General features: G+C 53.3%; 96 protein-coding genes and 3 pseudogenes (2 of these 99 running past the window's edge). 52 read left to right on the top strand and 47 right to left on the bottom strand.

The window, feature by feature from the left end:
* The 5 genes from KGP16_RS13050 to KGP16_RS13030 all read left to right on the top strand — a co-directional run.
* Positions 1-625, top strand: partial view of a dihydrodipicolinate synthase family protein gene (locus KGP16_RS13050; RefSeq protein WP_021806385.1) — the 3' portion only. 296 nt of this gene lie to the left of the window's left edge; the window shows 625 of its 921 coding nt (coding positions 297-921); its start codon lies beyond the left edge, outside the window; the stop codon is at positions 623-625.
* Between the two features lie 60 nt (positions 626-685).
* On the top strand, positions 686-2,305 hold the full coding sequence (locus tag KGP16_RS13045; RefSeq protein WP_223501458.1) for an aldehyde dehydrogenase (NADP(+)): 1,620 nt from the start codon (positions 686-688) through the stop codon (positions 2,303-2,305).
* 16 nt (positions 2,306-2,321) lie between these two features.
* Positions 2,322-3,887, top strand: a complete 1,566-nt coding sequence (locus KGP16_RS13040) for an APC family permease (RefSeq protein WP_021806383.1) — start codon at positions 2,322-2,324, stop codon at positions 3,885-3,887.
* Positions 3,888-3,907: 20 nt separating this feature from the next.
* A complete protein-coding gene (locus tag KGP16_RS13035) occupies positions 3,908-4,921 on the top strand; it encodes an Ldh family oxidoreductase (RefSeq protein ID WP_021806382.1) in 1,014 nt (337 codons plus the stop codon).
* A gap of 193 nt (positions 4,922-5,114) precedes the next feature.
* Positions 5,115-6,350, top strand: a complete 1,236-nt coding sequence (locus KGP16_RS13030) for an MFS transporter (protein WP_223501457.1) — start codon at positions 5,115-5,117, stop codon at positions 6,348-6,350.
* A gap of 20 nt (positions 6,351-6,370) precedes the next feature.
* On the opposite strand, the gene KGP16_RS13025 is transcribed toward KGP16_RS13030, so the two are convergent.
* Entirely contained in the window at positions 6,371-7,279 is a 909-nt protein-coding gene (locus tag KGP16_RS13025; protein WP_021806380.1) for a LysR family transcriptional regulator, read from the bottom strand.
* Between the two features lie 119 nt (positions 7,280-7,398).
* On the opposite strand from KGP16_RS13025, the gene KGP16_RS13020 reads away from it, so the two are divergent.
* Positions 7,399-8,592 (top strand): MFS transporter, encoded by a 1,194-nt coding sequence (locus KGP16_RS13020; protein ID WP_223501456.1) that lies wholly within the window; start codon positions 7,399-7,401, stop codon positions 8,590-8,592.
* A gap of 52 nt (positions 8,593-8,644) precedes the next feature.
* On the opposite strand, the gene metC is transcribed toward KGP16_RS13020, so the two are convergent.
* Positions 8,645-9,826: a cystathionine beta-lyase gene (gene metC / locus KGP16_RS13015; protein WP_021806378.1), complete on the bottom strand. Its 1,182-nt coding sequence runs from the start codon at positions 9,824-9,826 to the stop codon at positions 8,645-8,647.
* Positions 9,827-9,841: 15 nt separating this feature from the next.
* Positions 9,842-11,128: an amino acid permease gene (locus KGP16_RS13010; RefSeq protein ID WP_223501535.1), complete on the bottom strand. Its 1,287-nt coding sequence runs from the start codon at positions 11,126-11,128 to the stop codon at positions 9,842-9,844.
* 363 nt (positions 11,129-11,491) lie between these two features.
* Between KGP16_RS13010 and KGP16_RS13005 the strand changes: the two genes are divergently transcribed.
* The 3 genes from KGP16_RS13005 (at position 11,492) to KGP16_RS12995 (ending at position 14,522) form a co-directional block, all read left to right on the top strand.
* Positions 11,492-12,451 (top strand): LysR family transcriptional regulator, encoded by a 960-nt coding sequence (locus KGP16_RS13005; protein ID WP_037376048.1) that lies wholly within the window; start codon positions 11,492-11,494, stop codon positions 12,449-12,451.
* Positions 12,452-12,618: 167 nt separating this feature from the next.
* Positions 12,619-13,638 (top strand): alpha/beta fold hydrolase, encoded by a 1,020-nt coding sequence (locus tag KGP16_RS13000; protein ID WP_223501455.1) that lies wholly within the window; start codon positions 12,619-12,621, stop codon positions 13,636-13,638.
* A 104-nt stretch (positions 13,639-13,742) separates the two neighbouring features.
* Complete coding sequence (locus KGP16_RS12995; RefSeq protein ID WP_223501454.1) at positions 13,743-14,522, top strand: ATP-grasp domain-containing protein; 780 nt, start codon at positions 13,743-13,745, stop codon at positions 14,520-14,522.
* Between the two features lie 47 nt (positions 14,523-14,569).
* On the opposite strand, the gene lysC is transcribed toward KGP16_RS12995, so the two are convergent.
* Complete coding sequence (gene lysC / locus KGP16_RS12990; protein ID WP_071683555.1) at positions 14,570-15,931, bottom strand: lysine-sensitive aspartokinase 3; 1,362 nt, start codon at positions 15,929-15,931, stop codon at positions 14,570-14,572.
* A 603-nt stretch (positions 15,932-16,534) separates the two neighbouring features.
* On the opposite strand from lysC, the gene KGP16_RS12985 reads away from it, so the two are divergent.
* The 4 genes and pseudogenes from KGP16_RS12985 to KGP16_RS12970 all read left to right on the top strand — a co-directional run.
* Positions 16,535-17,920, top strand: coding sequence for a diaminobutyrate--2-oxoglutarate transaminase (locus tag KGP16_RS12985; protein WP_024530116.1), 1,386 nt, complete (start codon positions 16,535-16,537; stop codon positions 17,918-17,920).
* 15 nt (positions 17,921-17,935) lie between these two features.
* On the top strand, positions 17,936-19,399 hold the full coding sequence (locus KGP16_RS12980; protein WP_223501453.1) for an aspartate aminotransferase family protein: 1,464 nt from the start codon (positions 17,936-17,938) through the stop codon (positions 19,397-19,399).
* Between the two features lie 137 nt (positions 19,400-19,536).
* Entirely contained in the window at positions 19,537-19,926 is a 390-nt protein-coding gene (locus KGP16_RS12975) for a DUF4440 domain-containing protein (protein WP_223501452.1), read from the top strand.
* A 285-nt stretch (positions 19,927-20,211) separates the two neighbouring features.
* A pseudogene (locus KGP16_RS12970) lies at positions 20,212-20,676 on the top strand (helix-turn-helix domain-containing protein); the annotation flags it as partial.
* Between the two features lie 859 nt (positions 20,677-21,535).
* On the opposite strand, the gene KGP16_RS12965 reads toward KGP16_RS12970, so the two are convergent.
* From KGP16_RS12965 to KGP16_RS12950, 4 genes are all read right to left on the bottom strand, one after another.
* Positions 21,536-22,195 (bottom strand): DUF2931 family protein, encoded by a 660-nt coding sequence (locus KGP16_RS12965; RefSeq protein WP_218519372.1) that lies wholly within the window; start codon positions 22,193-22,195, stop codon positions 21,536-21,538.
* 6 nt (positions 22,196-22,201) lie between these two features.
* On the bottom strand, positions 22,202-22,867 hold the full coding sequence (locus tag KGP16_RS12960) for a DUF2931 family protein (RefSeq protein ID WP_218519373.1): 666 nt from the start codon (positions 22,865-22,867) through the stop codon (positions 22,202-22,204).
* The gene (locus KGP16_RS12955; protein ID WP_223501451.1) at positions 22,864-24,762 is read right to left on the bottom strand and encodes a PAAR domain-containing protein; all 1,899 of its coding nucleotides are present in this window, start codon (positions 24,760-24,762) and stop codon (positions 22,864-22,866) included. Before KGP16_RS12955 ends, KGP16_RS12960 begins: the two co-directional genes overlap by 4 nt.
* Before the next feature lie 368 nt (positions 24,763-25,130).
* On the bottom strand, positions 25,131-25,553 hold the full coding sequence (locus KGP16_RS12950; RefSeq protein WP_021806367.1) for a DoxX family protein: 423 nt from the start codon (positions 25,551-25,553) through the stop codon (positions 25,131-25,133).
* 828 nt (positions 25,554-26,381) lie between these two features.
* Between KGP16_RS12950 and KGP16_RS12945 the strand changes: the two genes are divergently transcribed.
* From KGP16_RS12945 to KGP16_RS12915, 7 genes are all read left to right on the top strand, one after another.
* The gene (locus KGP16_RS12945; protein ID WP_223501449.1) at positions 26,382-26,840 is read left to right on the top strand and encodes a hypothetical protein; all 459 of its coding nucleotides are present in this window, start codon (positions 26,382-26,384) and stop codon (positions 26,838-26,840) included.
* On the top strand, positions 26,837-28,672 hold the full coding sequence (locus KGP16_RS12940) for a GMC family oxidoreductase (RefSeq protein ID WP_094981732.1): 1,836 nt from the start codon (positions 26,837-26,839) through the stop codon (positions 28,670-28,672). The genes KGP16_RS12945 and KGP16_RS12940 overlap by 4 nt, the downstream gene beginning before the upstream one ends.
* On the top strand, positions 28,659-30,443 hold the full coding sequence (locus KGP16_RS12935; protein ID WP_059200790.1) for a GMC family oxidoreductase: 1,785 nt from the start codon (positions 28,659-28,661) through the stop codon (positions 30,441-30,443). The genes KGP16_RS12940 and KGP16_RS12935 overlap by 14 nt, the downstream gene beginning before the upstream one ends.
* A gap of 1 nt (position 30,444) precedes the next feature.
* Positions 30,445-32,085, top strand: coding sequence for a ferritin-like protein (locus KGP16_RS12930; protein WP_223501446.1), 1,641 nt, complete (start codon positions 30,445-30,447; stop codon positions 32,083-32,085).
* Between the two features lie 11 nt (positions 32,086-32,096).
* Positions 32,097-32,975 (top strand): hypothetical protein, encoded by an 879-nt coding sequence (locus KGP16_RS12925; protein WP_059200788.1) that lies wholly within the window; start codon positions 32,097-32,099, stop codon positions 32,973-32,975.
* 66 nt (positions 32,976-33,041) lie between these two features.
* The gene (locus KGP16_RS12920; protein WP_223501445.1) at positions 33,042-34,616 is read left to right on the top strand and encodes a GMC oxidoreductase; all 1,575 of its coding nucleotides are present in this window, start codon (positions 33,042-33,044) and stop codon (positions 34,614-34,616) included.
* Positions 34,613-36,259, top strand: a complete 1,647-nt coding sequence (locus KGP16_RS12915; RefSeq protein WP_021806360.1) for a UbiD family decarboxylase — start codon at positions 34,613-34,615, stop codon at positions 36,257-36,259. The genes KGP16_RS12920 and KGP16_RS12915 overlap by 4 nt, the downstream gene beginning before the upstream one ends.
* A 43-nt stretch (positions 36,260-36,302) precedes the next feature.
* Here KGP16_RS12915 and kch read toward each other — a convergent pair whose 3' ends face one another.
* The 3 genes from kch to KGP16_RS12900 all read right to left on the bottom strand — a co-directional run bounded on the left by kch (position 36,303) and on the right by KGP16_RS12900 (position 40,598).
* Positions 36,303-37,487 (bottom strand): voltage-gated potassium channel protein, encoded by a 1,185-nt coding sequence (gene kch, locus KGP16_RS12910; RefSeq protein WP_218520390.1) that lies wholly within the window; start codon positions 37,485-37,487, stop codon positions 36,303-36,305.
* 76 nt (positions 37,488-37,563) lie between these two features.
* Positions 37,564-38,172 (bottom strand): class I SAM-dependent methyltransferase, encoded by a 609-nt coding sequence (locus KGP16_RS12905; RefSeq protein ID WP_094981736.1) that lies wholly within the window; start codon positions 38,170-38,172, stop codon positions 37,564-37,566.
* Complete coding sequence (locus KGP16_RS12900) at positions 38,172-40,598, bottom strand: DUF3772 domain-containing protein (protein ID WP_218519377.1); 2,427 nt, start codon at positions 40,596-40,598, stop codon at positions 38,172-38,174. The genes KGP16_RS12905 and KGP16_RS12900 overlap by 1 nt, the downstream gene beginning before the upstream one ends.
* A gap of 348 nt (positions 40,599-40,946) precedes the next feature.
* On the opposite strand from KGP16_RS12900, the gene KGP16_RS12895 reads away from it, so the two are divergent.
* The 3 genes from KGP16_RS12895 (at position 40,947) to KGP16_RS12885 (ending at position 43,862) form a co-directional block, all read left to right on the top strand.
* Entirely contained in the window at positions 40,947-41,507 is a 561-nt protein-coding gene (locus tag KGP16_RS12895) for a DUF2975 domain-containing protein (protein ID WP_021804453.1), read from the top strand.
* Between the two features lie 12 nt (positions 41,508-41,519).
* Positions 41,520-41,750 (top strand): helix-turn-helix transcriptional regulator, encoded by a 231-nt coding sequence (locus KGP16_RS12890; RefSeq protein WP_021804454.1) that lies wholly within the window; start codon positions 41,520-41,522, stop codon positions 41,748-41,750.
* A gap of 384 nt (positions 41,751-42,134) precedes the next feature.
* The gene (locus KGP16_RS12885) at positions 42,135-43,862 is read left to right on the top strand and encodes an ABC-F family ATP-binding cassette domain-containing protein (RefSeq protein ID WP_223501442.1); all 1,728 of its coding nucleotides are present in this window, start codon (positions 42,135-42,137) and stop codon (positions 43,860-43,862) included.
* A gap of 959 nt (positions 43,863-44,821) precedes the next feature.
* On the opposite strand, the gene KGP16_RS12880 is transcribed toward KGP16_RS12885, so the two are convergent.
* Together KGP16_RS12880 and KGP16_RS12875 are read right to left on the bottom strand one after the other, a co-directional pair.
* Positions 44,822-46,300, bottom strand: coding sequence for an alpha/beta hydrolase (locus KGP16_RS12880; RefSeq protein WP_218519379.1), 1,479 nt, complete (start codon positions 46,298-46,300; stop codon positions 44,822-44,824).
* A gap of 261 nt (positions 46,301-46,561) precedes the next feature.
* Positions 46,562-47,107 carry an Ail/Lom family outer membrane beta-barrel protein gene (locus KGP16_RS12875; RefSeq protein ID WP_115158493.1) on the bottom strand — a complete coding sequence of 182 codons (546 nt, stop codon included), beginning with the start codon at positions 47,105-47,107 and terminating at the stop codon, positions 46,562-46,564.
* A gap of 465 nt (positions 47,108-47,572) precedes the next feature.
* Between KGP16_RS12875 and fusA the strand changes: the two genes are divergently transcribed.
* Positions 47,573-49,678 carry an elongation factor G gene (gene fusA, locus KGP16_RS12870; protein WP_021804459.1) on the top strand — a complete coding sequence of 702 codons (2,106 nt, stop codon included), beginning with the start codon at positions 47,573-47,575 and terminating at the stop codon, positions 49,676-49,678.
* Between the two features lie 70 nt (positions 49,679-49,748).
* Here the strand turns inward: fusA and KGP16_RS12865 are convergent, their stop codons facing one another.
* From KGP16_RS12865 to KGP16_RS12845, 5 genes are all read right to left on the bottom strand, one after another.
* The gene (locus KGP16_RS12865; protein ID WP_223499486.1) at positions 49,749-50,714 is read right to left on the bottom strand and encodes a DMT family transporter; all 966 of its coding nucleotides are present in this window, start codon (positions 50,712-50,714) and stop codon (positions 49,749-49,751) included.
* Positions 50,715-50,821: 107 nt separating this feature from the next.
* Positions 50,822-51,646 (bottom strand): AraC family transcriptional regulator, encoded by an 825-nt coding sequence (locus tag KGP16_RS12860; RefSeq protein ID WP_179251546.1) that lies wholly within the window; start codon positions 51,644-51,646, stop codon positions 50,822-50,824.
* Between the two features lie 118 nt (positions 51,647-51,764).
* Entirely contained in the window at positions 51,765-52,682 is a 918-nt protein-coding gene (locus tag KGP16_RS12855; RefSeq protein ID WP_094981743.1) for an alpha/beta hydrolase, read from the bottom strand.
* A complete protein-coding gene (locus tag KGP16_RS12850) occupies positions 52,669-53,568 on the bottom strand; it encodes an alpha/beta fold hydrolase (protein WP_223501440.1) in 900 nt (299 codons plus the stop codon). The genes KGP16_RS12855 and KGP16_RS12850 overlap by 14 nt, the downstream gene beginning before the upstream one ends.
* Positions 53,569-53,583: 15 nt before the next feature.
* Complete coding sequence (locus tag KGP16_RS12845) at positions 53,584-54,639, bottom strand: sugar phosphate isomerase/epimerase (protein ID WP_223501438.1); 1,056 nt, start codon at positions 54,637-54,639, stop codon at positions 53,584-53,586.
* A 138-nt stretch (positions 54,640-54,777) separates the two neighbouring features.
* On the opposite strand from KGP16_RS12845, the gene KGP16_RS12840 reads away from it, so the two are divergent.
* The 4 genes from KGP16_RS12840 to nudI all read left to right on the top strand — a co-directional run bounded on the left by KGP16_RS12840 (position 54,778) and on the right by nudI (position 56,900).
* Entirely contained in the window at positions 54,778-55,374 is a 597-nt protein-coding gene (locus tag KGP16_RS12840) for a TetR/AcrR family transcriptional regulator (RefSeq protein WP_021804465.1), read from the top strand.
* An 88-nt stretch (positions 55,375-55,462) separates the two neighbouring features.
* On the top strand, positions 55,463-55,810 hold the full coding sequence (locus KGP16_RS12835; protein ID WP_223501436.1) for a helix-turn-helix transcriptional regulator: 348 nt from the start codon (positions 55,463-55,465) through the stop codon (positions 55,808-55,810).
* A 4-nt stretch (positions 55,811-55,814) separates the two neighbouring features.
* Positions 55,815-56,348 (top strand): SRPBCC family protein, encoded by a 534-nt coding sequence (locus KGP16_RS12830; protein WP_021178011.1) that lies wholly within the window; start codon positions 55,815-55,817, stop codon positions 56,346-56,348.
* A 123-nt stretch (positions 56,349-56,471) separates the two neighbouring features.
* Complete coding sequence (gene nudI / locus KGP16_RS12825; protein ID WP_021178012.1) at positions 56,472-56,900, top strand: nucleoside triphosphatase NudI; 429 nt, start codon at positions 56,472-56,474, stop codon at positions 56,898-56,900.
* A gap of 281 nt (positions 56,901-57,181) precedes the next feature.
* Here the strand turns inward: nudI and KGP16_RS12820 are convergent, their stop codons facing one another.
* The 6 genes and pseudogenes from KGP16_RS12820 to KGP16_RS12795 form a co-directional block, all read right to left on the bottom strand.
* On the bottom strand, positions 57,182-58,441 hold the full coding sequence (locus KGP16_RS12820) for a NupC/NupG family nucleoside CNT transporter (RefSeq protein ID WP_179251543.1): 1,260 nt from the start codon (positions 58,439-58,441) through the stop codon (positions 57,182-57,184).
* A gap of 115 nt (positions 58,442-58,556) precedes the next feature.
* Complete coding sequence (locus tag KGP16_RS12815; RefSeq protein ID WP_179251542.1) at positions 58,557-59,495, bottom strand: pseudouridine-5'-phosphate glycosidase; 939 nt, start codon at positions 59,493-59,495, stop codon at positions 58,557-58,559.
* The gene (locus KGP16_RS12810; RefSeq protein ID WP_115158483.1) at positions 59,480-60,583 is read right to left on the bottom strand and encodes a PfkB family carbohydrate kinase; all 1,104 of its coding nucleotides are present in this window, start codon (positions 60,581-60,583) and stop codon (positions 59,480-59,482) included. Before KGP16_RS12810 ends, KGP16_RS12815 begins: the two co-directional genes overlap by 16 nt.
* A 410-nt stretch (positions 60,584-60,993) precedes the next feature.
* Entirely contained in the window at positions 60,994-63,156 is a 2,163-nt protein-coding gene (gene dcp / locus KGP16_RS12805; RefSeq protein WP_223501435.1) for a peptidyl-dipeptidase Dcp, read from the bottom strand.
* 202 nt (positions 63,157-63,358) lie between these two features.
* Entirely contained in the window at positions 63,359-64,486 is a 1,128-nt protein-coding gene (gene ompC, locus KGP16_RS12800) for a porin OmpC (RefSeq protein ID WP_179251539.1), read from the bottom strand.
* A 415-nt stretch (positions 64,487-64,901) separates the two neighbouring features.
* Positions 64,902-65,048, bottom strand: a pseudogene (locus tag KGP16_RS12795) (GNAT family N-acetyltransferase); the annotation flags it as partial.
* A 153-nt stretch (positions 65,049-65,201) separates the two neighbouring features.
* On the opposite strand from KGP16_RS12795, the gene KGP16_RS12790 reads away from it, so the two are divergent.
* The 5 genes from KGP16_RS12790 (at position 65,202) to ydfG (ending at position 69,970) form a co-directional block, all read left to right on the top strand.
* Positions 65,202-65,843, top strand: a complete 642-nt coding sequence (locus tag KGP16_RS12790; RefSeq protein WP_172413928.1) for an HAD-IA family hydrolase — start codon at positions 65,202-65,204, stop codon at positions 65,841-65,843.
* Between the two features lie 187 nt (positions 65,844-66,030).
* On the top strand, positions 66,031-67,473 hold the full coding sequence (locus KGP16_RS12785; RefSeq protein ID WP_218519388.1) for an MFS transporter: 1,443 nt from the start codon (positions 66,031-66,033) through the stop codon (positions 67,471-67,473).
* Between the two features lie 3 nt (positions 67,474-67,476).
* Complete coding sequence (locus KGP16_RS12780) at positions 67,477-68,535, top strand: aldo/keto reductase (protein WP_059200761.1); 1,059 nt, start codon at positions 67,477-67,479, stop codon at positions 68,533-68,535.
* 98 nt (positions 68,536-68,633) lie between these two features.
* Positions 68,634-69,158 carry a GNAT family N-acetyltransferase gene (locus KGP16_RS12775; RefSeq protein WP_218519389.1) on the top strand — a complete coding sequence of 175 codons (525 nt, stop codon included), beginning with the start codon at positions 68,634-68,636 and terminating at the stop codon, positions 69,156-69,158.
* A 65-nt stretch (positions 69,159-69,223) separates the two neighbouring features.
* Positions 69,224-69,970, top strand: a complete 747-nt coding sequence (gene ydfG / locus KGP16_RS12770) for a bifunctional NADP-dependent 3-hydroxy acid dehydrogenase/3-hydroxypropionate dehydrogenase YdfG (RefSeq protein ID WP_021178016.1) — start codon at positions 69,224-69,226, stop codon at positions 69,968-69,970.
* A 43-nt stretch (positions 69,971-70,013) separates the two neighbouring features.
* Here the strand turns inward: ydfG and KGP16_RS12765 are convergent, their stop codons facing one another.
* Complete coding sequence (locus KGP16_RS12765; protein ID WP_059200759.1) at positions 70,014-70,340, bottom strand: YnfA family protein; 327 nt, start codon at positions 70,338-70,340, stop codon at positions 70,014-70,016.
* A 160-nt stretch (positions 70,341-70,500) separates the two neighbouring features.
* On the opposite strand from KGP16_RS12765, the gene KGP16_RS12760 reads away from it, so the two are divergent.
* Together KGP16_RS12760 and KGP16_RS12755 are read left to right on the top strand one after the other, a co-directional pair.
* The gene (locus KGP16_RS12760) at positions 70,501-70,833 is read left to right on the top strand and encodes a DUF1283 family protein (protein ID WP_223501534.1); all 333 of its coding nucleotides are present in this window, start codon (positions 70,501-70,503) and stop codon (positions 70,831-70,833) included.
* 77 nt (positions 70,834-70,910) lie between these two features.
* On the top strand, positions 70,911-71,210 hold the full coding sequence (locus KGP16_RS12755; RefSeq protein WP_021804475.1) for a DUF1161 domain-containing protein: 300 nt from the start codon (positions 70,911-70,913) through the stop codon (positions 71,208-71,210).
* A gap of 42 nt (positions 71,211-71,252) precedes the next feature.
* On the opposite strand, the gene KGP16_RS12750 is transcribed toward KGP16_RS12755, so the two are convergent.
* Positions 71,253-72,746, bottom strand: a complete 1,494-nt coding sequence (locus KGP16_RS12750) for an MDR family MFS transporter (protein WP_021804476.1) — start codon at positions 72,744-72,746, stop codon at positions 71,253-71,255.
* Positions 72,747-73,116: 370 nt separating this feature from the next.
* Here KGP16_RS12750 and KGP16_RS12745 point away from each other — a divergent pair, with 370 nt between their 5' ends.
* The gene (locus KGP16_RS12745; protein WP_371822710.1) at positions 73,117-74,487 is read left to right on the top strand and encodes a cytochrome c peroxidase; all 1,371 of its coding nucleotides are present in this window, start codon (positions 73,117-73,119) and stop codon (positions 74,485-74,487) included.
* 106 nt (positions 74,488-74,593) lie between these two features.
* The gene (gene clcB, locus KGP16_RS12740) at positions 74,594-75,874 is read left to right on the top strand and encodes a voltage-gated ClC-type chloride channel ClcB (RefSeq protein ID WP_115158475.1); all 1,281 of its coding nucleotides are present in this window, start codon (positions 74,594-74,596) and stop codon (positions 75,872-75,874) included.
* Here the strand turns inward: clcB and bioD are convergent.
* The 4 genes and pseudogenes from bioD to KGP16_RS12720 all read right to left on the bottom strand — a co-directional run bounded on the left by bioD (position 75,862) and on the right by KGP16_RS12720 (position 79,005).
* On the bottom strand, positions 75,862-76,542 hold the full coding sequence (gene bioD / locus KGP16_RS12735) for a dethiobiotin synthase (protein WP_021804479.1): 681 nt from the start codon (positions 76,540-76,542) through the stop codon (positions 75,862-75,864). The genes clcB and bioD overlap by 13 nt on opposite strands.
* 246 nt (positions 76,543-76,788) lie before the next feature.
* Positions 76,789-77,235, bottom strand: coding sequence for a cyclophilin-like fold protein (locus KGP16_RS12730; RefSeq protein WP_223501433.1), 447 nt, complete (start codon positions 77,233-77,235; stop codon positions 76,789-76,791).
* Positions 77,236-77,286: 51 nt separating this feature from the next.
* A pseudogene (locus KGP16_RS12725) lies at positions 77,287-77,797 on the bottom strand (alpha/beta hydrolase).
* An 11-nt stretch (positions 77,798-77,808) separates the two neighbouring features.
* Entirely contained in the window at positions 77,809-79,005 is a 1,197-nt protein-coding gene (locus KGP16_RS12720) for an MFS transporter (RefSeq protein ID WP_223501429.1), read from the bottom strand.
* A 227-nt stretch (positions 79,006-79,232) separates the two neighbouring features.
* Here KGP16_RS12720 and KGP16_RS12715 point away from each other — a divergent pair, with 227 nt between their 5' ends.
* Entirely contained in the window at positions 79,233-80,156 is a 924-nt protein-coding gene (locus KGP16_RS12715; RefSeq protein WP_021804483.1) for a LysR family transcriptional regulator, read from the top strand.
* Between the two features lie 42 nt (positions 80,157-80,198).
* On the opposite strand, the gene KGP16_RS12710 is transcribed toward KGP16_RS12715, so the two are convergent.
* Together KGP16_RS12710 and KGP16_RS12705 are read right to left on the bottom strand one after the other, a co-directional pair.
* The gene (locus KGP16_RS12710) at positions 80,199-81,416 is read right to left on the bottom strand and encodes an ROK family transcriptional regulator (protein WP_021804484.1); all 1,218 of its coding nucleotides are present in this window, start codon (positions 81,414-81,416) and stop codon (positions 80,199-80,201) included.
* Between the two features lie 143 nt (positions 81,417-81,559).
* On the bottom strand, positions 81,560-82,462 hold the full coding sequence (locus KGP16_RS12705; RefSeq protein WP_021804485.1) for a LysR family transcriptional regulator: 903 nt from the start codon (positions 82,460-82,462) through the stop codon (positions 81,560-81,562).
* A gap of 144 nt (positions 82,463-82,606) precedes the next feature.
* Here KGP16_RS12705 and KGP16_RS12700 point away from each other — a divergent pair, with 144 nt between their 5' ends.
* Positions 82,607-83,863 (top strand): MFS transporter, encoded by a 1,257-nt coding sequence (locus KGP16_RS12700; RefSeq protein WP_179251674.1) that lies wholly within the window; start codon positions 82,607-82,609, stop codon positions 83,861-83,863.
* Positions 83,864-84,012: 149 nt separating this feature from the next.
* A complete protein-coding gene (gene tus / locus KGP16_RS12695; RefSeq protein WP_021804493.1) occupies positions 84,013-84,948 on the top strand; it encodes a DNA replication terminus site-binding protein in 936 nt (311 codons plus the stop codon).
* Positions 84,949-85,036: 88 nt separating this feature from the next.
* On the opposite strand, the gene KGP16_RS12690 is transcribed toward tus, so the two are convergent.
* The 3 genes from KGP16_RS12690 to KGP16_RS12680 all read right to left on the bottom strand — a co-directional run bounded on the left by KGP16_RS12690 (position 85,037) and on the right by KGP16_RS12680 (position 87,068).
* Positions 85,037-85,408, bottom strand: a complete 372-nt coding sequence (locus tag KGP16_RS12690) for a VOC family protein (RefSeq protein ID WP_179247426.1) — start codon at positions 85,406-85,408, stop codon at positions 85,037-85,039.
* An 82-nt stretch (positions 85,409-85,490) separates the two neighbouring features.
* On the bottom strand, positions 85,491-86,177 hold the full coding sequence (locus KGP16_RS12685; protein ID WP_223501426.1) for a YafY family protein: 687 nt from the start codon (positions 86,175-86,177) through the stop codon (positions 85,491-85,493).
* Between the two features lie 3 nt (positions 86,178-86,180).
* Positions 86,181-87,068 (bottom strand): LysR family transcriptional regulator, encoded by an 888-nt coding sequence (locus tag KGP16_RS12680; protein ID WP_179245714.1) that lies wholly within the window; start codon positions 87,066-87,068, stop codon positions 86,181-86,183.
* 106 nt (positions 87,069-87,174) lie between these two features.
* Between KGP16_RS12680 and KGP16_RS12675 the strand changes: the two genes are divergently transcribed.
* Positions 87,175-87,831, top strand: coding sequence for a peroxiredoxin-like family protein (locus tag KGP16_RS12675; protein ID WP_223501423.1), 657 nt, complete (start codon positions 87,175-87,177; stop codon positions 87,829-87,831).
* Between the two features lie 43 nt (positions 87,832-87,874).
* On the opposite strand, the gene fumC is transcribed toward KGP16_RS12675, so the two are convergent.
* Complete coding sequence (gene fumC / locus KGP16_RS12670; protein WP_094981766.1) at positions 87,875-89,272, bottom strand: class II fumarate hydratase; 1,398 nt, start codon at positions 89,270-89,272, stop codon at positions 87,875-87,877.
* 204 nt (positions 89,273-89,476) lie between these two features.
* Here fumC and manA point away from each other — a divergent pair, with 204 nt between their 5' ends.
* A complete protein-coding gene (gene manA / locus KGP16_RS12665) occupies positions 89,477-90,655 on the top strand; it encodes a mannose-6-phosphate isomerase (RefSeq protein WP_223501420.1) in 1,179 nt (392 codons plus the stop codon).
* A 136-nt stretch (positions 90,656-90,791) separates the two neighbouring features.
* Positions 90,792-92,351, top strand: coding sequence for a YdgA family protein (locus KGP16_RS12660; RefSeq protein WP_223501417.1), 1,560 nt, complete (start codon positions 90,792-90,794; stop codon positions 92,349-92,351).
* A 38-nt stretch (positions 92,352-92,389) separates the two neighbouring features.
* On the opposite strand, the gene KGP16_RS12655 is transcribed toward KGP16_RS12660, so the two are convergent.
* Positions 92,390-93,529, bottom strand: coding sequence for a serine hydrolase domain-containing protein (locus KGP16_RS12655; protein WP_371822698.1), 1,140 nt, complete (start codon positions 93,527-93,529; stop codon positions 92,390-92,392).
* A 100-nt stretch (positions 93,530-93,629) separates the two neighbouring features.
* Here KGP16_RS12655 and KGP16_RS12650 point away from each other — a divergent pair, with 100 nt between their 5' ends.
* On the top strand, positions 93,630-94,547 hold the full coding sequence (locus tag KGP16_RS12650; protein WP_209523594.1) for a LysR family transcriptional regulator: 918 nt from the start codon (positions 93,630-93,632) through the stop codon (positions 94,545-94,547).
* A gap of 70 nt (positions 94,548-94,617) precedes the next feature.
* Here the strand turns inward: KGP16_RS12650 and KGP16_RS12645 are convergent, their stop codons facing one another.
* Positions 94,618-95,631, bottom strand: coding sequence for a S9 family peptidase (locus KGP16_RS12645; RefSeq protein ID WP_223501414.1), 1,014 nt, complete (start codon positions 95,629-95,631; stop codon positions 94,618-94,620).
* A gap of 145 nt (positions 95,632-95,776) precedes the next feature.
* Positions 95,777-96,808 carry a Mal regulon transcriptional regulator MalI gene (locus KGP16_RS12640; RefSeq protein ID WP_037374777.1) on the bottom strand — a complete coding sequence of 344 codons (1,032 nt, stop codon included), beginning with the start codon at positions 96,806-96,808 and terminating at the stop codon, positions 95,777-95,779.
* Between the two features lie 224 nt (positions 96,809-97,032).
* Between KGP16_RS12640 and malX the strand changes: the two genes are divergently transcribed.
* The 5 genes from malX to add all read left to right on the top strand — a co-directional run bounded on the left by malX (position 97,033) and on the right by add (position 103,147).
* Positions 97,033-98,616, top strand: coding sequence for a maltose/glucose-specific PTS transporter subunit IIBC (malX, locus tag KGP16_RS12635; protein ID WP_021178042.1), 1,584 nt, complete (start codon positions 97,033-97,035; stop codon positions 98,614-98,616).
* Between the two features lie 47 nt (positions 98,617-98,663).
* On the top strand, positions 98,664-99,845 hold the full coding sequence (locus KGP16_RS12630; RefSeq protein WP_094981770.1) for a MalY/PatB family protein: 1,182 nt from the start codon (positions 98,664-98,666) through the stop codon (positions 99,843-99,845).
* A gap of 244 nt (positions 99,846-100,089) precedes the next feature.
* Entirely contained in the window at positions 100,090-100,869 is a 780-nt protein-coding gene (locus KGP16_RS12625; protein WP_223501411.1) for an MBL fold metallo-hydrolase, read from the top strand.
* A 115-nt stretch (positions 100,870-100,984) separates the two neighbouring features.
* Positions 100,985-101,959: a GlxA family transcriptional regulator gene (locus KGP16_RS12620; protein ID WP_021804508.1), complete on the top strand. Its 975-nt coding sequence runs from the start codon at positions 100,985-100,987 to the stop codon at positions 101,957-101,959.
* Positions 101,960-102,148: 189 nt separating this feature from the next.
* Complete coding sequence (add, locus tag KGP16_RS12615; protein WP_223501409.1) at positions 102,149-103,147, top strand: adenosine deaminase; 999 nt, start codon at positions 102,149-102,151, stop codon at positions 103,145-103,147.
* 46 nt (positions 103,148-103,193) lie between these two features.
* On the opposite strand, the gene KGP16_RS12610 is transcribed toward add, so the two are convergent.
* The gene (locus tag KGP16_RS12610) at positions 103,194-104,435 is read right to left on the bottom strand and encodes an alpha/beta fold hydrolase (RefSeq protein WP_094981771.1); all 1,242 of its coding nucleotides are present in this window, start codon (positions 104,433-104,435) and stop codon (positions 103,194-103,196) included.
* Positions 104,436-104,567: 132 nt separating this feature from the next.
* On the opposite strand from KGP16_RS12610, the gene KGP16_RS12605 reads away from it, so the two are divergent.
* Positions 104,568-105,458: a LysR family transcriptional regulator gene (locus tag KGP16_RS12605; RefSeq protein WP_094981772.1), complete on the top strand. Its 891-nt coding sequence runs from the start codon at positions 104,568-104,570 to the stop codon at positions 105,456-105,458.
* Positions 105,459-105,502: 44 nt separating this feature from the next.
* On the opposite strand, the gene KGP16_RS12600 is transcribed toward KGP16_RS12605, so the two are convergent.
* The 7 genes from KGP16_RS12600 to KGP16_RS12570 all read right to left on the bottom strand — a co-directional run bounded on the left by KGP16_RS12600 (position 105,503) and on the right by KGP16_RS12570 (position 113,004).
* Positions 105,503-105,817 carry an NIPSNAP family protein gene (locus KGP16_RS12600; RefSeq protein WP_094981773.1) on the bottom strand — a complete coding sequence of 105 codons (315 nt, stop codon included), beginning with the start codon at positions 105,815-105,817 and terminating at the stop codon, positions 105,503-105,505.
* A 12-nt stretch (positions 105,818-105,829) separates the two neighbouring features.
* A complete protein-coding gene (locus KGP16_RS12595) occupies positions 105,830-106,825 on the bottom strand; it encodes a bile acid:sodium symporter family protein (RefSeq protein WP_021178046.1) in 996 nt (331 codons plus the stop codon).
* 74 nt (positions 106,826-106,899) lie between these two features.
* A complete protein-coding gene (locus KGP16_RS12590; protein WP_223501406.1) occupies positions 106,900-107,940 on the bottom strand; it encodes an oxidoreductase in 1,041 nt (346 codons plus the stop codon).
* 248 nt (positions 107,941-108,188) lie between these two features.
* Complete coding sequence (gene araC, locus KGP16_RS12585; protein ID WP_223501404.1) at positions 108,189-109,106, bottom strand: arabinose operon transcriptional regulator AraC; 918 nt, start codon at positions 109,104-109,106, stop codon at positions 108,189-108,191.
* A gap of 329 nt (positions 109,107-109,435) precedes the next feature.
* Entirely contained in the window at positions 109,436-110,419 is a 984-nt protein-coding gene (gene araH / locus KGP16_RS12580) for an L-arabinose ABC transporter permease AraH (RefSeq protein ID WP_021178049.1), read from the bottom strand.
* A gap of 17 nt (positions 110,420-110,436) precedes the next feature.
* Positions 110,437-111,960 carry an L-arabinose ABC transporter ATP-binding protein AraG gene (gene araG / locus KGP16_RS12575; RefSeq protein WP_223501402.1) on the bottom strand — a complete coding sequence of 508 codons (1,524 nt, stop codon included), beginning with the start codon at positions 111,958-111,960 and terminating at the stop codon, positions 110,437-110,439.
* A gap of 60 nt (positions 111,961-112,020) precedes the next feature.
* Positions 112,021-113,004, bottom strand: a complete 984-nt coding sequence (locus tag KGP16_RS12570; RefSeq protein WP_037374918.1) for an arabinose ABC transporter substrate-binding protein — start codon at positions 113,002-113,004, stop codon at positions 112,021-112,023.
* 359 nt (positions 113,005-113,363) lie between these two features.
* Here KGP16_RS12570 and KGP16_RS12565 point away from each other — a divergent pair, with 359 nt between their 5' ends.
* Together KGP16_RS12565 and araA are read left to right on the top strand one after the other, a co-directional pair.
* Positions 113,364-115,043 carry a ribulokinase gene (locus KGP16_RS12565; RefSeq protein WP_223501400.1) on the top strand — a complete coding sequence of 560 codons (1,680 nt, stop codon included), beginning with the start codon at positions 113,364-113,366 and terminating at the stop codon, positions 115,041-115,043.
* A gap of 54 nt (positions 115,044-115,097) precedes the next feature.
* On the top strand, positions 115,098-115,343 hold the 5' end (the start) of the coding sequence (araA, locus tag KGP16_RS12560; RefSeq protein WP_223501397.1) for an L-arabinose isomerase. Its footprint extends 1,260 nt past the window's final position; 246 of the gene's 1,506 nt are visible here — the first part of the coding sequence; it begins with the start codon at positions 115,098-115,100; its stop codon lies beyond the right edge, outside the window.

The raw sequence follows: 115,343 nt of genomic DNA, 5'->3' as shown, positions 1-115,343 counted from the left end.
AAAAGCCGGTATCGACGGCGTGATGGTGATGCCTGCGCTGGTTTATTCATCCAAACCGCACGAAACTGCAGCACACTTCCGCAGCGTGGCCACCGCCACCGATCTGCCGATCATGGTCTACAACAACCCGCCGATTTATAAAAACGATGTCACACCTGACATTCTCACTACGTTAGTCGACTGCGACAACATCGTCTGTTTCAAAGACTCTTCTGGCGATACCCGCCGCTTTATCGATTTACGCAATGCGGTTGGCGATCGTTTCGTGTTGTTCGCCGGGTTGGACGACGTGGTCCTGGAAAGCCTCGCCGTAGGAGCAGAAGGGTGGATATCCGGCATGTCCAACGCATTCCCACGCGAAGGGGAAACCTTGTTCCGGCTGGCGAAGCAAAAGCGTTTCGAAGAAGCACTGGCCCTGTATAGCTGGTTTATGCCGTTGCTGCATCTGGATGCCCGTCCAGACCTGGTGCAGTGCATCAAGCTCTGTGAAGAACTGGTCGGCCGTGGCAGCGCGGTGACCCGCCCACCGCGTTTGGCACTGCAGGGAGAAACGCTGCAAGAGGTGACGACGGTTATCAACACAGCTCTGGCCAACCGTCCGACTCTGCCAGATGTCGGCCTGTGATCTCTCAAGGAGGCCCGGTATTCAGCCGGGCTATAACAGGCAATCGAACAGGGGAAACCAATGCCAACTCACAACACATACGCCCTTAGCGGCAAACAGTTTATTGGCGGGCAGCGGATAGCTAGCGGTCACGCCGAACTCATCAGCCTGCGGGCCGATAATAACCAGCCAATAGGCTATCGCTTCCATCAGGCCAGCATTGCAGAGGTTGATGCCGCAGCGCAGGCCGCTGCCCGAGCCTTTAGCGCCTATAGCCAAACCAGCGCCGAGCAGCGAGCGGATTTTCTCGCCGCCATAGCCGATGAATTGGACGCGTTAGGGGAGGAGTTTTTTGCCTTTGCCACACAAGAGACCGCGCTGCCTATCCCTCGTCTGATTGGTGAGCGCGCTAGAACCAGCGGGCAGATGCGACTGTTTGCCGAACTGCTACGCAGCGGCCGCGTGCACGGGGCGAGAATTGATTGCGCATTACCAGAGCGTACACCGCTGCCAAGGCCTGATTTACGCCAGTATCGCGTCGCCATCGGTCCTGTGGCGGTGTTTGGTGCCAGTAATTTCCCGCTGGCGTTCTCTACCGCCGGGGGTGATACCGCTGCCGCGCTGGCCGCCGGTTGCCCGGTGGTGTTCAAGGCACATAGTGGCCATATGATCACGGCGGAATTGACCGCGCAGGCTATTGAACGTGCGGTGCAAAAACAGCAGATGCCTGCCGGTGTCTTCAATATGGTGTTCGGCAGCAGCATCGGTGCCGATTTGGTGCAACATCCTGCGATCCAGGCGGTAGGGTTCACCGGCTCGTTGCAAGGTGGCCGGGCATTATTTGATTTGGCGATGCAACGTCCACACCCCATCCCGGTGTTTGCCGAAATGTCGAGCATCAACCCGGTGGTGGTCTTGCCACAGGCATTGGCTCAGCGTGGTGAAAAAATTGCGCAAGAGTTGGTTGCCTCTTTCACGCTCGGTTGCGGCCAATTCTGCACCAAGCCGGGGCTGATTATCGGCCAGCGCAGCCCTGCCTTCAGCCAGTTGATCGCCGATTTACAAACTCAGGTTAATGCCTGCCCGCCACAAACCATGCTGAATGCCGGTACGCGGGATCATTATCTGGGTGGCTTGCAGAGATGGGATCAACATCCTCAGCTACGGCATCTGGCCGGAAGCAGGGCAGAACACCCCCATCTGGCGGTAGCCCATCTCTATCAGGCAGACAGTGGCTTGTTACTTAACGCCGATCCGCTGTTGCAGGAGGAGGTCTTTGGCCCCGTGGCGATCGTGGTTGAAGTCGCGGACCGGGCGCAACTGCTTGCCGCACTGGAAAACCTGCAAGGGCAACTCACCGCCACGCTACTGGCTGAACAGGAAGATCTTGGTGAGGCGAGTGAATTGGCGCAATTACTGATCCACAAAGCGGGGCGTGTCCTGTTTAACGGTTATCCGACCGGCGTGGAAGTCTGCGAAGCCATGGTGCACGGCGGCCCGTATCCGGCGACCAGCGATCCCCGTGGCACATCGGTTGGTACGCTGGCTATCGAGCGGTTTTTGCGCCCGGTCTGCCTGCAAAACTACCCGGCAGCGTTATTGCCCCCCGCGCTGCAAGACAGCAATCCTCTGAACCTGTTGCGCCTGGTCAACGGTGAATACACCCGCGCAGCCCTCCATTCACCTGCGGCAATGAAATAATTCGAAAGGTAATGCTATGACAATACAGGGAAAATTTAAAAAGCAGCTGACGTTAACCGATCTGACGTTTATCGGCCTGGGCGCGATTTTTGGTTCCGGCTGGCTGTTCGCCGCCAGCCATGTTGCTGCCATCGCGGGCCCTGCGGGGATCTATTCGTGGCTGATCGGCGGGCTCGCTGTACTGCTGCTGGGCATTGTTTATTGCGAGCTGGGTGCCGCGCTTCCCCGTGCCGGTGGCATCATTCGTTACCCGGTGTTTTCCCATGGGGAGCTGATGGGGTATCTGTTGGGGTTCATCACACTGATTGCGTTCTCCAGCCTGATCTCGATCGAGGTCGTCGCCGCCCGGCAATATGCAGCAGCCTGGTTCCCCGCTCTCAGCCAGCCAGGCTCGGGCGATCCCACGTTGATCGGTTGGCTGACGCAATTTATCTTGCTGTGTTTGTTCTTTACGCTGAATTACTACAGCGTGAAGACGTTTGCCAAATCCAACAACCTGATCAGCATACTCAAGTTCATCGTGCCGGTGCTGGTGATCGTGGTACTGTTCACTTTCTTCAAGCCTGAAAACCTGCACAGCCAAGGCTTTGCGCCCTTTGGTTCCGCCGGGGTGGAAGCGGCGATTTCCGCCGGTGGGATCATCTTCGCCTATCTGGGGCTGACGCCAATTATTTCGGTGGCCAGCGAAGTCCAAAAGCCGCAGCGTACCATCCCGATCGCGCTGATCCTCTCGGTGGTGCTGTCCACCATTATCTATGTGCTGCTGCAACTGGCTTTCCTCGGCAGTATTCCAAGCGAAATGCTGAGCGGTGGCTGGCAGGATATCAGCAAGCACTTTTCGCTGCCGTACCGCGATATTGCCGTTACGCTGGGGATGGGGTGGTTGGCTTTTCTGGTGGTGAGTGACGCGATCGTTTCACCGAGCGGCACGGGCAATATCTATATGAATGCCACGCCGCGAGTTGTGTATGGTTGGGCGCGGGCAGGGACTTTCTTCAAAATTTTTACCCGCGTCGATGGTGAGTCGGGGATCCCGCGTCCTGCACTTTGGCTGACTTTCGGGCTGGCTATCTTCTGGACGTTGCCGTTCCCTTCCTGGGAAAAGCTGATCGGAGTGGTCTCCGCCGCACTGGTACTTAGCTATGCCATTGCCCCGGTTACCGCCGCCGGGCTACGCCGTAATGCACCGAATTTGCCGCGGCCGTTCTTTGTCTGGGGATTTAGCGTGTTAGGACCGGTGTCATTCATCATTTCGGCATTGATCGTTTACTGGTCAGGCTGGAACACCGTCTCCTGGCTGCTTGGCCTGCAAATTCTGATGTTCTTTGTCTATATTCTGTTTAAAAACAAAGTGCCGACTCACGCCGTCAGCCTGAAGCAGCAGATTTGGTCCTCGCTGTGGCTGATCGCTTTCTACGCCTTGATCATCGTGGCTTCCTATCTCGGCAGTTTTGGCGGCATCAATGCTATTGGCCACCCGTGGGACACCTTGCTGGTAGCGGCCATCGCGCTGCTGATTTATTACTGGGGAGCTTACACCTGTTTACCTCAGGCAAATTTTGTCGGGGACGAGGAAGAGTAATGCTAAAGGAGGAAACGATCATGACCAACACCGTCAATCTTACGTTGTCAGAGGCCTATCAACTGGCGTATCGAGCCTTGCACAGTAATGGTTTCAGCACCAAGCATGCCGATGCTGTAGCAAAGAACGTAACCGCCGGTGAACGCGATGGCTGCCATTCCCATGGTTTGTATCGTGTACTGGGCTGTGTCCGGTCGCTGCATGCCGGCAAAGTGATGGCTGATGCCGAACCGACGTTCACCGACAGCGCTCCGGCGATTTTACGCGTAGACGCGCAGGGTGCGTTCTCGTTGGTGGCCTATCAAGCGGCGCTGCCTGCCTTTATCACCAAAGTTCGTCACTGTGGTATTGCCGCATTGGCGATCAATCATTGCGTCCACTTCTCTGCGCTGTGGGCGGATATCGAGCCGCTTACCGAACAGGGATTAGTAGCGTTGGCTTGCACCCCAAGCCATGCTTGGGTAACGCCCGCCGGGGGGAGCCAGCCCTTGTTTGGTACCAACCCGATCGCCTTTGGTTGGCCACGCCAGGGACAAGCCCCGTTTGTGTTTGATATGGCGACCAGCGCAGCTGCACGCGGTGAGATTGAGCTGCATCGCCGAGCGAATAAACCGCTGCCAGAAGGTTGGGGAATCGATAGTCACGGCAAACCGTCCACTGATGCCGCCAGCGTACTGCAAGGCGCAATGTTGACGTTTGGTGGCCATAAGGGCTCAGCATTGGCAGCGATGGTGGAGCTGATTGCCGGGCCGTTGATTGGTGATATGACCAGTAAAGAATCGTTAGCTTACGACCAATCAACAGGCTCTTCACCTTATGGCGGAGAGCTGATCATTGCCATGGATCCTGAGCGTTTTCTGGGGGCGGAGAAGGAAGAGCATTTCGCCAGAGCGGAAGGGCTTTTTAATGATATGGCAGAGCAAGGATCCCGTATTCCTGGGGAGCGGCGTTTTAAGGCGCGTCAGCACAGTGAGCAGTTCGGTGTGACATTACCGCTGACGTTATATAAAGAGATTGTGGCGTTGTGTCAGTAATCCCTAGCAGGCTCATCGTTTACCGATGGGCCGATGTGCTCCCATTCCTCTCTTGCCGCTGTAGTGTAGATATACGCACAACAATATGTTAACAATATTGAAACAATCAATTCGGCGGTAAATGGTGGGGACGGTTAACGAGCAAGCGGCGTTACCGGATATTTGGTTGACACATTTCTTCAAGGAGCAGGGCATGAGACAACAACGCTGGTGGGGAGTCATCGCGACATTGCTCCTCATCGTGATAGCCTATGCTGACCGGGTAAATATCTCCGTCATGCTGGTTAACCCCGAGTTTCTCAATCACTTTGGCCTGGTAGACAATCGCGCCTATCAAGGCACATTGATGACCGCCTTTCTGCTAGGTTATGGCCTTTCAGCCATGTTGTTGACGCCGTTTCTGGAAACGCTATTCGGTTATCGTAAAGGCTTGACCCTCAGTGTGGTTCTCTGGGCGCTCTTTACCGCGGCTTCTCCGTTGGTCGGATCGTTCATCATTTTACTGGTCGTGCGGGCCTTCCTCGGTGTCAGTGAAGGGCCACTTTTCTCGCTGAAAACCATGTACATCAGTGACCATTTCGCCGCCAATGAGCGGGGAAAGCCCAATGCGGTCTCTGCATTAGGCGTGTCTTTAGGTTTGGTGATTGGTTTTCCGCTGGTGACTTTCCTGATGAGTCATCTCGGTTGGGCCCTTTCTTTTCACGTTCTGGCGTTAATCAATCTCCTGGTCGGCTTGCTTTTGGTGCGTGTGTTTATCCATCCTAGAACAACCGGAGTGGTGCAGCGCAGCAGTGAATCCATGATGCAACGTGTCTGCCATATCTTCATTCTGGCTTGGAAAACGCCCATGCTCGGCTGGATCATGCTGGTTGAGATAGCTACGCTCAGTTATCTTTGGGGTTCCAGTTCCTGGCTGCCCGCTTACCTGACCAATGAGCGTGGCTTTTCCATCAAGCAAATGGGTTGGCTAGCATCGCTACCCTTTATTATCAGTATCTTCTCCAAGTATCTTGGCGGGGTGATCCTGGATCGCGTTCGGCCACAGCAGATGCCATTGATTTTTGCCTTTGGCGGGGCAGCAACGGCTATCTGCATGTTAGGCGTGATGCTGAGCTCACAAAGTGGCTGGCTGGCCGTGTTCCTGCTATCGGCTAACGCTTGTTGGGGGGCGCAAGGTGCGGCAATTCCCACCCTGATCCAACACCATGCCAAAGCAGAAAGCGTTGGCTCTGCCTACGGGCTGATCAACGGCGTGGGGAATATCTTTTCGGCATTTATTCCCTTACTGATGGGGCTGGTGATGATGTCGTTTGGCACCGTCTCTTCAGGCTTTTCCGTGCTGGTGGCCTCGCAGATTGTGACTATGTTCGCTGGTGGAATGCTGTTTGTTCGCATGCAAGGAAACCGGCAATTCACCACGGCGTGGTGAACGTGAAGGGCTTGGCATTGCTAGTCGATCCGCAATTCGGCAGCAAGCAGCTCCAGCATGGCATCCACTTTTGGCTGCAGTTGCCGCCCAATAGGCCACACCAGATTGAGCGGCAGACCGTCAGTCGTCAGTTCCGGTAGGATTTGCACCAATTCACCACGTGCAATTTCATCGCAGACCAGCCATGTTGCCAACTGTGCGATACCGCACCCAGCCTTAACGGCGGCAACCTGAGCTTCGCCATTTCCGACGATAATGCGGCCCTCCATTGTGCGCCGCTCAATCATTCCAGCATCATGCGCGATCAACCACGGGCCCGTGGTTCCATCGGCCTTACCATAGAGCACGGCATCATGGCGAGACAGTTCGGCGGGCGATGTCGGTGTCCCGTTGCGGGCCAGGTAATCGGGAGAGGCGCAGAAAATGAGGCGTTCACAGCCCAGGTAGCGATGGCCAACTGAGGTAGGCCAATGATCCGGGCCACCGATACGCACCGCCACGTCAATAGCTTCTTCAAGCAAATCAACGAAGCGATCGGTCAAAGAGACATGCGGGCGTAAGTGCGGGTGCTGCTGTGAGAACTGGAGCAGCAGCGGCCAAACCCGAAGGCGGCCAAATGTCGCCGGAGCATCTAGCCGCAGACGACCCATCGGTTCGCTGTGCTGTGCGGCGAGCACGGCTTCAGCTTCTTCCAAATCGGCCAGCACTCGTACGCAAGTGCGGTAGAACGCTGCCCCTGCATCCGTCAGAGCCAAACGGCGGGTGGTGCGTTCGAAAAGCCGGGTCCCGAGCCGATCTTCAAGGCGCGCCACACTTTTGCTGACGGCAGAGCTGGTCAGGTGCAATTGCTCTGCCGCTGCCGTGAAACTGCCTGCATCGGCCGTCGCCACGAAGGTTTCGATGCCCTTAAGCCGCTCCGATGGGATCATGCTGCCCTCACTTACTAAGGAATTAAATTCAATAATGTCGGTAAAATATATCAATAATGAGAATATATTTCTTAAATATACTAAGGGCAACAGCAAATCCCCATGCAGGAGCCTTTTTGATGTCTTCGATTACCGTACCGGGCACCGCCATTTCGGCGAGCCGTAGCCGTCTTTCCATCGTCATTCTTGCGGTGGCGGCTTTCGTCATCGTCACGACCGAATACCTGATCGTCGGACTATTGCCAGCATTGGCACGCGACTTGGATATTTCAATTTCCGCTGCTGGCCAATTCGTTACCTTGTTCGCTTTCACGGTGATGCTGTTCGGCCCTGTGCTGACTGCGCTGTTGTCACACATTGAACGTAAGCGCCTGTTCATTGCGATTCTGATGATCTTTAGCCTCTCAAACGCCCTGGCCGCAATCGCTCCGAACGTTTGGGTGCTTGCGATTGCCAGGTTCATTCCCGCGCTGGTGCTGCCCGTGTTCTGGGGGACGGCCAGCGAGACGGCCGGACAGATTGCCGGGCCGCATCGTGCCGGTCGCGCAGTATCGCAGGTGTATCTGGGGATCTCAGCCGCCTTACTGTTTGGTATTCCACTGGGAACGCTAGCGTCAGACCTTATCGGCTGGCGTGGCACCTTCTGGATACTGGCCGGGCTGTCGCTGGTTATGACATTGGCCCTGGCGATCTTCATGCCGACCCTGGCACGCCCCGAACGGCTAAGGCTGGCAGAACAGACACGCATTCTCAAAGACCCGTATTTTGTCGGTAACGTTGTGTTATCGGTCGTTGTGTTCACCGCAATGTTTACGGCTTACACTTATCTAGCCGACATGCTGGAGCGCATCGCCGGTGTGGCTCCGGCGCAAGTCGGTTGGTGGCTCATGGGCTTCGGTGCTATCGGCCTGGTCGGTAACTGGCTGGGCGGGCGCTTTGTAGACCGCAACCCACTGGGCGCTACCGCCATATTCTCGTTATTGCTGGGCATAGGCATGATGGCCAGCGTACCAGCGGCAGACTCGCTCATTCTGTTATGGTTGGCACTTGCGCTTTGGGGTATTGCCTATACTGCACTGTTTCCAATCTGTCAGGTTCGGGTGATGAAGTCCGCCTCACACGCTCAGGCGCTAGCCGGAACGTTGAACGTCTCTGCTGCCAATGCCGGTACGGGCCTTGGCGCCATTATCGGTGGTCTGGTGATCCCTCAATGGGGATTGGAAAACATCGGTTTCGTTGCCGCAGGCATCGCGATAACGGCCATTTTGCTGGCGGCTTGGCTTGTACGCTTTCGGCGGCAAAGCGCGAAATAACTAGGAAAGGGAAGGTGACCGACTATGCGGTCACCTTGGCAAAAATCACGTCTCAACTAAATTGCTTCAATCTTTCAAAGCCTTGCTCCAGATCGGCTTTCAGTTCATCCATATCCTCCAGCCCAATCTGCAAGCGCAGCGCCCGGCCGCCGGGTTGCCACTGCGTCACGGTGCGGTATTCGGCACAGTTAAACGGGATCACCAGGCTTTCAAAACCTCCCCACGAGTAACCCATGGCAAAAATCGACATGTTATCCAACATGTTATCAACACCAGCCTTGGTATATTCCGGCTGCAAAATGATAGAGAACAGGCCCGAAGAACCTGTAAAGTCTCGTTTCCAGAATTCATGCCCTGGGCAATCAGGGAAGGCCGGGTGGAGCACTTTCAATACCTCCGGGCGGGATTTTAGCCAATGAGCCATCTCCAGCCCGCGCTTTTCTGCCTCCTTCAAGCGTAAGTACATGGTCCTCAAACCCCGTAGGGCGAGAAAACAGTCTTCTGCGCCCGGCAACATCGCCATCAGATCATAGGCTTCGCGTAATTTAGGCCACCAGGCATCATTGGCTGAAACAACGCCCATCAGTAAATCGGAATGCCCGCCCAAATACTTGGTACCCGCCTCTACGGAAATATCACAACCATGTTCATGGGCGCGGAAAAATACCGGCGTTGCCCAGGTATTATCAATAATGGTGGCGATCCCTTGCTGTTTTGCCAGCGCCGCCATGGTTGGAATATCCTGGATTTCAAAGCTTTGAGAGCCAGGAGATTCTAAAAACAGGGTGGTAGTGTTAGGGCGGAACAAGGTGCCGATGTCTGCGCCAATCAATGGATCATAGTAGGTGGTTTCGATCCCCATTTTGCCCAACATCCCAGCACAAAACAGGCGAGTAGGTTTGTACACGCTGTCAGGCATTAACAGGTGATCGCCTGCTTTCAACGTAGTGAGCAATGCCAGCGCAATTGCGCCCAGCCCGGAGGGTGAGAGCACTGTCCCTGCCGCTCCAGCCAGTTCGCTCCACGCATTTTCTAGATTAGCGATCGTGGGTGTGCCCATCGTCCCGTAGTTAAACTCGGCTCGGTTATGCTCAATATCGCTGACGGTAGGAAAAATAACCGTTGAACCCCGATAAACCGCTGCGTTGACAAATCCGGCCTGTTTGGCGGGATCTCGGCCGATCTGTGTAATCCGGGTGCCGATGCTGAAATCCGAGCTTGGTGATTTACTCATTGCTAACCTCATCGTTTATTCGAAAAATTTAAAGAAGGGGGACAGGCAAAGCAAAATACCGAAGAAAGTGATAAACCAAACTGCGGGTCCCTTAAACTTATGAAGTGCTTCGACTTTATACACCAGATAGCAAGGGATCAAGCATGATACCAACCCGAACAAAGGGCTCCCCAGTTGCATAAAGAACAGGATAGAGAAGCGGGTTGAAATCCACGCCCATAACCCCAGCACAACGCCAACGCTGATGGCAATGTGAAGCACTTTTTGATTGATTTTTTCTTCCGGAATAAAACGGCAGATAATATTAGTCACAATCCCTTTGATCGCCTCCTGGAACCCTAAATAAATCCCGAGAAACGCCGTTAAGATGGCAAAAATATTCAGCAGGGCGCTCATTACTCTCACAACAGATCCGGGAATAACCTGGGCTGCAATAGCTAATGCAGAGATATTTTGCTCAAAAGCGGAAACGGCCTGCTCATGGCTGATAGCAAAAGTGAACGAGAAGGCAAAGAACAATACCGCAACCGCCAGGATAATATAAGCAACACGGTTGGCGCGGATAGCTCGATAGGTGGCAATACGTTTATCCGATTCAACTTTGCGATAAGCAATGTTCATCGGGCTAAGTATCTGAACAAACAGAATGGAGAAAAGGGTAAAGGGTAACGTCAAAAACACGTCGCGCATAAATGGCAGCAGTTCAGGGAAAGCAGTAATATTATTCAAGTTCCAATGTGGAACCATCACGACCCCTAATACAACGATAATCCCAAATTTAACGCACACCATCGGGCCGGAGACCTTGAACAACAACCGTTCCCCTTGAGCGGCAATGCTGACCAAGGCAACCAGCACCACCAACCCATACCAGATGGAGTCTGACAGCAAGCCGTCCGTCAGCCCAAAGGTCTGAATATAGGAGGCGCTGTCAAAAGTAACGGCCAGGGAATAAGAAAACATGCCGTGTAGTAACATCAGGAAATAGGCAATACCTAGCCAAAATCCCCAGTTTTTTCCGAGGTATTGCGTAATGACGTTAGTATAGTCTTGGCAATCTTCACTTTCTGATAATGTTTTAAGGTAAAGACTTTGCAACAAATAAATCGCTGGATAAGAAATGATAACCGAAGTGATAAATACCCAAATGCCTTTAATGCCCACTTGAACCGGCATGAAAACAATGCCGGAACCGATGGCCATACCTATGCAGAGAATAACCCAGCCGAAGTCATATCGGGTAAACGGAATGCTTTTATACGCGTCTTTGGACTTGATATCTGTATTTATTATGCTATTCATCATTGTCTTCCTGTCGCAAGATGATCACAGCCGTGCTCTCACGAAATGAGAAGTTATGTAAAACATCGCGTTTGTCAGAGGTAACCTTATCTGACATAGAAACATAGTACGTACTGGTAAGTAAAACTTAAAGCAGCGAGCGGTGTTATTAAATGAAAATACTTGTGCGTAAAACGCAAAAGTTGATGGCTGTCCTATTTTATGTGCTTTTTATGAAAACTGACTGAAAGGGTTGGTAGCGTCGCTATCTAGTGAGTATAGTCAATTATAATGTATAGGAATTTTACTGACTTAGCGTTTTTTTGCTAGCCTGATATCAGATCCATGCGGCCGTATAAATTCACAAAGGGGTATCGGCAGATGATGTCGTCAACCAGGGGTTCCGTTTCATTCAAGGCAAAAATCGACAACTACGCCATCTTCCGGCAGTTGGAAATCTTTATCAAAGTCGTTGAATGTAACAGTTTTTCTGCCGCAGCGCTGAAGTTGAACCTGACGCCGTCTTCGGTGAGCCGCAGCATTTCCCAACTGGAAGAGTATCTTGGCATCGTTTTGCTGAAAAGGACCACGCGTAACCTGATTTTGACCGAGCCAGGCAAATATCTGCTGTTCCGGGCGCAGCACCTGCTGGCGGATCTGGATGACTCCTTGGTTAATACCTCCAGTTTCCGCAGCCACCCACAGGGCCAGCTCAAAATTACCTGTTCAATTGCCTTCGGCGTTACCCATCTGATGCGTTTGTACAGTGACTATAGAGAGATCAACCCCGACGTCAGATTGTCTGTCGATTTAAATGACCAAAGCGTCAACCTTAACGAAGAGAATATCGATATTGCGCTGCGTATTACCGCACACCCGCCGAGTAATTTTGCTTTGCGCAAAATCTGTAAGATCAACTGGGTTTATTGCGCCAGCCGGCGCTACTTTGAACGCCGTGGCCTGCCGAAAACCCTGGCAGACCTGGAGGATCACGACTGCCTGATCAATCCAAACGTTTCTGATAACTGGCACTTTATTGGCGGCGATGGGCATTCGTTAAAAATCAATAACATCGTCGAGGTGAACAGTACCTTGGGGCTGCTACAGGCTGCGCTCCATCATCAGGGGATCGTCAATCTGCCAACCTACATGCTGGGTGACCATATCGCTGATGGCGAGTTGATCCCCATTTTGCTGGATCACGAAGCTAAAGAGCATGAGTACCATCTTTTCGCACTGTACCATCCAGGGCATTATCAAGACCCCAAGGTGAGAAGCTTTATTGATTTTATTGTGGAAAAAATCTCATCGACGCCTGTCTGGGACGATTGGATGGCAGGGTAGCTGTGTCTGTCATCCGACGTTGGGGGACTGAACCCAAGTGGAATTGTCTGCGGCCGTTGTTTCTCTGAATTCATGCAGCGCGAGGAAAAAACGGACAATTAGGTATCAGAAATCGTATTTTGTACATATGATACTTTCATGTATCAAAAAGGATTTGTGAGACTTACATGGCGTTATTAGACTATGCTAGGGTACCGGATTTTAGCGATATTCTCCTTAAATTCATGCCAGTGATATTGTTTCTAATGCTATATGTTACAGGTGCAAATGCCGCAAACATTAATGGCGTTGGGATCAAAAAGCTTGAAGTTGTCGACCCTATTGATAATCACCCAATGGAAACGGTGGCGTTCTTTCCAAGTTCTGGGCCCTCGGGGGTTACAAGCATCGGTCCCTATCAGATTTCAGCGTCCAAATCGGTCTCAATTGGGAGCGATTTATATCCGTTGATTCTGCTTTCGCATGGAAACATGGGAAGCATGTGGGGACATCATGATCTGGCCACAGCCCTCGCTCAGCAAGGATACATCGTCGTAAGCGTGACCCATCCGGGCGATAATTTTCAGAATTCGAGCCGAGCCGGGGCTACTAGCGCGATCTACGGACGCCCCTTGCAGATATCTGCTGCTCTCAAAGATTCGATGCTTGCACCACATATTGATAAAGATCGAATAGGATTTTTGGGGTTTTCTGCCGGTGGAACAACAGGTTTGATACTCGCAGGAGGCAAGCCGACTCTTACTCGCCTTGTGGAGTACTGCGCTAAGCGTCCCAACGACCATCATGTCTGCGAAGCGAAGGGGCATATCAGGCTTGATCATCCCGAACTAGCCCCGTCTGCCGATCCGCGTATTCGGTCATTCGTCCTGCTAGCTCCCTTAAGTGTCATTTTTACACCACAGGGATTGAAGCCTGTTAAGTCACCGTTACTTATTTTTGTCGGGGATAAGGATGAGGAATTATCTCCTGATGATAACGCGATAGCATTGGCGAAGCGGACAGAGGCTTCGTTACAGGTCATTCCTAACGCTGGCCATTTCACGTTTTTATCATCATGCTCACGTGATATGAGCCGTGCAATGCCGGATTTATGTACGGATCGTAAAGGCATAGATCGTGTAGCAATCCATCAACACATTATTACCGAGGTAGCAACTTTCTTCAAAAAATCGCTTGGCGCGAAATAGTGGAGAGATAATTTTGCCTGCTACCAGAAGAGTTTGAGCTGGTCGAGTTGTTGTAATATATGCTCCTGCGGTACGCAAAATAGAAGGAAATAGGGTGAATTTAAATGCAGCTGATTTATCCCAGTGATTACTTTAACCCCTCCAAGGCTGATGAAACCTTTGAGCAGGAGTTTAACTGTGCCAGGCAGAACGGATTAACCTGTGTGCTGCTGTCCTCTGAACACGCCTCGATGGGAAAGTACAAGTTCTCTCACAGCTTTGGGCCAGATGTCCCCGTGATATGGCGTGGATGGATGCTGAGCCCGGAAGAGTATCAACAACTGCATAGAGCCGTTTCGCTGAGTGGCGGGCAAATGCTTGAATCATTTGATGATTATATTCGGTGTCATTACATCACCGGCTGGTACGAAATTTGCCAAAAGTATACGCCGGAAACCGTATTGGTCAGTGCAGATGCTGATTTCGATATGCTGACCGATCGGCTTAAGTGGCCGTGTTACTTCGTTAAGGATTATGTTAAATCACTGACAACTTCCAGAGGCTCTGTTGCCGCAAATGCCGATGAGATCCGCGAAGTGTTGAAATCCATTGAGCACTTCCGAGGGAAGATTGAAGGGGGAGTCAGCCTTAGACGTTTTGAAAATTTTGTCCCCGAGAGTGAGCGCAGATATTTTTCATTGAATGGCAAGGTTTTCTCTGCTGACGGAATTATTCCAGAGGTGGTTATTGAAATCGCGCAGCTCGTCGATGCTCCATTTTTCTCCATCGATATGATTGAAAATGATGCAGGTCAGCTCCGGCTTATAGAGATCGGGGATGGGCAGGTATCCGACATCAAGGAATGGCCGGTTGAGCGCTTTGTACGGATATTTATGGCGTCATAGGAGCCCAAATAGGCGAGCTTCAGGGGCGCGCAAACGCCCCATTTAACTTACTCAAATAACCTACGGTGTAGCGCTACAACCGCGCTGTCAGCGACTTCGCTTGGTAGCATGAAGCAAAGATTATCATTCGATGCGCCATGGAAAATCATGCGCACGGCATACTCATCCAGATCCACAAATGTATCCCGGCAAACGCCCGCGCCACGATGGAGTTGATTGCCAATCAGCGTGACCAAGGCCAGCCCGGTTTCAATCTCAACTCGGCAATGAGAAGAGAGTGCTGTAAGCAACGCGGTGGTCAGGGTGTGATCTTCTCCCGAAGTGGATCCCGTGGAATTCAGGGCTAGCGCTATACAGCTCTCGGAGGTGGTAACCAGGTCCACATCAACCCGATGTTCTGCCAGAATCGCGAACATTTCGGCAAAGAATCTGTATGCAGGTTGCGTATGCAGGTCGTGCAATCTCAACAACGTCTGTTTACGGCGAATGGCAATCGCACGATAAAGTGGCGGATTCTCTGTCTCACGGCGAACCAGCGTTCCACCGGCAGCGGTATTTTTGCTGGAACCTACAAAGACCGGGATATTTTTCCGCATCGCGGGTAACAGGGTCGCCGGGTGGAGCACTTTCGCACCAAAAGCAGCCATGTCGCTGGCTTCGGAAAAGGAGATATGGTCAATACGCCGGGCCTGCGCCACAATGCGCGGATCGGTGGTGTAGATCCCGGCCACATCAGTCCAGATATCGACACGTGCGGCCTGCAATGCTTCCCCAAGCAGGGAGGCGGTGTAGTCGCTGCCGCCCCGGCCCAGCGTGGTGGTATGCCCGGCGTCATCACTGCCGATAAAACCCTGGGTGATAACAATCGCCTGCTCAATACGCGGCCGCAGATGGGCTTCTGCCTGATCCTCGACCAGGTTGATATTGGGTTCGGCGCAACCGTAGAGGTTGTTGGTTCGAATGACTTTACGGGCATCAAACCATTCTGCTTGCGCTTCACGTTCACGAAGCACTTCAGCAAATAACAGGCTCGACATCAACTCGCCATGGCTGACCAGTTCATCACTCAGCGCCGTGGAAGGCATTGTCAATGCCGTCTCGGCAAGGCGGGCAATATTTTCAAGGAGCTGATCGATTTCTTTGCTGATGACCAGCGGCGCTTTCAGGCGGGAAATAATGTTGTACTGGATAGTGCGAAGGGTATCAATTTTATCCATACGATCACGACTTTCCAGCCCTTCAGAAAGTTCGACCAATAGATTTGTGACCCCTGCGGAGGCAGACAAAACGACCAGGCGGACGTGGTCATCAGCAAGAACAATGCCGGCACTGCGATTCATCGCGTCAAAGTCAGCAACGCTGGTACCGCCAAACTTGGCAACGACGAATTGTGGATAAATGCGTGTCATAACAATCTCATATCAGGGCGCCATAAAAAATGGCAAGAAAATTTTCATTCTCGGCATAAGGGGAAGCACGCTTCGCCTTACGAAATGTCCGCCCGCGAACATTTCTGATGACAACCCAGGAAAGCCTCCTGTTGTCGATAACATGTATTGCCTCTTACGCGTTACCGGTGTGATGCGCATTAATTCTTTATTTACGGAGAGTAAAATAAGCGCGCCATAGTAAGTGATTTATCTTAATGGATCGACATTTTTATTTTATTTCGCAATAAATCAGTAAAAAAGAATGCCTTACAGGCCAATACCTAACATTCTTAACGGTAAAATCGTGTAACAAAAGAATAAAACCATAGCAAAACGATGGTTTTCATGACGTTGTATCTAATCCGGGCATTCGTAACGCTTTGTGCGATATTGGTAACAAAAATTAATGCACAGCGAAAGGTAACTTATTGTTATGATTTGACTTTAAAGGGTTAATTGCATGTTGAAACAAATGATTGAGTACACCATTAAAATGCTATATATTGGCCGCGTTTTTACAGGCAATCCCCTTAACCTTTTATTCAACCCGGCGTTAATAATACCCGAGGTTGTGGGAGTGATATGATGACGGATAAAGTCCGTATTGATACTTTAAGTGCTCGTTCATTACCACAAAGCAATGATACCTTTTTAGCAAGACAGGCTGAGTTTGAGTCTAACGTCAGAAGCTATCCACGGAAACTGCCATTGGCAATTGCCAAAGCGCAGGGCGTTTGGATTACTGATGTTGAAAATAATCAATATCTTGATTGTCTTGCAGGCGCCGGGACTCTGGCGCTGGGTCATAATCATCCTGACGTGCTTCAAAGCATTCAAAGTGTCATCAGCAGCGGCTTACCGTTACATACGCTGGACCTTACCACACCTCTGAAAGACGAATTTTCCTCCTATTTACTCTCTTTATTACCGGGCCAGGGCAAAGAGTATTGCCTGCAATTCACCGGTCCTTCTGGCGCTGATGCCGTTGAAGCCGCGCTCAAACTGGCCAAAAAGGTAACTGGCCGTTCAAGCATCATCAGTTTCTCCGGCGGTTACCACGGTATGACGCACGGTGCGCTCTCCGTAACCGGTAACCTGTCACCAAAAGAAGCCGTCAGCAATATGATGCCGGAAGTGCAGTTTATGCCTTATCCGCATCAGTACCGCTGCCCGCTGGGTATCGGTGGCGACGCAGGCGTTAAAGCGCTGACGTACTACTTCGATAACTTGATCAACGACGTGGAAAGCGGCGTACGCAAACCAGCGGCGGTGATCCTCGAAGCGGTGCAGGGTGAGGGCGGCGTGAACCCGGCTCCGGCCGAGTGGCTGCAGCGCATCCGTAAAGTCACGCAAGACCATGGAATTCTGCTGATCATCGACGAAGTCCAAGCTGGTTTTGCACGCACCGGTAAGCTGTTCGCGTTTGAACACGCAGGTATCGAGCCAGACATCATCGTTATGTCTAAAGCTGTCGGTGGCGGTCTGCCGTTGGCCGTACTGGGCATCAAAAAACAGTTTGATGCATGGGCGCCAGGCCACCATACCGGAACATTCCGCGGTAACCAGCTGGCAATGGCCACCGGTCTGACCACGCTTAAGATCCTTAAAGACAACGCCATTGCGGATAAAGTTGCCGCCCAGGGCGAGTGGCTGAAAGGCAAACTGGTCGAGCTGCAAAAACGCTTCCCGGTTATCGGTCACGTACGTGGCCTGGGCCTGATGATCGGCATTGAAATCGTGAAGCCTAACGAAGCGCAGGATCACATGGGATGTTACCCGGCGGATGGCGAGCTTTCGGCACTGCTGCAGAAAAAATGCTTCGAATCCGGTCTGATTCTGGAGCGAGGCGGCCGTCATGGTTGCGTACTGCGCCTGTTGCCATCACTGCTGATCACCGACGCTGAGCTGGAAATTTTCCTCGATAAATTTGAAAACGCCTTGCTGGCCACTGGCATGGAGCCGGTTTAATCGGAGTTAACGATCGTGTCTGATAACAACCCAATTTTGTCCGGTTCGGCGCAAAGTATCGCCGCCTATCAGGATGCCATTGAGCAGAGCAGCAAAGCCGTGATCGACTGGCTAAAGCAGCCTGAAATGTATCAGGGGAAAACCGTCGACCAGTTGCGCGAGCGCATCCAGTTGAACTTTACCTCTCAGGGCCTAGGTAACCAGGCCGCCATTGAGCGTGCAGTTGAGTATTTCCTCAAGGACAGCCTCTCTGTACATCACGCACAATGTGTGGCGCATCTGCACTGCCCGAGCCTGGTGATTAGCCAGGCAGCAGAGGTGCTGATCAATGCCACTAACCAGAGCATGGACTCCTGGGATCAAAGCCCGTCAGCCACCATCATTGAGATCAAACTCATCGAGTGGCTGCGTGAGCAGATAGGATACAACGCCGGTGATGCCGGCGTGTTCACCAGTGGCGGAACCCAAAGTAACCTTATGGGGCTGATGCTGGCGCGTGATGCTTTCTTCGCGCGTCAGGGGCACTCCGTTCAGCAGCAGGGTTTAACGGGCGATCTGAGCAAAATCAAAGTGTTTTGCTCCGAAAGCGCACACTTCTCCGTGCAAAAAAACATGGCGTTGATGGGGCTGGGCTATCAGTCAGTGACCCAGGTGAAAACCGATGCGTTCTCACGTATGGATATCGCTGACCTGAAAACCAAACTGGCGCAGGCGAAAACCAACGGTGAGCAGGTGCTGGCGATTGTGGCCACCGCCGGTACGACCGATGCGGGTGCGATTGATCCGTTAGAGGAAATCACCGCGCTGGCCGCGCAGGAAAATATCTGGGTTCACGTTGATGCCGCATGGGGCGGAGCGCTGCTGCTTTCTGAGAAGTATCGCCACTACCTGAACGGCCTGGAATCCGCAGACTCCGTGACACTGGATTTCCACAAGCAGTTCTTCCAGACCATCAGCTGTGGTGCATTCCTGCTGAAAGACGCACGCCATTACGAGCTGATGCGTTATCAGGCGGCGTACCTGAACTCTGATTTTGACGAAGAGCAGGGCGTACCGAACCTGGTGTCAAAATCACTGCAAACCACACGTCGTTTTGATGCCCTGAAACTGTGGATGGGCCTTGAAGCGTTGGGTAAAAAGCAGTACGCCGAAATCATTGATAACGGCGTTACGTTGTCACAGAAAGTGGCTGAGTATGTCTCTGCACAACCGCATCTGGAACTGGTTATGCAGCCACAGTTGGCAAGCGTACTGTTCCGTTTCTGCCCGAAAAGCGACGATCGTGCGTTTATCGCGCTGTTGAACCAGCGTATCGGCGATGTTCTGTTGGCATCAGGTAGTGCCAACGTTGGGGTAACGGAAGCAGATGGGGTAACATGTCTGAAGCTAACGCTGCTGAACCCAACGGTTTGCCTGGAGGACGTAAAAGTCCTGCTGACAAGCGTGAAAGAGACGGCTGAAAAATTGCTCAACGCGTAATCCTTTAGTACCCGAATCTGCGTCGAGTTGCTAGTCAATTCGGCGCAGCCAAAAGGCTTCCTCTGGTGAAATCTGTTGGGTAATGACAGCCATTAGTTCTCAGATTTCACGTAGCGCGATCAAAAAAGCAGGGCGTTTTGAACGATATTGCACAGCTTTTGCCAGTAATCCAATCACTGGAGGTTCAGCTCCATCATTCGGCAACGCGCAAGGATGCCAATCTCGTCGGAGAATTGCTGCATGACGATTTTGAAGAGATCGGCTGTTCCGGGCTGCACTATGACAGGCAGCAAACCATTGCGGCACTAAAGTTGGAAAGCGGCCAGCCAGAGATCTTTGCCGAAGAATTCAAACTGGTGAAGATTGCCGATGGTGCCGTATTGTTGAGGTATAAAAGTTTTCAACGTGATGCGGATGGCAGCATAGTTCGCCGTGCCGAGCGTTCTTCGATCTGGTTGCAATCGTCACAAGAGCGCGGAGGCCATTGGCAGATGCGTTTTCATCAAGGAACACAGATCGAGGATTGAAGCCAACTGTGTATCAACTCGAATAATCGCCACCCATGAACCAACTTCAAGAAAACCAAGCAGACAAAGCGTGAAGGTGAGGAGAGATAAACATAGCGGGATAACCCGGTGCGTAATTGCCAATTCAATTTAACATAATATACATTATGCGCACCAAAGCTGTAGAGGCTCAATGCTAATGTCTAATTCTGGCTCAATCCAAATGTCTGCGCTATGGTTGTCTTTCGGGGGTTAACTTTCTTTTTACTGTGGGGGTAAAAAAAGAAACTGCCTGGAGAAATGGCCATGAGCACAGAAAGCTCAGGACTGTTTACTGTGAAAGAGATTAATCGCATCAAAACTCTACAGGATGTCATTGACCGCTGGCTCACGCCTGGCCGAGCCGCTGAGCATCTCGGGATCACACCCCGTCACTGTAGTCGATTACTTAAACGCTACCGTGAACACGGTCCGCTTGGCATAAACAATCGTAGCCGAGGAAATCCCGGCAATCGCTTACTTCCCAGGGGTTTTACTGATCAGGTATTGGAGATCATAAGGAAAAACTACCCTGATTTTGGGCCAACGCTAGCGCGAGAAAAACTCGAAGAAATTCACGGGCTGGTCTTGGGGAAAGAGACTGTTCGAAGGCTGATGATCAACGCTGGTTTATGGGTTCCCAGAAAAATGCGTCCTCCGAAAATTCATCAGCCCAGATACCGGCGGCCCTGCACTGGCGAGCTGATTCAGATTGACGGCTGTGACCATGACTGTATAGACAAACTTGTCCGTGGACGCCGATATCTAACAGGAAACCTAGTACCATCGCCATCTCTCACCTGATAGAGAAACTGGAATATCTCACGCCGTTCTGGATAAGAGCACTGAACCTTAGACATTTCTAATGAGCCAGCGTATAGACATTCCTATTGAGCCTTGACAAAAGCAACAATGCGTGGAATCTGGCTATCTGGTACTGTCATTGGTCAGTCAACCTCATGCTCTTATCTGATTTTTCAGTAGCAAATCTCATCCAAGCAATCCGCTGATGCAACCGACAAAGCTTGCTCTTCATTAGCAGTTGGTTGGCAAGTCGAGAACTGAGTCTATTAGTTTCCGGCGTAATACATCATCCCCGAAAGTTGACGCTCCTGCTTGCACCCATCCCTAGATTCTACGACTACACGAAATCATTGGAACAATTTCTGGTTGTTCGAGTGCCCAACTGTCTCGACCCTTGCCAAGCCTGGCCAGCATCCCATCATCACGAGCCACAAAGATAAGCTTTCCATCAAGAAGCCTATCCAACAAAAACATAACTTTCTCTGCCAGAGCATTTAGAGCCTCAAAATGGTGATCGGGCAGGATTTCGTTTTCGCAATCTTCACGTTAACACTATGGCCAAACAGATACCTAAAACCAACCTGTTGACCATTTTTACCTCATCAACAGACCAAAACCCCCTGCTTTATTGATCGTGCTACGTGAAATCTGAAATGGTATGGCTACACTAACCGTGCAGATTTCACCAAAATGTATGTCTGTGATGACTCGTTCTAGCCTTTTCGTCGTTACCGCTCTTCACCCAAGTGCTTCAACAGCAAAACTGTCATGTTAGGAACAATGTCTGCTACCAATTACCATACGGATACGCTTTCCCCTTAATAAAATCTATTATGTCTTTGTCATATCCATAAGAAAAATCACTCTTGGTTATTCCTTTGCAAAGCTCTAATTTATCCCCAGACACGGTCTTTAAGACTGATGGCGTCACGCGAATATTAGGCTTATTACCGATACCTCGTAGCCAGACTGCAATCTTACCTTCCGGAGCCAGACCAATTTGTATATTGTCGTAATACCGGATATTACCCTGATAATCTTTATACATGCTGTGTTTGCTCATTTTATCCACAACGGCGTCAGGCAAGGTCAGGCGAGTTTCATACACTCTTTTATCAATCACGGAGTCCCAGCAAAGAAGAATATGCCTAGGGGGATGTTTAACGTGACTCCAGTGCCCTCCGGGTGCTCGATCGGTATCATTCCAATTACCGATGACTTTATCCAGGTCCGGGGTGCTGTCCAGCGTATTAAACCGGTAATCAGTACCCTTAGCACCAAGAATTGCGACAAACGTTACCAATGCGGGTAGAGCCTTGGGCGTGAAAAAATTAAATTTCCACTCGGTGGGCACGTCGTTTTGGACTGAAGCATCGGGCTGGCCAGCGCCGTGGCATGCCATCAGCACCAGTATCAGAAGAAGCCCTGCCAGACGGGTTAGGAACAATGTCTGCTACCAATTGCCGTAGGGATAGGTTTTCCCTCTGATAAAATCCTCAGTATTCTCCCCATATTCATAGCCGTTAGAAAACCGTGTTATTCCTTTGCAAAGCTCTAATTTATCCCCGGACACGGTCTTTAAGACTGATGGCGTCACGCGATAATTAGGCTGACTACCGATACCTCGTAGCCAGACTGCAACCTTACCTTCCGGAGCCAGACCAATTTGTATATTGTCGTAATACCGGATATTACCCTGATAATCCTTATACACGCTGGGTTTGCGCATTTTATCCACAACGGCGTCAGACAGGGTCAGGCGAGTTTCATACACTCTTTTATCAATCACGGAATCCCAGCAAAAAAGAATATGCCTAGGGGGATGTTTAACGTGATTCCAGTGCCCTCCGGGTGCTCGATCGGTATCATTCCAATTATCGATCACTTTATCCAGGTCCGGGGTGCTGTCCAACGTATTAAACCGGTAATCAATACCGTCAGCATCAAGAATTGCGACAAACGTTACCAGTGCGGGTAGAGCCTTGGGCGTGAAAAAATTAAATTTCCACTCGGTGGGCACATCGTTTTGCACAGAAGCCTCGGGCTTGCCCGCACTGTGACTGTGGCACGCAGTCAGCAGCAGTACCGGAAGAAGCCCCGCCAGACAGGTTATTTTCATATTTTATTTCCATCCATATCGTATACCGTTCTCTGCCAGCTTTCGTCAGGACGGTTAGTAAAGGTTACCAGCTTCGCCGGTTTGACTGCCCCAGCTATCATCCCCTCACCGTCTCTGACCACACTGTTCCAGTTGGCTGAACAATGGATATCTTTCTCCGCCAGCATTTCGATTTCCTGACTAGTGAATCCGGGAGCAGATGCCCCATTCCGTACTGCGCGGCCCATCACAATCGCTTTTTCACACAGGCTGTTCAGATCAGCTCGCAGTGACAGATTATCGTCTTTAGGTAATATAGGATCGAATGCCACGCCTGCGTCCTGCGCCGCATCGATCATTACCCGCAGCACCACTCTCGACCAGTCGTTGCGCGTCGGGCGCTCAATGACCGCTGCCGCCCCGCTGCGTTTTTGCGGCATGCCGTAGCGATCGGCTGGCATCCGCTCGTCGTGCCAAGTATCAATGTTAATCTCCACTGCCTGCAATAAAGGGCCAATAGCTGGCCAGGTATCCATCGCACTGAGTTGCTCACAGGCCTGCTGATAAACCCGCGTTTTCGTATCAGGTGTGGAAAAGGGTACGGTTTCAAACTGCGGACGGGTGATGAAATAGGCTTCGTACTCATCAGGGTTATAACCGCCACCAATGTCAGAGTGTGCACCGGGCAAAGCCAGTTCCGGCCATGCAGGTTTCACGCTGTTCAACGCAAAGTTAAACCGGCATTCGTGCTGTGCGGTGATATGAAAAACCTTCTCGGCCACCCCCGGACGCAGCACAATATTCACCTCGCCCGTATCGGCGCTGTGCGGATTGAACCCGTTGACCGGCGTACCGATGCCAGCCACCGTATCAAATATCCCCAGAAAACGGGTTTTACCGCCGGGAGTGCCTGAGAACTCAATACTTCCCAAGCCGGCCTTGATGGCAGCGATAATCGCCTGATCCTGACTGAATACCCGGTTGGCAAAATGCCGTGCCGCTGCAGCTCCCCGACTGAACCCGAAAATATCAAACTGCAATTCTTTGATGGTCCAGGAACTGGCGTCAGGCAGGTTATCCAGATAACCTTTGATAGCAGCAACCAGCATAGCGACTGCCTTATCGGTTTTTCTCACCACTCCGGAGTTACCTCTGCCGGTGCCCATCCCGTAAGTACTGTCGCCTTCCCCGCTTTCCGTACCAATCCCCTCGATATAAATTGCACGCTGGCCGTATCCCGTATCGGCAGTGAGTTTTTGGTTATACAGAATATTTAGCCAGTGAACATTGGTGTAATAGCCGAGATGACTTCCTGCTGCGAAGCCGCTGTGTCCGCTTTTTAGTTGAACGCATTGGAAATAAGCTGACTGAGCATCGGCATTGTTCATCCCAAAATGCTCTCCGGAGCAGGCATCAAGGCTGGCTGCAGTATTATCCGCATTATTGCCGGTGCCGTCGAAAAACACCCCGATGGTCAGGGTAATTTCCCGCTTCTGCCTTTCCTTTTTGGCCGCCTGTGCGTGCTGCTCTGGCTCTGCTGCCTGTTTCTTAGCGCTTTGAGCATACTGCGCTGGCGCCGCTGCCGGTCCGCTATTCATCGGCATTGAGCGCGGAGAGATAGATGGGGCAACCGAGAGCGGTTGACTGCTCGCAACAAGACGATGGCTACCAGCCGGGCAACCACAAGCCACACGATGGCCGTCAAGTGCCGTTGGTACACCATAAAAACTTAAGTTTACTTCCCCTTCGGCAATAACCCCGATTTTCCCGCAAGCCGGACACGAAACCTTATGCCCTTTCAGCGCGACGGGAATACCATCACACGTGTAACGATTTCCCAGAACCCCCTCCAGTACCCGCCCCCCTGTGGTGGTGGTATCGCCCTGGCAAATGACCGATATTCCCTGGTAGTTCATTCCTCTGCTCATATCCTGCGAGCCTCTTTGTCAGCCTCTTCCATGACATTACTCCATGTTTTATTAAGGGTTGTATCCGGAACCAGACTAAACTCTCTACGACAAACTGTCAAAAATTGACCAATTTGAAGAAGCCAGTGGACACCAGCATGTTAAACGTAAACATCACGAAATCGATGCCAATGCGTATCATCGGCCTATCTCACACGGGTTCTTACAGAGAGAGCAATCGGGCTTTCACTGGAGCTATACCAGTTGGCGAATTGTGTTCGCGCTGAAAAGCTAAGTATTAATGTTGAGAAATATTGAAGTGGCATTCAGCACTGGAATGCCACGGAGTGAGCCCTAGCGATACCGGCTAGCCTACCTCAGCGCCAGTTCGGATCCTTCATTACCGAATAGCGACCGCTGCCAAGGAAGGCGATGGCCAGCCCGGCAAAGAAATACACCGCCATATCTTCTGCTCCCCAGGCCCCTACCTTGGTCAGCATCAGCGCCTTGCCGGGATCGATCAGCAGGTAAGCCGCCAGCATGGTAAATGAAAACACCAACGCCGCCGGGCGGGTAAAAATCCCCAAAATAATCAACAGTGGAGCTACTAGCTCACCGACGAAAACGCCGTAACCGATAAATCCTGGCAACCCATGTTGAGTCAGCAATCCCTGGATATAATCGATGCCGCCGATCAGTTTATGCCACCCATGGAATATCATCATAATGCTGAACGCCAAGCGCAGTATCAGTTTGCCCAGATCCGGACGATCCATGACACGATTAAACCAATTCACCATGTTGCACCTATTGAGAGTTAATGATAATCGCAATCAATCTAATCCTAAGTTGCATTTTTACAACGAAATTCGTAGTAAACCTTGATCTAACACATTAAATAAACTTTCATAAAAACCGATGCCACCTGCATGCCCGCCTCCTTAGATCGCGGCGTTATAGTAAGCTTGAGAAGAATTATCTTTCTATCTATAGGGATCAAATGTTAATAATTGGCATTTTATGCTGACATTGGTTTTTTGGCAGCTAAACATATCGCCATCGTGGGGATTATATATCATTAAATACTTTATTAATGCTTAAGCTTGCGGAATATGGCCTCTCATACCATATTTATTACACTCTGAAGAATGTGGTGGATTAAGAGAAATAAAAAACTTAACCACGTACTTTAACCCGTAACATTCGGAACGAGCTTTTATTTTAATGAGGTACCACGCGCCTGCGCAATGCTGGCCCGCTCTGTGTATTTCATTTTATTTAGCATAGCAATTCACCGCTAATATCATTAGCCCGGGAAGTAAACTTTGTGAGCCTCACGTAACTGTTCGCCACCAGCGGCGATCTTGCTTGCGCGCAGCACAGGCTATTCATTTAAATTCAAAAGGTTAACATGCATCAAATTACCGTTATTGTTTTTACAATAGCGTTATTTTCAGTGCATCTATAAAACAAAAATTATGAACATCCACGTTACTGGAGGCTCAGGGATTAATACGCCCTATTAATCCATAGCAATAAATAGAATGACTAATGCAACCTGTTTTATTGATTTTTCCCGGTGGCAGTATTAAGGCCACCATAATAAAAACCCATACAGGCAGCACCTTATGAGCGATGAACAATTTGCATCCGATGCGGCACTACAGCAATTTATCGATCTTTCCCGTTTATTAACCGGTTTCGACCGCTTTGAGTTACTCGGTACGGGTCAGGCAGCCTTTTATTTTGACTGGGTACAAACGCACGCGGCAGAACGTTTTGCCACGTTGTTGGCAACGTACGGCGATCTCCCGGCAGATGCTGCACAGCACTCTTACTTTGTAGAAACCCAACTGCTGGGTTCTGAAAAGCTGTCAACGTTGGTGAGCAGCATTATCAAACTGTGGTACCTAGGCCAGTGGTATTCGCCAGACAACCCGAATGATACCCAGATCCCCAGTGCTAACAGCTATCAACAGGGCTTGGTATGGGATGCGATCCATGCCCATCCACAGGGTGCCAAACAACAAGGCTTTGGTGCCTGGTCTGAACCGCCAGTCACCACATCCACAGTGGTGAAACTATGAATATCATCACTCCTGAACAAGCAGAGACAACCGAGTACGACGTGGTGATCGTAGGGGGTGGGATCTCCGGCGCCATCGTTGCCAAAACCCTGACGCAAGCGGGAAAACGCTGCCTGATTGTCGAAGCCGGTACCGGATTGGGGACGGATTATCAAGGCTATCTGGACTACCTCAACACCTTTTATACCGCCACCATCAAAATCCCCAATGCGCCCTACCCAAGCAATCCTAATGCCCCGGAACCGCTGGAAACCGAAGTCAGCAAGACGCCAAGCGATAAAGGTTACTTTGTCCAGCGGGGGCCGCTGCCATTCAGTTCGACCTACACCCGTTATCTCGGTGGCACCACCCTGCACTGGCTCGGCACCTCGCTGCGCATGCTACCAGAGGATTTTCGCCTGAAGTCGCTGTATGGCGTGGGTATCGATTGGCCGATCGATTATCAAGAGCTGGAGCCGTGGTACCGCAAGGCGGAGCTGGAGCTTGGGGTTTCCGCCAATGTAGAAGAACAGTCTTACCTGGGCGTCACCTTCCCACCTGGCTATGTTTATCCAATGCACGGCCTGCCCGCGAGCTGGAGCGACAAGCAACTGGCCAGCCGTATCGATGGCATGCAGGTGGAAGATGACGGTAAGTCTTACACCCTGAAAGTGCGCGGAACGCCCGCCTCACGCAATAGCGTTCCCAATAGTGATTACGATCAGGGCCGGGGCTATACCCCAAAAGGTGCCGTGGGTAACGACAAAGTGGGCCACCGTTGCATGGGTAACTCCAGTTGCGTGCCTATCTGCCCTATTCAGGCCAAATATAATGCACTGAAAACGCTGAACACCGCCAACCACGAAATGCTCGATATCGTGTTGCAGAGCGTGGCGTTCCAATTGGATATCGACCCACACAGCAAGGCGATCAACAGCGTTCAGTTCAAACACTATCGATATCCTGGCGATGACTCCTACAGCCTGCATACGGTGAAGGGCAAACGCTATGTGCTCGCCGCCCACGCTGTCGCCAACGCGGTGCTATTACTGGCCTCCGGTGCCTGTAAAGGCAACGATCTGGTTGGCCGCCATCTGATGGATCACCCAGAGCTGTTGACATGGGGGCTTACCAAAAAAACGCCATTGTGGCCGCTACGTGGCCCATTAGCGACCTCCGGCATCGAGGATCTGCGCGGTGGCAGCTTCCGTAAACACCACGCACCGTATCGGTTCGAAATGGGCAACGACGGTTGGCTGTGGCCAGCTCAGGCGCCATCGAAAGATGTGATCACTCTGGTAGACGACGAGCAACTGCACGGTAAAGAGTTACGTCAAAGGCTCAAAGACCAGGTTTCACGTCAATTCCGCTTCGGCATCCTGGTGGAACAGCTGCCGGAGTACGATAACCGCGTCACCATCGATCCGAATTATCTAGACATAATGGGTAACTACCGCCCGGTCATTCACTACGATTTATCGCCCTATACCCGAGCCGGTTTCGCCAGCGCTTACGATATGTCGATGAAAATCTTCGACCAGGCCGATATCAAAAACTACTCGTCCTACTCAAAAGAGGATGCCGGAGCCTTCGTCTGCCCAGACGGCAGAACTCTCACCTTTAACGGTGCCGGGCACTTTGCCGGAACTCACTGCATGGGCGATTCACCAGAAAGCTCAGTGGTGAATAAGGACCAGCGCACCTGGGAGCATCCCAACCTCTATCTGGTGGGCTGCGGCAACATGATCAACATGGGTACCTCAAACCCGACGTTAACCATGTCGGCGCTCACCTGTTGGGCTGCACACAACATCCTGCAGGATCTGAACGGGGGGCATCATGCGGCAGATTGATTGGCAGCAAGCCACCGCCCAACCCTATGATGCGGTGATCGTAGGTTCAGGATTTGCCGGTTGTATCATGGCCAAGCAGTTGACCCGCGCTGGCCGCCGGGTGCTGATCGTCGAAGCCGGGACGGGCAACGACAGCTTTGGCCAGCACCTGGATCATGTGCAAACCTTTATGCAGGCCGTGGCAAAAACACCTAACGCACCCTATCCCGATTCCCCTAACGCACCACAGCCGGAAGTGACTGACGTTGAACCCATCACGCCCGGTAAGCCTTCGCACAAAGGGTATTTCGTGCAGATGGGGCCCTATCCCTTTGAAAGTAACTATACCCGCCGGCTGGGTGGCACTTCGCTGCACTGGTTTGGCAGCTGTCCACGGATGCTGCCGGAGGATTTTGCCATGGCCACGCTGTTTGGTCGTGGCGTGGACTGGCCGCTGAGCTATGAAGAGTTACTGCCGTATTATCAACGCGCTGAACTCGAAATTGGCGTTTCCGCCGATGTGCAGGATCAGCAATACCACGGCATCCATTTTGCGCAGGGCTATCAGTACCCGATGCAAAAGATCCCCCAGAGCTATCTGGATCGCTGGATGATCGCCGGATTGGCCCAGGCCGAATTACCCGGTACGGCAGACAAAGCCCAGATCCGCTCTATTCCGCAAGGCAGAAACAGCGTGCCCAATGCAGGTTATACCCCGCGTGGTGCGGTGGGAAATCCGGCCGTGGGTCGCCGCTGCATGGGCAACTCCAGCTGTATTCCGATCTGCCCGATCCAGGCTCGTTACAACGCGTTAAAAACCCTGGTGGAAACGGATGCCGATTTGCTGATCCAGGCGGTTGCCTCTCGTCTGCATATCGCGCCAGAGACGGGGAAAATCAGCGCGTTGGACTGCAAGGTGTGGAAGAACGACAGCAGCCATGACTTTGAGCCGATCACCTTACACAGCGAGCTGTTTATTCTGGCCGCCAACGCCATCGAAAATGCCGTGTTATTACAGGCATCACAGGCCTGTCAGTCCAGCGGAGAGCTGGGGCGTAACCTGATGGATCACCCCGCCATCTTGTCTTGGGGGTTAGCGCCGGAAGCGATAGGCGCATTTCGTGGGCCGGGTTTGACGTCAACGCTGGTGAACTACCGGGGTGGCGAATTCCGCCGCGACCGCGCCGCCTTTGTGCTGGAGATCGGCAACTGGGGCTGGAGCTGGCCACGCAACGAACCGGTGGACAGCACGTTGGATATGGTGGATGACGAGCGATTGTATGGCAAGGCGTTACGCCAGCAGCTTGGGCAGGTACTGCCCCGGCAAATCCGCCTGGACATGATGACCGAACAGCTGCCGGATGCCGCCAATCGCGTCACCATCGACGATCGCTGGCGTGATCCGCTCGGTAATTACCGGCCAGTGATCCACTACAACGTGGACGACTATAGCCAAGGCGGGATGGCGTTTGGCCGCGAAGTGGCCAGCAGCCTGTTCAGCCAACTGGGCATCAAGGATTTTACCCACTACCAGTCGGACAACCCCGGTTATTTCACCTGGCAAGGTAACGGTTACATCTGGGCGGGCGTTGGCCATATTGCAGGCACCCACCGGATGGGAACGCGGCCAGAGAATTCGGTAGTCAACCGGCACCAGCAAAGCTGGGATCACCCCAACCTTTACGTTATTGGCTGCGGCAGCATGCCAACGCTGGGCACCTCAAATCCCACGCTCACCATGACGGCCCTGACCTTCGCCACTGCCGACCATATACTCGGACGGAAACATTGATATGAACATGACCGCAAAAGCCAAGACCTTCCAGCTTGCTGAAACCTCGTTTGCCCAACTCGGCTATGTGCAGTTTGCCGACGAAAAAAGCCTGGCGCAGGATCTGACCGAACTGCGCAATCTGCTGCAAAACGCCATGCAGTTGGAGCATGCGACCATTCCCCCCTATCTGACGATGCTCTATACCCTGGATGACGACGTTGATTGGCGCATCATCGAAACCCTGCGTTCGGTGGTGGTGGAGGAAATGCTGCACTTCACCCTGACGGCCAACCTGCTCAACGCCATCGGCGGGACACCCGCAGTCGATTCGCCCGATTTCCTGCCCAGCTATCCAGCGCGGCTGCCTTACGATATTGATGATATTGAAGTGAATCTGTACGGCTTCTCCAAAAACGGCATCTTCCAGGGCATGGTGATCGAGCATCCGAAAGATGTCCGCCCGCGCGCCATCGCCAATGAAGTCCCCAGCGATATGACCATCGGTGAGTTTTATCTTTACATCGAATCGCGGCTGCGGGCAGCGGTGGAAACCCATGGAGAACGGGCGATTTTCTGCGGCGATCCGCAGCGCCAGATCCCGCCGGATGTTTTCTACTACGGCGGCGGGGGCAACGTACTGAAAGTAAGCGATCTGAAGACCGCGATTGCCGCCATGAAACTGATCACCGATCAGGGCGAAGGTACAGAAAACGATATCTGGGTCGTGGATGAAGATGAGCTGGCCCACTATTTCCGTTTTAGCCAGATCTACAATGAACGGCTGTATCAAAAAGGCGATACCGTGGCCAGTGGCCCTACCGGCGACCCCTTCCCGGTGCCGTGGAACAAAAGCGTGTTGATCGACAGCAATGCCAAGGTCAGTGATTATCCACCCGGTGAAGTTCGTGACGCCATCATCCGGTTTAACCAGCGTTATTGTCAGTTACTCGGCGATCTGCAAACTGCATTTACTGGTGCCCCAGACAAGTTGATGGCCGCCGTGGTGGCGATGTGTGCGCTGCGGGATGATTTCCGCGCCATAACCGCCAACCCGTTCCCCGGCAAGGAGTTATTTCACTGCGCCCCCACGTTTGAGTACACCGTGGCTAACCACCAGCTGCTGGGTAAACAGGTGTTGATGGCTGCTCCGGCCACCGCAGCCGTAACCTTAACCGACAGTGCAGATGCCAGTGCAGATGCCACTGCCAGCAATGAGGCCACTCTGGATCAACTGCAGCAAGCCTATTCCACCGGTAACCTGCAGTTGGCTCTCTCCTGCATGAGTGACGAGGTGATCTGGGATATCTCCGGCCCCAGCGAATGCCCCTATCTGGGCGTGTTTTACGGCCACGAGGGGTTTACCCGTTTTTGGACGCTGCTTGGTGCAACGGTGAATTTTGGCAGCGCGGGCGTCGAGAAATCCTTCTTCAGCGGCGATCAGGCCATGTCCTACGGAGGCGAACAAGGCACGACCAAATGCGGCCGCGTACCCTATCGCTACGACTGGGCGATCCGTTATCAATTCAATGAACAGCATCAAATCACCCTGATGCGTCAGTACTTCAACCCACTGAACATTCTTTCGGCGCTGAAGGCCGCGCCTTATCCGGTACCGGCGGCTTGCCCACACTCGGCCAAACCTCAATCCCAACAACAGTAGGAACCACGCACATGTCTAATCAGCAAAATGATTTACCCAGCATCCCGTCGCCGTTCACCATGCCGTTCTACTACGCCTCACTGACCAACGTTGGCGTGTATTATCTGGTGCCATTGAGCCGTGTGGAACCTTATTTGCAGGGAACCGGGCTTAGCCCGGCGCGGTTTGGCGACAAGGCGATGGTGAGCTTTAACTTCCAATTGTATGCCGGACAGTTTGCCTCTGGCCTCAATACCCCGCCGGAGCAATGGGGCAGCAGCGGTGCGGCGATCACCCAGGAGCTTGAGCTCAACATTGTCGCCTATCCTGAGCACCGTAAAGACCAATTGGCCCCGATTGGCTATCAGGAGTTTATCCAGGACGGCGATCAAACCAAGCTGTACGGCAATCATCGCGTCTGGGTGCCTTGCGATGCCCCCATCGCCATCGCCGCCGGTGAGCAGCTGTTTGGCGAGCCTAAGTTCCAGACCACTTTCAAGGTTAATTTGGCCTCGCAAAATCCGGTGCGAACCAACTCTGCGGTCTATCAACCCGAGTGGGTAGAAACCTGGGGCTTCCGGGTGGACGACCCCAAGGATGCCAACACCGCGATCTTCACCTGCATCGTCAACACCTTGGGCATCAAGTCGATCCCGGGCAACATCTCGCCGATTACCGAATATGGCGTTCACGACAACAAACTGATCGGTTGCCGCTGGAACATCCTGCAGGCGATGGATACCTATTTCCTCAACGGCGGCCACGGTGAGGCAGTAAAGCTGGTGCTGGGTACCAGCAGCCACCCCATGCGTAAAGATCTGGAGCAGTTGATCGGTGGTTGCGCTCCCGTGGCGGTACAAACCCTCAACTCAGCCCCGGCGGCCATTCAAAGCCGCGCCTATTACCCATAGCCGTTTGCCCCGCCGCCGGTTCGGGGCGGGGATGATTTTTCGCATGTCACGTTCCGGGAGCCAACTATGAGTGAAGTCGACAATATCTACTTTTCCCGCTTTGCCCAGATCAAGGGGCAGTCTTTTGACTATATCGTGATTGGTGGCGGTGCCTATGGCACCAGCTTTACCCACCGGGTGCTGCAACATAATCCCCAGGCCCGCATTCTGGTGCTGGAGAAAGGCGATTACCTGATCCCCGACCATATTCAGAACATTCCACCGGCCTACATCAAACTCAACACCAGCGTGGGTATCCGACCATGGACCTACCATGGCTCTGCCGATATGAAACTCAGCCTCAACTTTATGCCGCAGATCCCTTATGTGGGCGGCCGCGCGCTGTTTTGGAACGCCTGGACACCGCAACCCGATAGCAGCGAAATGCCGGACTGGCCACCGCAGGCGATCGAGCGTCTGGATAATCAGTGGTATCCCACCGGCGAATTTATGGGGAGGCGCTACTCCCTGGACATCCCCGGCAATCGCAACCAGTCACTGAATCGCTTTATGGGTGAACGCCTGTTCTCGCAGTTGGCCAATATCAGCGGAGCCAAGCCGCAGCCAAGCCCGAGCGCTTTGGACTCGGCCATGGCAACTGGCCAGGGAGTGGCACCAGAGGATTGGGCCAAGTTCTCGCCCATTTCAGTACTGGTGAATGATGTGCAGGCTTACGCCTCACTCAAGGTTGTGGTCAATGCCGAAGTGGAAAAACTGATTGCAGAAAGTGACGTTGTCACCGAAATCATCACTAAAGAAGGGTCACTAAGCGTCGGCAACGCCAAAGTGATTTTGGCCTGCAACACGCTGGAAGCCGGGTTTATCCTCACCAAGTCTTTCCCTGACGATAAACTGGTGGGGAAAAACCTGTGTGGTCATATCCGTTCCTGGCTGGCCGCCCGTATCCCCGCCAGCAGCCTGCCGGCATTGACCAACCAGTTGCAAACCGTGGCCTATTACCTGCCTGGCATCGATAAAACCACCAACCGCCTGATGCACACCCACATCAGCGTGGTTCATAACCCGCAACCCGCAGAAAGCTACGACGTACTGTATCGCATTCTGCCAGATGCCTCTTCACCAGAAGCCGTTGCCACCTATCAGGACCCTGACTACGTGGTGATCATGCTGCATTCCATGGGGGAGTTCCTGGGGGAACGTTCGGCAAACTCGTGGAATTACGTCACGACCAACCCGCAGGGCGAGGCCGAGGTGTATATCAAGATGAAGGAAACCGACCGTCAGTTCTGGGATGCGATGGATAAAACCACCTATGACGTGATGTACGCTCTTGCCGGAGATGCCCCTCTGGAGTACCAGCACAATAACCCGGACGGCAGCTTCACCTGGGAACCTTCACCGCCAGACAATATTCGCAATCAGGGGTTGGTGCATGAAGCTGGCACCTTATGGATGGGGGATGATCCGGCCACCTCGGTCACCGCCCTCAACGGTCAGATGCACCGTTACCCAAACGTATATGGGCTGGGCAGCATGTTGTTCCCCCGCCCTGGCTCATGGAACCCAACGCTGACCGGCGTAGCCCAGTCTTTCGCCCTGGCCGATGAACTCAGTGGCCCACATCAGGATCAAAATCAATGAAGCGACGTAAACTGAAAATTGATGTGCAGAAAGTCCCCAAATCCTACCGCGCCTATCTGGAACTGTTGGCCAGCAAGGGCGAAGTGGTAGCGATCCCCGACGAGGTGGATTGGTATCTGGAGATCGGCGCCATTCTGCGCCACGCCTGCGAAACGGAAAGCCCGATGCCGCTGTTTAGCAAAGTGAAGGGCGCACCCGGTTTTCGGGCAGCAGAAATGGGCCCGACGGTCAGCCGCGTGCCGGGTAAACGCTGGCAGCGTCTGGCGCTGATGCTCGGTTTGCCGGACGATGCCCAGTTGCTGGAGATCCAGGATGCCTTTCTGGATGCCATCGGTCAGGAGCCACATCCGCCAGTGATGGTCGATCCGGCTACTGCCCCGTGCAAGCAAAACAAATGGGTGGGCGATCAGGTGGATATGACCAAAATCCCGGCCCCTATCCTGCACGACGGCGACGGTGGCCGCTATTTCCAGACAGCCGGAGCCATCATGGTGCGTACTCCACCGGGTGAACCTGTCCCGGAGGACGCATACACGGTAGATAAGGACGCCTGGACCAATTGGTCCTTCAGCCGGGCGATGATCGCCGGTTCACGGCCGCAGAATAACCCAACGCCAAAACCGCCTCACGCCAGTTCGGTCGGCGTAGCACACGGCAATGGCCCGCATTATTCGAAGAACAATATTGTCGGCCTGTGGCTGCCTTTCCAGCATAACGGCATGATTTACAACATGTGGACGGCCCAGGGGAAAGACTGCCCGTTTGTGATTGCCCTTGGGGTACCCCCGGCAGTCACCATGCTGCTTTCTGCGGCTCCGCCGGCTTGGCATGATGAATACAACTATGCGTCTGCGTTCCTTGGCCACGGCATCGAAATGGTGAAAGCGGAAACCTGCGATGTGCTGGTGCCAGCCGAATGTGAAATCATCATCGAAGGCTATGTCAGCGCGGATAAATCCGTGGCTGAAGGCCCGTTTGGCGAGTTCCCCGGCTACCTTTCCAACCAGTCCAGCCTGAAACCACTGGCGAAAATCACCTGTGTCACCTTCCGCGATGAGGCTATCTTGCCGATCTGCATTCCGGGTGTTCCGATCGACTCTACGCTGATGCTCGGCTGCTTCTGTTTATCCGCCACCGCCAGAGTGTATTTTGAAAAGTCCGGTCTGCCGATCATCGACTGTTTCAGCCCGCTGGAGGCCTCTTCCCACTGGCTGGTGATCCGGGTACGTGACGACTGGCATAAAATCACCGGCATGACGGTCAAAGCCTTTATTGACAAGATTGCCGAGGTGTTCTGGACCAACCATATTGGTAAAACCACCGCCAAGCTGATCATCGTAGGCGAAGATATTCCTCCTGATGACAGCAACAAAGTGACCTGGGCATTGGCCACACGCAATAACCCGGTGCAAGGCGTGTTTCACTATCCGCAGTATGACTCCGACGGTACCGGGTTACAGATTTACCTGGATGTAGCCACCAAACTACGCGGGCGCGGCGGCTTGGTGGCCTACAGTTGCCTGCAGATCCAGCAGCAGGTTAACCAGCCGTTGGAGCAGGTATTGAGCTTTGCCACCAATTATCCGCTGCCGCTGCAGGAGAAAATCAAAAGCAAATGGTCTGAATGGGGATTTGATCGCTAAACAATCGTCCCCGCACCGTTTCGGCGGTGCGGGAACAACCCGGTTACCTGCCCTTGTTATCACCCTCACCGTTGCTGAAAAACGCATCAATATTGAGATCGTGATTAACCACCTCACCATTGAGCGATCGTACCAGCAACTCACTACCTAACAGTTGCAGTGAGAGTACGGCATCGGGTTTGACGCGTTTGATCTTGTTCATATTCTGGCTTTCGTTGACCAACGTGATGGTTTTGGTGTCTGCCGCACCCACCTCTTTGGCTGCCAATATGATAAAAGCGTTTACCGCATCGCTTTCGGTCAAGGCAACAATGTATTTTGCCTTTTCTGCCCCGGCTAATGCCAGCGTCGCAACGGCGGAAGGATCGCCTTCAACCACATCCGCATGGTCAGGGTAATGTTGCTTATTGCCTGGCTCGCAAACAATGGTCACGTTACCGCCGCTTTCAATCAATCCCTGATAGACATTTTGTGCCAATGAAGAGGTACCAACAATAATATAGTGATTTTTGCGAACCATGTGAGAGAACCGCCCTTTGATAATACGTTGAAGATTTTGACTGATTAGCACGCCAGCAACCGAGGCCAGAGAAGCGGCAAAAACCGTAATGCCAAAGATAATCACCGTGAGAGTGAACATTCGCGCAGCAGTGGTATGCGGAATGATATCGCCAAAGCCAACAGTAGACATGCAGACCACGGCAAAATAAAACGCCGTAGGTAAGTCGGTGACCGCGGGGGTGAATTGATCGCCAATGTACAGCGTTCCTAACATGCTGTAGACAATCAATGAGGCTATGCTGGTGACGGCAAAAAAACTGGTACTCGCCAGCTTACGTTGGTCGAAACGGCGCCAGTAGATGATCATTCCCAATAGGGTAACCAGTGAATACCCTGCCAACACTGTGATTTGCTTATAGATAGCGATATCAACGATGACGATGCAGCTGAGCAGCAGTAACGAGAAAAACCAGGCAATACGCGTCCTTAACAGCAACATACCCGCCATAAAGAACAGCACGGTGCCAATCATAAAGCGGGGAATATCCATCGCATCAAGAAAGCCCAGCGCCTGTTGCCAGGAACTGAAATTTTCCACAAAATCTTGAGAATGTTGCAGCCCATGCCACAGGATCGGGCTGAGTACCAAGTACCCATTATGCGCAACCATCAACGCCAGGATAAACGTGGGTGGTAAGTATTTTTCTATTACTCTCACGATTTTCATAACTTTCATCATTTCAACACCATGACTTGGCCGATGGCCTATTTATAGTGGACTGTAGCTGAATGTGATGCAGGGATCATTCGCCAAGTTGCGCCAGCCAGACGGTTCGCCCACCACAGTCGGGATCTTCGGCCACCATACTGACCACCTGGAATCCCTGCTCTTGCAATAGCTGCCGATATTCTTCGGGTGCCAGGCTGGAATGATAAAGGGCTTCGCCTTCAAATGTCCCTATCGCTTCACCATCGCTGGTACCGCTGGTGAACATCAATGCAGCCTGGCTATTGGCATGTTGCCGGAAAATGTTAAACATTTTGCGCTGATCTTCGCGCGTCAGATGGAAAAAACTGTCCCAGGCAATTAGCCCATCAAATTTATCCGCTAGCGCCAAACTTCTCATATCGGCTACTGCCCAGTTCTGCTCCGGGAAGCGTAACAGGCAGCGGTCTATCATCGGTTGCGAACTGTCCACCCCCGTCACCTGAAAGCCCTGGCGGATAAAATAGTCAGCGATCGGCATGCCGTTGCCGCAGCCAATATCCAGGATCCGTCCGTTGTTGGGTAACAGGCACAAGAACAGCTCCAACCAGGGTTGCTCAAACAGCGTGGTTGACCGTTTCTGCTCAAACGCCCCGGCATGCCGTTGATAGATACCGATGATGTTATCGGCCATTGAGTTACTCATCAGGATGAATGTTCTTCTTCATCAACCAGACTTTTTGCCCGTTGCTTCATAAACACCACCTCTTTCGGGCTGGACAGGTTGACGTTATGAGCACGCAGGAGCTTCAAAATATTGAACAGCAGATCGCTCTTGGTAGAGCCGACCATGCGTGGGCTGGCAACGTAACCGGTCACGCTGAGGATAATCCCGTCTGGGCCGAGCTGGCTGAAACGAACGTACGGAGCAGGCGTTTCCAGAATGGATTCGTGTTCATGGTAGGCACTCAACAACACGTTGCGTACCTGCTCGGGATCGATATCGGTGGGGAAAGTCAGCGCGACGGTGACCACCCCTTGAGCATTCCCCATGGTGGCGTTACGCACGTTCTGCGAGATTAGCTGAGAGTTAGGCACTATCATGGTCGAGCGATCGCTCAGTTGGATCTCGGTGGCGCGTACATTGATGCGCCGTACATCCCCTTCAACCCCGCCGATACCGATCATATCCCCGACCTTAACCGGGCGCTCAGTTAACAGGATCAGGCCAGAGATAAAGTTCTTCACGATTTCCTGCAGGCCAAAACCGATACCTACCGATAGCGCACTCACGATCCAGGCCAGGTTATTCCACTGGATACCCAACGTCGCCAGCGTGATCAGGATCAGCAGCACATAGCCGACGTTGCTGAACAAGGTAACCAGCGAGGCGCGGATACCGATATCACTGATGGTTTTTGGCAGCAGCTCATGGCTTAACCAACGTTGCGTGACCCGCAGAACATAGATACCGATCGCCAGGCAAACCACCGCATTGAGCAGGTTGCTTGGCACGATATTCAGCCGCTTCAGGCCTTCGCCGCTCAGGATGGCAACAATCTTTTGCAACAAGGAGTTGGGCGTGGTGGTGCCAAAAGAGCCATTGATCAGGGCAACAATCATCAACAATATCAAAGAACATTTGGACAACGCCGTGAAGATGACGGTCAGTTGCTCAAGATGACGATCTTTAAAGTGGAGCGATTTTTTCAGTGCCCGGCCGCTGGCAGTTTGGGGAGAGAAGATGGCCGTACAGAAATCGGTAGCAAAGATCACCAGGAAATAGAACGCCATCAGTACCAGTGCCCCCCAAATCAACTGATAGGTCAGGAAGCGAGCGAAAGCCACATAGCCAATCAACAGTGATAACAGGATCACGCTTGCCGATACCACAATAACGATATGGACTATCCCGGCAATCACCGAGCGTTTTTCCAGATGCATCCCCTGCTGCTCTAGCTTATAGCGGATACGGCGTGCCCGAACCGGTATTGCGAACAAGATTAATGCCATCAATGCGGTAGCCAGACCATTACCTAGCACCGTGCTGCCAAGACTGGCACCAATCACGTTATTAACCAGTTCCACGGTGCCAAAAGCCATGGCCAATCCGGCCAATAACGGCGACAGGAAACGCATGCCGCTCGCAATGGCGTCATCCATCTGCGCCAGACGCCATGATGGGCGGCTCAGCGAAAGATACGCCCTGCCTAATCCCGCGATCAGCGCGCAGAAAATCCCCAACTGCATAAAACCATCAGCGAAATCCTGAACCTGAGACGTCAGCGGCTGAACACGAGCAAACGCAGAAATCAGCAGATTTAGCGCCAGCGTGGTGGCAAACAGCGTGATCAGCACGGTCATTAATGCCATAAAACTGCGGCGCAAGCGGCCGTCGGGTAAATAGCGGATACACACCCAGGCAAAAAACTGCTCCACGAAATAACGCCCGAGAGACCAGCAAGCCGCAGCCAGGATCAGTAAAGCTATCGTCCCGTAGCGCCATTCGTCTTGCCAACTGGCTTCCAGGGTTTGCTCCAGTTGCTGCTTAAAGTCATTAAGACGAGCTAAATCCTCAACCTGTGAAGAAGACTCTGGTAACCAGAATTGCGAACTAAGAATACTGCCGGTATTCAACGCCAACTGGGATTTGAAGGCCACGCGGCGCAGATCGGTAATTTGTTGCCCTAAGTCGAGCGCCCCCGTTCTGATGGCTTGCGAGCGTTTTACGGCATCGTCCAACTGTTTTTTGGCATTATTGAGCGTATTGCGTTGTTGCACCACACTGGCGGTTTCGGTCATTACTCCAGGTTCAGGCTGCGGGCCAAGCACGTCTAACTGTGCCTGTAACTTCACCTGCATGGGTTGCAGGTCGGTGGTCAGCTTTTCTGCGTCCGTGGCCAAGACCTGCGTGGCGTCAAACAGCTTGTTCAACTGACCATCAGAGCCCGCCTTTGAGACCTGCTGTTTAATCGTATCCAGCTGTTTTTGATAACTTTTCAGTGAGGCCGCTATTTCCTGCGGGCTGAGTTCAACCGCAGCCGCATTCTGCTGCGCTGCATTGGCTAACGGGGCCAGCGGTAAGCCGAACAACAAAAAGGTGAACAGGAAAATCTGTAATGACTTGATCATAACGGTGAATGCTCAGCATGGGGTTGGCGATAAACGCAACAGGCGAAATGATGAATATCACTGCGCCTGATCAACAATAAGCGATGAGTATAATAACAAGCTATTCAGTGAAAAAGCGCATTAATCCTAGAAGGTTAGTAGAAATTTTAGCTAACGCCTCACTTGCCCTTATTTACCCCCCTATAGCGCCCTCTCCATAACCGTTTACAGCTCAAAAAGAAACCGCTAGACGGTCTTTTTATGAACATAAAAATCATTACATGATCGCATTTCGATAATTTATTATTGTTTTACGATAACTAATGGATTAAAGTCACTGCGATTTCCATTCAACGACTTGAGGTTTTTATGACATTAGATCGCCTTACCCGCTTCAGCCAACGTATGGCCACCATCACATTGTGCTTGTTACTCGCCATGTTGCTGTTTAATGCTTCCTATTGGTTATTCCCAAGCCTCGCTGCTAATGATGGCTACGGATTTCATGTTTCCATCTCAAACGATTTAATCAGCGCCTTGGGTGTTGATTTATACCTCTTCCCCTGGTGGCAAATTGCCGGTGGCATTATCTTTTCGAGCGTGCCGCTGCTGGCACTGGCACTCGGGTTGTATCATTTACGCAAGCTGTTCCAAACCTATGCTCAACGTGCCTATTTTTCAGGTACAGCGGCGCACCATTTGGGGAAAATGGGTCAATATGTCGCCCTTTGGACGATTTTGGAGTTATTGTGCCAGCCCGTTCTCAGCTATTGGATAACCATGCATGAGCCTGTTGGCCAACGGATGGTGACATTAGGGATCGATACAGGGAATATTGTTGCCCTGTTTCTCGCGGCCTGTATTGCCGTCATTGCACAAATCCTGAAACAGGCCAGCAAGTTGCATTATGAAAATCAACAGTTCGTATGAGGTTAACCCATTATGTCGATCATCGTCCGGCTAGACGTGTTGTTAGCCACACGCAAAGTCAAATCCAAAGACCTGGCCGCCGCAGCCGGCATCACCGAACAAAACCTCTCGCTGTTAAAGCAAGGCAAGGTGAAAGGGATACGTTTTGCTACGCTGGATGCTATCTGCCGCTATCTTGATTGCCAGCCTGGGGACGTGCTGGAACATATTCAGGACCCAGAAATCTACGCAGAAGATGAGTGATCGGCCCAAAACGTAACCCAACCCATTGTTTCACCAAGCGGGCGTAGCATGCAGCGCCCTACCTACTGAGCCGGTGGAGATCTGTTAGTCGTCTCAAACTAACAGGTAGGCCAGTAGCAGAAACCACCAATCCCCTTTATAATCCATTCACCTATCAACCTATAATAATGAAAAGGAGGTCCCCAATGCTGTCTTGTGAATTGTTTATACTTTCACATCACCTTGGTGATCGTCGCTGCTCAAGCATTACCGGTATCGTGCTCCGATAACCTAAGCTTGAGCGAAGTTTACTCACATCAAAGTTCTTCCCTCCGGCTTACCGGGTTATCGTCGGCAATTTTTTGACGATAGGCATCTGCATGCCTGTAACCTTGAGTAAGCACCATGACGACTTTACTTTCTGCACAATCTGTTGGTATTGATACCGCTTTCGGCCCGCTGCTGGCTGAGGTTTCCTTTAGCCTGAAAAAGGGCGACCGCATCGGTTTAATTGGCCATAACGGCTGTGGCAAAAGCACCCTGCTTAAAATTCTCAGTGGCGATCTGCCTGCCAGCGCGGGTACTGTCACCCCATCACACCATTGCCTGATGGCTCGGGTTGAACAACACCTGCCCGAAGCCTTGTATCACTGCACTCTGTTGGAGGCAGTGCTCACAGGCCTGGCTGATGGGCAACACCAGCCTGAACGTTGGCAAGGAGAAGTGTTACTCGCTGAACTGGGATTCGACCGAACAGCATGGGATCTGACGGCCGGCACCCTGAGCGGTGGCCAGCATACCCGCTTGTTATTAGCCCGGGCGCTGATCCGCCAACCTGATTTGCTGCTACTGGATGAACCCAGCAACCATCTGGATCTGCCGACGCTACTGTGGCTGGAGCAATTCCTCAATGGCTGGAACGGTAGCTTCGTGCTGGTTTCCCACGACGGCCGGTTACTGGACAGCGTAACCAACTGTACTTGGATCCTGCGTGACAAAACGCTGCAGTATTTCCGTTTGCCTTGTTCGCAGGCGCGCATCGCCCTCCAAGAGCAGGACTTGGCTGATGAGCACCGCCATCAGGCTGAACAAAAGGAAATTGATCGCGTAGAGAAAAGTGCCAAACGCCTGGCTGTCTGGGGCCAGGTGTATGACAACGAAGATCTCTCGCGTAAAGCCAAGCAGATGGAAAAACAGGTGGTTCGATTAAAAGACCAGCAAACCACCTTGAGCACAGGCAACCAGTGGCGGCTCCGGCTCAGTGGTGAAGCACTGCCTGCCGATCGACTGCTGGCGTTGGAGCAATTAGCCATTCGCCCTGCTCCCACCGCGCCGGTGCTGTTCAGTCTGGATCATCTCCAGGTAAAAAGTGGCGACCGCATCGCGTTAGTAGGCCGTAATGGCTGTGGTAAGTCTTCATTGCTGCACTTCCTTTGGCAGCAATACCAGCAAGCAAGCTGCCAAGGGTCGATATTTCACCCTCGCGTGCGTATAGGTTATTACGACCAGAGTCTGCAACAGCTCAACGATGAGGACTCGTTAAGCGATGCTCTGTGCCACTTCGCGTCCCTGACCGAAGATCAACGGAAGATGGCGCTGATCGGTGCCGGTTTCCCTTACCTGCGCCATCAACAGAAAGTGTCTACGCTGAGCGGTGGCGAGCGTTCGCGGTTACTGTTTGTTGCGCTTACTCTGGCCAACTACTCACTGTTGCTGCTCGACGAACCGACCAACCATCTGGATATGGAAGGTAAAGAAGAGCTGGCCGCAACGTTGCAACAGTTTGCGGGAGCCGTGCTGCTGGTCACCCACGATCGGACGCTGATGGAGCAAAGCTGTAATCGCTACTGGCTGATAGACGATCGCCAACTGAGAGAATGGCACGATCTTTCATCCATCTATACCACCCTGGGTGGTGTCGGTAATGCTGAGCTGGTGATATCCCCTGAACACGAGCTGGTCGCTGAACCGGCGATATCGACCAATGAAGATCACCTGCTGGCGACTCTGGTTACTCTGGAACACAAACTTGAGGAGGATTTAACGCGTAAACCCAAACATCAAAAGCCGCTGTTGCAGCAGCAATGGCGGCGCGAGATCGCGGAGATTAATGGCAAACTTGGGTTGATTTAACCCAACTATGCGCGCGACTAGCGTATGAACCAAATTGAGTTCGGTCATCTGCTGGTCGCGCCATCCATGAGTCTTTTATCCAGACTCATGGAGTGTTAACAAATCACGATGGGGTTGATCATCAACGACATCTTGATGGAAAAATTCAGATAAATCGTAAGGCCTCCCCTCTACCTGCTTTTAACTAGGAATAAACTCAGAAAGCTCACTGTTATCCAAGAATAATCCCACTTAATATATTAGGATTATTCTTGATTTTGTTGTTGTGCATTATTTATTGCAATAAAGCAGGTTGGAAAAATATTTTTTATCGACAAACCCATGTAAATTATTAATCGATTTCAGTATGCAGCCCTCTAAGATCGCGATGTTCGAGCACAACGCAAAACACCAACTAATTGATTTTAAATAAATATTTATTTTATTTATTATGTTATCCTGAGCATGTATTTATTCATCACCTAAGCGTATCTAATTAAAAAACAGATCGATAAAATATCGTATATAACAGCAAAGTTTAATTCACGTATTTAAAACTTTATGTTACGCTCTATCCTATAACAGTACCAACCTAATAATAGATATCCAGATACCCTTCACCTAGGAAGCCACACTTCATGGAGAACTGTACATTGACCAGTGTCAGAGAGTTTATATATAGAAAGCATGACGGCGATATTAAGACATTCGCACAATTGCACAGAACCAGTGTCTACAAAGTTAATGAGTGGATCCGCCGGGATGCGCACATCATTAACGGGAAAATCTGTATCCCTACCAGACATTCAGCCTGATCCTTTACTTCATCAGGGGGGCAGAATAACCTTAGTAAAAATCGCAGTCCTGCCCCTACTGACATAACTTAGTATTTCCCTCCCAGAATGTAGTTTTAGAACGCTACTGAGTCGTGTTTCTGTCAGCCTCGTGGAGGCACATATCATTACCCAAAGAACCCACGCTCAACGGCAGGTTTTATCCCGTCGTGGCTTTTTTGGACTCAACAGATAATCTATTACTGCATCATCCACACAGCTGTCTACGCCCGTCAACGCCAGCGTATGGCCATCCCCTTCGCGGGTAATCAGCGGGCTTTTAAAACTCGAAGCCATTTCACGGGCATTACGATATGGCGTAACCGGGTCATAGCGCTGGGTAACGAACAACAACGGCGGGAGAGCGGTAGAAAGTACTGGAGCATGGGGTTGTTCCAGATGGCCAGGATATGGCCAGAAATCACAGGTCTCGAGTGGATACTCATGCAGCGGTAAGTAATTGGGAAACGAGGCTGCTGTATTGATTTGTTGGCGCTGCCGGCGTAATAGTTGCTGGTCGGCATCAGGCTTCGCCATATCTGCACAGGTGATCACCATTCGCGCATCATCAGCGTCTGGGGTATAGCTTTCGTCGATAAGATCGGTCACTGCATCATCGGCTTTGCCCTCATCAATTTTACGCAAGGCGGTGGCCAGTTCTGGCCAACGTTCCCGCCAGGGCAACAGGTTACGCGTCAGTGTGATCACGTCATCGGCAGAGATTTCATAACCCGACGAAGTAACGAAAGGAGCATCGTGCAATTTGCGCAGCATCCTGTGGTACCGCTGGATCGCCCAGTTAGGTTCGCTGGTTAAAGGACATGAGCCATTTTTCTCACAGTCGTCGGCAAAACGCAGGAAGCTTTGCTGATAACCCCGCTCCTGATTGATGCGTTGGTTAAAGTCATCTTCTTTCAGGTTCACTACGCCATCGAGCACCAACGCGCGGGTTTTCTTGGGGAAGCGCTCGGCATACAACTCCGCGACCTTGGTACCGTAAGAATACGCCACGGCGGTCAACGCGGGTTCACCCAACGCCCGGCGAACGGTATCAAGATCGTTAACAGCTTCGTGGGTGCCCATATGTTGCACCACGTCGGCTCCAGTCTGCTTGATGCAGGCCGCCACCCTATCCCGTGCCTGTTGCTCTGCACCAGGAATATCGTTTTCATCGGGTGACGGTGTTTCCTCACTGGCTGTTGGTTGGCAAGAAATTTTGGGTGTCGATTTCCCCACGCCGCGCGGATCATAGCCAATGATGTCGTAAGATTTTTGCAACCGCCAGGCGGGACCCTGCTCGGCAATTTTTGGATTGAGCCCTGGCGAGCCAGGTCCATCCGCGATGATCACCACACTGCCTTTTCTTGGGCCTACCGCAGGTAACCTCGTGAGAGCCAGCCGAACGGTTTGTGCTGCATTCTGGTCACTCAGTGGCGCGTCGACATAGCCACATTGTAACCCGGCCGGAGGCGGGCCATCGCTGAACCAGTGCTGAAAGGCGATGCTGTTGCAGGGTTGCCATTGAATGGTACCTGGTGCAGTGCCGGTTGGTTTGACCAAAGGCTTGGCATAGGCTGGCAGTTGGAGCACCACGGCCAGCAAAAACAGAACACGAAACGCAGACATGACGAGTCCTTTCAGCAAACGGTTATTCTGGATTTTAACGTCGATACATTAAACCGCCTGCCAACAGATCATGGAAGGGGTATCGAGGGAACCGTATACCAAGCGGCAAGAAAGGGTCATTGAAAAAGAACGCATTTGAAGGAGGATAAAACCGGAACCGACGCGGGTAGCGGCGGCTCCGAGGTTTCGAGAAGGCCAGACCATTTTTACCGACAGTAATGGCGTAGCACTGCCCCCTCAAAACCCTTTAGGGCATTTCTATCAGAAACGATAGCCAGCACCAACGGTCCAGGTACCGACTTTAAAATCACCCAGTTTTGAATACTCGTAATGAGCATCAAGAGCAATATTAGGGGTGACGTTAAACTGTAAGCCAGCACCGTAAGCAACGCTGGTCTTGCTTTCGTCGGTGTTAGAAGAGTAACCCCGCATAGAGATATTGGATGTCGCCTTGCCGTGGCCAAAACCGATTAAGCCGTAGGCGCTGATATAGTCATTAAAGCGATAAGCTGGGCCTGCAGTCAGTGAGTAATATTTTAAATCACCATCGCCCACTTTGTTACTGCCATAATAGAAATCATACGACTGCGTGGTGTAGGTGAATGAAGTGATAAAACCTAAATTGTTATCAATTTCATAGCGATACTTTAGGTTAAAACCCTTTGGGTTCTCATTCAGGTTGTTGCCATCAACCTTCACGTGACTCTGAGCGTAACCTAAAGAAATGGTGCTTTCACCTGCAGCCTGAACGCCGAAAGACAACGCCATTGCGCCAGCCAGAAGTACTGATAAATATGTTTTTTGCATGTTAATCTCTTAATCCATGAGTCAATAAAATTCGCTCTGCAATAAAATAATGTGCTATTTGAGCGAATTCGGAATTTAACCATGAAGTTTGTGGGATGTCTCGATCTACTTCACATAAATATCAATTCCTCTACAGAAAAATTGATAGCAACAAGCAAGTCAGATTGTTTTTTAGGCATCCTGAACGTTATTTATATGGCTTGCTGGAAATTTCTTGTGTGACCGTTCAGTTTGCCCCCTTTCACACCCTAGCAAGTGCCATCCGCAGAACAACCTTGTGACCTGTAGTATTTGATTTTTAAACGACCTATCACAGTCATAGGTTAATAAAGTCAATACCATCAGCTACGATTACTCTGAGGCCGTAGAACATGGTTGATCATGGCCTGGCTGATAACCCATTGAGGGATATCATTTTACGTAAACAGTTAAAGCCGTACGCCACAAGGCTAAGAAAGGTTGATTATGGCACGCACTACCCCCATCGAACGCTACCGCAATATCGGCATCTCGGCGCACATTGATGCCGGCAAAACCACGACGACCGAGCGGATTCTGTTTTACACCGGGGTCAGTCACAAGCTGGGCGAAGTCCACGACGGCGCCGCTACCATGGACTGGATGGCGCAGGAACAGGAGCGCGGGATCACCATTACTTCCGCCGCCACTACCTGCTTCTGGAACGGCATGGAGCATAATTATCCTCAGCACCGGATCAATATCATCGATACCCCCGGGCACGTCGATTTCACCATTGAGGTGGAACGTTCGATGCGCGTGCTGGACGGTGCCGTGATGGTGTATGACTCGGTCGGCGGCGTGCAACCGCAATCTGAAACCGTGTGGCGTCAGGCTAATAAGTACAAGGTGCCACGGTTGGCCTTCGTCAACAAAATGGACCGCACGGGCGCGGACTTTTTCCGCGTGCGCAATATGATGATCGAGCGCCTGAAGGCCAATCCGGTGCCGGTCGTGATCCCCATCGGTGCAGAAGACCATTTTGCTGGCGTCGTGGATTTGATCCGCATGCAGGCCATCTTTTGGGATGAAGCGACTCAGGGTATGACCTACCGCTTCGAGGCGATCCCAGCAGAGATGCTCGAGCAGGCCCAAGAGTGGCGCGACAAGATGATTGAAGCTGCGGCGGAAGGCTCCGAAGCGCTGATGGACAAATACCTCAATCAGGTCGAATTAACCAATGAGGAAATCGTTCAGGGGTTGCGCGCCCGCACCGTTGCCGGTGAGATCCAGCCAATGCTGTGCGGTTCGGCATTCCGCAACAAGGGGATCCAGCGCATGCTGGACGCGGTGATCGAACTTATGCCCTCTCCGCTGGATGTACCGCCGATGGAAGGCCATGACGAACGCGATAACATTATCACCCGTAAGGCCGATGATAATGAAAAATTCTCGGCGCTGGCATTCAAGCTGATGACCGACCCGTTCGTTGGCCAGTTGACCTTCGTGCGCGTCTATTCCGGCATCGTGGCCAAAGGCGATAGCGTCTATAACCCGGTAAAAGGCAAAAAAGAGCGTATTGGCCGTATCGTGCAAATGCACGCCAACGATCGTAAAGAAGTTGATGAGCTGCACGCTGGGGATATTGCCGCCTGTGTGGGCCTGAAGGATGTGACCACCGGCGATACGCTATGCGACCCCAATGCCATTATCACGTTGGAACGCATGGTGTTTCCAGAGCCGGTTATCGCGCAGGCCATCGAGCCAAAAACCAAGGCCGACCAGGAGAAAATGGGGATTGCACTGCAACGCCTGACTTCGGAAGATCCTTCGCTTCGCGTACGCACCGATGAAGACTCCGGCCAGACCATTATCTATGGCATGGGTGAATTGCACCTTGAGATCATAGTCGACCGGATGCGGCGCGAGTTTGGCGTTGAAACCAACACCGGCAAACCGCAGGTCTCTTACCGCGAAACCATCCGCCAGAAAGTGACCGACGTAGAAGGCAAATTTGTGCGTCAGTCCGGCGGTAAAGGCCAATATGGCCACGTGGTGTTGACGGTGGAACCCAATGAGCCCGGTAAAGGCTTTGAGTTCTTTGATGAGATCAAAGGCGGCGTGATCCCCGGTGAATATATTCCGGCGGTAAAAAAAGGCCTTCTGGAGGCGCTGAATAATGGCGTGCTGGCGGGTTATCAGATGGTCGATGTCAAAGTACATCTGACCTTTGGTTCCTACCACGATGTGGACTCCTCCGAGCAGGCATTCCGTATGGCGGCTATCTTTGGGTTTAAGGAGGCCTGTCGCCTGGCCAGCCCGGTGATCCTCGAGCCGATCATGGCGGTAGAAGTGGAAACGCCGGAGGATTACGCGGGTAACGTGATGGGCGATCTGTCGTCACGACGCGGAATGGTGCAAGGGATGGAGGATATCCCCGGTGGCGGAGGCAAAGAGATCCATGCCAAGGTGCCGCTGTCTGAGATGTTCGGTTATTCCACCACCCTGCGCTCCATGTCGCAAGGCCGTGCCACCTACACCATGGAGTTCAGCCACTACGCAGAAGCTCCACGCAATGTGGCCGAAGAGATTATCCACCACAGCAAACGTTAAATGATAACGGCTACGGGGAAACCCGTAGCCTCATATTTTGACGAGCGCAGCATGCGGCGCCCCTAAGCCTTTAACGTGTCTCCTCTAACGCAACCACCATCGGTTCGAGTTTGATGCGCATGGCGTAAATCACCCCAACCGTCAGGCAGGCAATACCGCATAGCGTCAGCAGTGGTGGCCAGCTATGGCGCAGCATAAAGGTATAGGCCAATCCTGCCAGGATCTCGAACACGATCAGCGGCCCAAGCAGCACCGTCGGTAAACGCTGGCTCGCTTCGTTCCAACACAACGTACCTAACCAAGAACACAAGACGCCAATAGCAATCATCAACGGGATAAACACCTGTGGCCGGGGGCCAAACGGCAGCGCGAACTGCGGCTGTGTCAGCGCCAATTGTCCGCAAACCAGCAAATAGCCCACCAACGCCAAAGGTAAGGTCACAATCCCCTGCGCCGTGGCCCAGGTCGTGGGCCGTTTATCTGGGTTATCACGTAACCAACGCGCGTTACGCAGAGGGAACCAGGTCCAACACGCCACCGCTAACAGTGCTAATCCCAAGCCGCTAGTATAACGCCAGACATCAATAGGCTCGCTATTCCCCTGCAGTTCCGCAACGTTGACCAGCACCAGCCCGAGGGCAATCACCAGCAAGGCCGGAGTCAATCTTCGCCAGGAGAGACGGCCGTCGTGATGGCCATAAAACAGATTGGCGGCGACCGATATCACCACCGGTAGCGTGCCGATAATCATGGTTGATACCGGCGCTCCGGTACGTTGGATCGCACTGGCCAGGCACAAGTAATACAGTAGATTGCCGATTGCGGTCAGTTTTAACGCCTCTAGCCAATCTTTTGCCAGCAACTGACGCAGGCGGCGACGATCCAGCCAGGCCAACGGCAGCACGACAAGCCCAAAAGCCAGATAGCGCCCGGTGGACTGCAACGCGGCTGGATAGTCCGGCACCAATACCGGGCCAATAAAGATCAGGCCCCACATCAACCCGGCAATAAGAGCAAACATCACACCGACAAACATAGTGACACCATCATCAAAAGCAGTTCTCAAGTGGTGTCAGGATAAAGGGACGTGGAGGCAGAATATTGTATCAGGTTGCTGTTTTACGCCCGTTTTCGCGGCAGAAGTTAACGCATCACCTGCTTTTGGTAGCGCGCAGGCGTGACACCGTAACGATTAACCAGCGCTTTGGTAAGATGTGCCTGATCGCTTAACCCCACAGCTACGGCCACCTGGGCCGCCGGCATTCCCCGCCCGAGCATCTGCTTGGCCTTTTCGAGCCGGATCGCCATCAGCATCTGATGTGGGGTGACATGGAATTGCGCTTTGAATTTACGTTGGAAATGATACGGGCTGAGCGAGACCAGCGCCGCCAGATCGCTCAACGTAATAGGTAAAGCAAAGTTATCCCGCAGATACTCCTTAACTATCACCATACGGTGAGCGGCTTCATTCTGCTGCGGCTGAGCAATACGAGCATGAGGGCGCAAAATATCAACGACGGACAGCAGTAAACTATCGAGCGCCAACGTGTCCCGGGTTTGCCATAACGCCGCCAGCGTTTGCGAAAGCCGCTTGGCCGCCACTGCATCATGGTGGATCACGTCGTTGAACCAACAGCCCTTCTCACCGGAAATCCGCTCCAGCGCCGCAGGCTCCAGATAGATCATCCGATAGTTCCAACCGCCTGCCGTTTCCGCTTCACCGGTATGCAGCTCGTCCGGATTCATCAGCACCAAGGCACCCGGAGCGGCTAAATGCTGTGCCCCACGGTAGCGAAAGCGCTCCGCTCCGGCTTCCACCGTGCCGATGCCAAACGCATCATGGGCGTGTGGCTCAAACGCATAGCGATCGATATGGGCCTGATAAAGCTCCACGCCCGGCAACTGCGGCAAATGCCGAAACTGGGCGCGATCTTTCTCAAACGGAAACTGTTCTGGCACACCTTGCACTTCCCTGGCTCCTGTTACGTTTTAAGGTTGGCATACGCCGGGCTGATAATGACTCGGCAACACTAGGTTTATCATTTTAATACCACGTTGTCCCGCCTTCCCTGGCGGTCAGCAAGAACTAAGGCAATTTCTCCAGCACAGTAAATAAAACCTGGGCAGCCGGGGTTAAGCCGGTCATATGCATACAAGCGTGCACCATCCCAGGTAAACGCTGGCAATTCACCTTAACGCCGGCTTGTTGCAATCGCTGTGCATAGCGCTCACCTTCATCCCGCAGCGGATCGTATTCACACACCAGGATCGTCGCTGGTGGTAAGCCCGCCAGCGTTGACGCATACCAAGGAGAAGCGTAAGGCTCGCGAGCGTCGGTATCCTGCCCTAGGTAATTGGCCCAGCACCACCCCATGATCTCCCGCGTCAGGTAGAAACCTTCACCATATGCGGCAAAGCTGGGCATGGCCATCTCGCTATCCAATGCAGGGTAAAGCAGGTATTGGTGTTCTACGGCTGGCCCTGAACGATCCCTGGTCATCAGAGCTGCCGCAGCCGCCAGGTTGCCCCCCGCACTATCCCCGCCAAGCGCAATTTGCAGAGGGTCAATGCCGATTTGCGCTGCTTGTTCCGAGGCCCAACATAGCGCCTGATAAACGTCATACAACGGCGTCGGGAAAGGATATTCCGGTGCCAGGCGATAGTCGACAGACAGGATCACTCGCCCAGTGGCATTGGCCAACGCGCGGCAAGGTCCATCGTAAACGTCAAGCGAGCCCAGACACCATCCGCCACCGTGAGCGAACACCATCGCCGGAAGCGGCCTATCCTCTGGCGCATTTAGGGGAATATAACCTCGCACGCTAATAGTTTGCCCGCCGCCAACCGGGAGGTGGAACGCCATTATTTTTTTGACGGGCTGGGGGGCCCCCTGCAAGCGCTGTAACCCAACTGCCGTTTGCGCACGTAGCTCTTCCAGTGAGGATGGTGCGGGCGCATCGGCCTGTTGCTGCAAAAATAGCGCGATCTGCTTATCCAGCGGCATGGACTTTACCCTTCTGTAAAAAAGGCAGGATCAGGGCGATAAATTCCTCGTGGCACTCCTCGGTAATGAAATGCCCACAGCCAGGCACCACTTCCCCTTGGAGTTGACGAGCCTTGCCCTCCAAGGTAAGGAAGGGGGCATCGCGTGTTGCATGTTCTGCGCCAATCGTCATCACCGGCATCGTTAGAGGCGTTTTAGCCCGCTGTTGGTTTTGTCGAATGGTCTCAGGAATGCCCCGATAATAATCAAAACCGGCCCGCAAGCTACCAGGCACCGAGTAAGCCGCGATGTAGGTATCTGCAGCGACTCGATCGCGCCGGTAAGACCAGCGGTTGAAAATGTACCCCAGATACTCAGCCTCTCGGCCAGTGGTCAGGGCTTCGGGCAGGTCGGTTAACTGGTTAAACATAAAATGCCACAGGAAGATGTTGTCCTCGGCAGGAACAAAGATCGGCGGTGCTTCTGCCAAACCGGGGATCACCGCTTCGGTCAGCACCAGCCTGCTAACCGCCTGAGGGTAATCGCTGGCCAACGCATAACCCAACCACATGCCAATATCATGGCCGATCACCGCATAGCGCTGATGCCCCAGCTGCATCATGACCTGATGGAGTTTTTCGGCAACGCTGCCGGTGTCATAGGCTCCAAGAGGTTTGTCCGAGTCTCCTATACCAGGAGGATCTACAGCAATAGCCTGAAAGCCCGCATTGGCAAGCGCCTGCATGACGTAACGCCAGGTGTACCAGGTTTGTGGCCAGCCAGGGATCAGCAGCACCGGTTGCCCACTTCCGGCGATGGCGCAGTGAATACGGTGGCCGTTGATTTTAATATAGACGTGTTCGGCCTCGAGCCCATTGGATAATGGCCCGTGAGTCAGCATAGTCATAAGGTGCTCCAGAGGTTAGCGAATGCCCAGCAAGGCGTTGATTTGTTGTTGGTTGACCGGCGCACCGGCAAAGTCATCGAACACTTTATTCGTGACCGGAATAATATGATTGCGGATAAACGCGGCGCCTTCTTCGGCCCCGGTTTGTGGATGCTTCAGGCAGCATTCCCATTCGAGCGTGGCCCAGCCGGCATAATCGTACTGCGTCAGTTTGGAGAAGATGCCTTTAAAGTCCACCTGCCCATCCCCTAATGAACGGAATCGCCCTGCACGATCCGCCCAGGACTGATAGCCGCCGTAAATCCCCTGCCGACCACTTGGATTGAATTCTGCATCCTTAACGTGAAACATATGGATGTGATCTTTATAGATATCGATAAATTCCAGATAGTTGAGCTGTTGCAGCACGAAATGGCTGGGATCGAACAGCATTTGGCAGCGTGGATGAGCCGCAACGCGCTGATGGAACATTTCAAAGGTAATGCCATCATGCAGATCTTCGCTGGGGTGGATCTCATAACACAGGTTGATGCCCTGCTCATCACAGGCGTCGAGCACCGGTAACCACCGTTTGGCCAGCTCATCGAAGGCCGTTTCAATCAGCCCTGCTGGCCGTTGCGGAAATGGAAACAGGTAGGGCCAAGCCAACGAACCGGAGAAGGTGCCCATTTCAGTCAGGCCTAAGCGGGCCGATGCTTTTGCCGCCAACAGCAGGTTTTGTTTGGCCCAAAGCGTTCGCCCTAGCGGATCGCCACGCAGCCCCTCCGGTACAAAGCTATCGCATAGCGCATCATAAGCTGGATGCACTGCCATCAGTTGGCCAAAAATATGCGTGGTCAATTCGCTGATCACCAGGCCGTGCTGCGCCAGCATGCCGGTGATGTCATCGCAATAGCTTTGACTTTCCGCCGCCGTTTTCACATCAAACAAACGGCTATCCCACGCGGGGATCTGCATAGCTTTAAAGCCGGTCTCTTTTGCCCAGGCGGCAATCGCTGGCAGGCTGTTGAACGGGGGAGCAGCATCACTAAATTGGGCTAGGTGCAGGCTGGGGCCTTTTATCGTTTTCATCGTCTTTCCTATTGTTTGTCGATTGACAAACAATAGACTTAAATCCAATCATCGGCAAGAGGATTTTGAAATTCGTTGGCGTTATCCGCCATTTAAGCGATCCTGTAGCCCGCGGATAAATCACCGGAGAAGATGACGATGGCAGGCAGACCCAGAGAGTTCGATCGTGAACAGGCCCTATTACAAGCACGGAACCTGTTTTGGCGGCAGGGATTTGAAGGCACCTCGATGTCCGACCTGGTGGCCGAACTGGGCATTGCTTCGGCACGGATCTACAAGGCCTTTGGTTCGAAAGAGCTACTGTTTCGTGAAGCGATAGCACACTACGAAGCCCACGAAGGCGGCTTTGCCGAGCGCGCTTTCGAAGAAAAGGCCAGTGTGCGTGAAGCCATCAAACAGATGCTGCTCGACGCCGTTGCCCTCTACAGCCACGGTGAATTTCCCCAAGGATGCATGGTGGTTTCATCTGCGGTCAGCGTCAGTGAAGATAATCAGGGCGTCATGCGCTGGTTGATGGAGCATCGCCAACAACGCACCCAAGGCATTATCGACAGATTACAGGCTGCGATTCAGGCTGGTGAACTGCCCGCCAACACCGATACAGAAAGCCTTGGCGATTATTTTGCGGCGTTCCTGCATGGCTTGTCCGTTCAGGCTCGGGATGGTGTGAGCCGTGCCCGGCTGGAAAAAGCGGTGAAAGTCGCCCTTACTATGCTCGATCGTCCCCCGGCGTAAAGTCATACCCACACTTTTAATGTGACAAGATTAAAAAATATTCAACGAACCAGTTGAGTATTGACGCTGACGTTCTATATTTAACCATATGGTTAAATTATCTTCCTCACCGCTGGACGCCATTTTCCACGCACTGGCCGACCCGACAAGGCGCGCCATTCTGCGCACATTGGCCGAAGGCGAACACAGCATCGGTGAACTGGCGGCGCCGTTCGAGATGTCGTTTGCCGGAGCTTCCAAGCATATCAAAGCGCTGGAGCTTGCCGGGCTGGTGCAACGCACCGTGCAGGGAAGAAACCATATCTGCCGGCTCGATCCCGAGCCAATGGTGCAGGCCATGCAGTGGCTGCAAACCTACGAACATTTCTGGAATGAGCGGCTGGACGCGCTAGAACAAGCGCTGCTGCAGGCCGACTCGCATCCTCCGACGGAGTGAACCCATGAACGACTACGGTATGATTATTGAAACCGGTACGCTGCGGATCCAGCGGCTGCTGCCCGGCCCGCTCAAACGCGTCTGGGCCTACCTGATCGAATCGGATAAACGTGCCAGCTGGCTGGCCGCCGGTGAGATGCCCATGCAGGTCGGGGCCAAGATCGAGCTGCTGTTCTGCAATGCCGATTTGGCCGGTGTGGATGAAAAACCGCCGGCAAAATACAAATCCTGTGCTGGTAAAATTGCCCAGATGGGTCATATCACCTGCATTCTGCCACCACGCCTGGTGAGCTTTACCTGGGCAGAAACAGGGGAAGCCCGCCCTTCTGAAGTCACTATTGAACTGACCGAGCAAGAGGATAAGGTGCTGTTGACCCTTACCCATCGCCGCCTGGCCAACCGCGAGACCCTGCTCAGCGTCGCCAGCGGCTGGCACACCCATCTGGATCTGCTGGCCGATCGCCTGCTGGAGCGGACACCAAGCCCGTTCTGGGCCTCAATGAGCCGGTTGGAAGACGAGTACCGGGCCAAACTGTAAGCCAGCGGGATGAGGATCGCGGTTCTCATCCCCGTTAACGCTCATGAGAATTAACAACTCCCACCTGCTGACTGGCGTATAATGCGTTGCACCACTATGATGCCCTTGAAACATGGAGTTACGATGCGTCAACGTATTATTGTTTGCCCGTTAATTGAAAACGATAACGCCTATCTGCTATGCAAAATGGCGGCCCATAAAGGGGTTTTCCCCGGCCAGTGGGCGCTATCCGGCGGTGGTACCGAGCCAGGAGAAACCATCGAGCAGGCGTTGCGTCGTGAAGTCAGTGAAGAATTGGGTAGCGATCTGGTGCTGGACCGCATTCAACCCTGGACGTTTCGTGACGACGTGCGGGTGAAAACCTATGCAGACGGCAGCAAAGAGCAAATCTATATGATTTACCTGATTTTTGACTGCCACGCGGCCAACCGCACCATCACGCTTAACGATGAGTTTGAAGAATATGCCTGGGTGCGGAAGGAAGAACTGGCCAGTTACGATCTGAACGAGGCGACCCGATTCACGCTGCGCCAACGTGGGCTGCTGGAGTAGTGATACCCCTCACCCTAACCCTCTCCCAAAGGGAGAGGGAACCGATCGAGTGCGTTGATTGTCTTGAGTAATACCTAAAACGTTAATTGTCTTGTGTTGTGGTCTAGCAATATCGAATACCGATTAAGGTTTTTTACGCCACAGGCCTTTCTGTTTTTTATTCCCTACTTTCCGAAGCAGCACAACCTCATCAAAAAAGCCGGGCAGCTCCCTCGCCCTACGGGAGAGGGTTGGGGTGAGGGGCAATCGGGGACGGATTAGCCTGCAATTGCCCCAGTTCTTCAAATCCCCCCTAACCCGATAAACAGCCCGGCAATGGTAGCGCTCATCAGGTTGGACAGCGTCGCCGCCAACAGGGCCCGGAACCCTAACTGGGCAATTTCCGAGGCCCTTTCCGGTACCACCGCACTGAATGCCCCCACTACCACGGCAATCGAACCAAAATTGGCAAAACCGCACAGTGCAAACGAAATCACCGCGATGGTTTTCGGATCGAGCAGCATTGCGCTTTCTTTCAGGTAAGGAGAGAAGCTGAGATAGGCGACAAACTCGTTAATCGCCAGCTTCTGGCCAATCAGCCCCCCAGCCAGATCGGCATGTTCCCAGCTCACGCCCATGATGTAGGCTAACGGAGCAAACAGATAGCCCAGCAGACTTTGCAGGCTGACGCTTTCAACGCCAAACAGGCCGCCCACGCCGCCGATGATGCCGTTGATCAACGCGATCAGCGCAACGAAGGCCATCACGACCGTGGCAACACCCACCGCAATCTTCAGCCCCAACATCGCGCCGTTGGCTGCTGCTTCGATAATGCTGGCTGGCCGTTTATCACTGAATGACATTTCGCTGAACTCAACACGGGAAGGCTCCGTCGCCGGGCTGAGCAAACGGGCAAACAGGATCCCCCCCGGGATAGCCATCAGGGAAGCTGCCAACAGATACTCAATGGGGACGCCCAAACCGGCATAACCGACCAGCATCGAACCGGCAATCGAGGCCATACCGCTACAGATCACCGTGAACAGTTCATTGCGGTTCATGTTTTTAACAAACGGCTTCAATACCGCAGGCAGCTCATTTTGCCCCAGAAAAATGGTGGTAACGGCGGCAAAGGACTCCACCTTGCTGATATTCATAAGGCGCTGAAAGACATAGCCAAGAATATTGATCACCCATCTCATTACTCCAAGATAATATAAAATAGAAATCAATGAGGTGATAAAGATGATGGCAGGTAGCACGTGAAAAGCGAACACAAAACCTGCCCCATCGAAAAGCTCATTCATTTTCGGCCCTACCAGGCCGCCAAAAATAAATGCGCTCCCCGCATCGCTGTACGAAATCACGCGATTGACGCCGCTGGCAATGGTGTTAATTAACCATTTACCTGCAGGGACATACAACATAATAGCGCCAAGCAATACCTGAAGTAACAATGCCGCACCGACCGTACGCAAACTTATTTTTCTTTTATTGACTGAAAACACAAAGCCAATGAATAACAGGATCGACATACCTGCCAGACTGCGCAACAACTCCATAAGGCCCCCTTCTATTTTGTTTACTTCCTTCTTTACTCGGCAAACGGCAATAGCCTGCCGCCTGCCGAGGCAGAAGTGATTTATCAAGGACAAACGTAGAGTGCTAATTTAAGCGTTAAGCGCAATTTAGCTGATAATGACCCGCGATCTTGGCCGCCAGCTCAGCATTATTAAACACCAGCTGAATATTGGCCTGCAGGCTGTCGCCGCCGGTCAATTCAGCGACTCTGGCCAGCAGGAATGGTGTACTCTCCTTGCCGGACACCCCCTGTTCCACCGATTCCTGAACCGCCTGCTCAATGGCCTGGTTGATCTTTTCTTCAGGCATGGCGTACTGCTCTGGGATTGGGTTGGCAATCACCATTCCGCCCTGCAAGCCAGCCGCCCACTTGGCGGCCATTGCCCGGGCGATTTCCTGCGGCGTATCCAGGCGTACGCTAACGGAGTAAGGGCTGGTACGACTGAAAAATGCGGGCAGGCTATCGGTGCCGTACCCCACCAAAGGCACGCCGTGGGTTTCCAGATATTCGGTGGTTAAACCGAGATCCAGAATTGATTTGGCACCGGCGCAAATCACCGCCACGTTGGTTTGTGCCAATTCCTGTAAATCGGCAGAAATATCAAACGTCTGCTGCGCGCCACGGTGCACACCGCCAATCCCGCCGGTGGCAAATACGCTGATCCCGGCCAGTTCGGCAATGATCATGGTAGAAGCCACGGTGGTTGCGCCGTTTTTGCCACTGGCAATCACAAACGGCAAGTCGCGGCGGCTCACTTTGGCGACCCGGTGCCCTTCGCGGCCCAGCGCTTCTATCTCATCATGGGATAGCCCCGCCTTCATGCGCCCATTGATCACCGCAATGGTCGCTGGCACCGCCCCGTTGGCACGGATCTTTTCCTCTACCTGCAAGGCGGTTTCAACGTTCTGCGGGTAAGGCATGCCGTGGGAAATAATCGTCGATTCCAACGCCACCACCGGCCGATTTTCGGCCAGAGCAAGCGCCACTTCAGGAGCGATATCCAGATATTGATGGGTGATTAGGCTATTTTGCATGATTGTAATTCCAAAAGTTTTTGAACGCTGCCTTGCGACAGGTTCGGGTTATTGGTGAACTCAGAGGCCAGGGTCATTGCCGAACAGCCCTGGGCAAAACGGATACTGTGATCGAGTGGGAAATCCTCCAGCCAGCAGCTCACCAGCCCCGCCATCATGGCATCCCCGGCTCCGGTGACGTTGACAACCTGAGTCGGCAGCGGTGCCGACCAACCGTGCTGGCCATCTACTTCGCTGAAATAAACGCCGTGGCTCCCCATACTCAGCGCCAAACGCTGAACTCCTTGCTGGTGAAACCATTGGGCCACCGCCGGTGCGTCGCTAGTCTGGGCTATTTTCATCCCGCTGAGGATTTCCGCCTCAATCCGATTCGGCTTCAACGTATGGATATGCGATAGCCAGTTTTTGATTTTTGGCGCTTTAAAAGCGGAAACCGTATCGACAAATACCGGCACATTACCGGCATTGGTAAATAACCAGGCCAGCGCGTCTTCCGTCAGGTTGCAGTCCAGCACCAATACGCCACAGTGCTGAATTAACTCTTTGGAATGGGATAACAGCGCCGGGGTCAATTTTTCCAGGATGCGCATATCGTTGATAGCGACCAGCATTTCACCACTGCCATCCAGCAACGAAACGTAGGTCGAGGTATTCTCACCATGCAGTCGGTGGCAATTATCCACGTTGACGCCCGCCAGTTTTGCCTGTTCCAATAGCGTCGTGCCGTAGAAATCGTCACCAACCACGGAAACCAGGTGGCATTCGGCCCCTAATAACGCAATGTTCTGTGATATATTTCGCCCAACCCCGCCTGGGGTACATTTTATTTTCCCTGGATTGGAGTCTTCATAAACCAACTGCGTATTGGCATAACCACAAACGTCCATGTTTACCGAGCCAACGGTGACCACATAACGATGTTCGGAGAGAATATAGCCTTTACCTTTAATATAACCTTTATTCATCAAATTCATGATGTGGCCTGCCACACCAGAACGGCTAATACCCAGAATATCGGCGATTTCGTGTTGTTGAATCAACGGGTCCCGCCGAAGGAGTTGCAGTATCTGTTTTTCCCGGTTGGTCATAATTAACACTTGTTTGTTTTTGAACAGGTGTTTGTTTTAAATCGGAACCCGACAACAGTAAAGCGGCAACTATCGGAGTTGAGATTATGATCGTAACTTGTCGCCGCACCGTTTTCAGCGGTTAATCTGTGACGTTAATCATATTAATCCAGGCGTTAAACACCTTTCCTTATGGTTTTTATACCAGGGGGAAATTTTATGCTGAAGATAAACTCATTAAAACAATAGGATGGATTTCGCGGTTATTTAAACCAACACGTGTTGGTAGCCCTGTTAATTACAAGGATTAATCTCACTACGGTTAATTTCGGTTACACAGAAAAACGATCGGCCTCACACAATTCTCTTTCATGGCATCGATTATAGCCATCCGAGAGCAGTCACCTGCCCTCGGAGAGCGTTAAACGTAGTTACTTATCCTTCAGCCCGCGGTTGATCAGCATCGGTTCAATACTCGGCTCCTGCCCACGCCATTTAACGTACAGCTTTTCCAAATCCTGGCTGTTGCCCTGTGACAACACCTGCTCACGGAAACGCTGGCCATTCTCTGCCGTTAATCCGCCGTTATCGCTGAACCATTGGAAGGCGTCATCTGCCAACATCTCCGTCCACAGATAGGCGTAATAACCGGCCGCATAGCCGTTGCCCCAGATATGCTGGAAATAGCTGGAGCGATAGCGTGGTGGCACATAGCTGAGGTCGATCTTGTCCTGGCGCAGCGATGCGGCCTCGAACTTGTCCACGTCCTGCTGCGGCTGATCGGCGCAGAGCATATGCCAATGCATATCCAGCAGCGCGGCGGCCAACAGTTCGGTCATGGCGTAACCCTTGTTGAACTTGTCGGCCTTGTTGATTTTATCGACCAACGCCTGCGGCATCGCTTCACCCGTTTGGTAGTGCTTGGCAAAGTGGGCAAATACCTGCGGATCGCTGGCCCAGTGCTCGTTAAACTGCGACGGGAACTCGACAAAATCGCGGGCAGTGTTGGTACCGGACAGGCTTGGATATTGCTGATCGGCAAACATGCCGTGCAGCGCATGGCCAAACTCGTGGAACATGGTGATTACGTCATCATAGGACAGCAACGCTGGTTGGCCCGATGCGGGTTTGGTGAAGTTGGAGACGTTGTAAATCACCGGCTTGGTGCCGTTGAGTTTGGACTGCTCAACGAAGTTGCTCATCCAGGCGCCGCCGCCCTTGTTGTCTCGCTTAAAGAAATCGGTGTAGAACAGCGCCAGAGACTGGCCGTCTTTATCAAATACCTCGTATACCCGCACGTCAGGATGATAAACCGGGATATCTTTACGTTCTTTAAAGCTGATGCCGTACAGCAAATTGGCGGCATAGAATACGCCGTTATGCAGCACGTTGTTCATCTCAAAGTAAGGCTTGATCTGTGATTCATCCAGATCGTACTTCTCTTTACGCACCTGCTCGGCATAGAACTGCCAATCCCAGGCGGCCAGCTGAAAACCGCCGTTTTGCCGATCGATCACTGCCTGAATGTCTTTGGCCTCACGCTCTGCCCGGGCCGTAGCGGCAGGCACGATATTACGCATAAACGCCAACGCCGCATCCGGGGTTTTCGCCATCTGATTTTGCAACTTCCAGGCGGCATAGTTCGGGAAGCCCAGCAGTTTGGCCTGCTCGGCACGCACTTTAGCTAACCGCGCCAGGGTTTGACGGGTATCGTTGGCGTCATTTTTTTCTGCGCGGTTGATCGAAGCTTTGAACAACTTTTGGCGAGTATCGCGATCTTGCAGGTTTTGCAAATCAGGCTGTTGCGTGGTGTTCTGCAATACCAACAGCCATTGCTTATCCAGCTTGCGTTCACTGGCCGCCTGCGCTGCTGCCGCCAACTCGCCCTCTGAAAGCCCGGCCAGCAGGTTTTTATCACCTATCGCCAACGCGCCGTTTTTGCTGGCAGCCAGTAATTTATTGGTGAACTGGGTACTCAGCGTCGCCGCTTCCTGGTTCAACGCTTTCAGTTGGGTTTTATCCGCTTCAGAAAGATTGGCCCCGGCCAGCACATAGTTCTTGTAGGTAACCTCTACCAGCCGCAAGGACTCGGGGTCCAAGTTGAGGCTATCACGCCGATCGTAAATCGCCTTGATGCGCGCAAACAGTTTGCTGTTGAGCATGATGGCATCGTCTAACGCCGCCAGCTTCGGTGAGGTTTCTTCATCCAGCTTTTGCAGTGTGTCGCTGGTGTTGGCGGAGGTCATCGCGCCGAACACGTTCATGGTGCGCGTCAGCAGTGCGCCACTTTTTTCCAGCGCCACGAAGGTATTGTCAAACGTAGGCTCAGCCGGGTTATTGGCGATCTTTTCGACTTCTGCCAGTTTCTGCTGGATACCGGCGGCAATGGCCGGGGCATAATCGCTTTCGCTGATGACATCAAAACGAGGGGCCTGGAATGACAACTGACTGGCGGCAAAGAACGGGTTTTCTCCCTGCTTATCCTGTTTAACTTCTCCGGCCACTTTCGCCTCCTTTGTCTGGGTATGGGTTTCTGCCAGCGCGGGCATGCTTAACGCAACGCCGGTCGCCAGTACCAGGGTTGATAAACGCATCAAATTGAAACTCCTCCATGTCTTAATCCAGGGACGCTGCGTCCACTTGGATAGAAGCTGCAAATTCAGCAACATAGCCTAGCTTAGGCTCAGATGGTCGTTTGAGCAAAAAAAACTGGAAATGGCTAAACAGGCTAGCAGGGGAAAGAATAAAGAAAAAACGCGGCCAGAAGGCCGCGTTAGCTGACTTATTTCGCTGTCATCAGAACTGATAAACCAGGCCGACAGCAACCACGTCGTCGGTATTGATACCGGCCGATTTGGTGAAGTCGTTTTCATCCAACAGGTTGATTTTATAATCCACATAGGTGGACATGTTTTTGTTGAGGTAATAGGTCGTACCCAAGTCAACAAACTTGACCAGGTTTTCACTGCCGTAGGTATTGCCGTTGGCCGCTTGCCCCAGATTCTTGCCGTTGGTTTGGTTATAACCTACAAATGGGCGCAGGCCAAAATCAAACAGATAGTGTGCATAAGCCTCAAAACTTTGCGCTTTATTGGCGTAGCCATAAGCCTCACTGTTTGAGCTACCGAAGCGCGCTGCATTATAGGACTGGGTAAACATGACGGCTACATAGGTACTGCTGTCGTCATATTTCAGGCCGCCAGAATAACCTTCCGCATGGTCACCACGCCCCATGATGCCGCTATATGCGCCACCGCCATTTTGCTCGCTGGTACGTTTGGAATTAAAGAAGGCACCCGCGGCACTAATGCCATAGCCAATATCATAATTCACCGACATACCATAGCCATCACCATTCTGACCCAGAACGTCGCGACCATTATTAGTTTCTTCCGCACTGCCGTTTTTACCCTGGTATTGCACAGCAAAATGCAGGCCATCAACCAGGCCAAAGAAGTCGTTGTTACGATAGGTTGCCAGACCGTTTGAGCGTTGGAACATGAACTGGTCGGCACCATAGGTGGAACCGTCAAATTCCGGCTGCATGTCGGTATAAGCCGCCACGTCATACAAGACACCATTGTTACGGCCATAGTCGAATGAGCCATAATCAACGGCCTTCAGCCCTGCAAAACCATAACGGGTGAAGGCATTGTTTTCGCTTTCCGGGGTATTGACGTTGACCTGGTATTCCCACGTGCCATAGCCGGTGAGCCGATCGTTAATCTGCGTTTCACCACGCAGCCCCATACGCATGTAGGACTGGTCGCCATCAACGCTATTGTTATCAGAGAAATAGTGCAGGCCATCGACTAAACCGTACAAATCCAGTTTATTTCCGTCTTTGTTGTAGATTTCAGCGGCGCCTGCGCTGCCAACCATCAGCAAAGCAGGCACCATCAGAGAGAGTACTCGAAGTTTCATCGTGATTATCCTCTATTATTATGTCGTGCTATAGCCACTGCTGTTACGAGCATGATTAGCTCGTGGGTCTATTACCGTTTTAATGGCGGTAATGATATTAATTTATACCGCCATGCCTTGAATGCAAGGTCGACTGGTTGTTTTTTGACTGTGCATGAGTGTCTAAGACCGGGTTAAACTGGCGTAATGGATAAAGGAGAGTTATGTCAGGATAAAAAACATAATTGATGCAACAGGTTGGAATTTTGATAATTCATTACCGATACACCAATTAATAAAGTGAATAGCTCACGTTGACTTTATATAAGCTTATGCTACTCACTCCATGAGTGTAATAAAACGATTTCAAAACATTGCCAATCATTTCTTTAATAAAGACATAAAATGAAATACATCCGTTCCGTCCCTGCTTCAACTACAAAACAAGCGTCATAAATCTGCTGTTTGGATCAGGCTGATACTCTGCGAACGGTTCGCAATCCACAAAACCATGATTGCGGTAAAGCTGATGACAGGCGGCAAATCCCGGTTGTGTCCCCGTTTCCAGGCTAAGACGCGAAATGCCCCGCGCGCGCGCGATTCGGTAAGGCACAACCTGGGCCGCATTTTTTCACTTTCCGGCGGTGGTTCAGGCCATCACTTGATTTCCGTCAACAAGACCTTAGCGCCACTCTGTTGTTATTGGGAAACCGAGGCTTTAAATCATAAGGGATTTATGAACGCTATCGCTTGCAAGGCAGTACTGTTTGACCTGGACGGCACCCTGGTGGACTCAGGAGCCTGTATTGAGACATTGTGGGCTGAATGGGCAACCCGGCATCATCTGGATGTGGACTATGTCCTGGCAAATATTCACGGGCGCACCATCGAGGAAACGCTGCGGCTCGTCTCCCCTTACTTTGACAACCCACAGTGCGTTGATGAAGTCAAAACGCTCGCCATCGAGGCTCTCAGCCAGGTGGGTGCCATTACCGGTGCCGTTGAGCTGGTGCGCCAGTTGCCGCCGCAATGCTGGGCAATTGTTACCTCCGGCGCCAAGAAAGTGTCGATGCAAAGCATGATCAGCGCAGGCATCCCACACCCGCACATGATGATCACTTCGGAAGATATCGTGTACGGCAAACCCCATCCAGAACCTTATCTGATGGCGGCAGCCGGATTTGGCCTGCCGGTGCAGAAATGCGTGATTTTTGAAGATGCGATTTCTGGCGTGAACTCCGCCATTGCCGCCGGAGGGCAAGTGATCGTCATCGGTGACGGTGTGCCGATTTCCTCCCCGCAAATCAAGGCTACCGTGGCTGACCTGAGTAGTTTTAAAGCCGAGTTTATCGACGGTATCATCCATTTATCCTGGTAATTACCGCACGCTGGCGGATACACGATGCATCTAGATGGGCACACTTGCTGTGCCCGCTAATAATCACCTTATTAACTTCTTTTTAACCTCCCCGTGATGCGTTATGCTCAAAAATCCGACGTGGTGATTTTTGAAACGGGATTCCTGTTATGTCCGCCTATTTACCGTACTCCAGCCGGAGCCGTCCATGAGTTGGTTCTCGCGCGCTAGCGCGCTTCCCCTGCTGGTTGCCGGGGCATTCTTTATGGAAAACCTGGACGGTACGGTGATTGTTACCGCGATGCCGCAAATGGCGGCGGCCTTTGGCGTACAGCCGGTAGATATGAACATCGGGGTTTCGGCCTATATTCTTACCCTGACGGTATTTATCCCCGCCAGCGGCTGGATCGCCAACCGCTTTGGTGCCCGCAATATTTTCACCGCCGCCATCGTTATTTTTACCCTGGCCTCGGTGCTATGCGCCCTCAGTACCACCTTGCCGCAGTTTACCGCGGCTCGTATCCTGCAAGGCTTTGGCGGTGCGCTGATGGTGCCGGTTGGCCGCCTGGTGGTGCTGCGCAATACCGCCAAACCCGATCTGATCAACGCCATTGCCACTATCACCTGGCCGGGGTTAGCCGCTCCGGTCCTGGGGCCACCGGTTGGCGGTTTTATCACCACCTACGCTTCCTGGCACTGGATTTTTATCCTCAACGTGCCGCTTGGCCTGTTGGCCCTGTTCTTCGCCTGGCGTTTGATCCCTCATGAGCCCGCGCAGAAAGGCGTTCCCTTTGATGGACTAGGTTTTGCACTCACCGGAGTCGCCTGCTTTGGGCTGATGTTTGGGTTAGATCTGATCAACAGTCCGCAACTTTCCTGGTTGGTGCCTCTGTTATGTCTGGCTGCCTGCCTGGCGCTGGGAAGCCTGGCGATACGTCACGCCAAACACCACGCCTATCCCTTGATGGACCTCTGGGCCATGCGGATAAAAAGTTACGCCGTCACTATTAAGGGCGGCACTCTGTTTCGCATCGCCATCGGTGCAGTGCCATTCTTGCTGCCCTTGCTGTTCCAAATCGGCTTTGGGCTGAATGCCTTCGATGCGGGGTTGCTGGTACTGGCAGTGTTTGCCGGTAACCTGGTGATGAAACCGTTCACCTCACCCATCCTCTACCGGTTCCGCTTTCGTACCACGCTGGTGGTCAACGGCTTGCTCAATGCCGCCACCATTTTTGCCTGCGCGTTGCTAACCCCGCAGACCCCCACCTGGCTGATCCTGACGCTGCTGTTTGTCAGTGGCTTGACGCGTTCAATGCAGTTCACCGCGCTGAATACGCTGGCGTTTTCCGAAGTGCCGCAACCGCGCATGAGCGGTGCCAACACGCTGTTCAATATGGCCCAGCAGATGGGAAGCGGATTGGGTATCGCCATCGGCGCGTTGGCGCTGCGGCTGGCGGAGATGCTGATGCCGCAGCAACAGGGCGCAGTGCCGCTGGCCGACTTCCAACTGGCCTTTATCGTGATTGGCGTGATCGCCCTGGTGGCGGTGCTGGATAGCTTTACGCTTGGCGCAGAGGCGGGCAATGAAATCCGCCAGAGGAAAAGCTCCCCTACGTCTGAAAAATCTATGGCAACCAAAGTAAGGAGTTAAACGATGCAATACCGTCAACTTGGCCGGTCCGGCCTGAAAGTTTCGGCTCTAAGTTTAGGCACCATGACCTTTGGAGGACAAGGCAAGTTCGCCAAAACCGGCGCGACAGACGTTAACGAGGCGCGCAATCAAATCGCCATGTGTATTGATGCGGGGATCAACCTGTTCGATACCGCCGACGTCTATTCAGCAGGCCAATCGGAGGAGATCCTCGGCCAGGCATTGGGCAGTAAACGCCACGAAGTGCTGGTCGCCAGCAAGGCCCGTTTCCCCATGGGCAGCGGCCCGAACGATGCCGGGCTGTCACGCCACCACCTGATCCGCGCCTGCGAAGCCAGCCTGAGACGCCTGAATACCGACTATCTCGATCTCTATCAGCTACACGAGTGGGACGGCATCACCCCGGTAGAGGAAACGCTGCGGGCGCTGGAGGATCTGGTGAGCAGCGGCAAGGTGCGCTACACCGGCTTGTCCAACTTCTCCGGTTGGCACCTGATGAAACACCTAGGCAGTGCCGAACGGTTGGGATTGGTCCGCCCGGTCAGCCAACAGATCCATTACAGTCTGCAGGCGCGCGAAGCGGAATATGAACTGCTGCCTGTTGCTCAGGATCAGGGGCTTGGTGTGCTGGTCTGGAGCCCTCTGGCCGGTGGCCTGCTCTCGGGCAAATACCGCCGTAATCAACCCACACCGGAAGGCACGCGCCATCTGGCCAACTGGGGTGAGCCGCCGGTGCGTGATCAAGATGCGCTGTTTGATATTGTCGAAGTGCTGGTGGATATCGCCCACTCCCGTGGTATCTCTGCGGCACAAATCGCGCTGGCCTGGCTGTTGGCCCGCCCAACGATAACCTCGGTGGTCATCGGTGCCCGTAATGCGGAACAGCTCAAAGATAACCTGCACGCCGCCAACCTGATCCTCAACGAAGAAGAGCTGCAGCGCTTGGAAGAAGTGAGCCGCCCGCCGCTGATTTATCCTTACTGGCACCAAGCCTCAACCGCACCGGATCGTCTCTCTGCGGCCGACCTTTTGCTCCTTGCCCCTCACCGGGTAAAAAAATAAGTCGCATCTGCCGCTAATCAACGTAATATCGATGATCCGCCCCGTTTTAACGGGAGCGGATTTTTGCCGTTTTAGGCCTGAAAAGCGAGGTGATAATAATGATGCACAGTGACCTTACTCAGTGCCGTGTGAACACCGATCGGTTGTTGATTGCCCCTTTTACCGCAGCAGACGCCGACGATGTTTACCAGGCGATCACCCCTACGCTAACGCGTTTTTTAACCTTTGAACCAGAAGAGTCTCCCGAGGCGTTTGCCAACGTCTGGGAAGGCTGGCTGCCGTTGATCCGCGAAGGTGAAGAAGTCATCTTTGTGGCACGGCTGCGTGACAGCAAGCAATTCGTTGGCTTGGGCGGCGTGCATAATCTGCACAACCAGACGCCTGAACTGGGTATCTGGGTGAAAGAAAGTTTGCATGGTTTGGGTTATGGGCGCGAAATCGTGCACGCCATGGCTACCTGGGCCAGCGCACGCTACCAGCCACCGTACTTTATCTACCCGGTCGCCGAGCAGAACACGCCAAGCCGCCGCATTGCCGAATCGCTGGGTGGCACCGTGCAAGGCCGCCGCGATAATATCAAATACGACTGTGTGGTTTACCACGTACCGGCCATCACCGGTTAAAATTGCAGGGTTAACGCAACCGCGTTAGAGTGGATGCAGGCTAAAAACAGTTAAGGAACAGCAGCATGATTATTTTTGTCACGGGCGCTACCTCCGGTTTTGGTGAAGCTATTGCCCGCAAGTTTATCGGTGAAGGCCATCAGGTGATTGCCACTGGCCGTCGTGTGGAGCGCCTGGAGGCGCTGCAGGCAGAATTAGGTGAGGCACTGCATATCGTGCGTTTGGATGTCCGCAACCGTGCGGCGATCCAGCAAGCCATCGAAGAGTTACCCGCAGCGCTGCGCAACGTCGACGTGCTGGTGAATAACGCCGGTCTGGCGTTAGGCCTGGAACCTGCACACAAAGCCAATGCGGACGATTGGGAAACCATGATCGATACCAACACCAAAGGGTTGGTCAACATGACCCGTGCGCTGCTGCCAGCCATGGTGGAACGCAACGTTGGCCACGTGATCAACATCGGCTCCACCGCCGCCAACTGGCCTTATGCCGGTGGTAACGTTTACGGCGCTACCAAGGCCTTCGTTAAACAGTTCAGCCTGGGTCTGCGCGCCGATCTGCACGGCACCCATATCCGCGTTACCGATATTGAGCCAGGCATGGTTGGCGGCACCGAGTTCTCCAACGTGCGTTTCAAAGGGGATGACGGCAAGGTAGATAAAACCTATCAAGGGGTAGATGCCCTGACGCCGGATGATGTTGCCGAAGCGGTATTCTGGGTAGCAACGCTGCCTGCCCGCGTCAATATCAATACCTTGGAAATGATGCCGGTCAGCCAGTCCTTTGCCGGGCTGAGCATTCATCGCGGTTAATGGTTTTTCTCTGTGGCAGGGTAACCAGCCCTGCCATCTCAGTTCACGCAGTGCGCCAACCAGTAACGATAATCAGCATCCCTAGCAGAGCCACCCCGGCCCCCAGCCAATCCATAGTCGACAACTTCACGCCATCTACCACCCGTAGCCAAAGCAGCGCCGTTGCCACATAAACGCCACCATAGGCGGCATAGACTCGCCCACTGGCCGCAGGATGGAGTGTCAACAACCAGACAAACAGCATCAGGCTGAGGGCTGCCGGCAGCAACAACCAGGCGCTGGCGTTTTTCTTTAGCCACAGATACGGCAAGAAACAGCCAATGATTTCGGCCAATGCCGTGGCAAAAAACAGTAAAGTGGTTTTTAGCATTACCGCTATTCTCTCAGTAAATTAAACGAACAAGGCGATGCGCTGGTGCAATATAACGGCACGGTGATATATTTAACCCATGCTATAGCCAGTGTTGCTGGTGGATGCAACACTCACTTATAAGGATGAAACGATGAAATTACTTTCTCTTCCGCGCCTGATGTTACCTGTCGCCATGTTATTGCTGGCCGGTGCCTGGCAAGCTCCTGCCTTCGCTGCCTCTTGCACCCAAGGCAGCACCTGCGTCACGGTTGATGGCAGCGGCGGCGCAGCCATGAGCAATGAACAAGCTCGCCAAAGCAAAGAGCAGTGGAACGAAACCAAATCGCTGCGCAGCAAGGTGAACACCCGTGTCGAGAAGGAGTTTGACAAGGTTGACCGTGCTATTGATGACGAAGATCGTTGTGATAACAGCTACAACGTCAATGCCTATTGGGAACCGTCAACCCGTAAGTGTCTGGATCGCACCACTGGGCGTCCAGTCACGCAGTAATAGCGAGTAAGGGTAAACTATTCAACCTGATGCTGCTATCCTGACAAAGAACATTCGTCTCAAATAAGGATCCAATGATGAAAAAAGCGCTTGTAGTAGGTGTACTGCTGTTAGCCACCGCGCCGCTGGCCGCTTTTGCCTCATGTGAGAGCATAAAGGCGGATATTGCCCAGAAGATTGTCAATAACGGCGTACCGGAATCCGGCTTCAAGCTGGAGATCGTGCCTAACGATCAGGCGAACCTTGCCGGTGGACAGGTGGTCGGCCATTGTGGCCAAGACACGCAGAAAATCGTCTATACCCGCCTGATTAACGGCGACGACAGCGGCGACGCGGCGCAAACTGGCACCAGCCAGGATACCCAAGCCCCGCAGTAACCGCCTTCAGGGCGCGGTTTGTTACTGCGCCCCTCCTCTTTATTAAGCCTGTTTAACCTCTTCACCTTCGCCCTGCGGCCGATGACGCGCCGGGATCAGCATAGCCGCGCCCAAGGCAAACAGCGATATCAACGCCGAGACCAGGAATACCCAATGCATTGAGGCGGCAACATGCCCAATGAGATCCGCCAGCGCCTCTGGCCGCATGGTGTTGCGAACCTCTGGCTCCATTAACTGCTGCACCGGATCAACCGTTTGTGGCAGACGCAAATGCAGGTTGATATTCAACGTGGCCCCCAGAATGGCGGTGCCGATAGCCGATCCGACCATCCTGGTGAATACCGTGCAGGCAGTTGCGATACCGCGAATACTGTAATGTGCCGCATTCTGTACCGAGACCAGAAAGGTGGTATTGCACAACCCCATGCCGACCCCGATGATAAACGCCGCAACCCGCCCCCACAGTAACCCACCCGAAGGCTGTAACAGCAGCAGGATAAAGCCACCGGCCGCCAACAGCAGCGCACCAAGCAGAGCTGTAGTGCGATAAGAAGTCAGCAGCATCAAACGCCCGCTCAGCATACTGGCCAGCGGCCAGCCAATCGACATTAAGGCCAACGTGGTTCCGGCTTCCAGCGGGGTTCCGCCCTTCACACCCTGGATAAAGGTTGGCAAGAAGGCGCTGATGCCCATCATGGCAGCACCGATCACCACGCCGCCAATATTGCCAGCCACAATCACGCGGTTTTGCCACAGGGCCAATGGGAACAACGGTTCAGGAGCACGGCGCTCCTGACGAATTAACCGGTTGAGCGCCACTAACGCCAACGCCAGCAACGGTATGACCCACCATCCCAGCATTTCCGCCTGCAAGAGTGAAAGCAGCAATGCAGCGACAAAGATCGTCAGCCAGGCCGTTCCCGCCAGATCCAGCGCATGTTTTCGCCCCTGTTTGAGGTCAGGCAGGTAGCGCCCCAGGAAATACATCGCCAGCAGGCCAATGGGCAGGTTGACCCAAAATACCAAAGCCCAAGTCGTGTGTTGCACGATAAATGCCCCCAGTAACGGGCCAAGAATAGCCGAAACACCCCAGACGCTAGAAAGATACCCCATCACTTTTGGCCGTTCGGTGGCGCTGTAAATATCACCGATCACGGTGGTGGCGATCGGCATGATCGCCCCGGCGCCCAGTCCTTGCAGCAGGCGGAAGGCAATCAGCCAATACATATTCGATGAGAAACCGCACAGGACCGACCCCAACAGGAACAGCGTGGCGCCAAAGAAAAAGATCGGTTTCCGACCGTATAAATCTGCCAGACGCCCGTAGATCGGGATGGTAATGGCCTGTGCCAGCAAATAGACCGAAAACACCCAGCCCAACAACGAAAAACCACCCAGATCGCCAATAATCGTCGGCATCGCGGTGGCAACAATGGTCGCTTCGATGGCAGACATGAACATCGCCAGCATGCAGGCAAGCAGGATCAACGGCCGATGAGCCACTTGGGCAGTGCTCGAAGAAGTGTTAGTGGTCATCAGTTTACCCTGTGTCCCTATGTCTTTTATTTTACCCGCAGTATAACAGCCGGGGGGGCGCTGTAGTTTGTCAGGGGATGTTGTGAATAAAAATCCCGCAACGAAGCAGCAATTGAACGTGTTGTTACAGCGTCACACAAAAAATAAGCACCCCATTGAATAATAAGGTATTTCTTAGGGGCGGCCTGTAAGCCAAGCCACACCTGCTTTATCGTTAAAACCTATCTGAACGATAGTGCATACCAATGATAGTGATTGATTTTAATCAAGTTGCTAACCGCCCCGGGCCGTGACAATCTGATTTTACCCTCACCATTACCTCTTAATATGTAGGGCTATTTGGAAATCAACTCATTGGAGCGAGAACATGATTAAAAAAATTATTCTGGGCTGTGCCGTTACCGCCGTCATCGGCTATTTGGGGACCGTCGGTTATGTCTATCATTACGATCAACAGCGTAACCCCGCCGTTGCTGGCAATCAAATCGATACCCTGCTAACCCGCAATGGCTGCGACTATTGTCACTCCAACTCGGCTCAGCTTCCCTTCTATGCCGAGTTACCGATCGCCAAACAAATTATGGCGCAGGATATCCTCAGTGGAAATCAGCATTTCAACCTCGATGCTACCCGCTCCGCTCTGCAACAAAAAACTGCGGTGCCTGAAGTCGATCTGGCTAAGCTGGAAGCCGTACTGCAAAACCAGGAGATGCCACCGTCAATGTATAAGATGGTCCACTGGGGCGGAAACGTCAGCGACGGCGATCGTAATGAACTACTGAGCTGGGTCCGTCAACAGCGCGAACAGTTCTACACTTTGCCAGAGACGCCAGCCGAACTGCGCGGTGCCGCTTTACAGCCGGTGCCAGCCTCGCTACCTACCGATCCGCAGAAAGTGGCGCTGGGCTTTCGACTGTTCCACGACCCGCGCCTGTCGAAAGATAACAGCATCTCATGTGCCCACTGCCATAAGCTGGGCGAAGGTGGCGTGGATGGGCGCGTCTCATCGTTGGGGGTTGGCGATCAGGTCGGGCCAATCAACGCCCCGACGGTGTTTAATGCGGCCTTCAATATGGCGCAGTTCTGGGATGGCCGAGCGGCAGATTTACAGGCCCAGGCCGGTGGCCCGCCGATGAACCCGATCGAGATGGCCTCCGAGTCCTGGGATGAAATCATCGCTAAACTGGATCAGGACGCCTTGCTGAAGGCCGACTTCCAGCGCGTCTATGCTAACGGCTTCACCGGCGATAACATTACCGACGCCATTGCCGAGTTCGAAAAGACGCTGATCACGCCAGATAGCCCGTTTGACCGTTACCTGAAAGGCGATAATGACGCCCTAACGGCACAGCAAAAACACGGCTATCAACTGTTCCAGCAAAACAAATGTGGCACCTGCCATACCGGGGTCAACCTTGGGGGCCAGTCCTATGAGGTCATGGGGCTGAAAGCGGATTACTTTGCCGCTCGCGGCAACCCCACCGAGGCCGACCTTGGGCGTTACAATGTCACTAAAAATGATAACGATCGCCACCGTTTCAAAACCCCAACGTTACGAAACATCGCTCAAACCGCCCCTTACTTCCACGACGGCAGCGTGACTTCGCTGCACCAGGCGGTCAAGGATATGCTGACCTATCAGGTCGGCGTTACCCTACCAGAAAGCGATATCAAGGATCTGGTCGCGCTGCTGGAAGGCATGAGCGGTAAATATCAGCCTGCCACGCCTCCGGGCGGTTGATACTGTAGCCACAACGCCAGGTTTCTGATAAAGATTCTCTGGTTTTCAGGTGGGTAGACAAGCACAATGCCCACCTGAACCTCTTATTCTTCATCACTGCCGACACATGAATCAATTGGTCCCTCTGCACCACTATCGCGCCCTGCTGCGCCATCTGTTTATTGCCATCCTGCTCGGCATTTGTGCTGCGCTGGCCGTGTGGTTATTTCACCGCGCCATGTTCGGGCTTGAATGGTTGTTGCTGGATCACGAGGAAGGCAGTTTGGTGGCCGCTGCCGCTGCACTACCCGGATGGCGCAGAGCGTTGACGCCAGCATTGGGTGGATTAGCCGCTGGCTTTTTGTTGTGGATCTACCAGCGTTACCAACATCAAAGACCCATCGCGCCAACGGATTATATGGAAGCGATTGAAGCCGGTGACGGACGGCTAGCCGTTAACGCCAGCCTGATAAAATGCCTGGCCTCACTGTTGGTGGTTTCCAGCGGTAGCACCATTGGCCGCGAGGGGGCGATGATCCTGCTGGGGGCGTTGGTGGGGTCGGTATTTGCCCAGCGCTTTACCCCAGCGAAAGAATGGAAATTGTGGGTGGCTTGCGCTGCCGCAGCCGGGATGGCTAGCGCCTATCATGCCCCGTTGGCGGGTAGCCTGTTTATCGCGGAGATCCTGTTTGGCTCGCTGATGCTGGCCTCGCTTGGCCCGGTAGTGATCGCCGCCGTGAGCGCGCTACTGATGACCAATCTGCTGAACGGTGGCCAGGCTCCGCTCTATATCGTGGAGCCGCTTGCTGCTCCCTGGCCGGTGCAGTATCTGTTAATGGCCTTGGTGGGCATACTGGCAGGAGTTTGTGGCCCGTTGTTTCTGTGGGCGATGGCGGCCAGCGGGCGGGCATTTCGCTCGCTCAATCTCATACCGCCATTACAGCTGGCGCTTGGCGGGCTGATCGTCGGGTTGCTTTCCTTGTTGTATCCCGAAGTCTGGGGAAATGGTTATAGCGTGGTGCAATCGTTGCTCTCGGCACCACCAGGGATGCTGCTGGTCAGTGCGATCCTGATTTGCAAACTGTTAGCCCTGTTGGCCAGTAGTGGATCAGGTGCACCTGGGGGCGTGTTCACGCCGACATTATTCGTGGGGGCCGCATTGGGCTCGGTAGTGGGCCAGATGTTTGGCCTATGGCCAGAGTTGGGTACTGCAGTGCCCATTCTGCTGGCACTGACCGGTATGGCGACATTGCTGGCTGCCACCACTCATGCGCCCATTATGGCAGCATTAATGGTGTTTGAGATGACCGGGGAATATACCCTGCTGCCAGGCATTCTGTTGGCTTGCGTTATCGCCACTACCATTGCTCGCGGGCTACGCCCACAGTCGGTTTATCACAACGCGTAACGGTCAACCAGCTGCGAAACGTCCAGATATTGTGCCAGCTCACGTTGTTCTGCGCGCGGCAGATACGGGATCTCACCCAGCAATGGAGCCGGAATACGCTGCTGCATCGCATCGATAGTTTCTGCATAGTGAGCTAAACCAGGGTTGATACGATTAGCCACCCAGCCCAGCAATGGTAAGCCATCGTTAATAATTGCCTGTGCAGTTAATAGCGCATGACTGACACAGCCCAGTTTGATCCCGACCACCAGGATAACCGGCAGTTGTTCCTGTACCACCCACTCGGCATAAGGACGGAGATCGTTCATCAATACCCGCCAGCCGCCGCTGCCCTCCACCACTACCGTATCGGCCTTGGCGGCGAGATGGTGCAAACCACGGCTCATCAGTCCGTAATCAATATCCTGGGTTGCATGGGCATGAAACACCTCATCCAGACAGGTGATCGGATTGATTTCATCATAGGACAGCGGCAGTGAGGAAGAGGCCTGTAAAACTAAAGCGTCTCTATTGCGGATGCCTTCACCGGTTTCATGGCAGCGCGCCGCAATGGGCTTATAACCCGCCACTGAGCGACCTTGCGCGGCGAAAGCCTGCAATAAACCGCGGGAAACCACTGTCTTACCTACGTCGGTATCCGTGCCTGTAACAAATAAACGCTTTAACATGAATAGATTGCCTTGAAATGCCTCGTTAACCTAAAAAACCGCCGTAAATCACGACGAGAGTCGTCCTACGGGAAAAGTCTAGGGGATGCAACTCAACGGGGGCTTGAGGTAGCTCAATCTTTTGGCGGTAAATAATAAGAAACTCTGATAAGGGGTATCAAGGTCAAAGGAACGAAAACGTACCCAGGTTTTTGTGGCGCCGAGTGCCTCGTATCGGCATGATCCAGGGAGCTAACTACCGTGGTTTTAATGGTCGTTGAACCTAACCCCTATTTTCTTTTTGTCCACACTGGTGGGGAGTTTTTCTGGGTGAATAACTTTCCCGATGGGGGTATAGCGGTAGGATGATTCAAATGACTCATAGAACAACACCAACGTTTGCGTACCGTACAACATGAGATCGCCTGCCTGAATAGTCCCAGGCCGTACAGGGCTTGAAGGCAACTTATGGGGAAGTTCGGCAAATATCTCATTCCCATTCAACTCTTCCATACCAAGTTGCAATGGTAAAGAATTAACAAATGCTTTAGCCGCTGGATTGTCGTGAAGTTTGACCTCAAATTGTTGGTCATCAATATTCATTTTAACCATCATCGGGCTCTCCTTAAGGGGCGGGTTAATGATCATGTCGGCATGGCCTGCCAAAGTACAAGCCAGCAGCAGACCCGGTATTAATGTGTTCTGATATTTCATGCGATAAACCCAAAAAAATTAGCCACACCCGTCAGGATGCGGCTTTTGACATTATTTGAGATTAGCTTTAAAGAACGACGTCAGCTTGGCAAATGGGATCATGTCGCTACGGTCATAAAGATCGACATGGCCTGCCCCCGGCACGATGTACAACTCTTTCGGCTGTCCGGCACGTTTGTAAGCATCTTCACTAAATTCTTTCGATTTCCGGAGAAATAAGATGGCCGGGTTTTCCTTCACTTTCTCCCCAGAAGGAAAGATCAATTGCCAACGTCACAAACCCTTGCTCGGCCAGTTTCTGGGCATACAGATTTGAGCTTTGTTCTTTTACCGCCCCCATCGGATGGCCAATGACAATCGCCGGGTTTTGTGAATTCTGATCCATCCCTTTCGGTATAAACAGATTGCCGACCACACTCATCTGATACTGGTTTTTGAAGGTCACCTTTTGCTGGGTGACTTTATCGCTTTGGTAAAAATTATCGGCTCCGTTAGACATATCGGCGCCAACTGCCGCAAATGAACTGATTAACAGCCCTAACAGCATGGTAAATTTTCTCATCAGAGAACTCCTCATTGGGTTTTGTGGATATCTTTACGTGACGTCAATAACGCCAGGGCGGCCGCTATCACTAACAAAATGCCGCTGATGGTGAAGGTGCTTTGATAACCGCTGTGGTCAAATGCTAACCCGCCGATTGTGGAGCCTAATGCGATGGACAGTTGCACTATGGCAACCATCAGGCCACCGCCAGCCTCCGCATCTTCCGGCAGTGTTCTAGCGATCCACGTCCACCAACCGGTGGGTGCAGCAGTGGCGATTAAGCCCCATAAACCAAGCAGTGTTGCAACAATCCAAACACTCTGACCAAAAGCGATCAGTGCTCCGGCAATAGCGGCCATTAGCAAAGGGATGGCAATGAGTGTGGGGTAAAAACCTGATGCCAAAAATGCGCTAATCACCAGGGTTCCGATAAAGCCAGCAACTCCTATTGCCAGTAAAATAAGCGACAACGTAGTGATATCTACCTGCGTTACCCTCTCAAGGAACGGACGTAGATAAGTAAACAAAGCAAATTGGCCCATAAAGAATAATCCGCAGGCCGCAAGCCCCATCGCCACAAGCGGGTTAGCCAAAAGACGAAAAACAGTACCGTTACGCTTATCGCTTTTATCAGCCTTCATTGCAGGCAGGCTGAACCACTGCCAGATAAAAACAATCACTCCAACCGGAACAAGGCAAAAGAATGCGCCTCGCCAACCGATAATCGAGCCCAGATAACTGCCAAGTGGTGCGGCTATAACGGTTGCCAAGGCGTTACCCCCGTTAAAGATGGCCAGCGCACTTGGAACCTGGTGTTGCGGAACCAGGCGAAGAGCAGTAGCGGCTGATAAGGACCAGAACCCACCAATAGCAATACCAATCAGGGCACGGCCAACCATGTAAATCAGGTAACTGGGTGCTAACGCGAGAATGGATCCGGAGAACGCCATCAACGCAGTCATGCTCAACAGTAATGTCTTGCGATCGAGACCTCCGGCCAGTGTAGAAATGGAGAGACTCGTCAGCACCGCAAATACGCCCGAAATAGCGATCCCCTGCCCAACCAACCCTTCACTGACGCCTAGATCTCCCGATATGGGTGTCAGCAGGCTGACAGGCATAAACTCCGAAGCAATGAGCGCAAAGACACACAACGTCATGGCAAATACTCCGCTCCAGTATGCGCGTTCTTTATGAGGTGATAGATCGTTCGACAAGATGGGCATAAATTGCTGACTCCGAATAACCCCCGGCAGTTTTCAGGTAAACCGCGGCCAAACGCTATTCGCAGGAATAACGCCAGGAAAGTAAAAATGGAAAGAGCAACAGCGTTTATCCACCATCGCTTAATAATCTCTTGCTGGAAATTTTACACTCAGGGTGCATCATTACTAGCTAATGAATACTTAATAGGTTTATAACTGTAGCTTATTAATGAGACGGGCCATACCTGATGAAACGCAACCTGAACGACCTGCTCTATTTTGTCACGGTCGCACGTGAAAGCAGCTTTACCCGTGCCGCAGCACAGCTGGGTGTAACGCAGCCTGCACTCAGCCAGGCGATTTCTGCACTTGAAGATCGTATGCAAATTCGCCTGCTGACGCGTACCACCCGTAGCGTATCGCCGACTTCCGCCGGAGAGCGGTTGCTACTGGCTATTGGTAATCGCATCGATGAGATTGAAGCCGAACTGGATATGCTGACCGAGCTGCGCGATAAGCCTGCAGGTACGGTCCGTATCACCTGCGGGCCAAATGTTTTACACAGTACCCTGCTGCCAAAACTGACCCCGCTGTTGCATGAGTACCCGGATATTAATATCGAGTTCGACGCAAACCATGGTTTTCGCGATATCGTGGCAGATCGGTTTGATGCGGGCGTTCGACTGGGTGACACCATTGATAAAGACATGATAGCGGTACCCATCGGGCCCAAATTACGTATGGCCGCAGTGGCATCTCCGGGCTATTTTTCACGTTATCCTATCCCCAACACCCCCCATGAGTTGACGCAGCACAGGTGCATAAATCAACGTATGGTCAGGTCTGGGGGGTTGTATATCTGGGATTTCGATCAGGATGAGGGGGATCTTAATGTTCGCGTCAGCGGACAGCTCATTTTCAATACCTCTGAACATATTGTTGCTGCGGCGCTTGCAGGACACGGGATTGCTTTTTTGCCAGAAGAAGAGTTTGGATCACATATTAAAGAAGGTAATCTGGTGCGTGTGCTGGAGCAATGGTGCAAGCCCTTCCCCGGCTACTATCTGTATTATCCCAGTCGCAAACAGCCTTCTCCAGCATTCTCGTTGGTCCTTGAAGCACTTAGGATCGGTCGAAAGCGTAGCCCTGCCAACGAGACAGTGGAAGCGTAGTTTTTGGGTTCAATTCCCGGGTAGTTAATGCCACAGGCTAAATCAACCTTGTAGCAACTTCACCAACAAAGAACCGTTATACATGGCTTCTTTCACCAGTGCGGCTCCCGGCATGGTGCCTTGGTTGAAGAACTGGGTGGATTCAACTTGAACATGCTCGCTGTACGCAGGCAAGGATTGCTGACGAATGCAGGAAGCAATCGCCGGATGCAGAATTTCAGCGGCCCGGTTCAACGGTGAACCTACCAGGATTTTTTCCGGATTGAACAGGTTGACCATGATCGCCACAATGCGCCCGACGCTGTGCCCGACGCCAAGAATAATATCTTTGGCTAACTGATCGCCAGCCATTGCCGCATCGCATAGCGATTCCACGGTCAATGGTGCGCCATGCAGCATGGAAGACATCGAGCCTCCCAAACGTTGCTGGGCAATTTCCAGCATGTTTTCAATACTGGCGACCGTTTCCAGGCAACCATGGTTGCCGCAATAGCAGCGTTTACCGTACGGATCGACCTGTGTGTGACCTATCTCCACCACGCTGCTGCTACCCGCATGCAGTACGCGTCCGTTAGTGATCACCCCTGCACCAACGTTATGGTCGATGACGACCTGAATGACGTTGTGGCTGCCACGGGATGCGCCATACAGCGCCTCTGCCATCGTCCAGGCGCAGATATCATGCTGAACATAAACCGGCAGGCCCGTCAGTGCCTCTAGCGCTGGCCCCAATGCCATTTCGTTGACGTCATAAAACGGCATGCGGTGAACAATACCCGCGGCGGTATCAATCATGCCGGGCAGTGTGATGGCGATGGCGGTTAAACGTTCCAGTTTGCTTTGGTGACGGATAAAGAACTGATCGACTTCACTAACGATACGCTGTAATAACGGTTCGGGATGTTCGGCTTTTAACGGCAGCAGTTCTTCAACCACCATCTTGCTACTGAGATCGCGCAGCGCCAGGGTAATGGTGCCACGGCTGATACGTGCAGAGAGGTAATGCCAGGCTTCGGTGTCAAGCACCAGGCCAACGGCCGGTCGGCCACGGCTGCCCACTTCCTGATATTCGGTTTCTTTAACCAGATGCGCTTCGAGCAGCTCACGCACTATCTTGGTGATACTGGCAGGTGCCAGCTGTGCCCGCTTGGATAATTCGATGCGCGAAATCGGTCCCAGCCGATCTATCAGCCGGTAAACTGCCCCTGCATTGGTTTGCTTGATCTGATCAATATGCCCAGGCTGCCCATCCGCAATCACACACCCGCTCCTGCTATTTTTCGCGCTTCTAAATAAAGATTAGGGGCTATGGTGGGGCTTTTGGAATACAGCGTCAACTATTTGATTCGTTATGTGATTAACAGCACAAATTCACCGAGCTTTCCGCCAAAAACGCCTCTTATTTACCCAGCTTTGGGTTCGAGCATCAGCGCCATTAACGCCTTGGCCGCTGCCGTTAACGGCCTGCTGCGATGATGCACCAACCAGACCTCAGTCATCGCCTCCGGCTCGGCTAAGGGGAGATAGGTCACCCCATCGATCTTCACTCTGCCAAATGACATCGGCAAAATGGAAATCCCCAACCCGGCCGCGACCAGACCGATAATAGTCATCGCTTCCCCCACTTCTTGCGTGATGTAAGGGGCGATCCCGGCATTGGCCAGTAAAGCCAGAATTTCGTCATACAGCGCGGTGCCCACTTCGCGGGAAAAGAACACGAAGGGTTCCTGGGCCAAATCGCTGAAACGCAGCGTGCCTGATGCCTTTAGGGTTAACGGGTGGCCATTCGGCACTACGGCAAGCAAGGGCTCGCGTAATAACAACTGATGCTGCAGCGCATCCGGCAAGCGGGTATTGCGCATCACGCCCAGATCAAGGTCACCGTTGAGCAGCGGTTCAAGCTGTTGCTTGGTGTTCACCTCACGCATTTTGATATGCACATCCGGTGATAACTGGCGAAAGGCTCGCAAGCTACGGGAAACCACGCTGATAAACGGAGCCGAAGAGGTAAAACCAATCGTCAGTTCACCCAGTTCACCACGCTCCAGGCGCGCCGCCTTCTCTGCTGCCCGGTTGACCTGGGCAAGCACCTGATAGGCTTCTTTCAAGAACATCTCCCCCGCCTGAGTCAGGCTGACGTTACGGTTATTGCGTGCCAGCAAACGCGCGCCCACCATATCCTCCAGTGCCTGGATCTGTTGGCTAAGGGGCGGCTGGGAGATCCGTAGCCGCTCCGCCGCCCGGCCAAAATGCAGTTCTTCAGCGACGGCCACAAAGTAACGCAAATGTCTGAGCTCGATATTCATACTTTAAACATCTTAATTAGGATGATTAATATATTAGACAAAAAACTGGCCGCTCCCTATGATTTTGTGACTCAAGACGTATTTTTTATCTCCCTAACCCGGTAAGGAACCGCTGTGACAACCGCTTCGCGTTCTGCGGCCAGTATGCCAAAAACGCTGCCTGCGCCTGACAGTGCCCCAACAACCAAACGCACCACGCTGAATAAACTCCCCTACATCGAACGCGGTACACCGCAGTTTATGCGTGTGACCTTGGCGCTGTTCTCTGCCGGGCTGGCTACCTTTGCGTTGCTGTACTGTGTGCAACCGATCTTGCCGGTGCTTTCGCAAGATTTTGGTATCTCCCCAGCGGAGAGCAGCCTTTCTCTTTCCTTCTCCACTGGGATGTTGGCCATCGGCCTGATGTTTACCGGCCCGCTGTCAGATGCGATCGGCCGCAAGTCGGTGATGGTGGTGGCCCTGCTGTTGGCGGCAATCTGTACGCTGATTTGTGCCTTCATGACCAGTTGGCACGGCATCTTGGTGATGAGGGCGTTGATTGGGCTTTCGCTGAGCGGGGTTGCGGCAGTCGGTATGACCTATCTGAGCGAAGAGATCCACCCGAGCTTCGTGGCCTTTTCTATGGGCCTTTATATCAGCGGCAACTCCATCGGTGGGATGAGCGGGCGCCTGGTGACCGGGGTGCTCACCGATTTCTTCTCCTGGCGGATCTCGCTGGCGGTGATTGGGGTGTTCGCCCTGGCGGCGGCTTGCATGTTCTGGCGCATTCTGCCCGCATCCAAGCACTTCCGCGCTAGTTCATTGCGGCCAAGAACGTTGCTGATTAACTTTAAGCTGCATTGGCACGATAAGGGGCTGCCGCTGCTGTTTGCCGAAGGGTTCCTGCTAATGGGTAGCTTTGTGACAATGTTCAACTACATTGGCTACCGCCTGCTGAGCGATCCTTATCATCTTAGCCAGGCAATTGTGGGCCTGTTGTCGGTGGTGTATCTCACCGGTTCTTACAGTTCACCCAAAGCGGGTGCCCTGACCTCCAGATTTGGCCGCGGCCCGGTGCTGCTGGCGTCCATTATCATTATGCTGATCGGGATACTGATCACCGCCCTGGCCCCTGTCACTGTGATCTTTATTGGCATGATGCTGTTCACCGCCGGTTTCTTTGCCGCCCACTCGGTTGCCAGCAGTTGGATTGGCCGCCGCGCACGCCGGGCCAAAGGCCAGGCTTCTTCGCTCTATCTGTTCTGTTATTACGTGGGCTCCAGCGTTGCCGGAACGCTGGGTGGCGTGTTCTGGCATAATTTTGGCTGGGGCGGCGTAGTCGCCTTTATCAGCGTGATGCTGTTGCTGGCCCTGCTGGTTGGCCACTACCTGAAGAAATTGCCGGAAGCCGCGCGTATCTAACCTCCAGACCCTTTCCGCTCAGGGAAGGGTCCACCTTAGCTCCCTGTTCAGCCAAGTTCACTCATTGCTAATGACGATGATGCGGCTGAAGTTGCCACTCTGGTTACACTGCTCTACAATGTATGTTGTAACTAAAATGCGAGGTAATGATGGATAAGTACAGCCTGATCGGCAGAATGAATGCGCGTTTTAGCGAGCTGGAACAGGCATTGGCGCAACTCCACCAGCAGGTCCAGCCGTTGCGGTTGCTGGCAGCGAGGGTATTCAGCCTGCCAGAAATCGAGAAAGGCAAGGAACATACCGCCATCGAACAGATCAGCGTGGAGCAACATGTGGGCCAGGCTGCCCGTGACCTTGCACTGGAACACTACCAACGGCTGTTTATCCACCACAACCGCCAGCATATCAGCAGCAAGGCGGCGGTAAGATTGCCCGGTGTCATTTGCCTTGAGACCGAAAGAGCCGAGTATCTGGCACTACAACAGCAGATCGCCCTGATCAACCGCCTGAAGGCGGAGTTAGAACAGATCATTACCATCGAGTCTGGCCTGGCTCCTGAGCAACGTTTTGAGTTTGTGCACACCCACCTGCATGGTTTGATCACCCTTAGCGCCTATCGCTCCATTACCCTGCTCACCAACCCGGACTCGGTGCGTTTTGGCTGGGCCAACAAGCACATCATCAAAAAGGTGAAGCGCGACGATATCCTGGCGCAATTAGAGAAAAGCCAGAAAGCCGGACGCGCCGTCCCGCCCTACAACCGCGAACAGTGGGCCGAGTTGGTGGGCCGCGAAATTGACGACGTCAGCCGCCTGCCGCAGAACGCCACGCTGAAAATCAAACGGCCGGTAAAGGTGCAGCCAATCGCGCGCGTATGGTATCAACCGCAGCAAAAACAGGTACAGCACCCCTGCCCGCTGCCGCTGATTGCCCTGTGCCAACCAGAGATGGGCGCACAGGTGCCGAAGATCGGTGAACTGCTCAATTACGACGTGACGGCGGTAAAACACAAATATAAGCCGGAGGCTAAGCCTCTGCGCCTGCTAGTGAAACGCCTGCATCTGTATACCGATGTTGAGGGATGATTAACGGGCGTAAAATCAGTTTATCGCGGTATTTGGTTGAACGGGCACAGCATGTGTGCCCCGTATGGCGAATCTAGCAGTGGAAGAATTACTCGTCGTTAAGCTTGTAAACACGCAGCCGATGGCCATCAAGATCGGCCGCAACAAAGGTGTAGCCGAAATCCAGCTCGACCGGAGATTGCACGATAGTTAATCCTTTATCCCGCCACTGTTGATAGAGCGCATCGACCTGTTGCGGTTGTTCACACATAAAGCAGATTTCTGTACCGCCACCGGTCGCCGCTGGCGCAGGTTCAACGGTATGTTTTGACCACATGCCCAGCTTGAAACCGTTATTCAAGATAAACAAGGCAAAAGTGGGAGACTGCTCGACAGGTTCGGTTCCCAACAGCTGGCGATAAAATTCGGCGCTTTTTTCTGGGTTATCGACATAAATCATGGTCATGCTTGGGGTTGTCATCACGTTATCCTCTGAATGGGAACCGGCTGGCTCCTGATAACGTCACTCTAGTGCCCCCTACTGTCAGTTTATGGCAGCAGGATCATTGGGCAATGCCCTCACTTTCCCGCCACTGCTTCATCAGTGCCCGGCGGCCGCGCGGGTAACGCAGTTCTAGCGGCGTCAAGTGGCCAATACGATCAAGGCGGAAATGGCGTATCGAGCCACGCAATTCACACCAGGCCATCAGGATCTGCACCTGTTCAAAGTAGCCCATGGCAAATGGCCACAAGATACGCTCGCTGCCATTACCGGCATAATCCCGATACTCCACCTTGATTTTACGCTCCAAACGGATGGCTTCACGGATCGTCACCAACGTTTCATCGGCCACATAGACATTAGGCACCGGGCCGATCAGCAGCGTATTGGCATCCAGCTCTTCACGCAGTTCCGCAGGCAACACGGCGGCAATTTTTGCCAACGCATTGGTCGCCGCCCCGGCAAGCTGGCTGTCACCCCGGCGTTCTACCCAGCGCATACCCAGAACCAGCGCTTCGATCTCAGTTTGCGAGAACATCAGCGGCGGCAGCATAAATCCCGGCCGTAATACATAACCGATCCCGACTTCGCCAACAATATCTGCCCCCTGCTGCTGCAAGGTGGCGATATCGCGGTATAAAGTGCGCATGCTGATCCCCAGCTCTTCGGCCAGGGAATGCCCAGCGACCGGGTAACGATGGCGGCGCAGGATCTGCATAAGATCGAACAGGCGTTGAGTGCGGGACATGGGTTACTCTCGTTGCAGCAGTTGTTGAATAAAGTCGGCAAAGGCACGGGCCTTGGCCGAGATGAAGTGCCCACTGGGAAACACCGCCCACAGCGCCAACGGTGGTAACTGCCATTGCGGCAAGACGGCAACCACCTTGCCCTCACGTAATTCACTACGAAACAGCCCTTCACAGGCTACCGTCGCACCAAAGCCAGCCACCACCATTTCACGTAAGCATTCGGTTGCACTCACGCGTACCCGGCCCTGCAATCGGACCTGTTGCTGCTGTTGTTCATGGGTGAACAGCCACTCCTCAGCGCCACCCGCACGGTGATGGATCACCATATCATGCTGTAGCAACTCCCGTGGCATTTGGGGCATCCCTGCTCTGGCAAAATACGCCGGTGCCCCGATGACTCGTTGCGTTGCTGAGCCCAATTTGCGGGCGGTAAAGCCGGAGTCAGCTAAATCACCAATACGCAAAGCGATATCGATCCCCTCGGCGATCAGCCCCAACTCGCCTTCATCAAGCAGCAGATCCATTGCCAATTCCGGGTTTTCGTGTAGAAACCGGCTCAAGTCCGGCAGTTCAATCATACGGGAAAACACCGCAGACGAAGCGACCCGCAGCCGACCAGTCAACACCTCGGCCACGCCTGACACGGCCGATTCGGTTTCCGCAACCTCATGCAAGATGTGCTTGGCCCGCAGATAGAGCTGTTGTCCCGCTTCCGTCGGCCGTAAACCGTGAGTAGAGCGAAGGAGCAAGCGCGTATTCAGCTGTTGTTCCAACCGGACAATCGCTTTGGATACCGCCGGTTGACCCACGTTAAGCCGCCGGGCCGCAACGGAAAACGATCCTGCCTCAAACACGCTGATATAGGTGGCGTAGTCGCCTAGCTTATCCATCCTGCCATTCCCCACTGGAATAACCATTAGTGATCACCGCACTCTACCCCCATACAACGACAATAGGCAAACTGGTTGCTGTCCATTCGCTATTTTAAGGAACAACATGAAACTTCAGGATCAGCTCGACGCGTTCAAAGCCGCTTTTGAAGCAGGCCAACTGCCCTTCAAGCTTGCGCCCTCGGACCATGAACTCTTACGTCAGGGTATCGACGAGCTTATCAGTACAGAAATGGCCAACAACGCCTTGTCGGTTGGAGATCGCGCCCCTGAGTTTACTTTGCCGGATACCCAGGGTAACCCAGTCTCTTCCCGGCAATTGCTGGCTCAAGGGCCGCTGGTCGTCAGTTTCTATCGGGGAGGATGGTGCCCATACTGCAATATGGATCTCCAGGCACTGCAAGCAGTTCTGCCTGAGTTGCGTGACGGTGCCAACCTGGTGGCCATCTCGCCACAGTTGCCGGTTAACGGCCAGCAAATGCAGCAAGCGCATGGCTTAACGTTTCCTTTGCTGACGGATAGCGGCAATAGCCTGGCAGCACAGTTTGGTTTACGTTTCGCGTTGGCGAATGATCTTGTCGAGCTTTACACCAACAGCTTGGGTATCGACCTGACCAAGCTTAACGACGAAAGTGGATGGACATTGCCGATGCCTGCCCGCTTCGTTATCGCGCCTGGCGGTGACATCATTTATGCAGAAGTTAACCCGGATTATACCCAGCGTGCGGATCCACTGGCGTTGGCTTCATTGCTGAAGGGGTGAGCCGCGCTGCCAGGCGCTATCACCGCGCCTGGCCTTTGTGGCCTTATTTCCTCATGCTGCCGACCATCTCCTCTGGCCGTACCCACTCGTCAAACTGCTGTTCGGTCAAATAGCCCAACTTCAGCGCCGAGGCTTTCAGGGTTAATCCTTCCTTGTGGGCCTGTTTGGCGATTTCTGCCGCCTTGTCATAACCAATATGGGTATTCAAGGCGGTAACCAACATCAGCGACTCGTTAAGCAACTGGCCGATGCGTTCGCGGTTCGGTTCAATCCCCACCGCACAGTGCTCATTGAAGCCGCTCATGCCGTCTGCCAGCAAACGGATAGATTGCAGATAGTTGTGAATAACCAGCGGGCGGAATACGTTCAGCTCAAAGTTACCGGACGCGCCGCCAATGTTCACCGCCACGTCGTTGCCCATCACCTGCGCACAGAGCATGGTCATCGCTTCACACTGCGTGGGGTTGACCTTCCCCGGCATGATCGAGCTGCCCGGTTCATTTTCAGGAATGGCGATCTCACCGATGCCACAACGTGGGCCAGAGGCCAGCCAGCGCACATCGTTGGCGATCTTCATCAACGAGGCGGCCAAGCCCTTCAAGGCACCGTGGCCATGCACCAGCGCATCGCAGGTTGCCAAGGCTTCGAACTTGTTCGGCGCGGTGACAAAAGGCTGCCCGGTCAGTTCTGCCAAAGCCTTCGCCACCCGCACAGCGTATTCGGGATGAGTGTTCAGCCCGGTCCCCACAGCCGTACCGCCCAAGGCCAACTCACTAAGATGCGGGATGCTGGCTTCGATATGTTTGAGGTTATATTCCAACATCGCCGCCCAGCCGGAGATTTCCTGACCCAGCGTCAGCGGCGTAGCATCTTGTAGATGGGTGCGGCCGATTTTGACGATATCGTGGAAAGCTTCTGCCTTGGCATGCAGCGTGCGGTGCAGCGCTTTCAACTCAGGGATCAGATGCTCGCGCACCGCGATCACTGCCGCTACATGCATTGCAGTAGGGAAAACGTCGTTGGAGCTCTGGCTTTTATTGACGTCGTCGTTGGGATGGACCCGCCGCGCATCACCGCGTTCGCCCCCCAGTAACTCGCTGGCACGGTTGGCCAGCACTTCGTTCATATTCATGTTGGTCTGGGTGCCGGAACCGGTTTGCCAGATCGACAATGGGAATTCATTGGGGTGCTTGTCCGCCAGCACTTCATCGGCAGCCTGGATAATCGCCTTGCCCCGCTCTGCTGGCAGCAACCCCAGATCCATATTGACGCTGGCTGCCGCACGCTTGGTCATCGCCAACGCATGGATCAGCGCCGGGGGCATTTTTTCTGACGAGATACGGAAATGTTCCAACGAACGCTGAGTCTGCGCGCCCCACAGTTGGTCGGCGGGTACTTCGATGGGGCCCATTGAGTCTTTTTCAATCCGAACGCCTGCCATCACGGTCTCCTTAGCACAATTCCTAAAATGAAGGGGAAATGCCAACGAGTGATAGCCCGTTGGCGAGCCTCCTCAGTATAGCCAGATAATAACTATTCGCATTAACGTCCTGCGCAAACAGCATTTTTAGCCATCTTGGCTTGCATGCGCCTGCGCCACATTGTTTACTTAGCGCAATTTTCTTGAGAAAGCAGGGATACGATCATGCAAAAAATGACTAATGCCATCCAAAACTACGCCTGGGGCAGCGTTGATGCGTTAACCAAGCTGTATGGCATTGCCAACCCGACAGGCAAGCCAATGGCCGAACTGTGGATGGGTGCCCACCCTAAAAGCAGCTCACAGGTCACCGATCAGGCAGGAAACCTGCGTTCTTTGCGTGAAGTGATTGATACCGACCAGCCTAAACAGCTGGGTGCCGAAGTGGCACAACGCTTTGGTGAACTGCCGTTCCTGTTTAAGGTGCTGTGTGCCGACCAGCCGCTCTCCATTCAGGTCCATCCAAGCAAGAGTGCCGCAGAGGTAGGTTTTGCCAAAGAAAATGCCGCCGGTATTCCGTTTGACGCCGCAGAACGCAACTATAAAGACCCGAATCACAAGCCGGAACTGGTGTTTGCCCTGACACCGTTCCTGGCGATGAATGGCTTCCGCGAACTGGATGATATCGTTGCGCTGTTACAACCCCTTTCCGGCGCACATCACGATATCGCCGCCTTCCTGCAACAGCCAGATACCGCCCACCTGGCGACCCTGTTTGCCAGCCTGCTGGGAATGAGCGGTGAGCAAAAAACGCTGGCGCTTGGCGTGCTGAAAGCCGCCTTGAACAACCAGCAGGGTGAGCCTTGGGACACCATCCGCTTTATCGCTCGTTTCTATGCCGACGACAGCGGCCTGTTCTCTCCGCTGCTGTTGAACGTAGTCAAACTGGCACCGGGGGAAGCCATGTTCCTGTATGCCGAGACCCCACATGCCTATCTGAACGGCGTCGCGCTGGAAGTGATGGCAAACTCGGATAACGTGCTGCGCGCGGGCCTGACGCCCAAATTCATCGATATTCCTGAACTGCTGGCCAACCTGCAGTTCCGCCCACAACCGGCATCTGGCCTGCTGACTCAGCCAGAGCAACGTGGCAAAGAACTGTTCTTCCCGATCCCCGTTGAGGACTTTGCCTTCTCGTTACACGATCTCGATGCCATACCGCAACCACTGGCGCAAAACAGCGCGGCGATCGTGTTCTGCGTAGAAGGTGAAGCAACGCTGGAGAAACAGGGCCAACAGGTCATCTTGCAGCCAGGTGAATCCTGCTTTATTGCCGCCTTTGAATCCCCGGTTAACGTCACCGGGAGTGGCCGTATCGCCCGCGTTTATAATCAGTTGCCCTAATTGACGGTAAAATATAGGTAAATAAGTTGCTAAGATGATTAGTTTACCTACACAATAAAAACGCCTACGGGCGTTTTTTCGCAGGCCCAATTGGTCGCCCTGCCCTCTACCGGCTTTACAAAGGAATAACAGAACTATGAAAAAATCGTTAGTCGCTGTCAGCGTCATTGTGGTGCTCGGCGCAGCATGGACTGGAGCCTCTTGGTACACCGGCAAGCTTATCGAGCAACGGATGGGGGAAATGGTAGACACCGCCAATAGCCAGTTGAAGACCATCCTGCCTAAGGCCGGGGTCAAGATGAGCTATGAAAACTACCAACGCGGGATTTTCAGCAGCCAAGCCCGTTTTGTGCTGCGTGCCGATGGTAGCATCACCACCGACGATGCCCTGCTGAAGTCCGGCGAAGAAGTGGCCTTCATTGAAACCGTCGATCACGGCCCATTCCCGCTGGCCCAGTTGAAAAAATTCAACCTGATCCCAAGCATGGCCTCGGTACATACCGAGCTGGAAAACACGCCAAAAGTCAAAACCCTGTTTGAAATCACCAAAGGCAAGTCGCTGTTCAGCGCCGATTCACGCATTGCCTACAGCGGCGATGTCGCCAGCTCCATCGATGTGATCCCGGTGGAATACCAGAAAGACAAATCCTCGCTGAAATTCAGCGGTGCCAAAATTGACGCGGATATCGGCAAGGATATGCAAACCGCTGTCCTGGATGCCAGCAGTGACAGCCTGGTGATCAGTGGCCCGAATCAGTCTGGCCAGAACGAGCAGATGACCATGCAAGGGCTGACGCTCAAAAGCAACACGCATCTGGGCCAATACGGTCTGAGCCTGGGTGAGCAAGCGCTGGGCATGAAGCAACTGACCATGGCTATCGACGGTAAAGACGCCATGACGATGGAAGGCTTCAACCTGGCCAGCCAGTTCGGCGAGAAAGGCAACAGCCTCGCAGGTCAGTTGGACTACACCATGGCAGCGTTGAAAATTCAGGGCACCGATTTTGGCGCGGGTAAGCTGCTGCTGAAAATCGACAACCTGGACGGTAAAGGGCTGAAAGAGTTTGCCGATCGTTACAACCAGCAGGCCATGGCCTTGCTGCAACAGGCAGAAACGCTGTCGCCAGAAGCCTACCAGCAGCAAACGGCTGAGATGCTGGTGCAAAACCTGCCGCTGTTGCTGAAAGGCAACCCAACCATCAGCATCGCACCGCTGAGCTGGAAAAATGCCAAGGGTGAAAGTGCCTTTACCCTTAACCTCGATCTGCTGGATCCCGCACAGGCTGGCGCTGCGGCCGAATCACCGGACCAACAGCTTGCCCGTTCGGTCAAGAAAATCGACGCGCAGTTGACTATTCCGGTCGCTATGGCGCAGGAAACCATGGCTCAAGCGGCACAGCTGCAAGGTGCCAGTGCACAACAAGCACAGCAGCAGGCCGAGCAGCAGGTGAAAAGCCTGGCGGCAATGGGCGAGATGTTCAAGATCACCACGCTGAAAGATAACGTGATTGGCAGCAGCTTCAAATATGCCGATAACCAGATTGAGCTGAACGGCACCAAAATGTCGCTGCCGGAGTTCGTGGGTATGTTCGGGATGCTGGGCGGCGCTTCCGCACCAGAAGAAGACAGTGCACCAGAACCCGATCAGCAGGATGCCGCTCCGGCACCTGAGCAGCCAACTCTGCAAGGGCAATAAAAACCCTCGAGGGCCAGACGATATCTGGCCCTTTATTTTTATCCATAAACCGCATCGCGGATCTGCATGGGATATAAACCGCCCATACCCTCAATTGCGGTGTTGGTCAGCGCTACCACACTCAACTGCGCGACCGGATCGTAAAACCAGCTGTGCCCATATACGCCGCCCCACTGCATAGTGCCATTATTCTGCGGCGTGGCTGCCAATGCGGCATCCACCAGCACCGCGCCACCAAAACCAAAGCCCCAACCCGGCCCCTGAATTTCTGCCTGCGCTCCTACATGGGGTTGTCGCATCAATGCGGCGGTTTCTGGCTGCAAAACTCCATTGCTACCATTACGCAGCGTCTCCACCAGGCGCAGCACATCGTCAGCGTCGCCAACCATTCCCGCGCCAGCCGAAGGATAAGCATGGCGGTCAAGCGCTCGCGAAGGCGCAAACTCCACGTCAAAACCAAACTCCTCAGGAAGCCTCAGTAGAAAGCCGTCATACATCGCTGCCGGTTGCGGTTCAGCATTGTAATAGGCAGGAGCCAGCTTATCCGCGCTCAACGTATAAAAACCGGTATTCCCCAGCCCTAGCGGTTGGCCAACCCAGCGCTCGAACAGCTGCGGCAAAGGCATATCCGCTACCTGCTCCAACACCGCACCCAATACGTCAATTGCCAGTGAGTAGCTGAATTCGCTCCCCGGCTCAGCCTGCAACGGAGCCTGTGCCAACCGCCGCAGATTTTGCTCCAGCGTTAACGAGGACCTCTCCATGCCGTCGTGGACCCCTAACCGCTGGTAGATCCCGCCCGCTGGTTGCTTGAAACGGTAATCCAGCCCGGCAGTATGGGTTAACAGGTGACGAATGGTGATCGCTGGCCGCCGTCCATCGGGCAACGCCGGGGTAAACCACGGTAGCCAACGGCTAACGGCATCATCCAGACTCAGTAGTTGCTGTTCTACCATGCGCAGCGCCGCCAGCGTGATGTAAGGTTTTGAGACCGAAGATAGCCGGAATTGGCTGTTTCTCTGCATGGGTTGCCGCTGTTCGCGATCGGCATAGCCGCTGGCACCGGCGTAAATCACCGCCCCATGCTGAGCCACCAGCACCACGCTACCCACGATCCGCCCTTCGGCGATCGCCTGCTGATTGACTGCCTCTATCCGTTGTGTCAATGCCTGAGCCATAACTGTGATCCTCTTTAGGTAATCAGGCCAGTCTACGGTGTTGACCATTAAATAAAACAGGCTAAAATTTAATGAATCATTAAGCTGGAATTATCAATAGATGAGCTCACTGCTGCAATTACTGCCGTTTTTCGACGCCGTTGCCAAATTGGGCAGCTTTACCCAGGCGGCCAATCATCTGGGCGTCACACCGCCTGCGGTGTCACAAAATATCCGCGCGCTAGAGGCTCACCTGGGAGTACGCCTGTTCAATCGCACCAGCCGTTCAGTCAGGTTAAGCGATGAAGGGCTGGCATTTTATGAAAGAATCGCCCCCGCTATGGGCCAGATTGAGATCGCGGCAGAGAATGTCAGCAGCCAACGTGGTGAGCCAAGCGGCTTATTACGAATTACCTTGCCGCAGTTGGCCGCGTCGATGCTGGTCATGCCCTATCTGCCGGAGTTCCATGCGCGCTATCCTGAACTTAAGCTGGAGCTGTTTACCGACGATCGTTTTGCCGATCTGGTGCTGGATAATTTTGATGCGGGCATCCGCATGCAGCGGATGTTGCAAAAAGATATGGTGGCCGTCCCTATCGACCACGGCCAACAACATGTGGTCGTGGCTTCTCCAGGTTATTTGGCACAACACGGCCAGCCCAAAACGCCACAGGAGTTGCAGCAGCATGACTGCATGCGCTACCGCTTTCCCGGCAGTGGCAAACTGGAACCCTGGTATTTCAGCAACGGCACTGAGCATTTGACGCTGGAGGTCAACGGGCGGCCGATCTTCAATGAAAACCAGCTGCTTAAAGACGCGGCGATAGCGGGATTAGGGCTCACCCAACGCTTTCGGGCCGCCGTACACAAAGAGTTGCAGAGCGGGCAACTGCGAGAGGTTCTGCGGGATTTTAGCCACGTCGCGCCCGGCTTCTTTATCTACTTTCCGGCAGGCCGGCATATGCCGCTCAAGCTGCGCGTCTTTATCGATTTTATGCGGGAAAAACGCGAGCAGCAGATCAGGCCGATCCGCGCTTGAGCTACTGGGTCATTGAAGACCTGGGAGGGATCTTTCACTTTTTGCTTTCAGCGTGGCATCAGAATGCGGTTCACTCATGACATTGCTGATTAAGTATCCAGGCAGAAATAGCACTTAGGGAACCTGGCGAGTAAGCCTGTTGTCCGGCCAGAAGAAATCCGCCCTGCTTCCACCAAGGCCACTGAGAGGATAGCTGGTAGTCAAACCATTCGCTCCGTAAAAGCCCGTGGGTAGCATCAGCGACCCGTCTGATACAGCGAGGTGTTTTGGCCGGTAGCGCTTCGCTCCAGACAGCGATCGTTTCGTGCGGATCGACATTCCGATCGTCCGCCCCCATCAGGATCATTACCGGCGTTTGCATCGCTGAAATAGCTTTCCTTGCATCGGCCTGTGAGTTTCGACGCTCAAAGTCCTGCCGGGTACAACGAGAAATACAGGGAGATGCGGCTGCCTCCTGCGTAAACTGCCTGTCAAAAGCGGCGGCTTCACGTTCTTGCGCCTTCACGATATTTTCAGCTGACAGGCCCTCAGATTGCAGACGTTGCCCGGTATAATAAATCCCCTGAGCTCGCCAATTTATCGCCGCCCCCACCAGAATGACAAAGTCGGTTTTTACCTGTTGGCTGGCCTTTGGCACAACCCAACCCGCCTGAGAAAAGCCAAGAAAACCTATATCGCTGTGGTTAAACTCCGGTTCCTGTTTCAGTTTTCTCAGAGCAGATACTGCTTCTTCTGCACGATCTGACAGGGTTTGTGCCAGCCAGTTACCACTGCTGGCCCCAACGCCGGATTTATCCCATGAATAAACCGCTACTCCTTGGGCAACCAGGAAATTCACCAACGGAATATAGCCGCCTTCAGACCAGCGGTCTTGAGCGCCATCGCCATGAACCAGCAGGACAAGCGGTGGCGATATCTTCCCAGAAGGGAGGATTAATGTGCCTTCCAGAATGTCCTGATGATGCTCAAAGCTGATAGTTCGTTGGTGACCATCATCGGAAAGTTCAAATTCAGATAACCGAATCAGTGAAAAAACGACCAGGAAGCTCACCATGCAGAAACCAAATATCCCATATTTGTTCATAGCCGCTCCCAAATTAAATCTCATACCGCGTCGGTTATATCAAAAATTTCGCTTTAATTTAATCGGCATCAGAGCAAGCCTATTTAGAAACACCTGAGAATTTACAAGACTGGGACAACGGCAAGATTGGAGATATAGCGGCGGATCAGGCCGATCCGCGCTTGATCAGCTCTGGGGACAGGATCACATTCTGCGGGGCCAATGAATCATCGCCAATACGTTGCAACAGCCGCAGGGCAGCACTGCGTCCAACCTCACGAGCCGAGCTGGAGATAAAGGTCAGCGGGGGTTCGGTCAGTTCGGCCTCCGGCACATCGCCAAAACCGATCAGCGCCACCTGTTGACCATAGAAACTGTCCATCCCTTCCGAACCAATACTACGGCCACTGCGCACGATACCAAAATAGGCACCCAACGCCACCGAGGCCTTATGGCACACCAACGCACTGATATTGGGATACTGACGCAACAGGTTTTCGGCAGCTTCAGCCGCTGCCCGTTGATGACAATCGCATTCGACGATCCACTCTGAGCGGAATGGCAGGCCGTATTGCACCAAGGTGGCACAGAATCCCCCCAGGCGTTCGGCGCGGGTGAGTGAATCGCTTTGTCCACCAAGGTAGGCGATCTGGCTATGGCCCCGTTTGATCAAAAATTCGGTGGCCATTTTCGCGGCCTGCATATTATCTGGCCGCACCACGTCTACACCTTCCAGCCCATTGGAACGCGCGGCACACACCAGCGGCACCCCCTGAGCTTCGGCTTTCTCTTTCAGCCCTTTCGCTGTTCGTACCCCACCCGCCAGTACCATGCCGTCGACGCCGTGCTCCAGAAGCATATCAAAACAGCGCATCAGCCCTTTGCCTTCGCGCCCGCTTTGGGTCAGAAACAGCACTTTGCCATTGGCTTCCAGAACCTCACTCACCCCGGCGGTCATCTCGGCATAAAACGGCTCACAGATATCACGCAGGATTAGCCCTACCACCCCCGATTCGCCACCCCGCAGCGTCGCGGCCTGACGGTTGCGAACATAGCCAAGCTGCTCGATCGCCTGATTCACACGGCTCATGGTGGTGGGAGAAATACGCCCTTTACCGCTCAGCACCAGGGAAACGGTGGTCACGGATACGCCTGCCAACTGTGCGACGTCAGTGATAGTGATCTTTTTGATGGTTATAACCTCTGCAATGCCCTATCAGGGCGAGTTTCACCCTGATAACAAATGGTATACCGAATCTCTCAATGCAGTAAAACGATTTACCCACATAAGTATTGTCACCGCAAAGGACCGTTCATAATTGTGATTAGGGACGCATTTTTACTAGGTAAAACGTTTTATCTTATTTTTACCTAATCAGGTACACACAACATTGCATGCTTTTTCGCCAGGAGTCGTCGGTTATGCCAGCGTCTAAAAAACAAAAAATTACGCTTTGGGAGTTTTTCCAAAGCCTGGGCAAGACATTTATGCTGCCCGTCGCACTGCTTTCATTCTGCGGCATCATGCTGGGGATCGGTAGCTCACTAAGCAGCCGTGACGTGATCACGTTGCTGCCTTTCATTGGTCATCCGGCTTTCCAACTGCTGTTCACCTGGATGAGCAAGATCGGCTCCTTTGCCTTCAGCTTCCTGCCGGTGATGTTCGCCATTGCCATTCCTTTGGGCATGGCGCGTGAGAACAAAGGCGTGGCCGCCTTCTCTGGTTTTGTCGGCTTTGCCGTGCTGAACCTGGCGACCAACTTCTACCTGACTACGTCAGGCGTGCTGCCTACCGTCGATCCGCTGGTGCTGAAAGCCAATAACATCCAGAACATTCTGGGCATTCAGTCTATCGATACCGGTATCCTAGGTGCGGTGATCGTCGGGATCATCGTTTATCTGCTGCACGAGCGTTTCAACACCATCCGCCTGCCGGATGCGCTGGCGTTCTTCGGGGGTACTCGCTTCGTCCCAATCGTCACCACTGTGGTACTGGGCCTGTGCGGCCTGATTATCCCGCTGATCTGGCCTTGGTTCGCTGCAGGTATTAACGGGTTGGGCCGTATGATTAACGGCGCTGGCATGTTTGGGCCGATGATTTTCGGCTCCGGCGAGCGTCTGCTGCTGCCCTTCGGGCTGCACCATATTCTGGTAGCGCTGATCCGCTTTACCGAAGCGGGCGGTACGCTGGACGTTTGTGGCCGTGAAGTCAGCGGTGCCTTGACCATCTTCCAGGCACAGCTCTCTTGTCCAACCACCCACGGCTTTGCCGAAAGCGCTACCCGCTTCCTATCCCAGGGTAAAATGCCTGCCTTCCTCGGTGGCCTGCCGGGTGCGGCGTTAGCCATGTACCACTGTGCCAAACCGGAGAACCGTCACAAGATCAAAGGGCTGCTGATTTCCGGTGTAGTGGCTTGTGTGGTCGGTGGTACCACCGAACCGATCGAGTTCCTGTTCCTGTTTGTGGCTCCGTTCCTGTATCTGATCCACGCTATTCTGACCGGTCTGGGCTTCACCGTGATGGCCTTGCTGGGCGTCACTATCGGTAACACCGACGGCAACATTATCGACTTCGTGGTGTTCGGTATCCTGCACGGCACCGCAACCAAGTGGTATCTGGTGCCGTTGGTGGCCGCCATCTGGTTTGTTGCCTACTATGCGATCTTCCGCTTCGCCATCCAGCGCTGGAACATTAAAACGCCGGGCCGTGAGGCGGAAACCACCGCTACACAGAGCGCCCCTGTCGGTGCCGTGGGTAAATCCGGCTATAACGTGCCTGCTATCCTGGCGGCGTTGGGCGGTAAAGAGAATATCGTTTCGCTGGATAACTGCATTACCCGCCTGCGTATGTCAGTTAACGATATGAGCAAGGTGGATGATGCGGTGCTGAAAGCCAACCGGGCTATCGGCGTGGTACACCTTAATGACCATAACCTGCAAGTGGTGATTGGCCCGCAGGTGCAATCGGTGAAAGATGAGTTAGAATCACTGATGGCCAACGCATAACCTTCCCCCCCGGGCGCAGCCTGCTGCGCCCTTGTCCGGAGTTTCACATGTTTGATTTTTCTACCCCGGTAGATCGTCACGGTACCTGGTGCACCCAGTGGGACTACATCGCCGACCGTTTTGGCACCGCAGATCTGCTGCCTTTCACCATCTCCGATATGGATTTCGCCACCGCCCCCTGCATTCTTGAAGCTCTGCAACAGCGTCTGCAACACGGCGTGTTGGGCTACAGCCGCTGGCAGCATGAAGACTTTCTTGGCGCGGTGCGGCATTGGTATCAACAACGCTTCAATGCCCCCATCGAAACGACCAAGGCGGTCTATGGCCCCTCGGTGATTTACATGGTGGCGCAGCTGGTGCGTATCTGGTCGGCTCCGGGGGAATATGTGGTCACCCATACACCAGCCTATGATGCGTTCTATAAGGTGATCTTGGGTAATCAGCGTCAGGTGTTACCTTGCCCGCTGCACAAAGTGGATAACGATTGGCAATGCGATATGGCCCATCTGGAAGCCCTGCTGGCCCGTCCACAAACCAAGATCCTGCTGCTGTGCAGCCCGCAAAACCCCACTGGTAAGGTGTGGACACAGCATGAACTGGAGCAGATGGCAGAGCTGTGCGAACGCCATGACGTGAAGGTGATCAGCGATGAGATCCATATGGATATGGTTTGGGGAGAACATCGTCACACTCCATGGAGCCAGGTGGCCACCACCCCGTGGGCGTTGCTGACTTCCGGCTCTAAAACCTTCAACATTCCGGCGCTCACCGGGGCCTATGGCATTATCAGCGATGATAGTGCGCGGGATAGCTACGTTCAGGCACTAAAAAGCCGCGATGGATTATCCTCCCCTGCGGTGCTGGCAGTTGCAGCCCATATTGCCGCCTACCGCCACGGCGAGCCTTGGCTAGACGCCCTGCGCGACTATCTGCAAGATAACCTGACCTACGTGGCCGAACGGCTCAAGCAGGCGTTACCGCAGCTAAACTGGCAGCCACCGCAGGCCACCTATCTGGCGTGGATTGATATACGCCCGTTAGGCATTGACGACCGCGAATTGCAGCAGGTGCTGATCGAACGAGAGAAAGTCGCCATCATGCCAGGCTTTACCTATGGCGAAGAGGGCCGTGGTTTCCTGCGCCTGAACGTCGGCTGCCCGCGCAGCAAGGTTGAGGCCGGGATGGATAAGCTGATCGCCGCGTTGCAATTTGTCCTGGACGCCAAATAGTCATATCGCCAGGGGCGTAATGCCCCTGGTTTTTCATTGAGCGTCAACGCCCCTCAGCATTGTCAGGCTACCCGTTTAAACCAGAACCATTGCGATTGACCTGATTTCATCGACTAATGACCCGAGAGCATGTCACGGCTTATCCCTGCCCCATTTTATAGTAAGCCCACTCGCATCCATCCTGTCGGACAACCGCAAACACGATGGATTAGCCTCAATATCTGATGAATGACTGGAGCAATCGATGAAATTAACGCAAATCCGCAATGCTACGCTCGTGCTGGAATATTCCGGTAAAAAATTTCTTATCGACCCGATGCTGGCAGAAAAGGAAGCCTGGGATGGCTTTGCCGGGAATGCTCGCCCGCACCTGCGTAATCCCATGGTTGCTTTGCCTGTGGCCGTAGAGCATTTACTGGCTGTTGATGCCGTTATCCTGACCCACACCCACACCGATCACTGGGATGAGGCGGCACAGCAGGCTGTACCCAAAGACATGCTTATCTACACGCAGGATGAGAACGACGCGGCGCTGATCCGTTCCCAGGGCTTTCGCAACATTCGCGTGCTGCAAGATGAAAATCATTTCGTTGACGGTCTGACTATTTATAAAACGGACGGCCAGCACGGCAGTAACGAATTGTACGCAGATGCCCAATGGGGTGATTTACTGGGTGATGCATGCGGGCTGGTCTTCACTCATCATGATGAAAAAACGCTTTATATCGCGGGTGATACCGTCTGGGTTGTACCTTATGTAAGAAGCCTGCAACGCTTCAAGCCGGAGATTGTGGTGCTAAACACCGGCTATGCTGTCAACGACCTTTACGGCCCGATTATCATGGGCAAAGAGGACACGCTGCGCACGCTACAGATGTTGCCGACTGCCACCATCGTGGCGTCTCATATGGAATCGATTAACCATTGCCTTCTTACGCGCGCGGAGTTAAAAGAGTTCACCCTTGAACACAGCATTGATGATCGAGTGCTTATTCCTGCAGACGGTGAAACAATGGCGTTCTGATCAATCACGCCGTCTGATTGAGGAAAGGATGCCATTACGAATCCTTTGGTCAGTCAAAATCAGCATGTTAGCCGTCGGTGATCCGGCGGTTGTCATTTACGGTAAGGTTAACGTTATGTCTACACTGACGGTCGCCGTGATCGCCACGGCCGGATTTAGCCCGTTTCACTTTTCAGTGCCCTGTATTATTTTCGGACAGTCGATGCCGCAGCCGGATTTATTCAGCGTCGAAATCTGTGCTGAACAACCGGGCATCGTTCTGTCTGATATTGGCCTGTCCATCAATGTGGAGCATGGCCTTGAGCGGCTTGACGTCGCAGACATTGTTATCGTGCCCTACTGGCATCATCCTGAAGAAAGACCCTCGCAGGCGCTGCTGGATAAGCTCATAAGCGCATGGCAGCGCGGCGCAGAAGTGGTGGGCCTTTGTCTCGGCGCTTACGTGCTGGCCTATTCCGGTTTGCTTGATCGGCACCGCGCCGCAACGCACTGGGAGTACGAACAGGACTTTATTGAAAGATTTCCCGCCGTGCATCTGGACAGCAACTCGCTGTATACCAGTGATGAACGTCTTATTACCTCTGCCGGCACCGCCGCCGGCATTGACTGCTGCCTGAATATTATCCGTGACCATTACGGAACTGCGGTTGCCAACCGGGTGGCACGAAGAATGGTTGTTCCTCCCTACCGGGAAGGCGGTCAGGCTCAGTTTATTGAACGCCCCATACCGGTATCGACGCGTGACAGCAAAATGAACGAGTTGATGGACTACCTGCGTCGCAATCTGGACAAGCCGCACGATCTCGACTCACTGGCCGGGTTTGTCAGCATGAGCCGGCGAACGTTAACCCGTCATTTTTTCAAGGCAACCGGAACCACGCTGGGAGAATGGCTTAACGCAGAGCGTCTGCAAAGAAGCCAGGAATTGCTGGAAACCACGGACGACAGCATTGAAAGTGTGTCGGACATGGCGGGGTTTCAGTCGCCGATTTCTTTCCGCCAGAGTTTTAAGGCGAGATTCAGCGTCAGCCCAAGCGAATGGCGCCGGGCATTTCGTGGCCCTGCGCCGGTGGATCTGGAAAAGACCTGAGCGCAAGCCATAAAGAACCGTGGCTAAATATAAAACGCATGGGGGAGTCCATCGTCGCTTTATCCTGAACGGCGAACTTGCGATTTAATGTGACAATTATCACTTTTTTATGCAACTCAATAGCTATTTTCATTCGTTTGTTTTTATACTGATCCGCACTTTACCTATACAAAAATAATGAGTGCCGCCATGATTGACTCCCGCTTGCCCCTTACCGATATTCACCGTCATCTGGACGGTAACATCCGCGCGCAAACCATTCTTGAACTCGGCCGCCAGTTCAACCTAGCCCTGCCAGCCAACGAGCTGGCTGCCCTGCTTCCCCATGTGCAAATCACCCATACCGAACCCGACCTGATGAGCTTTTTGCAAAAGCTTGACTGGGGAGTCGCGGTGCTGGGCGATCTGGATGCCTGCCGTCGCGTGGCTTATGAAAACGTGGACGATGCGGCAAATGCCGGGTTGCACTACGCCGAGCTGCGTTTCTCCCCCTACTACATGGCGATGAAGCACCAGTTACCGGTGGCTGGCGTGGTGGAAGCGGTGATTGACGGCATTCGCTCTGGTTGCCGCGACCGCGATATTGACGTACGCCTGATTGGCATCATGAGCCGTACCTTCGGCGAAGCGGCCTGCCTGCAAGAGCTAGACGCCCTACTGACCCATCGCGACGGCATCACCGCGTTGGATCTGGCTGGCGATGAGCTAGGCTTCCCTGGCAGCCTGTTCCTTAGCCATTTCAACCGTGCACGTGACGCTGGCCTGCGCATTACCGTTCATGCCGGTGAAGCCGCTGGTCCGGAAAGCATCTGGCAGGCGATCCGTGAGTTGGGTGCAGAGCGCATTGGGCACGGGGTTAAAGCGGTGGAGGATCCAGCACTGATGGATTATCTGGCGCAGCATGGCATCGGCATTGAGTCGTGCCTGACTTCAAATATTCAAACCAGCACTGTAGCTTCGTTGGCACAACATCCGCTGGCCACCTTCCTGCGCCATGGCGTGGTAGCTTCCCTCAATACCGACGATCCAGCTGTGCAAGGCATTGAGATTGAACACGAATACCGCGTAGCGGCGCCGCAGGCCGGATTAACGCCGCAAGAAATCCGCACCGCCCAGGAAAACGGCCTGAAGATGGCCTTCCTCAGCGAGCAGGAAAAACAGGCGCTACGCGCGAAAGTGCTTGGTTAACACGCGATGCAGGCTTAGCGGCCTTGCAGGTCGCTAAGCCTGTTCCTCATAGTAAACGCAAGAACTCGCTAATCGCTTCAGTCACTTCTTTAGGGGCTTCAATCATCGGGTGATGTCCAACGTTGGCCAAGGTCAGCAACGATGCATTCTCAATAGCACTCACTATTTCATGGCTCAGCTCAACAGGGGTTGCCGTATCATGCTCGCCACAGATAACCAACGTAGGCACCTTAATCTGGGGGAGTAAATTACGCACGTCGCCCCGGGTAATCACAGCAGCGTCAAGAGCCAGTGCCAATCCGGTTCGATCGTGAGCCAACATAACGCTCCTTTCGTGGATCACCTCAGCAGGATTACTCGATAACCACGCTTCGCCATTGATTCGAAGCTGAATGGCGGTAAATACCGCTGCACGCTGTTTCTCAGGCCCATTGAGGATGACTTCACGCCGTTGTTGCCAATGTACCAACCGTTCAGGAAACTCAGCTCTGGCACTAGTGCCGATCAGGATCAATCCCGATATCAGTTCCGGATAACGTGCCGCCAGCCTGATGCCAACCATCCCTCCCTGGCTTTGACCAATAAAGGTGACTTTACCCAGTGACAGTTCCTGGATCATCAACGCCAAATCTCGGCTCAGATCGTCAAGCGTCCACCCGTCAGGATGGTAGCCACTTTGCCCATGGCCTGGCATATCAAGCACAATACAGCGGTATGACTCACTCAGCGCGTTAAATTGCGCGGCAAAAGCTTCATGATCAACCAACAGCCCATGGGCAAAAATCAGCGTCGGACCTTCGCCGCGATCCCAATAACGATAGAGGGTCTGGTTAACTTTAAGCTGTTGCTGCTGCCAGTTATCTACAGGGTCAAAAGCCCGGCCAAGCAACGCAGAGTCTTCAAAGATCTGATAGCGAGCGATCTTCGAATTAGCGACTTTAAAATGGATCACCATGTCACTGCCCACGGTATTCCCGGTACTTAACAAGGTATGACGAAAACGCCCCAGAGCCACGACATTATCGTTATTTTCGAACAGCTCGTTAATGACAAACTCTTGCGGCTTGAAGTTTTTGGGGAAGCTCTCGAACCAGCGCCTGACCTGTACCTTCCCTTGCAGTATTCCCACGGTAGAAACATGCGGGCTACCGTCGATATGCCAGACAACTTCATCATCCAGCAACGCAATGATTTGATTAATATCCCCCTGTGCAAACGCAGAAAAATAACGCTGTACCACTTCTTTCGCATTCAACTTTGGAGCCGTACTACGATCAAGAATTTCCACTATGTCACTCCTAGTGAGACTACATCACCAATGTCATTATCGGTTGATGGTGAGTGAGCAAATTATATGTATTCCAAATATGCATAAATACGTACACAATCAGGAAATCATTTTCCATAAATAGAAAATAACATGACCACAACAGAGTTGGACTGGAATGATTTACGTTTCTTTCTCACCGTAGCGAGAACGCAGAGTTTAACTAAAACCGCCACGGCGCTAAAAGTCAGCCAATCAACGGTAGCCAGAAGAATTGAGGCAATAGAAAACAGCCTGCAGGCAAGCCTGTTTGCACACCACCAGACCGGTTATTTTTTGACCGATGCAGGTCAGGGCATATTAAAATATGCCGAAGAAGTGGAAGAGAGAATTTTGTTGTTGGCAAGTCAAGTCTCTGGGCTAGATCTTCGGCCAGTGGGGACAGTACGGCTAGCAACGGCGGAGACGCTGGCAAGCCAGCTGATTATTCCGGCCTTGCCACGCTTTAGCGCCCGTTTTCCCGATATAACGCTGGAAATCATTACTGGTGTCAATACTGTCTCAATCACCCGTCACGATGCCGACCTTGCACTCCGTCTGGTACGCCCGGAACAGAACTCACTTAAAATCCGCCGGGTGGGCCGAATGGCATCGGCAGTCTATGGTTCTGAAACCTATCTACGGCAGCATCCAACACTTGAAACCCATCCGCTGGATGGGCGAGGCTTCATTACCTGGGATAGCTCTTATAACCACCTGCCGTCAGCAAAATGGCTTACCGGCAACTACCCGAATGCCCCTGCCACGCTGGTCATAACCAGCGTTGTATCACAGATTGCTGCGGTAAAAGCCAATCTGGGTCTGGCCGTTTTACCCTGTTTTATCGCTTCGCAAAACAGTGAGATGGTCAAGGTCATCCCTACAGAACAGGTGTTTGCAGAAGATCTGTGGTTGGTCAGCCATCCCGATTTGACTGCATCGACCCGTATCCGGGCCGTGGCTGATTTTTTAGTAGAGATTATCGACGAAGCAAAATTGGTATAAGCAGAGACAGATACCGGCGTAAATACCGCCAGTGCCTCAGCTTATTAGACAAAAGCGGGTTGATACGGCAGCACCACCCGGTGACTCTCCTCGATCAGGGCCACAATTTCCGTTCGTGGCCCCTCCAACCAAGCTTGGCTGCGGTAGAAATCCTGCAATACCTGTTCCATTTCCGCCATGCCGTCAAACCGCCGCAGCAGGTAATAGGCATCGGGATCGTGTAGCGAGACACCGTACTCCAGCACAGTGATCCCTGCGGCCCTATGCAGCGGCACGCTGTCATGCTGCATGATGTGGTGAAAACGCTCGCCGCTACCCGCTTGTAAACGATATTGCAAAATCTCGACTACCTTGCTCATGCTACGTCCTTGTTATTTAGTTACGGCCACTTCACGCTGCTGGGCTGTTTTACGCGCATAGCGCTGTGCCAGCACCGCACATACCATCAACTGTACCTGATGGAAAATCATCAACGGTAATACCATCGCCCCAACGGCGGCAGCAGGAAATAGCACGTTGGCCATCGGAATGCCGTTGGCCAGGCTCTTTTTCGAACCACAAAACACGATAGTGATCTCATCGGCGGTATCAAAGCCCAGCCAACGTGCGGCATAGGTGTTGATAACCAGTACCACCGCCAACAGCACCAGCGACATCACCAGGATCGTCAGCAGCGACCAGCCGTCAATGGTGTGCCAAATCCCCTCAACCACCGCCGCGCTGAACGCGGTATAGACCACCAGCAGGATCGAGGAACGGTCGGTGAGGTTAATCAGTTTACGATGGCGATCGATCCATTTGCCAATCAGCGGGCGCGCCAGATGGCCAATAACAAACGGCACCATCAGTTGCAGAATAATCGAGCCAATGGCATGCAGTACGTCAGTATTGCCTCCTTGCGTATGCATCAATGCCCCCACCAGCAGCGGAGACAGGAATACCCCAAGAATGCTGGATGCCGAAGCGCTGCAGATCGCCGCCGCCACGTTCCCTCCTGCTGCGGAGGTGAAGGCGATTGCCGATTGAACCGTGGCAGGCAAAGCACACAGATAGAGGAAACCCAGATAAACGGTAGGCGTCATCAAGCCCGGCACCAGCAGGTTCATCGACAACCCTAACAAGGGGAAGAGCGCAAAGGTACTGAGAAACACCACCAGGTGCAGCTTCCAGTGGCTCATGCCGGCAACGATCGCCTCACGGGAGAGTTTCGCCCCGTGCATGAAGAACAACAAGGCTATCGCGGCGGTAGTTAAATGTTCGAAGAAAGTCTGCCAAATCCCTTCACAGGGTAGCAATGAGGCCAACAGCACCACCATCAGCAGTACCAGTAAAAACTTGTCGATACGTAGACGTTGTAACCAGGACATCCTGCAAAATTCCTTGCTATTTAATACGTAAAAAGGGTTCAGAAGCGCTCTGAACCCTACTGTTATTATTGATATTAGCTGACCGGTAGCGCTTTTTGCTGTTTGGCCGACTCAATGCCCAGCTCGATCATTTCCATGACCTGTATCGCCTCGCTGGCTGGAACTGGGTTGGTACCGGCACCGGAAATTGCGTCACGAATGGCGGCGTAATAGGCGGGGTAATTGCCCGGAATGGTCAACAGCGGCTGTTCAGCCAACACGCCACCACGTGACAACGTCACCACTCCGTCGCGCATGTCGTAACCCCAGTCGGCCTGCGGCAAACGCTCACCGGCTTTCAGGCGGTCTTCCTGCGGATCCAGCCCATATTTGATAAAACTGCCCTGCGTACCGTGCACAATGTAACGGGCTGTTTCTGCCGCGGCCAGCACCGTGCCATGCAGTACCACACGCCGATGGCCGTAATTGAGCACTGCATGGAAGTAATCTACCGATTGTGAACCCGGGCGTAGCTCGCCGAGATCGACAAAAAGCGTTCGTGGCTTGCCAAACAGCTGCAACGCCTGGTCGATCAGATGCGGCCCCAGATCGTACCAAATACCGCTGCCAGCCCCACCTTGCTCACGCCAGCGCTGGCGGACTTCCGGGCGGAAACGATCGAAATGGGATTCAAAATAGACCACTTCACCTAAAACGCCGTCTTTCAGCAAGGCTTTTAAGGTCAGGAAATCACTGTCCCAGCGGCGATTGTGAAACACTGAAAGCAGTTGTCCACTCTGCGCTGCCTGCTGTTGTAGCTGCTGCGCCTGTGACAGTGTCACGGTAAACGGTTTATCCACCACCACATTTTTGCCCGCCGCCATCGCCTGTTGTGCCAATGAGAAGTGGGTATCGTTCGGTGTTGGAATGACAATCAGGTCAATCGAAGGATCGTTAAACAGCGCCTGTGGGTCGCTGACCACCGTCATCATCGGCCAGTCGGCGTGGACTTTACCGGCGTCGCTGCTGGAAATGGCGGCCAACTCCATGCCAGGCGTTCCTGCGATCAGCGGAGCATGAAAGGTCTTGCTGGCGTAACCATAGCCCACCAGGCCAACGCGGATTGTTTCAGACATCTTGTTTCCTCATACAGGGCGATATACGCATCAATTCCAGGCAGATGAAATGCTACGTCCGTGTAAGTTGGGGCAAGATAGCCCCCCCTGAGTGTTGCTGCTAGAAAAAATGAAGTGGGGATTGATGCGATTTGACACCATCATGCGGGCTGGAACAAGAGCTAAATGCAAATCGATAATAAACGGGCAATACAACAAAGCGGGCGCAGCACGCGACGCCCCCAACAACGATCGTATCCGCAGGCCGGTTAACGGGATGCGGCAATCAGTGGCCGCTCCCTGGAATGGTTCACCGGGTAGTTGATCTCCAGGCTACGGCGGCGAAAATCGCTGGGGCTGACGCCAACTCGCTTACGAAACACCCGGGAAAAATAGAGCTGATCGTCATAGCCAACCACCCGGCCAATGGTGGCAATCGATTCCTGGGTAGTTTGCAGCAGCAGTTTGGCGCGGATCACTCGCTGATCTTCACGCCAGCGCAGGATATTTATCCCGACCTGGTCACGGAACAGATGTGCCAACCGCGATGGCGAAAGACAAACGTGGCGGGCCACTTCATCGATACGCAGCTCCCCTGCCAGATTGCCGGTAATAAACTGGCAGGCCTCAATCACCCGTGGGTCCATAATCTTCTGTGGGCTGAGGGGATCCTCCTCCATCGCGCGCAGCAACAACCGTTCCAGCAGGTTCATACCAATTTCTTCGGCAAAACGGCGGCCGGAGCGTTGGGTCTGCTCAATGTTGGCAAACAGCCGGTCAAACTCGGTCAGCAACGGGTTGTTGGGCAACGTCAGACGCCCCACCTGATGCGCCTTGCTGTGCCATTCCAGCCAGTCGGCCCAATAGGCCCGCGGGCGGAAATAAACCCAACGGTGATACCAGCAGTCACTATCCGGTGATCGGCCATAGTTATGCGCCGCCTTGGGCGGAAACAGCAGAAGATCGCCGGGGTTACAGTAAAACGTTTCCTCACCGTCAAACACCTTGCCCTGGCCTTTAATGGTCAGATTGAGGATGTAACCCTTCATGCCGCCGGGGCGGTCGATAAAGAAATCCAGCGGCCCGTCCGCCATAATCGGCGTCAACCCGGCAACCAGGTAGGCGTTAAAGGTGTAACCCGGCAACAACGGGTTCGGTTGGGGTTCCTGAACCATGCGATGATACATCTGGCCTCCGAATGTGTCGTTTCTTTATCCCAAAACTTGGCAAGATGAGTGGTCTGCTTCCCTCACCCTAACCCTCTCCCACAGGGAGAGGGAACCGATCGAGTTCGTTGATTTTTCTGTGTAATACCTGCCTTTCCTCTTACTACCTATTTACCGAAGCTGCACGGGCCAACCACGCGCTCCGTGCAGCTCCCTCTCCTTTGGGGAGAGGGTTGGGGTGAGGGGAAAATAGAGATTGCTGAATAAACGACAAAACACTATCCACCTATAGCAAGTTTACCCATTCGGCAAAATGCTGCTCATAGCAATCACAAAATTGTGATGGGTCTTCACGCCCTGCTCTTCGCTTGTTGCTTGTAGCGGTCAAAAATCACCGCGGCCAGCAGGATCACGCCGCGCACCACATACTGCGAGAACGGCGAGATGTTCAGCAGGTTCATGGCGTTCTCCACCGTACCCAGGATCAGGATCCCGGCGATAACGTAGGAAATTTTGCCGATGCCGCCTTTGAGCGAAACGCCCCCCAGCACGCAGGCGGAGATCACGATCAGCTCATAACCGATGGAGGTCATCGGCTGGCCGCTGGTCATACGCGAAGCCAGAATAATGCCCGCAGCGGCAGATACCAGTCCGGAAAGCACAAAGATGATGATCTTGGTACGCACTACCGGCACCCCGGCCAGACGAGCCGCCTCCTCGTTGCCACCGATAGCCAGGGTATTACGGCCAAAGGTGGTTTTATTGAGCAGGAAACCAAACAGGATAAGACAGCCGATAGTGATCCAAATCGGTGCAGGCAGCCCCCACCAGTTGGCATAGCCGAGCGCAAAGAACCGCTCATCTTCGATCCCCACCGCTTTCCCATCGGAAATGATATAGGCCAAGCCGCGGAAGATCTGCATGGTGGCCAACGTGGTGATCAGCGCGTTAATCTTCAGCCGGGCGATCACAAAACCATTGATCAGCCCAGAGAGCACACCTAACAGCAAACCGGCAGCCACGCCGATCCACAGGCTCTCGGTCATGTTGATCACCACAGCCGCGGTGACACCCGCACAGGCGATAACCGACGCCACCGACAGGTCAAAATCACCCGAGGCCAGGCAGAACAGCATACCGCACGCCACCATCCCGGACATGGAGATCGCCAGCCCCAGACCTTTCATATTGATAAAACTGCCAAAATTCGGCACAAACGCCACGCAGGCGACAAACAGCACGGCGAATACCACCAGCATGCCATAGCTGTCCCAGATACGCGCCAACCCAAGGCCACCGCGGTTTTTCACAGAATTGGTTGTCATGCTCGACATCTCTTGCTCCTTCACAATCAGGCTATCGCCGAAGCAATATCGGGGGTACGTAACATCGCCAGGCTGAGGGCTTTTTCCTCAGTGGCCTCGCTATGGGTCAACTCGCCAGAGATCGCCCCTTCACGCATCACGATGATGCGATCCGCCAGCCCCAGCACTTCGGGCAAATCGCTGGAGGCGAACAGCACCGCAATGCCCTGCTGCGCCAGCTGATAAATCACGTGGTAGATTTCGTGTTTTGCGCCAACGTCGATACCGCGTGTCGGCTCATCCAGCAGGATCACCTTCATCTCTTCCGACAGCCAGCGGCCCAGGATCGCCTTCTGTTGATTGCCACCGGAGAGGTTCATGATCAGCTGTTCGGCAGTGGGGGTTTTGATATTCAGCGCGCGGATATGGTGATCGGCATTGCTGGTTTCCCAGGCGTTATCAATCAGGCAGCCCGCCTTGATGCTTTTGCGGCGTGCGCTGATGTTGATATTGTCGCGCACCGAGTGCACCGGAATGATGCCGTCGGCCTTACGATCTTCCGGGCACAGCATTACGCCCGCACGGATAGCATCGATCGGTGAACGGACATCAAGCTGCTTGCCATCAAGCATCAATTGGCCCGCAGTGACCCGCGTAGCGCCAAAAATCCCTTTCATCAATTCGCTGCGCCCTGCACCCACCAGACCAAACAGGCCAACAATTTCTCCAGCGCGTACGTTAAGGCTGATAGGCGTTTTCACCCCAACGGCCTGCAGTTCGGTCAGTTGCAACCGCACCTCTCCCAGCTCGCGTGGCTGATAGCCATAGACATCGCCAAGATCGCGGCCCACCATCGCCTGTACCAGCACTTCATTGTTTACCTGTTGCATATCGTCGAAGGTGCGCACATAGCGGCCATCCTTAAACACGGTGATGGCGTCACTCAGCGCAAAGATTTCCTCCATCCGGTGTGAGACATACAGGATCACTCGCCCTTCGGCCCGCAGCTCGCGGATCACCCGGAACAGTTGCTCAATTTCACGTGCCGACAACGAACTGGTCGGCTCATCAAACGCAATCACTTTGGCGTTACGCGCCAGAGCCTTGGCAATCTCCACCATCTGCCACTGACCAATCGACAGATACTTCAACGGGGTATCCGGATCGATATCCAACCCGAGATGTTCCAGCTGTAAGCGGGATTCATAACGCAGCAGTTTACGATCCACCAGGCCATGTTTGGTCGGCAACTGGCCCAGGTAGATGTTCTCTGCCACGGTCATTTCCGGAACCAGATGCAGTTCCTGGTAAATAATCGCCACCCCGGCGTTCAATGCGTCGGTGGTATTGGCAAACTTTACGGCTTGCCCCTGGAGGTGGATCTCCCCTTTGCTTGGGGCGTAATTGCCGCTGAGGATTTTCAGCAGCGTCGATTTCCCGGCGCCGTTTTCCCCCATCAGTGCGTGGATCTGCCCGGCCTGACAGCTGAAACTGATATCATCCAGCGCTTTGACGCCAGGGAAGCTTTTACCGATGCCTTTAAAAGCCAGATAGGGCGTGACGGCAGTCATAGTGCTTTCCTCAATGCTGTGCGATAAATAGCCGCCCGCTTGGTACAGGCGGCACGCCCCTTACATCAGGCCTTTTTTCTGCAGTTCCACCTGGAAGTTGTCGCGGGTGATCAGCACCACGTCGGTCACTTCGGTGAATTTCTCTGGTTCCACGCCTTTCTCTACCCAGTCATGCAGCATCTGAATGCTCTTGTAGCCATGAATATCCGGGCTTGGCAGCAGTGAGCCGTAGAAGCCGGTTGCCTGTTTCTTGGAAAGCTCGCTTACCGCGTCAACGCCGTTGATACCAATGCCGATCACGTTAGGCGCTTTAAAGCCCTGACCTTCGGTGGCACGCACGCCGCCCAATACGGTGTTGTCGTTCATCCCGACGATCAGCCAGTTTTTCACTTCAGGATGCTGCACCAGCATCGAGTTGGCGGCATCAAACGCCCCTGGAATATCGTTGGATTTGGTTGGTACCTTGTAGATCTGCTGTTCTGGGAAACCCGCAGTTTTCAATGCGTCCATCGAGCCACCGGTACGGCGGCGTGCCGTGTCCAGTTCATCGGAGGTGATCGCCATTACGCCGGTCTCTGCCACTTTCCAGCCACGCTTGTTCATCTCTTTCCACAGCTCTGCACCTTGGCGCTCACCTATCTTGGTGGCCGCCATCATCACTAGCGGCACGCTCTCCATCGGCTTGCCTTTGGCATTAACAAACTGGTCGTCAACCGCGATCACTTTCAGGTCGTAGCTGCGTGCCTTGGCGACAATCGCCGAGCCGAGTTTTGGGTCTGGGGTGCAGATAACAAATCCCTTGGCCCCGCTGGCCGCCAGGCTGTCGATGGCATTGAGGGTTTTCTCGCCGTCCGGCACGGCAATCTTGATCACTTCAAACCCCAGGTCTTTACCCGCCTTGTCGGCAAATTTCCATTCGGTCTGGAACCAGGGCTCTTCTGGCTGTTTAACCAAAAAACCCAGTTTCATGGTCTCTGCGATAGCTGAATGTGACATAACCGCCGTCAGACCGATCACTGCCAACGCCTTAGTGAATTTATGCATGGTACTCTCCGCTGTTTTGCTTCCATCGGCAGAAAAATCGGGCCGCCGTGAAAACGTTATCATTATGAGATCCTGTCACGGCAATGGCCTTGCATCTCGCTTATTGCCGTCGACTCAGGTAAGACGCAAACAGTTTTAGCCGGTATTTGTTAGTTAAATGTAGAGCGCTATCACATCCCGAGATAACAGCAGATATGTGCATACATTTAGCAAATTTAACCAAGTGATAACTTTTGACCCCCATCACAAAATCACTGTAGCAAGCAGAAAAGTGCATACTTCCAGCCAATGCTTCCTCACCTGCCTCCCCGTCCCGCTCCTATCGTTAATCTCAACCTAACAAGTAAGGAGTCCGCATCATGACGGCAGGTGCTATTGCCCTGGGATTAGACTTCGGCAGCGATTCAGTGCGGGTACTGGCTGTCGACTGTCAAAACGGTAACGAACTGGATACCGAGGTGGTCTACTACCCTCGCTGGCAGCGTGGTGATTTCTGTAATGCCGCGCAGAACCAGTTCCGCCACCATCCACTCGACTATATCGAAGCCATGGAACAAGCCATCGTCGCCGTGGTGCAGCGCATGAGCCAGGAACAGCGGCAGAGCGTGGTCGGGATTGGGGTAGATTCCACCGGCTCCACTCCCGCCCCGATTGATGAACATGGCGACGTGTTGGCGTTGCGGCCAGAGTTTGCCAGCAATCCCAACGCCATGTTTGTGTTGTGGAAAGACCATACCGCCATCGAGGAGGCGGAGGAAATTAACCAGCTTTGTCGCCGTGGTGATTTCCCCGATTATTCGCGCTATATCGGCGGCGTTTATTCCTCTGAGTGGTTCTGGGCCAAAATCTTGCACGTTTCACGCCAGGACGAGGCGGTACGCCACGCAGCCGCCTCTTGGGTTGAGCTATGCGACTGGGTACCGGCACTGCTTTCTGGCACTACGGCACCGGATCGGTTAAAGCGCGGACGTTGCAGCGTTGGGCATAAAACGCTGTGGCATCCAGACTGGGACGGTTTGCCACCGAAAGCCTTCTTTGCGGCCCTGGATCCGATGCTGGTGGAAGATTTGCCCTATCCACTGTTCAACGGATCCTACACTGCCGATTTGCCGGTAGGGACGCTGAGCAAGGAGTGGGCCACACGGCTTGGGCTATCAGAAAGCGTGGTGCTGTCCGGGGGCGCCTTTGACTGTCATATGGGGGCAGTGGGAGCCGGTGCGCAGCCTTATACGCTGGTGAAGGTGATTGGCACATCGACCTGCGACATTCTGATCGCCGATCGTGAGCGCGTGGGCGATCGCGCCATCAGCGGCATCTGCGGCCAAGTGGACGGCAGCGTGGTGCCGCAAACCATCGGGATGGAGGCCGGGCAATCCGCTTTTGGCGATATGTATGCCTGGTTCAGCCGCCTGCTGAGCTGGCCACTGCGTGAAGCCGCCAAGACGCAGCCGCAACTCCAGACACAGCTGCAACAAATCGAGCATGACATGCTGGCCGCCCTGACCGCCGCCTGGGCCAAAAAACCGTCTCTTGACCATCTGCCAGTGGTATTGGACTGGTTCAATGGCCGCCGCACCCCCTACGCCAACCAACGCCTGAAAGGCGTGATCACCGATCTCAACCTCGGCACCGATGCGCCCACGCTGTTTGGTGGCTTTATCGCCGCAACGGCATTTGGCGCCCGCGCCATCATGGAGTGCTTCGAACAGCAGGACATTCCCGTCGATAACGTGCTGGCTTTGGGCGGTATTGCCCGCAAGTCACCGGTGATTATGCAGGTTTGCGCCGATGTGATGGATCGTCCGCTACAGATTGTCGCCTCCGACCAGTGCTGCGCGTTGGGTGCGGCCATCTTTGCCGCCGTAGCCGCAGGGCATTTCAGCGACGTTCCGCAAGCTCAGCTGCATATGGCTTGTAGTATTGAACGTACTTTGCAGCCCGATCCCGCAAACGTCGCGCGCTACCAACAACTTTATGAACGCTATCAGCAGTGGTGCCAGGCCGCAGAGCCGCGCTTTGCCGCAATCACCAAAAATTAATATGCCGGGGCACCCCCCTCGGCTCAATAAAACCTCTAGATCCAGGAGTTTTTGATGAACATCTTTAAGCAACGTGAAGTGTGGTTCGTGATCGGCAGCCAGCATCTTTATGGCCCCAAAACCCTGCAACAGGTGATGGAAAATGCCGAGCAGGTCGTGAACAGCCTGAACCGCGACGCAGGTTTACCGGTGAAGATGGTGCTAAAACCGCTGGTCACCACGCCGGACGAAATCACCACCGTTTGCCGTGATGCCAACTATCACCAGGACTGTGTCGGCATCATCACCTGGCTGCACACT

Origin of the sequence: Serratia sp. JSRIV006 (assembly GCF_019968685.1) — a bacterium.
Lineage (GTDB): Bacteria > Pseudomonadota > Gammaproteobacteria > Enterobacterales > Enterobacteriaceae > Chania > Chania fonticola_B.
The sequence above is the reverse complement of the archived record's forward strand: the minus strand, read 5'-3'. Positions and strand labels throughout refer to the sequence as shown.

Excerpts from the sequence above, each read along its gene's own strand:
- KGP16_RS12590 (WP_223501406.1), bottom strand. The coding sequence starts at position 107,940 with ATGTCTGAAACAATCCGCGTTGGCCTGGTGGGCTATGGTTACGCCAGC.
- KGP16_RS13030 (WP_223501457.1), top strand. The coding sequence starts at position 5,115 with ATGAGACAACAACGCTGGTGGGGAGTCATCGCGACATTGCTCCTCATC.
- kch (WP_218520390.1), bottom strand. The coding sequence starts at position 37,487 with ATGAAAATCGTGAGAGTAATAGAAAAATACTTACCACCCACGTTTATC.
- KGP16_RS13020 (WP_223501456.1), top strand. The coding sequence starts at position 7,399 with ATGTCTTCGATTACCGTACCGGGCACCGCCATTTCGGCGAGCCGTAGC.
- nudI (WP_021178012.1), top strand. The coding sequence starts at position 56,472 with ATGCGTCAACGTATTATTGTTTGCCCGTTAATTGAAAACGATAACGCC.
- KGP16_RS12955 (WP_223501451.1), bottom strand. The coding sequence starts at position 24,762 with ATGAACTACCAGGGAATATCGGTCATTTGCCAGGGCGATACCACCACC.
- KGP16_RS12720 (WP_223501429.1), bottom strand. The coding sequence starts at position 79,005 with ATGCCCATCTTGTCGAACGATCTATCACCTCATAAAGAACGCGCATAC.
- KGP16_RS12600 (WP_094981773.1), bottom strand. The coding sequence starts at position 105,817 with ATGAGCAAGGTAGTCGAGATTTTGCAATATCGTTTACAAGCGGGTAGC.
- araC (WP_223501404.1), bottom strand. The coding sequence starts at position 109,106 with ATGTATCATCGCATGGTTCAGGAACCCCAACCGAACCCGTTGTTGCCG.
- KGP16_RS12660 (WP_223501417.1), top strand. The coding sequence starts at position 90,792 with ATGAAAAAATCGTTAGTCGCTGTCAGCGTCATTGTGGTGCTCGGCGCA.
- metC (WP_021806378.1), bottom strand. The coding sequence starts at position 9,826 with ATGAGTAAATCACCAAGCTCGGATTTCAGCATCGGCACCCGGATTACA.
- KGP16_RS12865 (WP_223499486.1), bottom strand. The coding sequence starts at position 50,714 with ATGTTTGTCGGTGTGATGTTTGCTCTTATTGCCGGGTTGATGTGGGGC.
- KGP16_RS12960 (WP_218519373.1), bottom strand. The coding sequence starts at position 22,867 with ATGAAAATAACCTGTCTGGCGGGGCTTCTTCCGGTACTGCTGCTGACT.
- KGP16_RS12810 (WP_115158483.1), bottom strand. The coding sequence starts at position 60,583 with ATGACCAACCGGGAAAAACAGATACTGCAACTCCTTCGGCGGGACCCG.
- KGP16_RS12835 (WP_223501436.1), top strand. The coding sequence starts at position 55,463 with ATGGTTAAATTATCTTCCTCACCGCTGGACGCCATTTTCCACGCACTG.
- KGP16_RS12645 (WP_223501414.1), bottom strand. The coding sequence starts at position 95,631 with ATGAACAAATATGGGATATTTGGTTTCTGCATGGTGAGCTTCCTGGTC.
- KGP16_RS12690 (WP_179247426.1), bottom strand. The coding sequence starts at position 85,408 with ATGACAACCCCAAGCATGACCATGATTTATGTCGATAACCCAGAAAAA.
- KGP16_RS13010 (WP_223501535.1), bottom strand. The coding sequence starts at position 11,128 with ATGAATAGCATAATAAATACAGATATCAAGTCCAAAGACGCGTATAAA.
- lysC (WP_071683555.1), bottom strand. The coding sequence starts at position 15,931 with ATGACACGCATTTATCCACAATTCGTCGTTGCCAAGTTTGGCGGTACC.
- KGP16_RS12985 (WP_024530116.1), top strand. The coding sequence starts at position 16,535 with ATGATGACGGATAAAGTCCGTATTGATACTTTAAGTGCTCGTTCATTA.
- dcp (WP_223501435.1), bottom strand. The coding sequence starts at position 63,156 with ATGCGTTTATCAACCCTGGTACTGGCGACCGGCGTTGCGTTAAGCATG.
- tus (WP_021804493.1), top strand. The coding sequence starts at position 84,013 with ATGGATAAGTACAGCCTGATCGGCAGAATGAATGCGCGTTTTAGCGAG.
- KGP16_RS12855 (WP_094981743.1), bottom strand. The coding sequence starts at position 52,682 with ATGCCGCTGGATAAGCAGATCGCGCTATTTTTGCAGCAACAGGCCGAT.
- KGP16_RS12930 (WP_223501446.1), top strand. The coding sequence starts at position 30,445 with ATGAACATGACCGCAAAAGCCAAGACCTTCCAGCTTGCTGAAACCTCG.
- ompC (WP_179251539.1), bottom strand. The coding sequence starts at position 64,486 with ATGAAACTTCGAGTACTCTCTCTGATGGTGCCTGCTTTGCTGATGGTT.
- KGP16_RS12830 (WP_021178011.1), top strand. The coding sequence starts at position 55,815 with ATGAACGACTACGGTATGATTATTGAAACCGGTACGCTGCGGATCCAG.
- malX (WP_021178042.1), top strand. The coding sequence starts at position 97,033 with ATGCCAGCGTCTAAAAAACAAAAAATTACGCTTTGGGAGTTTTTCCAA.
- KGP16_RS13000 (WP_223501455.1), top strand. The coding sequence starts at position 12,619 with ATGGCGTTATTAGACTATGCTAGGGTACCGGATTTTAGCGATATTCTC.
- clcB (WP_115158475.1), top strand. The coding sequence starts at position 74,594 with ATGAATCAATTGGTCCCTCTGCACCACTATCGCGCCCTGCTGCGCCAT.
- KGP16_RS12595 (WP_021178046.1), bottom strand. The coding sequence starts at position 106,825 with ATGTCCTGGTTACAACGTCTACGTATCGACAAGTTTTTACTGGTACTG.
- KGP16_RS12680 (WP_179245714.1), bottom strand. The coding sequence starts at position 87,068 with ATGGATAAGCTAGGCGACTACGCCACCTATATCAGCGTGTTTGAGGCA.
- KGP16_RS12940 (WP_094981732.1), top strand. The coding sequence starts at position 26,837 with ATGAATATCATCACTCCTGAACAAGCAGAGACAACCGAGTACGACGTG.
- KGP16_RS12685 (WP_223501426.1), bottom strand. The coding sequence starts at position 86,177 with ATGTCCCGCACTCAACGCCTGTTCGATCTTATGCAGATCCTGCGCCGC.
- KGP16_RS13045 (WP_223501458.1), top strand. The coding sequence starts at position 686 with ATGCCAACTCACAACACATACGCCCTTAGCGGCAAACAGTTTATTGGC.
- KGP16_RS13035 (WP_021806382.1), top strand. The coding sequence starts at position 3,908 with ATGACCAACACCGTCAATCTTACGTTGTCAGAGGCCTATCAACTGGCG.
- KGP16_RS12925 (WP_059200788.1), top strand. The coding sequence starts at position 32,097 with ATGTCTAATCAGCAAAATGATTTACCCAGCATCCCGTCGCCGTTCACC.
- KGP16_RS13025 (WP_021806380.1), bottom strand. The coding sequence starts at position 7,279 with ATGATCCCATCGGAGCGGCTTAAGGGCATCGAAACCTTCGTGGCGACG.
- KGP16_RS12750 (WP_021804476.1), bottom strand. The coding sequence starts at position 72,746 with ATGACCACTAACACTTCTTCGAGCACTGCCCAAGTGGCTCATCGGCCG.
- KGP16_RS12785 (WP_218519388.1), top strand. The coding sequence starts at position 66,031 with ATGAGTTGGTTCTCGCGCGCTAGCGCGCTTCCCCTGCTGGTTGCCGGG.
- KGP16_RS12905 (WP_094981736.1), bottom strand. The coding sequence starts at position 38,172 with ATGAGTAACTCAATGGCCGATAACATCATCGGTATCTATCAACGGCAT.
- KGP16_RS12650 (WP_209523594.1), top strand. The coding sequence starts at position 93,630 with ATGAGCTCACTGCTGCAATTACTGCCGTTTTTCGACGCCGTTGCCAAA.
- KGP16_RS12895 (WP_021804453.1), top strand. The coding sequence starts at position 40,947 with ATGACATTAGATCGCCTTACCCGCTTCAGCCAACGTATGGCCACCATC.
- KGP16_RS12950 (WP_021806367.1), bottom strand. The coding sequence starts at position 25,553 with ATGGTGAATTGGTTTAATCGTGTCATGGATCGTCCGGATCTGGGCAAA.
- KGP16_RS12700 (WP_179251674.1), top strand. The coding sequence starts at position 82,607 with ATGCCAAAAACGCTGCCTGCGCCTGACAGTGCCCCAACAACCAAACGC.
- KGP16_RS12840 (WP_021804465.1), top strand. The coding sequence starts at position 54,778 with ATGGCAGGCAGACCCAGAGAGTTCGATCGTGAACAGGCCCTATTACAA.
- araH (WP_021178049.1), bottom strand. The coding sequence starts at position 110,419 with ATGTCGAGCATGACAACCAATTCTGTGAAAAACCGCGGTGGCCTTGGG.
- KGP16_RS12995 (WP_223501454.1), top strand. The coding sequence starts at position 13,743 with ATGCAGCTGATTTATCCCAGTGATTACTTTAACCCCTCCAAGGCTGAT.
- KGP16_RS12945 (WP_223501449.1), top strand. The coding sequence starts at position 26,382 with ATGAGCGATGAACAATTTGCATCCGATGCGGCACTACAGCAATTTATC.
- KGP16_RS12630 (WP_094981770.1), top strand. The coding sequence starts at position 98,664 with ATGTTTGATTTTTCTACCCCGGTAGATCGTCACGGTACCTGGTGCACC.
- KGP16_RS12845 (WP_223501438.1), bottom strand. The coding sequence starts at position 54,639 with ATGAAAACGATAAAAGGCCCCAGCCTGCACCTAGCCCAATTTAGTGAT.
- KGP16_RS12655 (WP_371822698.1), bottom strand. The coding sequence starts at position 93,529 with ATGGCTCAGGCATTGACACAACGGATAGAGGCAGTCAATCAGCAGGCG.
- bioD (WP_021804479.1), bottom strand. The coding sequence starts at position 76,542 with ATGTTAAAGCGTTTATTTGTTACAGGCACGGATACCGACGTAGGTAAG.
- ydfG (WP_021178016.1), top strand. The coding sequence starts at position 69,224 with ATGATTATTTTTGTCACGGGCGCTACCTCCGGTTTTGGTGAAGCTATT.
- KGP16_RS12815 (WP_179251542.1), bottom strand. The coding sequence starts at position 59,495 with ATGCAAAATAGCCTAATCACCCATCAATATCTGGATATCGCTCCTGAA.
- KGP16_RS12880 (WP_218519379.1), bottom strand. The coding sequence starts at position 46,300 with ATGTCTGCGTTTCGTGTTCTGTTTTTGCTGGCCGTGGTGCTCCAACTG.
- manA (WP_223501420.1), top strand. The coding sequence starts at position 89,477 with ATGCAAAAAATGACTAATGCCATCCAAAACTACGCCTGGGGCAGCGTT.
- KGP16_RS12920 (WP_223501445.1), top strand. The coding sequence starts at position 33,042 with ATGAGTGAAGTCGACAATATCTACTTTTCCCGCTTTGCCCAGATCAAG.
- KGP16_RS12730 (WP_223501433.1), bottom strand. The coding sequence starts at position 77,235 with ATGAAATATCAGAACACATTAATACCGGGTCTGCTGCTGGCTTGTACT.
- KGP16_RS12875 (WP_115158493.1), bottom strand. The coding sequence starts at position 47,107 with ATGCAAAAAACATATTTATCAGTACTTCTGGCTGGCGCAATGGCGTTG.
- fusA (WP_021804459.1), top strand. The coding sequence starts at position 47,573 with ATGGCACGCACTACCCCCATCGAACGCTACCGCAATATCGGCATCTCG.
- KGP16_RS12765 (WP_059200759.1), bottom strand. The coding sequence starts at position 70,340 with ATGCTAAAAACCACTTTACTGTTTTTTGCCACGGCATTGGCCGAAATC.
- KGP16_RS13005 (WP_037376048.1), top strand. The coding sequence starts at position 11,492 with ATGTCGTCAACCAGGGGTTCCGTTTCATTCAAGGCAAAAATCGACAAC.
- KGP16_RS12675 (WP_223501423.1), top strand. The coding sequence starts at position 87,175 with ATGAAACTTCAGGATCAGCTCGACGCGTTCAAAGCCGCTTTTGAAGCA.
- add (WP_223501409.1), top strand. The coding sequence starts at position 102,149 with ATGATTGACTCCCGCTTGCCCCTTACCGATATTCACCGTCATCTGGAC.
- KGP16_RS12935 (WP_059200790.1), top strand. The coding sequence starts at position 28,659 with ATGCGGCAGATTGATTGGCAGCAAGCCACCGCCCAACCCTATGATGCG.
- KGP16_RS12820 (WP_179251543.1), bottom strand. The coding sequence starts at position 58,441 with ATGGAGTTGTTGCGCAGTCTGGCAGGTATGTCGATCCTGTTATTCATT.
- KGP16_RS12760 (WP_223501534.1), top strand. The coding sequence starts at position 70,501 with ATGTTACCTGTCGCCATGTTATTGCTGGCCGGTGCCTGGCAAGCTCCT.
- KGP16_RS12775 (WP_218519389.1), top strand. The coding sequence starts at position 68,634 with ATGATGCACAGTGACCTTACTCAGTGCCGTGTGAACACCGATCGGTTG.
- KGP16_RS12705 (WP_021804485.1), bottom strand. The coding sequence starts at position 82,462 with ATGAATATCGAGCTCAGACATTTGCGTTACTTTGTGGCCGTCGCTGAA.
- KGP16_RS12715 (WP_021804483.1), top strand. The coding sequence starts at position 79,233 with ATGAAACGCAACCTGAACGACCTGCTCTATTTTGTCACGGTCGCACGT.
- KGP16_RS12780 (WP_059200761.1), top strand. The coding sequence starts at position 67,477 with ATGCAATACCGTCAACTTGGCCGGTCCGGCCTGAAAGTTTCGGCTCTA.
- KGP16_RS12605 (WP_094981772.1), top strand. The coding sequence starts at position 104,568 with ATGACCACAACAGAGTTGGACTGGAATGATTTACGTTTCTTTCTCACC.
- fumC (WP_094981766.1), bottom strand. The coding sequence starts at position 89,272 with ATGGCAGGCGTTCGGATTGAAAAAGACTCAATGGGCCCCATCGAAGTA.
- KGP16_RS12850 (WP_223501440.1), bottom strand. The coding sequence starts at position 53,568 with ATGACTATGCTGACTCACGGGCCATTATCCAATGGGCTCGAGGCCGAA.
- KGP16_RS12755 (WP_021804475.1), top strand. The coding sequence starts at position 70,911 with ATGAAAAAAGCGCTTGTAGTAGGTGTACTGCTGTTAGCCACCGCGCCG.
- KGP16_RS12890 (WP_021804454.1), top strand. The coding sequence starts at position 41,520 with ATGTCGATCATCGTCCGGCTAGACGTGTTGTTAGCCACACGCAAAGTC.
- KGP16_RS12885 (WP_223501442.1), top strand. The coding sequence starts at position 42,135 with ATGACGACTTTACTTTCTGCACAATCTGTTGGTATTGATACCGCTTTC.
- KGP16_RS12570 (WP_037374918.1), bottom strand. The coding sequence starts at position 113,004 with ATGCATAAATTCACTAAGGCGTTGGCAGTGATCGGTCTGACGGCGGTT.
- KGP16_RS12625 (WP_223501411.1), top strand. The coding sequence starts at position 100,090 with ATGAAATTAACGCAAATCCGCAATGCTACGCTCGTGCTGGAATATTCC.
- KGP16_RS12565 (WP_223501400.1), top strand. The coding sequence starts at position 113,364 with ATGACGGCAGGTGCTATTGCCCTGGGATTAGACTTCGGCAGCGATTCA.
- araG (WP_223501402.1), bottom strand. The coding sequence starts at position 111,960 with ATGACTGCCGTCACGCCCTATCTGGCTTTTAAAGGCATCGGTAAAAGC.
- KGP16_RS12900 (WP_218519377.1), bottom strand. The coding sequence starts at position 40,598 with ATGATCAAGTCATTACAGATTTTCCTGTTCACCTTTTTGTTGTTCGGC.
- KGP16_RS12915 (WP_021806360.1), top strand. The coding sequence starts at position 34,613 with ATGAAGCGACGTAAACTGAAAATTGATGTGCAGAAAGTCCCCAAATCC.
- KGP16_RS13040 (WP_021806383.1), top strand. The coding sequence starts at position 2,322 with ATGACAATACAGGGAAAATTTAAAAAGCAGCTGACGTTAACCGATCTG.
- KGP16_RS12790 (WP_172413928.1), top strand. The coding sequence starts at position 65,202 with ATGAACGCTATCGCTTGCAAGGCAGTACTGTTTGACCTGGACGGCACC.
- KGP16_RS12620 (WP_021804508.1), top strand. The coding sequence starts at position 100,985 with ATGTCTACACTGACGGTCGCCGTGATCGCCACGGCCGGATTTAGCCCG.